This window comes from Campylobacter sp. P0103 (genome assembly GCF_002139545.1).
Classification (GTDB): Bacteria; Campylobacterota; Campylobacteria; order Campylobacterales; family Campylobacteraceae; genus Campylobacter; species Campylobacter devanensis.
This window is the reverse complement of the sequence record NZ_MJKG01000002.1, coordinates 1-115,343: the sequence shown is the minus strand read 5'-3', so window position 1 is coordinate 115,343 and position 115,343 is coordinate 1. Positions and strand designations below refer to the sequence as shown.

Sequence of the window (115,343 nt, the reverse complement as noted above, 5' to 3'; positions counted from 1 at the left end):
ATATGCGCTCATAGCTCAGCTGGATAGAGCAACGGCCTTCTAAGCCGTAGGCCAGAGGTTCGAATCCTCTTGGGCGTACCACCTTGTTAAGTTTTTGCTTGACAAACCTTATTATTGTTGCGGACGTGGTGAAATTGGCAGACACGCCAGACTTAGGATCTGGTGCCTTACGGTGTGGAGGTTCAAGTCCTCTCGTCCGCACCATCACTCCATTTCAATACTTTTCTTAAACTTTCACAAATCATCAAAAAGCCCTAAAAATCGGATTTTAGAACTGATTTAAGCTTTCATTTGATATCATTTCATTTCAGTTATTTTCACCCAAAGGAATACCCAAAAAGGATACCCAAATGAAAATGAAAAACTTCACAACAGACAGCCAACTAAAAGCTATCACCCTACCACAAAACGCAAAAGAGCTAATAATAAAAGATGAGAAGCACACGCAACCTAATAGTAAGAATTCGCCCAAATAGCAAGACTTTTATCTTTAGAATTAAAAACAATGATAAGATTAAAAAGCACACAATAGGCCAATATCCGTCTCACTAGCCACCGCAAGGCAAAAAGCCAATATCTAGATATAAATTTTCAAATTTCTAAATTACCTCCAAAAATCATTTTAAATTTAGTTTAAAATCCCTTTCATATCATTTAATGGCGATGAAATCATAATAGGTAAAATAGCAAATTTATACTAGATTAAGCTAAATTAAACTTCAAATCAAATATCAAATTTAAATTAATGAAATTCGCTACGCATAAAAATATAAATATTAAGAAAAATTTATGTTTAAGGCGAGTATAATAACTAATTTTTATTATAAAATAAATTTAATTCATATAATTAAATTAAATTATATTGATTAAATTATTTTAAATTCACTCTAAAGAGAAATTGTGAGATTTTTAGCTATTTTGCTTTTTGGTTTTTTAATTGGTGCGAGTGGTTCTAATACTCATCATGGTGCGCCACATTGGGGTTATAGCGGTGATGGATCGCCAGAGCATTGGGGAGATTTGGCGGATGAATTTCGCACCTGTAAATATGGTAAAAATCAATCGCCAATTGATATAACTCAAGCTGAGAAATCTACGCTACAAAAGCCTATATTTGATTATAAAAATAGCCCAAAAGAGCTTATCAATAACGGACACACTTTAGAAGTGAGCTTCAATCCAGGTAGCACCCTAACATTTCAAAATAAAAAATTCGAGCTTTTACAGATGCATTTTCACACGCCATCAGAATATACTTTTGATAAAAAGCACTATCCTATGGTCGCTCATTTAGTTCATAAGGCTAGTGATGGAGAGCTTTTGGTATTGGCAATTATGTTTGATAAAGGTGGCGAAAATCCTGTGATTAAAGAGATTTGGACGGACGCACCTACTAAGGTTGGAGAGAGTAGAAAACTAGCGAATTTAGCCTTAAGCGACCTAGTCAAAAATCTTCAAAATTATGTCGAGCTAGTTGGCTCACTCACTACGCCACCATGCTCTGAGGGTGTGATCTGGCTAATAAATCGTGACAACGCCTTTGCTTCAGATGAACAGATTAAATTTTTTACTAATATAATAGGCCAAAACAACCGCCCAATCCAAGATACCAATGGCCGAAAAATCCTAGAAGTATCTAAATAAATTTATATTCATCTTTAAATCCACCACCACCCAACAACCGCCCAATTCGGGCGGCCTCCTATTACTATCAGCCGCTAACACCGGCGAATTTTTTGCCATTGCCAAATTCCGCTGTCAAATTTCGCTGCCAAATTCCGCCCTAGTATCTAAATCCCACCCACAAAGAGCCAATTCCACCACCGCACCCAAAAACACCACCCACAAAAATTCGCCACCCAACCCTAAAAACGCTACACAAAAAGCCAAATTTAACCCCACAAAAAGCCAAATTTCATATCTATCCACACAAAATCAGATTAAAATATTGTAATTTAACTAATGAAAATATATAATACAAACCAAAAAAACGCTATCAAAATCAAATTTAAAGGCAATCAAAATGGCAAGCAACCACCAAAGAGAAGAATTACATAAAGCGATATGGTCCATCGCTGATGATTTGAGGGGTTCAGTGGATGGATGGGATTTTAAGCAGTATGTGCTAGGTATTATGTTTTATAGATATATATCAGAAAATATAGCAAATTATATAAATCAAGGGGAGAGAGAAGCAACAGGCGATACCACTTTTGATTATGCGAATTTAGAAGATAGCGAGGCCGAGCTTGAAAGGGATAATCTTGTTACAGAAAAGGGATTTTTCATTCGTCCTTCAGAGTTGTTTTGTAATGTGATTAAATCAGCTAAAAGCGATAGCGCTACATTCACAGATAGCGAGGGCAAAACTAAAAATATAAAAGATAATTTAAATGAATATTTAGAAATGATATTTAACAATATCGAAAACTCCGCCAAAGGCACGCAGAGTGAAGATGACTTTTCTGGGTTATTTGATGATATAGATGTCAATAGCAATAAGCTAGGCGCCACAGTTGCTAAAAGAAATGAAAAACTTCTAAAAATATTAGATGGAATAGCTGGGATAAATTTAGATTATAAGGATAACGATATAGACGCATTTGGGGATGCTTATGAGTTTTTAATGTCTATGTATGCTTCAAATGCTGGTAAATCAGGTGGAGAATTCTACACACCACAAGAGGTTAGCGAGCTACTTACCAAACTCGCTATTTTGGATAAAAAAGAGGTTAATAAGGTTTATGATCCGGCTTGCGGAAGTGGGTCGTTGCTTTTGAAATCTGCAAAAATTTTAGGCAAAGATAATGTAAGAAATGGCTTTTATGGTCAAGAGATAAATTTAACTACCTATAACCTTTGTAGGATTAATATGTTTTTACATGATATTGGTTATGACAAATTTAACATAGCTTGCGAAGATACTTTGACCATGCCTAAACACTGGGATGATGAGCCATTTGAAGTGATAGTATCTAATCCACCATACTCTATCAAATGGGCTGGAGATGATAATGCCATTTTGATAAATGACCCACGCTACTCTCCGGCTGGAGTTTTAGCGCCCAAGTCAAAAGCGGATTTTGCCTTTATAATGCACTCATTATCTTGGCTAGCACCTAATGGCACAGCTTCTATAGTGTGCTTTCCTGGGATATTATATCGAGGTGGAGCAGAACAAAAGATTAGAAGATATCTAATCGATAATAATTTTATTGACTCGATTATCCAACTACCTGATAATCTCTTTTTTGGGACAAGTATAGCAACTTGTATAATGGTGTTAAAAAAAGGCAAAAAAGATAATAGCACACTCTTTATCAACGCTTCTAAAGAGTGCGTCAAAGTAACTAATAACAATAGATTAACCGATAAAAATATAGATAATATAGTTAAAATATTTAAAGATAGAAAAGATATTAACCACATTGCCAAATTAATCACAAACAAAGAGATAGCCCAGAATAACTACAATCTATCAGTATCAACCTATGTAGAACAAGAAGACACAAGAGAAAAAATAGATATAGTAAAGCTAAATAATGAAATAGCCCAAATAGTAGCTAGAGAGAACGAGCTTCGCAAGGAAATAGATAAAATCATTTTAGAAATCGAGGCGTAATCTATGAGTAAATTAGAAGAATTAATCAATAAATTATGCCCAAATGGGGTGGAATTTAAAAAAATAGGGAAAGTAAGTAATTTTGTTCAAGGATTTGCATTTAAAAACAATACTTTTAAAGAAAATGGGATTGGTTTAGTTAGAACCACTAATATTCAAGACAAAAGTATTTCGGAAGATAATATGGTTTATATTAAACCAGATGAGTATAAAGAAAATTTGTCAAAATACATAATAAAAAAAGATAGAATAATAATAGGCATGAGCGGGACAATAAAAGTTGGAATAAATAATAGTGATAAAAATTACTATTTAAACCAAAGAGTTGGTATGTTTATAGCTAATGAAGAAATAATTAATAACAAATATTTGTTTTATGTATTAGATAATTCAATTCCAAATTTATATAATTTAGTAAGTGGAAGTTCAGTAAAAAATTTAAGTTCTAATGTGTTAAATGATTTTGAAATTCCTGTGCCTCCGTTGGAAGTGCAATGTGAAATTGTCCGTATATTGGATAATTTCACATTGCTTTCAGCAGAGCTTTCAGCAGAGCTTTCAGCAGAGCTTTCAGCTAGACAAAAGCAATATCAGTTTTATTTAGATAGTATATATGAAAATATAAAAGAAAATAATGTTACATTGGGATCATTAGGGTCTCTTATAAGAGGAAAAAGATTTGTTCATGCAGATAGAGTAGATGTTGGGGTGCCATGTATGCACTATGGAGAACTATATACATTTTATGGAGTACATGCTAAAAAAGTAAAATCACATATTAGAGAAGAATTAAGACCTAAAATGAGATATGCAAACAAAAATGATGTAATAATAGTTGGAGCAGGAGAAAATAGAATGGATATTGGAATTGGAGTTGCATGGGAAGGTGACGAAGATATAGCCGTACATGATGCATGTTATACTTTAAAGCATAAACAAAATCCTAAATATATATCTTATTTTTTAAGAACATCACAATATCATAATCAGATTAAAAAATTTGTATCTGAGGGAAAAATATGTTCGATATCAGCAGAAGGATTAAAAAAGGCTATTATACCAATTCCATCTTTAGAAAAACAAAATAAGATAGTAAATATATTAGAAAAATTTGACAAATTATGTAACGATATTTCTGAAGGTCTTCCTGCTGAAATAGAAGCAAGAAAAAAGCAATATGAGTATTATAGAGATAAATTACTAACCTTTAAGGAATTGAAATAACATGAATAAATATAATATAGTTATGGAAATGAGCAATTCTACTGTGGTGGCTGAGTATGAACCATTAAAGAAAAAATCTGATAGTTATCAAAGCGAAGCAGCCTTAGAAAATGAATTTATAAAAATGCTTAGTGAGCAAGGCTATGAATATCTAAAAATCAATGATTCAAAGGGGCTTATTAGTAACCTTAGAGCTCAATTAGAGATATTGAATGATTATAAATTTAGTGATAATGAATGGGATAGATTTTATAAAAATAGTATCGCTAATAACAATGATGGAATAGTCCAAAAAACCAAAAAAATCCAAGAAGACCATATCCAAGTATTAAAAAAAGATGATGGAACGAGTAGAAATATCTATCTAATTGATAAGAAAAATATCCATAATAATATATTACAAGTTATCAATCAATATGTAGAAAAGGGCGGAAACTATGAAAATCGCTATGATGTTTCGATTTTGGTTAATGGATTGCCTTTGATTCATATAGAGTTAAAAAGACGGGGAGTAGCCTTAAAAGAAGCATTTAATCAAATCAATAGATATCAAAGAGATAGCTTCTGGGCTGGTAGTGGGCTATATGAGTATATACAAATATTTGTAATCTCAAATGGCACAAATACAAAATACTATTCTAACACCACAAGAGAGAGCCATATAAAAGAAAAAACCCAAACACAAAATAGAAGCAAGAAAACAAGCAATAGCTTTGAATTTACTTCATACTGGGCTGATGCGAGTAATAAAGTGATACCCGATTTAGTTGATTTTACTAAGACATTTTTTTCAAAGCATACAATACTAAATATATTAACCAAATATTGCGTATTTACAGCTGAAGAGTTATTGCTGGTGATGCGTCCATATCAAATAGCCGCAACTGAAAGGATACTAAATAAAATTCAAATAAGCACAAATTACAAAAAAATGGGAACTATCGAAGCTGGTGGCTATATATGGCACACAACAGGCTCTGGTAAAACCTTAACATCATTTAAGACCGCACAACTCGCAAGTAAATTAGACTATATAGATAAGGTGCTATTTGTCGTTGATAGAAAAGATTTGGATTATCAGACGATGCGAGAGTATGATAGGTTTGAAAAGGGTGCGGCAAATGGCAATAGAAATACCAAAATACTACAAAAACAGATTGAAGATGATAACGCTAAAATCATAGTTACAACTATCCAAAAGTTAAGCGAATTTGTCAAAAGAAACCCCAAGCATCCGGCGTTTCAAAAGCATTTGGTTTTGATATTTGATGAGTGCCATAGATCGCAGTTTGGTGATATGCATACATCGATATCTAAGAGTTTTAAGAATTATCATCTATTTGGATTTACAGGGACGCCAATTTTTGCTAAAAATGCTACTAATAAATCAAATCCTGATTTTTGTACCACTGAGCAAGCCTTTGGGGATAAGCTCCATACTTATACCATTGTTGATGCTATAAATGATGGGAATGTCTTGCCATTTAGAATTGACTATGTCAATACAATTAAGAAAAAAGATGAAATAAAAGACAAAGAAGTAGCAAGGATCGATGAGGCAGGAGCATTGGCAGATGATAAGAGGGTTAAAAAAATAGTTGAATATATAATAGAGCATTTTGACCAAAAGACAAAAAGAAGCTCATATTATGATTTAAAAGGTCAAAGAATGAGTGGATTTAACTCTATGTTTGCGGTCGCTTCGATTGAGATGGCTAAAAAATATTATTTGGAATTTAAAAAGCAATTAGAAGAAAAGCAAAAAGATTTAACCATCGCTACGATATTCTCTTTTGCGGCTAATGAAGAAGACAGGGCCGATGGGATAATAGATGATGAGGGATTTGAGACGGAGCTATTGGATAAAAGCTCAAGAGAGTTTTTGGATTTTGCTATAAGTGAATACAATAAAAAATTTAAAACAAATTTCTCATCTGAAGGCAATGGATTTCAAGACTATTATAAGGATCTCTCTGATAAGGTCAAGAAAAGAGAAGTTGATTTATTGATCGTTGTTAATATGTTTTTAACAGGATTTGACGCTACTACGCTAAATACATTATGGGTGGATAAAAACCTAAAACAACATGGATTGATACAAGCATTTTCAAGAACAAATCGGATATTAAATTCTGTAAAATCCTATGGAAATATTGTATGTTTTAGAGATTTACAGCAAGAGACAAATGACGCAATAGCCCTATTTGGCGATAAAAATGCGAGCGGAATAGTGCTGCTAAGATCTTTTGAAGATTACTATTATGGATATAATGATGGCAAAAAGCATATTATGGGCTACGAAGAAAAAATATCCCAGCTTATCCAAAAGTATCCACCAGGCGAGAAACCCTTCGGAGAATCAGCCAAAAGGGATTTTATAATATCTATAGGTAGCATTCTAAGACTAAGAAATATCCTATCATCATTTGACAAATTCAAAGGTATGGAGATACTAAGCGAAGAGGATTTTCGAGATTACCTTAGCGAATATGAAGATCTCAATGAGGAGTTCAAATCAAAATCAGAAGGTAGCGAAAGCATAAAAGATGATTTGGTATTTGAGATGGAGCTTGTAAGGCAATTAGAGGTAAATATAGATTATATTTTAATGCTAGTTACAAAATACCATAAATCAAATTGTAAAGACCAAGAGATACGAAGCTCAATCGATAAAGCTATTAGAGCAAGCATGTCACTAAGATCCAAAAAAGATCTAATAGATGGATTTATCAATAAAATTAACGCCGATACAGATGTAATGACAGATTGGGCGAAATTTGTCAAAGAACAAAAGGAAAGCGATCTAAAAAATTTAATAAAAGATGAAAATTTAAAAGAGAGCGAGACGAGAAATTTTTTAGACCATTCTTTTAGAGATGGTCAAGTCAAAACAATAGGAACAGATATAGAAAAAATACTACCACCTATGGGTAGATTTAACGGTGGCAATAGAAATGAAAGAAAACAAGCAATAATCGAAAAATTATTGAAATTCTTTGATAAATATTTTGGATTGGGTATATAAAAGTGGCTTTTAAAGGAGTATTAGCCTAAATGCGAAAAATCGTTAAAGATTTAGAGCTTTTTGGCGTGGTTTGTTTGTTTGCTAAGTGAAATTTGGATTTTGTATTAAAAATCTTAATTTATTAATAATTTTTGGTTATAATGAATTATACTTCAATTTTAAAGGAAAATTATGAAAAAATTTGGTTTTGTAGCATCTGCTTTGATGCTTGCTAGCTCTAGTTTATTAGCGGCTAATATGACGATTTTTGACCCTAAAAGCGTAGATCACATTGAGATCAAAGTTGATTTACTAGGACAAGACAAAAACACTCCAGTAGGTAGCGTAATAGCGGTTAAAACCAACTACGGCGTGGCGTTTTTCCCTGATCTTAAAGGCTTAGAGCCAGGCTTACACGGATTTCATGTCCATGCAAATCCTGATTGCGGCGCAACAGATAAAGGCTTAGGTATGAAAGCCGGTGGCCACTGGGATCCAACAAATAGCGGTAATCACTCTTTACCTTGGGATGACAAAGGCCACAAAGGCGACCTACCAGCGCTATATGTAGCAGCTGATGGCACAGCGACAAATCCTGTTTTATCTCCTAAAATCAAAGATTTAAGCGAGTTAAAAGGCCACTCTTTGATGGTTCATATCGGTGGTGACAATCACAGCGACCATCCAAAAGCACTTGGCGGCGGCGGCGCTAGAATGGCGTGTGGCGTTATCAAATAAGCCTTTAAGCCCTTTTTAGGGCTTAAAACTCTACGTGGACAAAGATCTTTGCTGCTATCTGAAAGAAAAAACATTATAATAGGAGATCAATGTCTTTTCTCGCATACGATTTGGTTTAGAAATGCGGATCCACATTTAATATACGACAATATTACCAATAAACGTATCAATCCTACTCAAAGCATTTATATAGGAGATCATGTATGGGTTGGACAAGAAGTAGCATTTCTCAAAAAATCATTCGTTGCTTCTGGAAGCATTATTGGCACAAAAAGTGTAGTTACAAAACTTTGTTATTCTAATACTATTAATGCTGGCAATCCAATTAAACAGGTAAAAGAAAATATCTCTTGGAGAGAAGAGTGTGTGCATAATTGGGATTTAGAAGAAACAAATAAATATAACTATATTCCAAACAATGATTTCAAATACACCTATAACCAAAACGAATTCCTATCTCCTAAAGCAATTGAAGAAAAACTAGACTCTTTAAACACAGCACAAGAAAAATTAGAATTTGTATATAATGCAATATACTGTAATAAAAATAAAAATCGCTTTGCATATTTTAAAGATATGCCTTATGATATCCCTTTACCTAAATATGAAAATAAATTTAAATCTTTAAAATTTGAAGAGATAGATGAAACTAAACCACAGCCAACCCCGCCAGCTCCAAAACCTACACCACAACCAACTCCACAAGAACTAGAGATTAAATCCCTTAAAGATAAACTATCCCAAAAAGAAAAAGATATCAACAATTTAGATATAAATCACAAAAAGGCTTTAACTTCACAAGAACTAGAGATAAAATCTCTCAAAGAAGCATTATCTAAAAAAGAAAAAGATATTAGTAGCTTAGAAATAAACTACCAAAAAGCCCTAAACACGAAAAACCATCTAAGCTACAAACTAGGTCAGGCTCTAATAAAAGCCAATAAAAATTGGTATAAAGGGGGATATATCAAATTTATATTTGAAGCTATAAAAATCAAAAAAGAGCATAATAAAACTAAAATATAGCTTTAAATTAAATTGTTTAGATAAAATATTTGAGCTTTTTAAGTAGAATTTCCCTTTCGATAGCAAAACCTTAAACGATATTTAAGGATTATGAGGTGGTGATGAATTTTAATCAAGAAGTCTATAATTTGTTAAGATTGATACCAAAAGGCAAGGTGGCTACATACTCTCAGATTGCGCTGTGTTTGGGTAATGTGAAGTTGGCTAGGGCTGTTGGCAACGCTCTACACAATAATCCCAACCCAAAGCTATACCCTTGCCACAGGGTAGTAAATCGCAAAGGCGAATTATCTAAGGCATTTGCGTTTGGTGGGAGTGGTGCGCAGATGAAAATGCTAGTTGATGAGAATACCCAATTTGATAGATTTAATCGTGTTAGGCTCGATATTTGCGGGTTTGATATTGAGAAATTTATAAAGTCTCAAAACTAGATGAATTGTTATAATCTTAATTTATTATTAAATATTTCTATTAGTTTTAATTTCTAATTTCATTTTTTTTTTTTTTTTGATAAACTGCCTGCTTTTGAAATTGAATTTTAAAAGTTGGTAAAATGAAAAATATCATACTTCTTGGTGGTAGCAACTCTGTGATGGTAAATGGGCTACAAAAAGGTCTTAGAGAGTATGCGAATGTGACAAATTTGGCTTTAGGTGGTACTACTTCTTTACAAAATTTATATGAATTAAAACGAGAAAAAAATCAAGAAGCTATTAAAAATGCTGATTTGATAGTAACTGAATCTGTGATTAACGAATTAGATAATCATAATATTATAGAAAACCTTTCTTTAGAGATAATATTTAAAAATTTACAATATTTATACGCAACTTTATATGAGCTTAAAAAGCCGGTTTGTATATTGATTTTACCTTATAGGACTAGAGATTATCAGATAATTATCAATATGCATAGATTTTTGGCTAATTATTTTGGGTTAAATATTATAGATATGCAAAGTTATTATGAAAAAAGCGAGATAATCCAGTTTGGTAATAAATTTGGCGGTCATCAGCTTGCGATAGTTAATCGATATGTCGGCAAAGAGATTGCTAAAAATATTGATTGCTTTAAAGCTTCAAATAAGAATTTAGATATCAATCTACCTGAATTTAAGATATTAACCCCACAAGATATGAAAAGAGTTGGGAATTTTAAGATTTTTAATCCTAAAAATTCAATGTATGATGAGATTGTTTATAGGCTAGAGAGCGATAATTATTTGAGTTTTGAAGGGTATGAAGAGTATCAAATTATTGGGATGCATGGTTGGAATTTGGAAATCAATGGAGAGATAACAAAATTAAATTGGGCTCAAACAATATCGCATTGTGCTTCTATACATTTAAAAAATAAGGATAAGAATATTGTTAAGCCAACTTCAAAGCTTAATATATTTTGCGAAATACAAGCCGAGCCGATAATAGATAGTAGTTTGATAGTCAAATTTAATGATGAAAATTTAGCAAATAGTGAATCTTATATTAACGCTCGTCCAAATACCCCAAATAGCGTATCTTTACCATACTTCGATCTAATCGCATTTTTCTTATGTAAGCCAAATCCAAAAATGAAATTATTTGATTTAAGTCTTATCCCAAGTGATAGGGATATAGAGATTGATAGGGATATAGACCGCTCTTATCTGATACCAAATATCGTATTTTTTAAAGATTCTATGGAGTTTATAGATGAGTATATCGGGCATTTGTATCCTAATATCACAAAGCACATTGATAGAGTCCTAAGCCCACAAATCATAAATAGGCTTAAAGAGCAGTTAGCCACGCCACCGCAACCACCACAACCAACCACGCCACCAGCGCCAGCCCCGCAAGAGCAGATAAACTCACTCAAAGAAGAGATAAATAAAAAAGATAAGGCTATAAAAGAATTTAGTGATAAATTGAGCTCGCAAGAAGCTAGTCTAAAATCAACAAACGAGAGCTTACGCAAAAAAGATCTAGAGATCAAAAATTTAGAAATAACTAATCAAAAAGCCCAAAATATCAAAAATCATCTAAGCTACAAACTAGGAAATGCTCTTATGCAAGCTCATAAAAATTGGTATAAAGGCGGATATATCAAATTCATATTTGAAGCTATAAAAATCAAAAACGAGCATAATAAAACTAAAATATAGCTTTAAATTAAATTCTTTAGATAAAAATTTTTAAGCTTATATAAGTTGATATAAGCTTAAGATTAAATCTAAAATTTAGCCCCCAAAAAGGGCTCAATCTTCTCACGCTTCTAAAATCGCCCCATTGCTTGCGTTGGTAACTAGCTTTTGGTATTGTCTTAGCCAGCGACTATCTACTACCTTGCCAGCGTATTTCCACTCTTTTTTTCTAGCGTTAATCTCATCATCGCTTAAGCGAACATTTATGCTGTATTTATCTACATCAATATCGATGATATCGCCATCTTTTAGTAATCCTATCATACCGCCCTCAGCAGCTTCAGGGCTTACATGTCCTATGCTAAGGCCTCTTGTTGCACCGCTAAAGCGTCCATCAGTGATAAGTGCTACATCAGCCCCAAGCCCACGCCCCATTATAAGGCTAGTTGGACTTAGCATCTCTTGCATTCCTGGACCTCCTTTTGGCCCTTCGTATCTTAAAACAACCACATCACCCTTTTTGACCTTGCCACTACTGATACCTTCTATGGCTTCATCTTGGGAGTTAAAGCAGATCGCTTTGCCACTAAATTGCCTTGAACCGACTATACCAGCAGTTTTGATCACGCAGCCTTGCTCGGCTAAATTGCCAAATAAAATAGCTAGGCCGCCTACTTTTGAGTAGGCGTTTGCTACTGTGTGAATGATATTTTGATCCAAAATTTCAGCATTTTTGACCCTATCGCCTAAGCTCTCACCACTTATAGTAAGAGCGTCTAAATTTAGCAATTTATCATCGAATTTAGCTATCTCATTTATAACCGCACTTAGCCCACCAGCCTTGGCTATATCTTCCATATGCACGCTAGGTAGGCTCGGGGCGATTTTGGCTATATGTGGGACACTGCGACTAATGTCATTTAATTTTGCTATATCTAGTGGCGCACCAGCTTCACGGCTGATAGCAAGCATGTGTAAAATTGTATTTGAGCTACCACCCATTGCCATATCTACGACCATTGCGTTGTGGATGGATTTGGTATTTATGATATTTTTGATTTTATATCTCTCATCAAGGGCGATTTGGCAGATTCTTTTGGCGGCTTTTCTGATTAGCTCTTCTCGCTCTTTGGTTAGAGCTAGGATAGTTCCATTGCCCTCTAATGCCACGCCCATCGCTTCACAAAGGGTATTCATAGAATTAGCTGTAAACATTCCAGAGCAGCTACCGCCACCGGGACAGGCGTTACACTCTATATGTTTAAGCTCTTTTTCATCTATTTGCTTTGTCTCATACGCTCCAACAGCTTCAAAAGCTGAGTTTAAATCCAAGGCCTCACCCCTAAGCCCAACTCCAGCAGCCATTGGCCCACCGCTTATAAATATAGTTGGCACATTTACTCTTAAAGCTCCCATGAGCATTCCAGGGACGATTTTATCGCAGTTTGGCATACACACTAGCGCATCAAGGCAGTGAGCATTCATCACGGTTTCAACTGAATTTGCTATTATCTCACGGCTTGGGAGAGAGTAGAGCATACCGCCATGCCCCATAGCGATACCATCATCTACGCCGATACAGTTAAACTCAAAAGGCACGCAGCCATTTTTGCGAATTTCATCTTTTAGGATTTTAGAGTATTTATCTAAGAAAAAATGCCCAGGAATTATCTCTATAAAGCTATTTGCCACGCCTATAAAAGGCTTATCAAAATCCTCATCTCTTAGCCCAGTTGCCCTTAGTAGCGATCTGTGTGGGGTTTTGGTATAGCCTTTTTTGATATTATCACTTCTCATTTAATCTCCTTAATCTATATTCTTTTTTGGCTTACATAGTAAAAATAGATAGATATATCCTACCACTCCAGCGACAAAACTAGCTAATAATATCGCTAATTTATCAGCGTGATAAAATACCGGGCTATCATTATAAGCCAAAGCGCCTACAAATAAACTCATTGTAAAGCCGATTCCAGTTAATATACAAACTCCATAAAATTGCAGCCAATTTGCCCCATCAGGAAGCTTGGCAAAGCCAAGTTTAATAAATATAAAACTAAACAAAAATACCCCCAATTGCTTACCAAAAAATAGGCCAAAAAATATACCCATACCGACTGAATTTATAAGCTGCTTAGGATCAACTCCAGCTAGGCTAACTCCAGCATTGACAAAGGCAAAAATCGGCAAGATAAAGTAGCTTGTAACGCCGTGAAGATCCTTTTCAAGGTCTTTTAACATACTTGTGCCAGCACTATCTCTCATAGGGATGAAAAATGCGGCTAAAACTCCAGCTATGGTAGCATGGACGCCACTTTTTAACACGCTAAACCAAAGGATTAAGGTAAATAGCAAAAATATCGATTTTTTATTTACCTTTAAGCGGTTTAGGACAAATAAAATAATTAAGCAAATAAATGAAATTCCAAGCGAAGTAGTAGATAGCTCAGTTGTATAAAATAGCGCTATAATCACGATCGCACAAAGATCATCTATAATAGCTAAGGTTAGCAAGAAAATCTTAAGCGAGCTAGGTACTCTTTTGCCCAAAAGCATCAAAACCCCAAGAGCAAAGGCAATATCAGTAGCAGTAGGTATCGCCCATCCTCTTATAGCAAACTCATCACTATAATTAAACCCCCAAAATATTAAAGCAGGGCAGATAACTCCGCCAAGGGCACCTATAATCGGTAGGGCTATTTGTCTAGGATTGGATAGCTCGCCTTCTACAATTTCACGCTTTAATTCTAATCCCACAACAAAGAAAAATACCGCCATAAGGCCGTCATTTACCCATAAAATCAGCGGTTTAGCTAGGGTAAATTCTCTAAATCCGACGCTAAATTCAGATCTTAAAATCTCTTGATAGAAGTGGCTTAAAATGCCATTTTGAAATACCAAGGCCAAAATCGTAGCAATAATTAGCAAAACGCCGCCAAAGCTCTCATGCTTTACAAAGGTTTTGATAAAATTTAATTTCATTTTTGCTCCTGTCTTATAATCTCTTTTATTAGTAGTTGAGGGATGATTAACCCACGAAATGAATTTTTAGCAATTGTTACTAAGATATCAATACTCTCACCACTTTTTGGTAAGTAGTCAAAGTTAAAAAATATCGCTTCTAGTGTTTTGCTATCTTTTTGCAGTATGATTTTTAGGTGAGATTCCTCCTTGCCAATTTTCTTAGCTGATTTTACCATTGCGCCTTTTAGCTCAAAAAGAGGGCGTGGATTTTTCTGTCCATACGGCTCAAAAAATTCCAAAATCTCTATTAGCTCATAATCAATCGCTTCAGGGTTAATCTGTCCTAAAACCTCATCATTTGTGCTAAAATCATATAGTTCTTGCAAAAAACAAGATTGATTTATTGCAGTTTTAAATTTGTTTAAATTAGCACTTTCTATTACTATTCCAGCAGCGCCTTTATGCCCACCATATCCACATAGTAAAGACTCTTGAGAGGCAATTAGTGAAAGAATATCAAATTTACCAACACTCCTAGCGCTACCTTTAGCCTTATCTCCATCTATACTAAAGACAATTGCGGGTTTTTTATACTTTTTAGCCAAGCGACTTGCGACAATTCCGATAACTCCCTCGTGCCACTCATTACCCCATGTAACGATAATATCTTCATTTTCATCTATATCATTTTGGCTAGATTCAAAAAGCGCTTTTTCTTGAGCTTTGCGTGAGGCATTGAATTCGCAAATTTTATCTAGATATCCATTGGCTTCTTTTAAATTTCTAGAGCGCAAAAACTCATATGATATGGTTGCATCATCTATTCTGCCTGCTGAGTTTATTAGCGGAGCAATTAAAAAGCTAATATCATCAAATTCAAATTTTTCTTTATTATAGTAATTTTTTATCGCTTCAAAACAGGCTCTTTTGCTAGAGTTTATCCGTGCTAAACCTAAACGGACTAAAATTCTATTTAAATCTCTTAATTCCATCATATCTGCTATTATAGCTAGAGTTAAAAGATCAAGAAATTTGGCCATATCATAGTTTCTTAGTTCACATACCTCTTTTAGTGCGCCAATTAAATACCATGCTACTTGAGCGCCACAAATTTCGATATTTGGAAATGGGCAGTTAGCTTGCTTTGGATTGATTATTGCATATGCTTCTGGTAGTGTAGGAAGTGGCATATGGTGATCAGTGATGATTAAATCAATCCCTTTTGCTTTACAAATTTTAGCAGCTTCAATAGCGCTAATTCCATTATCTACTGTGATGATTAAAGTGGCATTTTCTAATTCGTTTATAATCTCTTCATTTAATCCGTAGCCATCTTTAAATCTATTTGGAATTTTGATAATAAAGTTAGCAGACATATCAGTTAAAAACTCAGCCATTATAGCTGTGCTTACGATTCCATCTACATCATAATCGCCTACTACTGCTATTAGCTCATCGTTTTGGATGGCTTCTTTGATTCTTTTGGCTGCCTTGAAAGTATCTTTTAACTCACAAGGCAGCGGAATTTCGGAGAGTTTAGTATGGATATCGTTACTAAAACGACTACTTAATAGCTCTTTGATTGCCTCTTTATCTAGCATTTTTATATTCTATTCCAGCTTTTATAAATCCTAGTATTGCAGGGTTTGGCTTGGTTAATCTAGATGTAAATTCTGGATGAAACTGAACGCCTAAGAAAAATGGATGATCTTTGATCTCTACAGCTTCTATAAGTCCATCACTCTCACCGCTTACTATTAGGCCGGCTTTTTCAAATTCGGCTCTATATTTTGGATTTGCTTCATATCTATGGCGGTGACGCTCTTTGATTTTGCTTTGATTATTATATACTTTAGCTAGTAGTGAGCCTTTTAGCAAGTCGCACTCATATCCGCCAAGTCTCATAGTGCCACCAAGTGGGCTTGTGTGAGTTCTTAGCTGTTTATTTCCATTTGCATCAATAAAGCTATCTATTAGATATATAATAGGATTTTTGCAATTCTCATCAAATTCGATTGAGTTTGCATCTTCTAATTTTAGTACATTTTTAGCAAATTCTATCATGCTAAGTTGCATTCCAAGGCAGATTCCTAGATATGGGATTTTGTTTTCTCTAGCGAATTTGATAGCTTCTATTTTACCACTTACGCCACGAGGCCCAAAGCCTCCAGCGACCAAGATAGCATCGCAATCTTTTAATGTTTCAGCGACATTATTAGCATCTATTTTTTCACTATCACACCATTGTATATTTACTTTTGTATCTAAATTGGCTCCAGCATGAATAATGCTTTCAGTTAAGCTTTTATAGCTCTCTTTTAAATCTATATATTTGCCTACAAATGCAAGATTAACCTCTGTGCTAGGAGCTATTACTCTTTTTACTAGATTATCCCAGTTTTGCATATTTGGCTTAGGATTTTTAAGATTTAAATTTTGAGCTATTGGTTCAAGGATATTTTGGTTTAAAAAGCTTAATGGGACTTGGTATATGCTTTGCATATCTGGGCTTTCTATGACTGCATTTCTTTCTATACCGCAACTTGCTGCTATTTTATCTTTTAGCTCTCTATTTAGTGGCATTTCAGTGCGACAAATAATCATATCTGGGCTAATACCTATGCGTCTTAATTCGCCTACGCTGTGCTGAGTTGGCTTGGTTTTTAGCTCGCCAGCTACCTTGATATATGGCACTAAAGTAAGATGGATAAACATCCCATTTGATCTTCCCACTTCGCTTCTAAGCGCTCTAATAGCCTCTAAAAATGGAAGACCTTCGATATCGCCTACAGTTCCACCTATTTCCACTATTAAAATATCATTGCCTTCACCAGCTTTTTTAATACGATCTACTATATCGCCTACGATATGTGGGATAACTTGTATAGTCTTTCCTAGGTAATCACCACGACGCTCACGCTCTATAACTGAGCTATAAACCTTACCAGTTGTAAAGTTATTATCTTGAGATAGATCCTCATCTAAAAATCTCTCATAATGCCCTAAATCTAGATCTGTCTCAGCGCCATCATCAGTGACAAATACCTCGCCATGTTCAAGTGGGCTCATCGTGCCAGGATCGACATTTATGTATGGATCTGCTTTTAGCATACTAACCTTATAGCCTACATTTTTAAGCAGTGTAGCAATGCTTGCTGCTGCGATACCTTTGCCTAAACTACTTAATACTCCACCTGTAACAAATATATATTTCGTCTCTTTACTCATAACTATTCCTTGATTAATTGGGCGATTATATCAAAATTATTTTTACTATCTGATTAAAAATTATAAACTAAATTTAATTTTTGACAATTTTATCTATTTGGTGTGAGTGATTTTGAATTAATCAATCATGTTGATAAAAGTATAACTGGCGATGTGTATATGTAGGCGTGATTGATAGTGCAATAAATAAAGATCATCCAAGTTTGCAAGGACAAGTTTAAGAGCAAATTTATTCTGAATATAGAGGTTCTCAATTACTGGCGGTGTATTAAAAAGAAGTATACTATTTTTTATATTGATCGAGATATCCCAATTAAGCCAGATGGAAGTATTGATTATAAGCAAGTTGATGCTGATTTGATGGCTTTGGATTATTGGGATTTTTACGATGATTTATTATTAAGTACTATACCAACAATTGGCAGCGATTATGCTGGAGTTCAAAAAATTACAAAAGAAGAGCTATTTGGTTAGGGGATTTTAGATATCGATAAGGCTTGAAATAGTATCGGAATTTTGGACTCAAATAGATTGAGTGATAGCGATGTTAAAAGCGATATAACCGGTTCTAATGAAGTTTATTACTCTAATTCAACTGTCCGTCCTGGTAATGCTGATCTAACTGACTTAACAGTTAAACGCTATATTTTAGGCTTTTTAGCCTAAATTTAATTATTAAAAGATATAATCTTACATTTATTTTAAGGAGTTTTTGTGAAATTTATCATTTTTTTTATATTTTTAGCTAGCTATGCTTTTGGTATTAGCGTTACTGATATGCGTGGTAAAACCGTACAAATTCCATCAAATTTAAATAGAATAGCTACTATTAGCGATGGCTTTGTTGAGAGTGTTATGACTCACCTTGGTGAGATTCGCAGAGTCAGCGCAATTGCGTCTTGGTCGCTAAAGCGTGATTATAGATATAAGATTAAAGGCATAAACGAAGAGCTTGAATTTACTGGATTAAATACTATGAGAGCTATGCATCCATGGCTTGATGCTTTGCCATGCTTTAACTCACCTCAAGGCAATATTATCAACTATGAAACCCTAATGCAATCAGCCCCACAACTTATTATAGTTCGAGTAGGGGATTGTACTATTGGTGGAGCAGATAAGGCGGCATTAGAAAAAACATTATCTATACTAGAAGCCTCCAAAATTCCTTTAGTTGTACTATACTCGCCTACATATACTAAAAATTTAGCTACGATAAAAGATGAAATGAGAATCATTGGTGAGATTTTTGGAAAGAGTGAGCAAACCTTAAAACTCTATGAGTATTTAGTTGGGATTGAGAATTTAATAAAATCTCGCACCCAAACTGCTACAAATCAGCCAAAAATGTTATATCTAGGCCTAAGTCTAGCAGCTAAGAAAAATGGCGCTAGTGGTATCACATATGGCATTGATACGCCAGAATCTTTGCTTTTAACTACTACCATAAATGCTCAAAACGCATTTAATTTGGCTAAAGGCTCTAGGATAATGATTAGTGCAGAACAGATATATGCACTTGAACCTGATGTTATATTGCTACCTACATATAATGGCTATCATCCAACATTTGAACTTTATGAAAATGAGAGTTATGCTAATTTACGCGAGTTAAAGGCTGTGCGTCAAAAACGAGTATATTCACTTCCATGGACGCCGATGAACTGCTCAAGGCGTCTAGAATATCCTTTGGAGCTTTTAATAATTGCAAAAGCAGCGCATCCAGATAAATTTACTGATATAAATATTGGCAACTTTGCGCTAGAGTTTTACCAAAAATTATATGGGGTAGATATAGAGGCTGCTAAAATGCTTCGTTCAGCACAAATTTTGGATTGGACTGAGCAGTTTTGAGAGTTTTTTTAGTTGTAGTTTTGCTCTTTGTTTTATTAATTTGCGCATCAATTTTTGCCTTGCTTAGTGGAAATTTATCTCTAAGCGTAGCCGATGTGATGGGCGTGATTGCTTATAAGCTTTTTGGAATAGGAGAGCTAAGTGCAACTGGAGAGATTGTAGTATGGAATCTTAGAGTGCCTAGGATTTTAATAGCGATTTTAGTAGGAGTTTCTTTAGCGTGTGCTGGAGCGATTTATCAAAGTATTTTTAGAAATCCTTTAGTTGAGCCATTTATCTTAGGGGCTAGTTCTGGGGCTAGCTTTGGGGCTAGTCTCGCGATTTTATTGCCAAGCATCTTTTTTTCACTTGAGCTTAGTGCTTTTACTTTTGGACTTTTGGCGGTATTTTTAGCCTATACTTTAGCTTTTGAAAGAGGTGTTATAAATAGTGTTGCGCTTGTACTTTCAGGGGTTATTGTGGGGGCGATTTTTAGCTCGCTTGTTGGAATTATGAAGTATTTAAGCGAGGATGCTCAATTAAGAGAGATTACATTTTGGATGATGGGTGGACTATATCACGCTAGTTGGGATGATATAGCTGTAAATGGGCTATTTGGTATACCGTGTTTTATCATTGCTTTTGCTCTTTCGTGGAAGCTAAATTTGCTTAGCCTTGGTGATGAAGAGGCTAGATCACTAGGTGTAAATCCACAAATTTATAAAGCTATTTTTATCGTTATAGCAACTTTGCTTAGTGCTTTAAGCGTAGCAAGTGTAGGGATTATAGCGTGGATTGGATTAATGATGCCGCATGCTGCTAGAATGCTAGTAGGTGCTGATAATAGAGTGATTTTACCTGTAGCTGGACTGATGGGAGCGATTTATTTGTTGCTTTGTGATACTTTATCTAGGACACTAAGCAGCGGAGAAATTCCTGTAGGGATTATTGTTTCGCTACTTGGGGCGCCGTTTTTACTATGGATTTTAAAGGTTAGAAGTGCAAAACTATTTGGATAAATTTATAGTTGAAAATCTTAAATTTAGCTATGGAAATAACCAAATTTTGTGTGGAATTTCATTTGAGCTTGAGCGTGGGGATTTGCTTGGATTGATGGGATCAAATGGTAGCGGTAAAACCACATTGATACGCTCTCTTTTGGGATTTTTAAATGCTAGTTATTATGAGTATAAAATATTTGGAAGTGAGTTTAAAAGTCTTAAAATCAGTCAAATTTCAAGATTAATATCCTATGTTCCCCAAGCCCATAATCTACCATTTAATTATACTCTTTTTGATATGGTCTTAATGGGAAAAAGGCCGCATTTTGGCGGGGTTTTTGGTTTTAGTAAAGATGATATAAAAGTTGTAGAAAACGCTATGGATATTGTTGGAATTTTGCCTTTAAAAGATAAGAGTTTTAGCTCTCTTAGTGGCGGACAAAAGCAGCTAGGATTAATAGCTAGAGCCATAGCTCAAGACTCGCCTATAATGATTTTAGATGAGCCAACTAGTGCGTTAGATTTTAATAATCAAATTTTGATTTGGAAAACTATGCACGCCTTAGCAAAAAATGGTAAAATTATAATAATTTGCAGCCATGAGCCAAATCATATATTTTGGTTTGCCTCTAAGGTTTTAGCTATTAAAGATGGAAAGGCTTTAGCATTTGGCAAAAGTGAGATAATAAATGAGATTTTATTAGAACAAATTTATGGAGCAAACTATAAAATTTGCTCCTTAGCAAATCAAAAAATAATATACTATTCAATCAATTAATAAAGGAGAAAAAATGGCAAAAGTAGCTGTGATGATGGCAAATGGTTTTGAAGAGATTGAAGCGCTTAGCGTGGTTGATATTTTACGCAGAGCTGGTGTAGAGACTAGTATGGTAGCACTTGATAACTCTTTAGAAGTAAGCGGTGCGCATGGCGTAAGTTTAAAAGCTGATGTATTATTTAATGAGTATGATTTTGCTAGTGCTGATATGATTGTTTTACCTGGAGGGCTTCCTGGAGCAGAATATCTAGCCAAAAGTGATAAACTTGGTAAAAAATTAAAAGAAGCCAAAGCAAATAACAAGAAGTTAGCAGCTATTTGCGCAGCTCCTTGGGCGCTTAGCACTGCTGAGGTTTTAGGTAGTGAATATACTTGTTATCCAGGATTTGAAGATACAGTAAATCACTCTGGATATAGGGCTGATAAAAATGTCGTAATAGATGGAAATATCATCACCTCAAGAGGTCCAGCTACGGCTATGGAGTTTGCTTTAATGCTTGTTCGTGAGCTATGTGGCGAGCAAAAATATAGCGAACTAAAATCTGGGCTTTTAGCCTAATTTTTAGCTTAAAAAATATAGTTGCATTTTTTGTCTTTCTATATTAAATTTGCTAAATTTTTGCTAAATTTAATATAAAAAATTATAGAATATTAAAATTTTTATCTACGGAGGTAATACATTGAGTATCCAAGAAGATTTTGTAACCATTAAAGTCAAAAAATCAAAACTAAAATATGAAGAAGAGCTTAAAAAACTTCAGGTTGAATTTTTAAAATTTCAAACATATGTTAAAAAAGAGGGCTTAAAAGTCTTAATAATTTTTGAGGGTCGTGATGCTTCTGGTAAGGGCGGTACGATAAAAAGATTAATCGAACACGTAAACCCAAGGGGATGTCGTGTGGTTGCGCTTGAAAAACCAAGTGATGTTGAAAGAACTCAGTGGTATTTCCAACGCTATGTTGATCATTTGCCAAGCGCTGGAGAGATTGTAATCTTTGATAGAAGCTGGTATAACAGAGCTGGAGTTGAGCCTGTTATGGGATTTTGTACGCAAGAAGAGCATAGGGAGTTTTTACGCCAAGTTCCTAAATTTGAAGAGATGATAGTAAGTTCAGGGATTATTTTATTTAAGTTTTATTTCTCAGTATCAAAAGAGGAGCAAAAAAGACGCTTTAAAGAGCGAAAAACTGACCTATTAAAACAGTATAAACTCTCACCAGTTGATGAAAAGAGTCAAGAATTATGGGAACAATATACAATTGCTAAATACTCAATGCTATTAGCTTCAAATACTCCATATGCGCCTTGGTCAATCATTGTAAGCAATGATAAGAAAAAGGCTAGAATAAATGTATTTAAGCATATTTTAAGTAATGTAAATTATGATAACAAAATTAGCCAAAAAGAGCTAAAAGTAGATAATGAAATTTATAGAAGCGGAAGCGCTGAAATCCAAAAAATGGAAGAAAATTTCAACCAAGAACACATTAAAGCTAGGGATTAAGGTTAATTTGTTATAATACAACCTAAAATTTTATCAAGGAAAAATATGTCAAAAGTATGGAAATTCGGTGATAATATTGACACAGATGTCATAATAGCAGCTAGATACCTAAATACTAGCGATCCAGAAATTTTAGCTAAATATGTAATGGAAGATGCAGATAAAGATTTTAGCTCAAAAGTAAAAGTTGGCGATTGCATTGTAGCTGGTGAAAACTTTGGTTGTGGAAGTAGTCGTGAACACGCTCCAATAGCGATTAAAGCAGCTGGAATAAGTGTCGTAATCGCTAAATCATTTGCTAGGATTTTTTATAGAAATAGCTTTAATACAGGTCTATTGATACTTGAGTGCGCTCAAACTGATAGTATTAATGAAGGCGATGAATTAGAAATTGATTATAGTGGTGGAATTATTAAAAATTTAAGCCAAAATTGCGAGTATAAATTTGAACCAATTCCTGAATTTATGCAAGAACTAGTAAAGTCTGGCGGACTAATTAACTACGCTAAAAGCACTCTTTAAGGATATTTATGAAAAGTTATAATATTTGTGTAATAAAAGGCGATGGAATCGGCCCAGAGATCGCTGATGAAGCTATAAAAGTTCTTGATAGTGTGAGTGCTAAATTTAATTTTGAATTAAATTATGAGTACTATTTGATGGGAGGGGCAGCAATAGATGTCTTTGGTGAGCCTCTTCCTGATGAGACGTTAAATGGTGCTAGAAAGAGCGATGCGGTACTTTTTGGTGCGATTGGTGGCGAAAAATGGGATAATCTACCTAGACATCTTCGCCCAGAGAGTGGGCTATTAAAGCTTAGAAAATCACTAAACGCATATGCAAATTTGCGTCCAGCAATGATATATGATGAGCTTATTAACGCCTCAACATTAAAAGCTGAGGTTATAAAGGGTGTAGATATCTTAGTTGTTAGAGAGCTAACTGGTGGATTATACTTTGGTCAGCCTAGAGAAAAGCTCGAAGATAGAGCCTATAACACAATGACTTATACAGTTAGCGAGATTGAAAGAATTGCTAAAATTGCCTTTGAAGCAGCGATGAAAAGACGTAAAAAAGTTTGTATGGTAGATAAGGCAAATGTACTTGAAACTAGTCAATTATGGCGTGAAGTAACAGCAAAAGTAGCACAAAATTACCCAGATGTAACGCTTGAGTATATGTATGTAGATAATGCAGCTATGCAGCTTGTACGATATCCAACTGGATTTGATGTTATTTTGACTGAAAATTTATTTGGAGATATTTTAAGCGATGAGGCTAGTATGGTTTGTGGCTCTATTGGTCTTCTTCCAAGTGCTTCAATGGGTGGCGATGTAGGAATCTATGAGCCAATCCATGGAAGTGCTCCAGACATAGCTGGACAAGGTATTGCTAATCCTATAGCTATGATTCTTTCAGCTGCAATGATGTTAAGATATGCCTTAGGCGAAAATGAAGCAGCAAACTGCATAGAAAACGCTATAAAAGCTGTATTAAAAGATGGCTATAGAACCAAAGATATCGCTAAATTTGACGCAGTTGAGATCTGTACAACTAGTGAAATCGGCTCAATTATTAGTGACTATATCAAAAAACAATGAGAGGCACAATTACAGAGGCTCTGATTTACGAAAATCAAGGGCTAAGAGATGAGGCTCTAGAGGTTTATAAAAATATTTTAATGCGTGATCCAAACAATCAAGAAGCACGCTCAGCTATTAGACGGCTAAGTGGTCTAAAGCGCAAAAATGGCGAGACAAATGAACAGATGCTAGAGTTTTATCTAAATTTAAAAGAAAACGATGATGCTGGTATAAGAGAATTTAAAAGGTGGTTGATAAAGATATGAGATTAGAAGATATTGCCAAGCTTACTATTGATGAGGTAAATGCTCAACTACAAGGCACAAGCAGTGCTGTGGCTAAAAATGGCTTTATCGTTGAAGAAGCAAGCGATAATAATGAATCTAATGAGTTAAGGCGTGAGTTTGATTTTAATCAAGAACCTCGTCAAACTATGCAGCCCCAGTTTAAAGCTCAAACTATAGCACAAAAAGAGGCTGCTAAGAAAAATGCTATGGAGATAAAGGAGATGCTAGCTTCTAGAGTCGCATCTATTGATACTTCAGAACCATTAAGATCAAGACCGCAGCCAAAGCCGCAACTCCAACCACAAGCCCAGACAAGGCCACAAGCACAAAAAAATCTTGGATCAAGCGAGATGTTATATCTACAAGGGCTAAAAGAGAGAATTGGCGTGCTATTTGAGGGGCTAAATAGCGCTGATAGTAGTAATAGGGAATTTAGGATGGATATGACGATTAAATTTTTGGAATTTATGCTTGCTAGTATCGACAATAGGCTATCAAATCTCTCAAAATAGCGATTTTGACGAACTTAAAAAATTACTTTTAAACCATACAAAACGAGCCTACTTAGTTGGCGGATCGGTGCGTGATGCTATACTAGGAATTGGCTCAAAAGATTATGATATTGAGATTTACGATATTACGCCAGATAAATTTGATGCCCTGATGCAAGAGTGCGGTGCTGTAGGTGTGGGTAAGAGCTATTTTGTCTATAAGTTAAAAAACTATGATCTAAGTCTGCCACGAACTGAATCTAAAAGCGGATATGGTCATAAGGGTTTTAGTGTAGAGTATTGCAATGATGAACGCATAGCTAGCGCACGCAGAGATTTTACAATAAATTCAATTATGGTAAATATATTTAGCGGTGAGGTATTGGATTTTTGGGGTGGCGTGAGTGATTTAATGGCTAAAAGATTAAGAGTTACTAACCCTAAAACTTTTAGCGATGATAGTTTACGAGTACTTCGTGGAGTTCAGTTTGCTGCTAGATTTGATTTGGTTTGTAATAGCGATAGTCTTAAGATTATGCAAAAAATAGATATAAGCGATTTAAATGCTAACCGTATATATTTAGAGCTTGAAAAGTTTTTTATAGCTAAATTTAAAAGACGTGCAATGGAGTTACTTAGTGAGCTTGGGTTAGATTTAAAGCTTTTTGGCGTGGAGTTTGATGAGCGATTTATACAACAAATTTCAAATAAAATTCACACTCATAAGGCTTCATTTTTATACCATTTAATTAACTATTATGCTATTGATGGCAAATCTCTTATCTCTAGACTTGCTTTGCCAAATTGCTATTCTATATCTTATAAACAGCCATTTTTAAGGCGAGTAAGTAAATTTGAACTACTTAAAATCGCCCTTGATATGCCGCTTTGTCAGTGGCTTGGGCTTGATAGCAAAGCTAGAATTAAGATGGCAAAGGATTTGGGAATTTATGATTGTAAATTCTCACCGCATATTGATACCACCAGTATCAAGACAACTGGCAAGGCTTATGGCGATGAGCTAAAACGACTTAGAATTCAAGCTATAAAGGATTATTTAAATGATTGCAATTGATCTTGGAAGCAACACAATTAGAGCTTGTAAAATGGAGTTGCTTAGTAGCGGTTTGTTTGAGTGTGTTTATAGCTTTGAGCGGATAGTTGGTTCAGCTCGTGGGCTAAGCCATACTGGATTAGCCATAGATGCTATGGAGCGCATTAGAACAGCAGTGGCTCAGCTTTGTACTGAGGCGTCATTTAGCTCTAGTATAGCAGTAGCGACTGAGGCTTTTAGACAAGCAGCAAATTCGGCTGAATTTTTTAGGGATATTAGGGCTGAATTTGGTATTGAATTTAATATTATTAGTGGTGAAGTTGAAGCATATTTAACCCGTTTAGGTGTAGAAAATCGTGCTAAAATTTTAAATCTTAATCTAAAAGATTCTCTTTTAATCGATCTTGGTGGAGCTAGTACAGAGATTAGTTTTGGCGAGGTGAGTCGTAGTTTTAGCTTTGGGATTATCACAGCCTTAGAGAGCAATAAGAGGGCTGAGATATCAATGGCTATAGAGTTTATTAAGCAGTTTAAATTTAACAATATTATTTTAACTTCTGGCGTACCTACAACAGTTGCAGCGCTTAAGCAAGGGTTAAATTATGCTAATTATAGAGCAGATTTGATAAACGGAGTGCAGATTAAAAATACAGATTTAAACTGGGCGGCAAATTTGCTAAAAACTACACCAAATAAAGATGAGCTAGTAGGTAAAAATCGTGCCGATTTGATTGTTAAAGGGTGTGAGATTTTATCAAATTTAGTAGGGTTTAACCCGTGTATAGTGATTGATGATGGTTTGCGAGAGGGTCTTTTTATAGCAAAAAAATTAAATTTAAAGGAGATAAAATGAGCGTAAAAGCACAAATTTTAAATGATATAAAAGCAGCGATGAAGTCTGGAAATAGTTTTGAGAGAGATACCTTGCGTATGATAAACTCGGCATTTAAGCAGATTGAAGTTGATGAGAGAGTGGAGCTAGATGACGCTAGAATCTTTACAATTTTACAAAGTGAGATTAAGCGTCGCAATGAATCAGCCACGCAGTATAAAAACGGCGGTAGAGATGACCTGGCACAAAAGGAGCTTGGCGAGATAGAGATAATCTCTAGATATCTACCAAAACAGCTTAGCGATGATGAATTGAAGGCGAAAATATCAGAACTAATCGCTCAAAATGGTTTAAATGGGATTAAGGATTTAGGCGCATTGATGAAGTTAGCCAAAGAGGCTATAGGCTCAGCATGCGATGGTAAGCGTATGAGCGAAGCGGCTAAAAAGGCACTTTCATAATTTAAATTTGCCCCATTTAGGGGCTTTATTATTTGCAGTTATATGTGGCTGTTGCCGATAGGGTTTGGGTATGTTTGGACTCTATTGGCGTTTGGGTTGATTTTAGGTTTGCATATACTGCTGGGTGGCTAGTTCCGGTAAAATCAACGCTATTTAATACACAATTTTTACCAAGCTCATTTGAGTAAAGCTGTGCTTTTTGCATAGCGTTATTTAATACTTTAATGTGTAGTAGCTCGTTATTTTGTGTTGATATGGCATCTGATACTGATGGAGTTATGGCTGGTAGATTAATGCTTATAAACTCATTGTTTTTTAATAGCGTATTTAATTGAGTAATTAAGTTATCATATTTATCAATGCTATTTTTATCAAATTTACATCCAATATCAAAGTTTATAAGCTGTCCGGTGATGATTCTAGCACCATCGTTATAGCTATAGCTTGGATTTATTGAGTAGGTAGAAGCTTTACAAATTTGACTATCTTTGGCTAATTTTAACGCCTTATCAAGTGTAGCAGTGATAATTTCTAACTCATTTGGAGCTATTTGGTCTTTGGTACGCAAAGCATTTGTAGATTCTAAGCTAATATTTGCACTAAATTGATCTGGAATAAACTCCACGCTCTGTGTAATTGTGCGATTAAATTTAAGCTCTTTATCGCTAAACTGATTTTGAGATAAAAACTTAGCATCAAATACCACACCAGCGATGAATACTATAAGCACAGCCAAAGCAAAAAGCGACTTAAAAAGAAGATTTAACATATTTATCCTTATTTTTAAAATGATTTAGTATTTTACAACAGATAATATAATGCTAAGTAAAGAGCTAAAAAGTTAAATTTTGCTCTTTACTTTATTATTTTTAAACCTTAATCTGCTCAAGCTCACCTAGCGCCGCAGCGATATCTGCTTTTATCTCTTCTAATATCTCATCTGGAGTTGCTATATTTTCGCTATTTATTACGCTTTGTTCTTTTATCCACGATATATCGAGGTTTGTTTTATCTCGCTTTAATATCTCATCTATGCTAAAGCATTTAAATCTCTCACTTTGTTTTCTTTGAGCTAGATTATCGCCATAGCATTGGATAAAATCAGCCAAACTCTCATCATTTAGTGGATTTTCTACAAGAGTAAAATTTTGATTTGTCCTTAGATCATATACCCATACTTGAGTAGTTTTAGGCTCATTACTTGGAGTTAATTTATCAAAAAACAGCACATTTGCCTTTACTCCCTGCGCGTAAAAAATCCCAGTAGGCAGACGCAAAATCGTATGTAGATTAAAATCCTTTAAAAGTCGTTGCCTCACTTTCTCGCCAGCTCCGCCCTCAAATAGCACATTATCAGGCAGAACAACAGCTGCTTTACCACCAATTTTTAACACGCTCATTATATGTTGCAAAAAGTTTATCTGTTTATTAGAAGTGCTTACTATGAAATCATCTCTTTCATAGCTTTCGCTTTGAGTATTTACGCTACCATCATCACCCATAATTTTGGTAGATGATTTTTTGCCAAAAGGTGGATTTGTCAGTATCATATCGTATCTTTGATCGCCTAGACTTAAAAGACTATCGCTTGTTTTTACTGGACTCTCATCACCGCCTATATCATGTAAATATAAATTCATCGCACATAGACTAGTAACTAGTGGTGAAATATCGGTGCCACTTAGTGCTTTTGTTTTTAGATTTTCTAGCTTGGTTTTATCTTTGCTACTAGCCCTCATATACTCATACGCTTCTAGCAAAAATCCGCCAGTTCCACACGCTGGGTCATTTATACTCATACCAATTTGTGGCTTCATCACACTTACTATGGCTTTGATTATTGCTCTTGGGGTAAAATATTGTCCCGCTCCGCCTTTGGTTTCGGTGGCGTTTTTTTGTAATAACCCTTCATAAATCGCCCCTTTGACATCTACATCTAAGCCTAGCCAAGTTTCATTATCTATTAAGCTTACTAGCCGTTTTAGTTTGGCTGGTTCGTTGATTTTGTTTTGAGCTTTTTGGTATATAGTGCCTACTATACCACTTTGCTTTGATAGAGTGTTTAAGGCATTGGTGTAAGCAGTTTCTAGCTCACTTCCATCTAAATTTGATAAATTTTGCCATTTACAATGAGAAGGCAAAAGCGACGCAACGCCCAAAAATTTCTCTCTCTCATCATCCATTTTTAAAAATAGCAAATAGGTAATTTGGCTTACATAATCTGTATAGCTAACTCCACTATCTCTTAATATACTAGCGTAATTCCATACCTTGCCTATTAACGCACTTTCGCTCATATTTCACTCCTTAACTCTCCACTAAATGCTTTTTTTAATATACTTTGTTTTAAGTTTTTAGCATTTTGAATGCTTTTATCTATCAAATTTAGAGTTTTATCCACTATTGCAAATCTCCTATCTATCTCAGCCACTATTGAATTTTGTTCTGATAATGGTGGGAGTGGGATTTCAAAATTTCGCATTGCTTGTAATGAAACATTTTTAATAGTGCTACCTGTTGCTTTTAAATTGGCATAATTTAAAAATTCATTACTCTTTAAATTAAAAAAAATGTAATATTTATTAACATTATCTTTTAAATTTAAATAACATACACTTTTTCCAAGTATAATTTTTTCATTGTTGTAAAAGCCAATATTACCAAGAGTTCCGTTTATTGAAACAAAAATTGTATGAGTGTTAAAATCTTTTTTATATTTTAAAGCCTCATCTGATGATAATCTTTTTACATTATTGTTTATTATTAAATATGGATATGAAATATTTCTGCCATTTATAAAAAAATATTCTCCATCATCATTATAGCTTGGAGTTCCATGCAAGCCATCGCCTATTTTTTCGCAAATTTCTCCTAGTTTTTTAACTTCCCAGTGGGTGGGTGAAGTGTTAGGTAGCAAATCGCCATTAAACGCAGATTTGAGCACACTTTGTTTATAAAGTTTTAGATTTTCTTTTGCATTTATTAGATTGGTTATAGCATTTTCAATTTTTGCAAAACTATCATCTAATTTATCAACAATAGCTTTTTGCTCCAACAAATTTGGTATATAAATTTCTCGCTTTGCATATTCAGAAATCCAATATCTTTTATGCGTATCACTTTTATGTTGAATAGTTTGCATTTTATAAAACAAAAATTTTAAATTTACATTATCCACTGGTCGTAAAATTTTCATCGCTGATGATTTAACTTTAAAATGAAAATTTACATATTGGCTTGAAGTTGTAAAATCATCAAAAATAATTACAGGCGTATCTTTAAAAATTCCATCTGTTTCATTTGTATAGCCTAAAATAAAGCCTTTTCCAGCTGTCAAAACAGGGGTTTTATAATCATTATTATATTTTGTAGACTTAACTATATATTTGCTTGGTTGCTCGTATTTTAATACATCTTCAAATTTTACTTTTTCCCAACCTTTTGGTATTTTATTCATCTAAAAACCCTTTTTTAGAAATTTCCATATCCTTTTCTTTGTTTTCATCTATACTTTCGCATAGTGCTTCATATTGCTCTGGGTCTTTCTTTTGTATGGTTTCTAATACAAATTCTGCGATTTTTTTACTCTCTGGTATATCTAATGGTTTCATTCCACGTTCTAAGATTTCTCTTAAATGCGAGTATTCTTGGATATATCTATTTAATAAGATTGCATTTTGTTTGGAGCCAAAAAATCTTTCAATTGTTTCAACGCCTAAAGATTTTTTTTGTGGATATTTAAAAAATAGATAAATTTCTAAAAATTTTCTAAGATTATTGCCAAAATTATATGTCAAAATAGTTTTTGTATCTTCATTATATCTTTCATTTATATTTTTGTATTTGTAAATTTGTTCAAATAAATAACTAAATTCCGTGGTATAATCTTTAAGAAATTTAGGCATATCTACTATTTTGCTACCATTTTCATCTTTTTGAATCATATAAAAACTTTTTTCAGTTTTATCTGCTAATCTCTTTAAATATTTTAAAAAATCTAAATTATGAGTAGATATAAATAGCTGTTTGTATTTTAATTTTTTATCTTCAAATAATTCGCTATTAATAAGAGAAAATATAAAAAAAATATGATTTGAATCTAAACTTGAAATTGGATCATCTATCCAGATTATATATGGTTTTTCGCCATCTGTTTTTATATCTTGTAGTTTTGCCATGAAATAGCAAAATCCTATCAAGGTGCACTCGCCTTCGCTTAAATTATCTGCTTTTTGTCCATTTCTTAAAATTTCAAATTCGCCCTTTTTACCTTCTAATACACGAAATTGTAGTGTTTCATTTCCAAAAAATGAATTTAAATAACGATTTATATTATTTTTACTCGTTTCCTCGCCGCTTATATGTGTTTGTAATTCTTCTTGTTTTCTTTTTGCTTCTTCTTTTTCTTTTATTTTATCGTCTTTAACATTATTTAAACGCTTTATTTCATTATCTAGTGCTTCTATCTCTTGTTGCTTGCTAAAATAATCAATATCTTTTAATCCTTTTGAAATTTTACTAATAATTATTGCTTTTTTTGCTTTCTCTTTGTCTTTTGATAATCGATCTGTTTTTTCGTTATTTTTGTTTGCTAAATTTTTAAAATCCTCTATTATTTTTGCAACTTCATTAGAGTTATCAGTGAAATTCTCAAAGATGATATCTTTGTAAGGATTTTCATATTTATCTTCTAGCTTTTTTAGTATTGTTTTTAAAAGATTATTATACTTGTTAAATATCTCTTCTGCATCATTTTTTATTTTTTCACCTTCTTTTTGATATTCTAAGTATAATGCTTCTTTTCTTATAGCACGAATATTTTTTAGATATTTTTCATCATAGTTATTATTGATATCTTTAATCAAATTTATTAATTTTTCTATCTTGCTTTTATTTATTTGTCTTTTTTCATCATTTAAATTTTCTAATAATTCAGTTATTCTTTCTTTTGATACTTTGCCTTTGCAAAATTTGCATTCTTGCTCTTCTTTAGTATGCGAGTGAAAATCTAGCCCAGCTTCTAGCCATTTTCTAAGCTCGTCTTGAATTTCTTCCCTTGGAGTTAATTTTTCTTCTACTAGTATTTTGGCTTGTGATAAAATTTCAGACATTTGAGCTTGTTGAAAATTAAAATTTAATTTAATAGCTTCTTTTGATTCATCTCTTAATCTATTGATATTAATTTGTAATTGTTCGTCATTGAGTATATTGTTATCTAAATTCTCTAATGTTATATTTTTAATTTCTTCTTTTACTTTTATTATATTATAATTTGGCTCTGCCAATAAATATTTGATTTCTTTAGCTATATCGCTTAATTTGTTGTCTTGATTGAGCTTTTCTTTACTTTTTTCTTTTTCTTTAATTTGTTGTGTTATCTCTTCTATATCACCTTCTAAACCACTTGCTATAATATTATTTTCGGGATCTGATTTTTTACCTATTTTGTTTTCTAATTCTTTAATTTCTCGAAAAATTTTATCATTATGTTCGCCCAAAATTGCGCTTTGAAACGACAAAATACTTCCGGAATTTTCGCCATTTATCAAAAAATTAAGATTTTTATTTACAAAATCTCTATTATAAACCCTAACTTCAAAATCTGCATTTTTTATATCAGTCTCTGAAAAATAATTATCACTATTTATTTGAATTTCAAATTTTATATCATCATAACCTTGTGGTAATTCTTTTGTTTCAAAACTTCTAATAATCCTAGATAGTGTAGTTTTACCTGCCCCATTGTGACCATATATGATATTTATCTTACCAAATTCATTTAATTTCCAATTAAAATTTTTATAGGTTGCACAATTTATATGATTAAATTTTTTTAGCATAGTTATCCCTTTATTTTACGCCACTAAGGCTTGATTTAATTCTATTAGTAAATTCTCAAAGTTATCAAAAAGCGTTCTAGCTTTTAAAATTCCACCCTTATCACTCAAAAAGCTCTGTATGTCTGCTAAATCGAGATAAGAATTGCTTATTATATACTCTTTTATAAGTTCTAAAAATTCGTTTTGTTTTTCATCAAATATTATGCCCTTGTTCTTTTGCCTACCTTTCCATAGTTCAAATCTAGAATTTGCTATGTTGCTAAACTCCCTAAGCTCATCATCAAAACCTAGAGCAAATTTGACTAATTGTATGATATTTGTAAGACACCCCACAGTACTTTTGGCGTTATTTTTCACTTTGTCTGGTTTGATTAAAGCGTAAGAATTCCATATTTGAAAACTATCTAGATTGTTAGATTTTAGCTTGTCGTTTAGTTCGTTTATTAACTCATAAGTAAGTTTTCTATTTTTATAATCTTTATTATAGATTATGCTTAGAGCCGTGATCTCATCTTTATTTTCATTGATAAAATCATTAAAATTTGCGATTATTTCATTAGCTTTGTTTTTATTGAATTCCGCATTTATCACACTATCTGGTGAAATATCATCTATATAGAGTTTTGATTTTTGCGATAGATCTAGTAACATTTTACGAAATATAGGCTTATTAAATGGTTTTAAAACTTCATCTTTTTTGGCTATGATTTCATCATTGTTTAAATTTTGTGTAAGATCTACATCTAAGGTATCTAAAATATCGCTAGCGAGTTGCCCTAGTGTTTTTGAATCTAGTATTTTTGAAATTTGAGTTTTGTCATCATCGCTGATATTGGCTTCTATTCGCACTAGGCGTCCAGCAAGGCTAGAGAGCGTATTATCGCTAGTATCGCCATTAGCCACATTTTCTAAGATTTTAGCTAGACTTATACCTTTTTTGCGTTCAAGTGGTGCTGAAATTGTTTTTTTGCTTTCGCTTACACCTACAGCATCTATGAGATAGAATTTATCTTTGCTTTTAGCATTTGGTGTGATAGTTTGTAAATCATTAGGATTTATGGTGCGAACGCCTCTACCCTTCATCTGTTCGTAATACAAAGATGACTTTACATCACGCATAAAAATCACCACTTCAAGTGGCTTAATATCTGTACCTGTAGCTATCATATCTACAGTAACTGCTATGCGAAAAGTCGGGTCTGTTTTAAAGGCTTTTATTAGTTCTTCTGGTTTTGCGTTGCCGATATTATATGTAATTTTTTTGCAAAAATCATTACCTTGCCCAAAAACTTCTCTAGTTATGCGAGTGATATTTTCAGCGTGATTATCATCTTTAGCAAATATAAGAGTTTTTGGTACAAAGCTATGCTCACGCTCTGGATAAAGCTCGGTAAAAATAGCATTCTTGTAGCATTCTAAAATAGTTTGAATTTGATTTATAGATACTACGGAGCGATCTAGGTCTGTTTTTTGATATTCTAAATTTTCATCTAGGCTTTCATAGTATTTCAATCTAGTTTTTTTGTCCATTACAGGCACCAAAAAGCCTTTTTGGATAGTGTTTCCGTATTCGCTGATTTGAGTTTTGATGCGAAAAATTTCACAATCAACATTTATACCATCTATTATAGAGCGCTCTAGCGGGTATTGACTAACTAAATTCGCACTAAAATATCCTAAAGTCTGCTTAGATGGAGTAGCAGTAAGTCCGATGATAAATGCGTCAAAATACTCTAAAACCTGTCTCCACTCGCCATAAATACTTCTATGGCATTCATCAACTACGATAAAATCAAAACTCTCAATAGGGATATTTGGATTATAGCTTACTATTCGTTCGCTCTTATTTTCGCTTTTATAGTTTTCATAGGCTGAAATTTCTTCATCTTTTTCATCATAGTATTCATCGCCACTAAGCATAGAATACATACGCTGAATAGTGGTGATAACGACTTTTGCATCTTTATCTATGGTATTTGTATTAAGATGTTGAGTTATATAAACTTCACTAAATTTGCGATTTTCATCATTTAGGTGAAAATTTTCAAATTCATTTTTGGTTTGTTTGCCAAGATTGTTTCTATCTACCAAAAATAACACCCTTTTTGCACCAGCAAATTTAATAAGGCGATAGATAAAATTACATGCTGTAAAAGTTTTGCCAGAACCTGTTGCCATTTGGATTAAGGCTCTTGGTTTATAATTTTTAAGGGAGTTTTCTAGCGAATTTATGGCATCAAATTGACACTTTCTAAGGTTTGCCATTTGTAGGCTCGGCATAGATAAAATTCTATTTCTTAAAGTATCTTCTCTTAGAATTTTTGCTAAAAAATCAGGGCGATAGAATGCAAAAATTCGTCTAGAACGGCTTTTTTTATCACGCAAATCAGTAAAATAAATCTCAACACCATTGCTTTCAAATAAAAATGGCAACTCATTATCCATATGAGTGCGGACATTTGTAGGTAAATTTTTAGCATAATGACGAGATTGATTTTCTACACCGCTTAGACTAAGACCAGCTTTTTTAGCTTCTATAACGCCGCAAGCTTTGCCATCTATAAAGATAAGATAATCGGCAAAACTACCATCACTCATAGCAAACTCACGAACTACAACGCCAATACCTGCGGTGCGATCAAACTCATCTCTATTTTGCACGATAAACCCAGCTTTAATAAGTAAGGTATCAATATTTTGTCTAGATTTTTGCTCTGGTGTCATTTAAATTTCCTATAAATTTAACTTAACTCAATAGAGTTTTTAGTTTTTATTTTGCAATAGCTCTTATTAATTTTAATAAACTTTGATAGATATTTTTTTATTTTATTGAATATAAATTCACGCTTTACTTTGCAATGCTAAGTGCGATAAATTATCTCTTTTTATGCCTTTAAACTTGCTTAATTTATATTTAATACAATTTTAAAAAGTTCTAAGTTTTATTGTAGCTATAATTTATTAAAAATTCATTTACACCTTTTTATATACAGCTATATTGCTCACAGCAAATTTGCGATAAATCCAATAAATATAAGATTGCTTTACTTTATTAGCATTAAATTAAAATAATTGAAATAAGGCGATAGCAAAAAACTTAAAAGCTAGTTAAATATGGTTTAAAGTGTGTTTAAAATATTTAAAAAAGTGTTAAAAAGTGATATTGGTGCCTAGGGGGAGACTTGAACTCCCGACCTCCGGCTTATGAGACCAGCGCTCTAACCAGCTGAGCTACCGAGGCACAAAGGATTATGGTGGCTCTAACAGGACTTGAACCTGTGACCCCCACCATGTCAAGGTGATGCTCTACCAACTGAGCTATAGAACCTTTTCGGCTAAAAAGAATAGAATTATACAAATTCAAGCCTTAAATTTGAATAAATTTTTGGGCTTGAATTTAAAATTTATACCAAATTTGCCTTTACAAGCATAGCATATAGGATAACAAACATTATAATTGTAGGGACTTCATTATACATTCTAAAGAATTTACCGCTTTTTGTGCAGCGATTTTCTTTAAATTGTTTCATAAAATATCCTAAACTAAAATGATAAATCACTAAAATCACTACACAAAGTAGCTTCATATGAAAATATCCTTGCTTCATTAGTTCGGGTTTAGCGCCAATTAAAATAAATAATCCTGAAGCTATCGTAATAATCATCGCAATCCATCCAATTCCATGAAATAGTTTGGATTCTTGAATTTTTACAACATCACAAAAGCCGTTATTTGCTATATGTTCAGCATGATAAACAAATAGCCTAGGCAGATAAAAAAGCATTGCCATCCACGATATAAAAGCAGCATAGTGCAACCATTTTAACCATAAATAGGTTTGAAATTCCATATTTTCTCCTTAAATTTTTTGCAAGTTTAGCATATGATTTATAAATGAATTTAAATATTCTTTAAAATCATATCTTTTTGTCTTAGATACTCTTCGTAATTTATAGCACCACTTTTGTAAAGCTCGTAAAGTTTTTCTATATTTTCTAAATTTTTAATATCACTAATACTATGCTGCAATGCGTTTATCTCGTTTATTTTTACCACCCAGCTATGAAGCAAAAAAGCATCAATTAGCCACCATATTAGCCAAAATCCTAAAAATATATAGCCAATTAAAAATATTGCCGTAGCACTTCCAATCCAAAATAGTGCTAATTGCATAACTCCGCTTAAAAACTTTCCGCAGTAAATTCTATGAGCGCTAAAAGCTGATAGAAAAAACCATAACAGATAGGCTATGTAGATATTTCGTCCCATTATTTTGCCTTTTTTTGTATTAAGGTTTGTAGCAAGATTATAGCTACGCCTAAATTTATCATAATATCAGCAAAGTTAAATACAGCAAACTCAAACCACTTATGCCAAAATATATAATCGACTACGCCTGGATGTATGAATCTATCAAAAATATTAGAACATCCACCGCCTAAAATCAAACCAAAAGCCGCTGTGTGCGACTTTAAAAGCTCTTTTTGCTTAATTAAATAAATAACTAAAAGTGTGATTAATGCAATCTGAAGATATTTTAAATTTCCTTCTAAAAATGCTAACATTGAAAATGCAACGCCTTTATTGTAAACTAGCACTAGATCAATAAAATCGCTTTGCCATCTAAAGCCTTGCAAAAATAGCCATTTGATTAGCTGGTCAGTTGCAAAAATGATAGCAAAATAGCCTAAAAATTGCAAAAATACCTTATTCATTTAATGCTTTTAAAAAGAATTTTTCTACCTCTTCCATCTTTTGAGCGACTAGATTTTCATCCTTGCCCTCTAAGAGTAGTCTAATTAAGTTCTCTGTACCAGAGTAGCGAAATAGTGATCTAATATGGAGTTTTTCTAGTTCGGATTCAAGCTCTTTTATTCCGCTGATTTGATCAAGTGGGCGTTTTTGTACTATTTTTAAATTTGTTAATTTTTGTGGATATGGTTTGATTTTTCCAAATATTTCACTAGCTTTTTTACCACTTTTTAATAAGCATGCACTAACTTGAAGTGCTGAGACTAATCCATCTCCGGTTTTAGAAAAGTCGCTAAATATGATATGGCCGCTTTGTTCGCCTCCAAAGTTTATCCCATGTTCTTTCATCATCTCTAAGACATATTTATCGCCAACATTTGAGCGTTTTAGGGCAATTTTGCGTTTGCTTAAGTAATCATCTAAAGCAGCATTGCTCATCACAGTTGTTACTATTGCTTTTTTGCTTAGCATATTGTTATCATCTAAATAGCTAGCCAATACCCCAAGAAGCGCATCACCATCGACTACTGTACCTTTTTCATCTACTACAACTAGCCTATCAGCATCTCCATCAAATGCAAATCCTATATCAGCTCTAAGTCTTTTAACCTCAGTAGCAAGACTCTCAGGATGTAAAGCGCCGCAATTTTCATTAATATTTGAACCATTTGGTTCATCATTTAAAACTATTATTTCAGCGCCTAATTCGCTAAATACTGTCGGAGCAACTTTATAGGCTGCACCATTTGCTACATCTAGGACAACTCTTAACCCTTTTAAGGTTAGCTCTTTTGGAAATGAATTTTTAATATGCACGATATAGCGACCTATTACATCGTCTATTCTTTTGGCGCTTCCGATATCTAGGCCAGTTTTTTGATTGTGTTGGATTAAATCTAGATTAAAGTAAATTTCTTCAATCTCTCTTTCATCGGCTTCAGCTAGTTTATTGCCACTCCCATCAAAAAATTTAATTCCATTATCAAAAAATGGATTGTGACTCGCACTTATCATAATTCCAGCATCACAACGCATATCTTCAGTTAAAAATGCAATAGCAGGAGTTGGCATTGGGCCAATTTGCACTACATCATAGCCAACTGCTGTAAGTCCTGCTACTATAGCAGTTTCTATCATATAGCCACTTTTTCTTGTATCTTTTCCTACTAGAATTTTATTAGTTTTAGAGTGCGCTCTAAAGTAAATTCCAGCAGCCATCGCTAGGCGCATAGCAGTCATTGCATCAAGCTTTTTACCTGCTAATCCTCTTACTCCATCAGTTCCAAATAGCTTCATATCATCCTCATAAATTTGTAAATTTAATCGTATTTTAGCTAAAAATGTTAAACTAACAAAAATAGTGCTAGAGTTGGCTATTTTACTATATTAAAAGATACTTAAATTCAGTTTTAATTAATAATATTTTGGTATAATTCCGAGCTAAAATTATGAAAAAGGTAAGTTATGGCAAATCACAAATCTGCTGAAAAAAGAGCAAGACAAACCATTAAAAGAACAGAGAGAAATAGATTCTACCGTACAAGACTTAAAAATTTAACAAAAGCGGTAAGAGTTGCAGTAGCTAACAACGATAAAGAAGCAGCATTATCAGCATTAAAAGATGTTAATAAAAGTTTCCATAGCTTTGTAAGCAAAGGCTTTTTGAAAAAACAAACCGCTTCTAGAAGAGTTAGCCGCTTAGCAAAATTAGTAAATACATTAGCTGCGTAAGCTAGTTTATGCTCGCACAAAAATTACAACCATTCATAGATCGTTTTAGCGAGATTGAGAGCTTGCTAAGCGATCCATCAGTCATTAGTGATATATTTCGTATGACTGAGCTCTCCAAAGAACAGCGAAATTTAGAACCAATAAAAGAAGCTAGTGATAGGTATCTTAGTATCTTATCAAGTATCGAAGAGAATCGTGAATTATTAGGTGATCCAGAGCTAGGTGAGTTGGCTAAAGATGAGCTTAAAACGCTTGAGCCAGCGCTTGAGAGATTAGAAAATGAGATTAGAATTCTACTTATCCCAAAAGATCCAAACGATGATAAAAATATATTTTTAGAGCTTAGAGCAGGTACTGGCGGAGATGAAGCAGCGCTATTTGTTGGTGATTTAGCAAATGCATATATGCGCTATACTGAGCAAAGAGGATATAAATTCGAAATTGTTAGTTCTAGCGAGGGAAGTGCTGGCGGATTTAAAGAGATTATTTTGCTAATAAAAGGTGATGGTGCATATTCAAGACTTAAATTTGAAGGCGGTACCCATAGGGTTCAGCGTGTACCTGAAACTGAGTCACAAGGTAGGGTACATACATCTGCTATCACAGTAGCAGTAATGCCAGAAGTGCAAGATAGCGAGATTATTATCAATGAAAATGATCTTAAAATCGATGTAATGCGCAGTAGCGGTCATGGTGGTCAAAGCGTAAATACTACTGACTCGGCTGTAAGAATCACACATAAACCAACTGGTCTAGTAGTAGTCAACCAAGATGGCAAAAGTCAGCATAAAAACAAAGAAGCCGCAATGAAGGTTTTAAAAGCTAGATTGTATGAGATGCAAGAAAAAGAGCGTCTAGCAGCCCAAAGTCAAGAGAGAAAAGATCAAGTCGGAACAGGCGATAGAAGTGGTAGAATTCGTACATATAACTATCCACAAAATAGAATTAGCGACCATAGGATAAACTTAACTTTATATAGACTTGATGCGATTATGGCCGGAGGGCTATTTGATGAGATTATCGATCCATTAATTGCTGATTATCAAGCAAATGCAATAGCGAGTGCTGGCTTGTGATGGAGTTGCTGCTTTTGGCTGTGGCACTATCGATGGATAGTGCAGCATTAAGCATAGCCAATGGCGCAAGATGTGGAAAATTAAATTTATTTAAAATTAGCAAAATTGCCTTTATTTATGGATTTTTTCAAGCTCTTATGTTGCTTATTGGTTACTTTTTAGGGCTTGAATTTATTAAATATGTCGAAGCCATTGATCATTATATAGCATTTTTTATATTATTTGTTTTGGGCGCTAAGATGATAAAAGATTCTAGAGAAGAAGAGGATCTAGAGTGTAGTATTGATTTGAGTTTAAAACTTTTAATAATTGGGGCGATCGCTACTAGTATAGACGCATTGGCTGTTGGTGTAGCGCTTAGCTTTGAGGGTGGTAGTATCGCAGTTAGCTCAATAGTTGTAGGGCTAGTATGTTTTGCTATTTGTATTGTTGCAGTTTATATCGGCAAGTATCTAGGTGAAGCACTAGAGAAAAAAGCGCTTATCTTGGGTGGTGTTATCCTTATAATTATCGGATTTAAGATTTTGTTATCTCATATTTTTGATTTAGATATTTAGTTGGTATAAGCCATTTTTGATCTTTTTTATAACCCTTTTTTGGGTTAGTAAATTTATGGTATCAATGGCCGTTGGTTTGCTGATATTTAGCGTAGCGCATAGCTCTTTTATAGTGTATTTAAATCTCTTATTATCATCTAAATTATCTATGATAAACTCTATAATTTCTGATTTTTTATCGCCTAAAATCATACAAATAACACTTTTATATAGAGCTATATTATCCAAATTTATCTCCATTAATCTTTTTTATACATTATATCTAAGTTTGGATTATATTCGCTTGTTTGGATAGCAAAAAATCCTAGCATAGTGTGAAAAATATTATCATGTGAAAAGCTATTATCTTTTAATATTTTTAAGCTTTCTAGCTGATTTTGATCTTTTAGCCATAGCAGTGCTGGGACTTTGGTTTGAAAATCTGGTGCTAAGAAATATGGGGCGCCATGAAGGTAAATTCCGTTTTCTCCAAGGCTCTCGCCATGGTCGCTAACATAGAATAATCCGGTTTGCATATCGTTTTGTTCTAGCATATCTACTATTTGATTGACTATATAATCTGTGTATAAAATTGTGTTATCATAGGTATTTACTATCTCTTCATAGGTGCAGTTTTTAAGCGTAGCGGTATCGCAAGTCGGGCTGAATTTAGCAAATTCTTTTGGGTATCTTTTGAAGTATGTTGGGCCGTGGCTACCTTGGAGATGGATTACTATAAAGCTACTCTCTTTGGCATTTTGAATTCTATTTTGTATCTCTTCAAGCATAACGCCATCATAGCTATCGCCACCATAATTTTTGGCATCTTTTAAGCGAGCGCAGACGCCTTTACAATATCCAGAGTTATTGCCTATCCAGCTTACTTTTATCCCAGCAGTCTCTAAGACATCTAGTAAATTTCCGCTATTTTGGGCTATATCAACGGAGAAATTATCTCTATTTAAATTCGAAAACATACAAGGCAAGCTTATAGCAGTCGAGGTCCCGCATGATCTAAACTCAGAAAAGCTTAAAAGGCCATTTTCTTTTGAGTATGGATTTGTATCGTATTTATCATATCCATTTAGTGAGTAGTTGGCTGCCCTAGCAGTCTCACCAGCTATAAAGACAAATAGCTTTTTTGTCTCTTTTGTCTGTTTAGCATCAAGGCCAATAGGAGTAAATTCGGCCTTTGGTGATAGGGATTTTATATATTTGTAGCTTGAGTATAGTGAATAAAATGGGGTTGTGTAAAATCTTATTTGATTGTAATTTCTAAAAAATGGGATATAATCTTTGCTTAAAATACCAAAAAGAGAGCCAAAAACCACTAATGAAGAGATTATGAGTATAGTGCGATTTTTTAAGGCTGTTGAGATATTGGTTTTGGTTATTTTGACTTTTATTATCAAAAATATAGCTATAATAGCTAAAAATATCCAAAATATCATATTTAAATTTAATAGATCTTGAACCTCTTTGGCGTCTGTTTGAAGGGCGTTTCTTATCATTTCGCTATCGATGATTACCGAGTAGGCATTCATAAAATAGGCCCCAACAACGCCAATGATGGTTACAAATATTGCTAAAGCCTTTGTGATATAGGGCAAAAATATTAAGCCAAATACAAATACTATTAACGAGTAAAATAGTATCGGTAAGGTCAATAAAGTAGAGATATTTTCAGAGAAATTTAAATTTTCAAACCCAAAGGCAAAAAATTTATAATTTAATGCTGTGATAAATAGGGCAAAATATAGAATAAATTTGTTTGAGCTCAATATAATTTCCTTTGAATTAAATTAAAAAAGATAGATTATATAGTTAATTAGTAATTTAATGATAAAAATATGGTTAATGATTGTAAATTTTAAAAAATATTTTAAAATTTGAATTATAATGAGATTAAAAAAGGATTAAATTTGAGATTGATTTCGTGGAATGTCAATGGGCTTAGGGCTGTTGTAAATAAAGATGGATTTTCGTGGCTTGGTGAGTATAGGCCAGATTTTTTGGCTTTACAGGAGATAAAGGCAAGCGAGGATAAGATACCAGCCGAAATTTATAATCTAGGATTTGAGAATATATCTGTAAATTCAGCTAAAAGAGCGGGGTATTCGGGTGTGATGAGCTTATCAAATTTAAAAACACAAAATCTAAAATCGCAGTTTTTTGATGATGATGAGGGTAGAGTTTTGGAGCATATATTTGATAATATCCATCTTTTTAATATATATTTCCCAAATGGTCAGCAAGGTGATGAGAGACTAGGGTATAAGATGGATTTTTATGATAAATTTCTAGCTTATATCAAGAGTTTGGTTAGTGAGGGTAAGGGGGTGATATTTTGCGGTGATGTAAATACTGCTCATCGTGAAATAGACCTTAAAAACCCAAAGGCAAATTCTAAAACTAGCGGATTTTTACCAGTTGAGAGAGCGTGGATTGATAGGGTGATCGAGGCTGGCTTTATCGATACTTTTAGATATATTCGTGGCGATATAGAGGGTGCGTATTCGTGGTGGAGTTATAAATTTAATGCACGTGCTAAAAATGTCGGCTGGAGGATTGATTATTTTTTTGTCTCGCAAGGGTTAAAAGATAGATTAAAAGATGCTTTTATATTAAGTGATATCGAGGGTAGTGATCACGCTCCAGTTGGGATTGATATTGATTTGTAGGAGAATTTTATGAGTTTAGTTTTAGTTATAGATATTCAAGAGAGATTAACTCCAGCGATGAGTAACGCAGAAGAGTTAGTAGCAAATTCGTTAAAGTTTTTACAAATTGCTAAAGAGCTTGGAATAAAAATCATTGCAACTGAGCAATATCCAAAAGGACTTGGAAATACTATAGATAGTTTAGATTGTTTTATAGATGAAAAATTTCAAAAGATGGAATTTAGCGCTTATAATGCTATAAAAGATCAATTAACAATGATAAATAATATCTATATAATTGGCATTGAAGCACATATTTGTGTATATCAAACAGCTTTGGATTTAATAAAAAATGGCCATAATGTTACGCTAATTGATGAGTGTATTAGTTCTAGAGATCCAAAAAATAAATCCCTTGCATATGCAAATTTAAAAAATATAAGTGTAAAACCACTTGAAATGGTGGCATTTGAGTTACTTCAAAGTGCTAGCCATCCAAGCTTTAAGGCTATTTCAAAATTGATAAAATAGTTTTATTATTTTCTTTAGTGATAACAAATTGCCACTAAAGAAAATAAGTTTTACTAATATTGCAAGAGATAAAAGCAGCAGTTAGAACTAACAAATTTAACTATATTTACTCCATATCATAGCTATCTTCTTCGTCTTCATTATCATATGAATAGTCGTTTTCATCATAGTTGTAACTACGAGAATTTTTATAAGAAAATTCCTCATCTTCATAATCTTGTAGATCTTCATCTAGATCATCATCAAATCTGTTTGTCATCATTTTCTCCTTTATAAATTTGAATTTTTGGGATGGATTCTATATATAGACTTCTGCTAGGGAAAGCGAAACTCGCATCATCATATCGCTCTACTATCTCCATTATTTTTAGCATTACATCCTCTTTGGTAGCTAAATACTCGCCCCAAATCACGCTTTTGCTAAAGCAATATATCAAGATATTTATAGAGTTATCGCCAAACTCATCAAGCACCACAAAAAGATTGCTCTTATATCCATCTAGGTCATCGACTGAAACCATACTTTGGCGATATTTTATCCGTGCGTCATTGCTATTTAGGGCACTATCTATACCGCTTTTAGCGATGCCAGGGTGATTTAAAAGCATCTGTTTTATATCATTTATGCAGTTTTGGATACTCTCTTTGCTTGTAGTGTAGCTTAGGCCGACTTGCATTTTGATTTGACGACCGACTTTGCGGCGATTCCAGTTTTTGATACTTTCGCTCATGATTTTTGAATTTGGTACAAATACCAAGGCATTATCAAAAGTCCTAATAGTGGTTTTTCTAAGTCCGACTTCTACTACAGTGCCTTCTATCCCAGCACAAACTATCCAATCGCCTTGACTAAATGAGCTATCAAAAAGCAGTAAAATCGAGGCAAAAAAGTTGGCTATAATATCCTTTGTTGCTAATGCTACGGCTAATCCACCGATACCAAGGGAGGCGATAATGGTGCTGATATCAAAGCCAATTTTGCTTAAAATTATCAAAATTGTAATGAGAATAACGATGAAATATAGCACTTTAATTATGAGATTTATCACCTCTTTTCGGCCTGATTTTTGAGCAATTTTGGATAATAGCATTATGCCATATCCATCAAGGGCACCTATCACAAACCACGCTATAACCACGCTATAAGCGATATCGAAGTAGTTTTTCATCTCTATATTTATGGTGGAGGGATAATAGGCAATTATCAAAGACAAATTCAAAGCATAAACAATAAAAAATGTAAATACCGGTAGCCTTATAGCGGCTACAAACTGCTCTTTAAATTGATTTTGCGTATTTTGATGGCGTGATAAGATGGTGATAAATATCCTATAAAGCAAAAGTGAGGTTAGTCTTGGTATTAAGATAAAAAATATACAAACTAAGATTATAATCGCTATTTTGCCAATATTTATGGAATTTGAGTTGAGGTTTAGAGATGAGTTTATCTTGTCAATTATGCTTTGTAAATTTAGACTAGTTAACACAAAATTACTATCAAATAGTTCAGAATTATCCTTTAAATAGTTGAGAATTTCGCTATAAGTTTGCCTTTTTAGCTCTAAGGCGTCTATATCATCTTTATAAATTTGAGTTTGGTCTTGGCTTAGGGCTTTTATCTCTTGGTAGTTTGAGATTTGAATTTGAGTTATAGCATCTATCAAGGCTTCATCTGGGGTTTGGTCGTAGTCTTTGAAGGCTATTGAAATTTGAGATAGAGTTAGGTAGTAAATTTTGTCTAAATTTATAGATGCTAAATTTATTTGAGTTTTGATATAGTGATTAGAGCTAGGCTTATATTTTGCAAGCTCTTTATTTAGTACTTTTATGTATGAGTTTATCTGTGTTTGATTGAAGTCACTACTGCTAGTTATGAGTGCTGGTAGGCTCTTGATAAGGCTATCTTTTTCTTTTTGTAGAATGGATATCTCATCATTAATGCTAGCATTTTGCTCTTTTATTATGGTTAATTGAGAATTTAGCGATATGATTTTATCACTTACGCTAATTAGCTCATTTGATAATAAGATATTACAAAATAGATTAAAAATCAGTAAAAATTTGAGAGTAAATTTCTTCATAGTTGATGCTCTTTTCTAATAATTTAAAGCTTTTTGTAGTGTCATCATAGTTGTATAATTCTCCTGTTTCTATAATGTAGTGCCAACCATAGAGTCTTAGCTCTTTGGCTTTGAGCTTGTCTATCACGCCTGGGAAGGTCATGATATTTTGAAGTGAGTTAATGATATTTAGCCTTTCAGTTACCCAAGCTCTTTTGGCTGGTGTTATATTCTTGTCTTTTAAAACTTCAGTTTTGATATTTTCAATTATCATAAGCCACTTTTTGACAATTGGTGTATTGGCTAGCTTATCATCGCTTTGATATAGTGCCTCACAGCCACCGCAGTTGCTATGTCCGCAAACTATGATATTTTTAATCCCTAGAGTATGTATCGCATACTCAATAGCAGCCGTTGTAGCTAAAAATTCATCTACTAATCTATAATGCGGGACTATATTTGCGATATTTCGCACGACAAATAGCTCACCTGGCAAGGTATTGGTAATCAAATTTGGGACAACTCTAGAATCAGAACAACCGATAAATAGCGTGTGTGGCGCTTGTTTTTTGCTTAGATGTTCAAATAGCTCTTTGTGCTCTATGAAGTTTTCTTCCATGAATTTAACTGCGCCGTTTATTATATTGTGATGCAAATTTACTCCTATTATTCTATATTATTTGGCAATACCGGCCTAGCTAATAGATAGCCTTGTGCATAGTCTATGCCTAGATTTTTGACAATCTCTAAAATTTGTGGAGTAGAGACAAACTCAGCCACGGTTTCATATCCTTGACGCTTAGCAAAATCTACAATCGTCATTACCACGCTTTGAGCATTCTTATCAAATGGTAGTTTAGATATGATAGAACCATCTATTTTGATATAATCTATATTTAATTCAAGCATTCTATAGTAGTTAGAATACCCACTACCAAAGTCATCAAGACTAAGCCTACAGCCATAATTTTTAATCTCTTGAATAATTGGGTTTATAGCATCATAATCATCAACCCCTTCACTCTCTAAAATCTCAATGGTAAGATTTTGTGGATTAGAACAGCTATCTAGCTTTTGAATAAATAAATTTTTAACTGGTTCATTCATCATATCTACACTTGAGAGGTTGATAGAAAATCTCTTTTTATCCCCAAATCTCTCTAAAAGTTCAAAAGCACGATTGATAACTTGCTTGGTAAGTGCTAGATATAACGATGTTAGCTTGGCCACACTTAAAAACTCATTTGGATAGTGAATTTGATTTTGTTGATCTAAAATACGAATTAAAATCTCATATGAGCTAATTTTTGGTTTATTTTCTCTAATATCAAATATTCCTTGACACTCGACAATTACTCTATTTTCATTTAAGGCGTATTGAATTAGTCGTGTAATGGTGGCGTTTTTTTGATAGTTTTTCTCTATTGGGTTATCGTGATTATAAAAGCTAAAACTTAAATCTTTATCCTTAGCATCTTGAGCAGCTAAAATAGCTTGAGTTAGTCTATTTAAATTTGGCTTATCTTCATTTGAGCTAATACCAATGGTAATAGAAATATTTGGTAAAATCTCAAATCCGCCCTCAGTCTGAATGGTGATATTTTTGGATTTGAAATATTCTAAAAGATATTTTATATCTTTTTTGATATTATCGCCTTTATACCAGATACAAAACTCATCAAGTTGCATTCTATATGCCATAGCGTCGATTTTATAAGTGCTAATAGCTAGTTTGATAGAGTTAGCAATTGCTACAAATATTAAATCAATTAAATCCGAGCGGTAAAAAAATCTTAAATTTACAAAATCTGTAATCATTAGATAAATTAGTGTGCCATTTTGGTTGGCTTTGATAGCATCATTAAGTGAGGTTAAATTTCTTAATCCTGTGAGATTATCAATATTTGAACTCTCTTGTAGTTGAGCGTTTTTAAAGTTTAATTCCTTACTAGTTAATCTCTCTTTTGTGATATCACGTTTTAGGATTATAGCTCCACTAATATCGTTAAATTCATCTAACATTGGTATCGCAACTATATTTTCGTAGATAAGAATTCCATCTTTTGATTTGCTCACAAATTCGTTATATGTTTTAACATCTTTGCTTTGGCAAATTTCATCAAATATATCAGTTCCTTGCATATTCATATTTAATGCACTTAGCTCTTGATTTATAATATCTTCTTGGCTAAAACTGCTTGAATTTATAAATGAATTATTTACACTTGATATTCTTCCAAATTTGTCTAAGATTATTATTTGATTTGGGTTGCTATCAATAAGATAGGCAAGCTGCTTTAGCTTAGCTTTATTACTGCGATTTTGATTGCTTAAAATCCCATTTTTAGTCAAAGCTAGAAATGCTACAATTAGTAAAAATACTGAACATGTAATAAGCGCATATAAAGCAGAGTTAAAATGCTCTATTGAGTGATTTAGGAGTTGGTCAATTTTGCTTTCAATTTTTAGTGCTTTGTTTTGGATTTTAAGGTTTGGAATAGTGATTAAGTTATCATTTACATGCTGAATTTTGATTAAAAATTCATAATCAAACTGCTCCCTTGGCTCGTTAATTAGCTTGGTTAGATACCTATCAAACTCATCTCTATTAAAATCAGATATAAATCTTGAGTTGATTAACAAAGCATAAGCTTGTGCCATTTGTTTAAAATCTATAGTATTTGGTAGTTCTTTGTTTAGCTCAAATAGACTTTTAGAGATATCTTGACGGATTATATAATAATTTCTAATGATATCATTTCTAGTTTTTAATCTGCTTTTTAATGTGTCTAAAAGTTCAACATGTTCAACATTATAAAATAGTTTTGTAATAATAAAATTTGAACTGATTTTATCCATTAAAGCGTTGATTTTATTAATACAATTTTCGGTATTTTCAATTGTCGTATGGATATTTTGGAGGTCAATTTGCAGATACAATTCCTCATTTAAGCGCTTTAATTCAGCAAAATCATATAATCGCTCATCTGTTTTTAATAAAATTTGCCCAGTTGATATGATAAAATAAAGGCATACCAAGACAAAAAATATCAATACAATTCTTATAATATTAGTTTTTAAAATATTTGCTTTCAAAATATCATAACTTTCACGCAAGTGGCGATGCTCTCACTGATCTCATCGCCTTTTGCTAGGTTTATTATCTTGTTTTTTATCTCATCTTTTGTGTAGTTTTGGCCGCTAATCTCTAAATGCCAGGCCAAATTCTCCACCATCTCATCTAAACTTCTTGTGGCAATTCTATTCTCATTTATAATTTTGGATTTGAATTTGATATTTTTGGTTTTTAGAAACTCTTCAAGCCTAGCTATAGGTGCTGACATATCGGGTCTATTAGAATTACTTTTAAAAAGCTCTAATAAATTTGATTTTCTAGGTTTGAGCCAATTCATATATATATGCGTATTAGCAAGGTTATAAAATATCTCAAAATCATCATCGCTCCTAAGTGCGGGCGACATAGTCAAAAATGCTATATCAAATTTACGATTTTTGATATCGTGTATTTGGTTATTTGTGGTTTGTATGTTGGTTATATTGTGTTCTTTGGCGCTTAAGCTTAAAATCTCAAGCATAGAATCACTGATATCTAAGGCTAAAACGCTCTTGCTCATTTTGGCTAAATGTAAGCTATATACACCAGTTCCAGCACCTATATCAATTACGCTTTTATCAGCAAAGCTAACTCCGCACTCATCTAAAAAAGCGAAAAATTCCGCCTCAAATGGACGCATAATGGGGCTAAATTTAGGATATGTTTTGGACTTTTTATTCCAAATTTCACGCATATAACTACCTTAGGATTGTTTGCTAAATTTTATCAATTTTTGCTTTAAATAAATTTAAGTCAAATCAGATATAATTTTACACTTAATTTTATGGAGAAAATATGGTTAGATTTAGCTTGATTTTGGCATTTTTGGTTGGAGTGATTTGGGCTAAGCCGGTAGTGAGTGCAAGTATTTTGCCAACGGCGTTTTTTGTTGAGCAAATTGGTGCTAGTAGTGTTGAGATTAATACGATTGTTCAAGAATTTGCCGATCCGCACTCGTTTGAGCCTCGAGCTAGCGATATGAAAAAGCTTGAAAATAGTGATCTTTTCTTTGCAGTTGGAATAGAATATGAGGATGTTTGGTTGCCTAAATTTAGCAAGACATTTCCAAATTTAAAAGTTATAAAAACTCAAGGCAAAACACCAAAATATGATAAAATCACTCATGATGATCACCACGAACATGGCGATCATAAACATGAAGAACATGAGCATGAATTTGATACTCACATATGGCTAGATCCTATAATGGTAAAAGAGCAAGCCAAGATAATAGCCCAAGCATTAAGCGATGAGTATCCGCAAAATTCTCAAATTTATAGCCAAAATTTGGATAAATTTAATCAAGAAATTGATAAATTAGATAGTTATATAAAAGATAGTTTAAAAGATTTAAAAAATAGAAAATTTATGGTTTTTCATCCATCTTGGGGATATTTTGCTAAGCGTTATAATCTAACTCAAATCGCTATAGAATCAGGTGGCAAAGAGCCAAAGCCTGCTGCCCTTGCAAAGCTTATTAAAATGGCAAAGAGTGAAAATATCAAGGTGATTTTCATCTCGCCTGAGTTTAGTCAAAAATCAGCTAAATTAATCGCAGAACAAACTGGCGCAAAGTTAATAGAAATCAATCATTTATCAAAAAATTGGCTTGAAAATATGTATACAATTGCTGATATTTTTAAAAGTTCGCTATGAATATTGAGATTACAAATTTAAGCTTTGGCTATGATGATGGTAATATTTTTAAAAATTTAAATTTTAGCTACCATAGTAGAGATTTTTTAGCAATTATTGGACCAAATGGCGGAGGCAAAAGTACACTTTTAAAGCTAATGCTTGGAATATTAGAGCCACAATCTGGTAAAATTAGTATAGATTCTAAGCCGCCAAAATTAGCAAAAGAACTAATTGGCTATGTTCCGCAGTATATTCCAGTTAATAAAACCTTTCCAATGAGTGTTTTAGAGGTTGTACTGATGGGAAGACTGCGTAGCGGGCTATTTAAGTTCTACTCAAAAGCAGATAAAAATATGGCTATGCAAGCTCTTAAGATGGTAGGTATGCAAGATTTTAGCACCAGGGGAATTGGCGCACTTAGTGGCGGTCAAAGACAAAGGGTTTATATTGCTAGGGCATTAGTAAGCGGGGCTAGGATCTTAATGCTAGATGAGCCAACAGCAAGTATTGATACGCAAGGTCAAGCTCAAATTTATTCTGTATTAAAAGAGATAAACCAATCAAATGTAGGAGTAATTGCCATAAGTCATGATATAAATATGGCTATGAATTTTGCTACTAAAGTCGCCTATGTAAATAATGGTAGCGTAGTGCTTCATGATATTTCAAATTTGGATAATAGAGAGTTTATAAATCATCTTAGTAAGGATCATACACATTTTTGCGATGTTGAACTAGCGCTTAATAGTTGTGGTTGTGCTTCACATAAGGAGTAGTAGTGGAGATTTTAAACTTTAGCTTTATGCAAAATGCTTTAATTGCTGGGATTTTAGTTAGTATAGCGTGCGGTGTGATTGGTTCACTTATTGTGATAAATAAGATGACTTTTATCGCTGGTGGTGTTGCACATGGGGCGTATGGCGGGATTGGAATAGCCTTTTTTTTAGGCGCATCTCCACTTCTTGGAGCGGCTGGGTTTGCAGTAGCAATTGGGCTACTTATCGCATTTATTAGTGGACAAAATCGTGATCGAATAGATAGCGTAATTGGTGCTATCTGGGCGTTTGGAATGGCTGTTGGGATTATTTTTGTTGATCTTAGCCCTGGATATAATGCTGATTTGATGAGCTATCTATTTGGTTCTATTTTGGCTGTAAGCACAGAAGATTTGATATTTATGGGTATTTTGGATGCTATTTTTATAGCTTTTGCTTTGCTTTTTTACACTCAAATTTGTGCTTTTTGCTTTGATAGTGAGTTTGCTAAGCTTCGAGGTGTAAATGTTAGCTTTTTATATTATTTAATGAGCGCTCTTATTGCTCTTTGTGTGGTTAGCACTATTAGAGTTGTAGGGCTTATTTTAGTAATTGCTTTGCTTAGTATTCCACCATATATTGCTGAGAAATTTAGTCCAAATTTGGCCATAATGATGGTTTTATCTGCGATTTTATCAGCTATATTTATATTTTGTGGGTTGATACTTAGCTACTATTTGGATCTAACAAGCGGAGCAGCAATTATCGCAGTAGCTACTGTGGTATTTTTTGTAGTGGAGTTTTGTAAAAGAGGGTGATTAAATCCTCTTTATCATTGTCTCTAACCAAGCTTTATCGAGCCACTGAGTATTATTATCTGAACGGTATTCAAAATTGCTACTTACGGCACGACCTTTTTCTCCAAGCCTATTAATAGCAAAATTAGCCTCTTTATCATAAAATTTAATAGATGGCCCAATTACATAATGATCATCAAATTCCAAGCTGTGCATAGTATCATCAGCACTTATCATTATTTCATGAAGTTTCTCACCTGGACGAATTCCAATGATTTTAATAGGTAAATTTGGCGCTAGAGTTGCAGCTAAATCAATAATTTTCATAGATGGAATCTTAGGGATAAATAGCTCACCACCTTGCATTCTAGCAAAGTTTTTAAGAACAAATTTAACCCCATCTTCAAGTGTAATCCAAAATCTAGTCATTCTCTCATCTGTGATTGGTAGTTCTTTTGCGCCATTTGCGATTAGGCGCTTAAATAGCGGTACCACCGAACCTCTTGAGCCTACAACATTACCATATCTGACGACACTAAATCTAGTTGGGCTTGTGCCTGCGATATTATTGGCTGCTATAAAGAGTTTATCACTTGCAAGTTTAGTAGCACCGTATAAATTTACAGGATTGCACGCTTTATCAGTACTTAGAGCAATTACCTTTTCTACTCTATTTTTTAAACTAGCATTAATTACATTTTGAGCGCCATGAATATTGGTTTTAATACACTCCATTGGATTATATTCTGCGATTGGTACATGCTTCATAGCAGCAGCATGGATGACAAAATCTACACCATTCATAGCAGTGTTTAGTCTATTTTCATCACGCACGTCACCGATAAAATATCGCATTGATGAGCTTGAAAACTCCTGTGCCATTTCATATTGTTTTAATTCATCTCGTGAGTAGATTATTATTTTGTTTGGTTTATAATTTTCTAGCAATATTTTGGTATATTTTTTACCAAAACTACCAGTTCCACCAGTTATCAAAATATTTTTATTGTTAAACACTGCTATCTCCTAATATTAATGCATCTTAGCTGGAATTACTTTTTTAACCGGAATTTGGTTTAGTTCATAAGTTTTGCCATTGCTAAAGGTTAAATTTAAATCTATATTGCTATTTTCATTGATTTGATTTTGAATACCTAAAAACATTATATGAAGTCCACCTGGTTTTAGTTCAACTGATGAATTAGCTGGGATTTTGATACTTGGAATTTGTATCATTTTTTTCATACCATTTTCTTCTATGTGAGTGTGAAGTTCAGTTACTTTACTTATATTACTATTAGCTGAAATTAATTCAACATCGCTATTGCTTGTATTTTGAATTTTCATAAATGCAGCGCTGTTTTTAGCATTTGGTGGAGTTGCTTTGGCATATGGGTCAACTAATAAAACTTCAGCTTGTAAAGTAAGCATAGTTATAGCTGCTAAAGAGAAATATTTGAACATTACAATATCCTTATATAAAAATTTAAATAGGCCAAATTATACAGGAATTTAAATTAATTTTCAACCGATTTTGATATAATTTTGGAATTTAAAAATTTATAAAATTCAAGGAAAAACAGAGTGAAAACGCTTATTTTGCTACTAATTTCAGCTTGTATGATTGCTGGTGAATTAGAAGACTTATACCTTCAAGGTGGTATCACAGCAGTGCAAAAAAAGATAGAAAAAAATCTTCAAAATCCAGAATACTGGAATAATAATTTAAAAGATATGAACTTGACATACGGCTACTATAGTAATAGCGATAGACTTATTATTGCAGTGGATAAAACTGCAAAGCAAATTTCAATAAATAGATATGAAAATGGTAATATTAAGGTGCTAAAAAGCAATGAGATAATCACTGGATTAATGGGCGAAAAACTAGCCGAGGGTGATCTAAAAACACCTGTAGGCGCATATGAGATTACTCGCAGATTTACCCCGCCAACAACATATTATGGGCCAGTTGCCTTTAGTCTTTCATATCCAAATTTATACGATAAGATGCGTAGTAGAACCGGTAGCGGGATTTGGATTCACGGCTATCCGATGGAGGGCGATGTAAGAGAAAATGAAGTAGAAACTAGAGGTTGTGTGGCGATGAAAAATGATCTGTTAATAGCCTTTGAAGATGTCGTAAAAAATAATAAATCCATTGTAATAATTAGTGAAAAAGGCTATCCGCAAGCTTTAACTTCAGATATTGCAGTGATTTTTGCTGGACTTTTTGCGTGGAAAAATGCTTGGACGATAAGCGATTTGGATAGATATTTAAGCTTTTATAGTAGTGATTTTCGCCGTTTTGATGGAATGAAATTAAGCGAATTCTCGGCGATGAAAAAAAGAGTATTTAGTAAGAATGAAAGCAAGATAATTGAATTTAAAAACTTTACAATCGTACCATATCCTAGTACTGATAGTAAAAATATTTATCGTGTGAGCTTTGATGAGAGATATAGAGCTGATACATATAATTTTGATGGGCAAAAGGTGCTATATGTGGCTGTAGAAAATAATAAGATGAAAATATTAATAGAGGAGTAAAAAATGAGCGATGATAAAGAGTTAGTTAAAAAGCAAATAGAAGAGTTTTTAGCTGCAAGGGGTAGATTTTTTGAAGTTTTGGATGCGAGTGTGCCTAAAAAGGGCAATAGCACGGCTTTTGACTTTGATGCTTGTAATGAACCAAGTCTAAAAGCACTATATAAAGAGTTTTACGCATATGATTATGCAGTAAGAAAGATGTTGCCACATATTTATAAAAAATTTGATTTGAGCTTTAATGTCTGAGATCTTACTCTCTAAGAGTGCTTATGAGCATAATCTTACTCAAATTGCTAAAAAAGTAGGCTCTAAAAAACGAATAATTTCTGTATTAAAAGATAATGCTTATGGGCATGGGGCGCTTTTAATGGGGAAAATTGCAAAAGAGTTTGGTATAGAGATAACCTGCGTAAAAAGCGAGATAGAAGCTAGAGAACTAGCTGGATTATTTAAGAGTATTATAGTGCTTTCTCATCTGCCAACTGGAAATGAAAGTAGTGAGTTTATTTATGCTATTAATGATATTAGGGCTTTAGAGATTATTAGGCCTGGTACTCAAATTCATCTTGCTATTGATACTTTAATGCATAGAAATGGTATAGATGTAAGTCAGATTAAAAGCGCTATAGAGATTATTAAAAGACGAAATTTAGATCTAAAAGGTGCTTTTACTCACTTTAGAGCCAGTGATGAGCATGGGGCAGATTACTTCGTGCAAAAAGATAATTTTGAGCTAGCTAAAATTATGATAAGAGAGCTATTTAATAAAGAGCTTATATTTCATTCTCATAACTCCGCAGCAATAGAAAGAGCTAGCGATGTAGGCGATGAGTATGTTCGTGCTGGTATGGCACAATTTGGATATTCTGGATTTGATGAGAGCTTAGGATTAAAAAAAGTTTTAAAGCTATATGCAAATCGTGTAAGCTCTAGAGTATTAAAAGCTGGTCAAAGCGTGGGCTATGGTGGCGTATTTACGGCTAAATATGATATGAATATTGCTACATATGACCTTGGCTATGGAGATGGGTTGCTTCGTTATAATGGTAAAGGCGAGTTATATTTAGCCAATGGCGAGCCAATTTTAGGCAAGATGTCTATGGATAGCTTTAGCTCTATAGATATGGGTGAGAGAATCTGCGTATTTGATAATGCTGATATTTGGGCGGAGTTTTTTGATACTATTAATTATGATATTTTAGTTAAGCTTAGCCCTACGATTGCTAGAAGAGTAGTGGAGTGATTGTTTAAATTTTTAGATTTAGACTATTTAATTTTTTTAGACTAAGCAAATTTAGATTAACCAAAATTTGGTTAATAAATTTTTAGATTATTAAATTCAAATCAATTTTTTTAGATTAAGTGATTTTTAGATTAATAAAAATTTTGTTATTTAAGTTTAGATTTTAGATGATTGAATTTCTTCGGTTATTTGATTTTTAATTTTAAACACCATAATGGCTCAGCCGACGCATTGTCGGCTAGAGTTGTTATACATATCCTTGATCGATCATCGCATCAGCGACTTTTCTAAATCCTGCGATATTTGCGCCTAGAACAAGGTTGCCCGGTACGCCAAATTCAACAGAAGTTTCATAACTAGCTTCAAAGATATTTGTCATAATGCGGTGAAGTTTGCTATCTACTTCATCGAAAGTCCATTTTTGCATACTTGCGTTTTGTGCCATTTCTAATCCACTAGTTGCCACGCCACCAGCATTTGCAGCCTTAGCAGGGCCAAATAAGAAATCTTTTTTGCTAAGCATAAAGTCAATAGCCTCAAGTGTGCTAGGCATATTTGCACCTTCACAAACTAATCTACAACCATTATTATAAAGAGTTTTGATATCTTCTAAATTTAGCTCATTTTGTGTAGCACTTGGGAATGCAGCATCACATGGAACGCTCCAAATTCCATTTGTACCAGCTTTATACTCGCTAACAGGAGTGAATTTCGCACTAGGTTTAGCCGCTGCATATTCGCTAAGGCCTTTTCTCTCAACCTCTTTAATGCGTTTTAATAGCTCTACATCGATACCTTCACTATCATAGATAAATCCAGTTGAATCACTAACTGTTATAGGAAGTGCGCCAAGTTGATATAGTTTTTGAGCTGTGTATATAGCCACATTGCCAGCACCGCTTATTGAGCATTTTTTGCCTTCTAGGCTGCTATTTTGTTTTTTAAGCATCTCTTGAGCGAAATATACTGAGCCATAACCAGTAGCTTCTACCCTTACCAAGCTACCACCCCAGTCTAGTCCTTTACCAGTCAAAGCACCATCAAAGCGATTTGTTAGTTTTTTATATTGACCAAACATATAGCCAATTTCACGACCACCAACGCCGATATCGCCAGCTGGGACATCTTTTACATCGCCGATTAATTTGTATAATTCATTCATGAAAGCTTGACAAAATCTCATAATCTCGCCATCGCTTTTGCCTTTAGGATCGAAATTTGCGCCGCCTTTACCGCCGCCCATATTAAGGCCTGTGAGTGAGTTTTTAAAGATTTGCTCAAAGCCTAAAAATTTGATGATATCAAGGCATACTGATGGGTGAAATCTCAAACCACCTTTATATGGTCCAAGAGCAGAGTTAAATTCTACACGATATCCGAAGTGTGAGCAAGGTTCGTTTTTGTCATTCATATAGGTTACTCTAAACATCGTAGTTCTTTCAGGCATTACAATACGATCTATGATTTTGTGATCTAGATACTTTTTCTCTTTTTCTAAAAGTGGTTCTAAAGTATGTAAAACCTCTGTAGCGGCTTGTAAAAATGTTGTTTGACCTGGACTTGACTTTTTGATATTTTCAAGTGTTTGGTTGATATACTCATGTACTGACATTGTAACTCCTATTGTGAAAATGTTTGTAGTTGGATTATATTTAATTTTTCTTAAATTTAATCTGAATATAGAAAAATTTGGGATAATTTTTGGTTATATTGTTACAAATTTACCCACTTTATGGGTAAAAATTATGCTTTTTTGCTAGAGAGATAAATTTTTTTAAAGCTCTTTTTTCTTTGGTATTCACACTATAACTAATGTGCTCTAGATACCATAAAATCAGGCTTGGTGATATATTTCTACTTTTTGAATATTCATTGAGTATGTATTTTGGTATCTTTATTTTTTGCTTTAAGAATTGATTAATAATTTTTTTATACAAATTTTGATTTTTATTACAGCAAAATAGTCCAAAAACAAAAGGTAACCCCGTTTTTTGATACCAAATTTCACCCATATCATAAAATTTATCCCCGCCATCTTTTATATATTGTCTTAATGCTTCATCTCCTATTATTATCTCTCCATTAAGCGACAAAATTTTACCAAGCATATTTGAACTTTTAGATGCGGGGTCTAGTTTTTTGGGGCTATTTTTACGCACTAAGACAGATTTTACCGCACCTTTGGCGCATATTCCTAAATTTAGTTTTGTGTATTTTGGATTTCTGCTCTCTATGCTTGAGATAATGGCGGCATCGATTCGCCTTTTGCTTAGATCTTCGCATAATTTTGCTGGGGTGCCTTTTTTGAATTCAATAGATTTTTTAGTTTGATTGCTTAGTGGGTAGCGCTTTAAAAATACATGAAATGGAAGCAAATTTAGATAATCAATCTTGCCAAATAGCATATTTAAACCCTTTATTAGTGTGTTATCTTCAGCGTCTTTAAGGGCTGAGATTTGTAGCCTTTATGGCTTAAAATTTGGATTAAATATATGGATTATACCCCAAATTTGCTTAATTTTTGAGTGTTAGCGTAGGGAATTATATCTAAAATAAATCAAAATATATTAAGCTATTTTTCTTATTGCCGATTTATGGATTATATTTCAAATAAAAAGAGATTTTATGAAAAAGTTTGCTTTAGCAACTATTTTTTTAGTTTCTGCTCTTTTTTCAGCAGATAATTTTATCTTTTATTTTAATAATGACAAACTTATAGTTGCCGATATTAAGGCATATTAATTAACTTTGGGCGATTAATTCGCCTAAAGCTCAACGCAAGAAAGGTTTAAAATGAATATTAGCTTGCTATCATCAAATACATTTCAAATTCAAATTAATCAAAAATTGCCAAAAATAGAGCTAAATTTCGCTCAAACAGAGCAAATAAAACAAGATGAAAACACTGATAGATTTGGTAGAAAAATAGAGTATTATGATTATTATGCAGGATCTTACGGAGACATAAATATAGTCCAAAAATATGGAACAACAACACAAACCAAAGAAGAAGCATTAGATGAATTTATCGCTAGACAAACAAAGAGTATTTTAGGTGGTACTTTTTATAATTCAACATTTGGTGCGTCAGATATAAGAGGTATATCAGAAGTAAGAGAACATACTATTACCATAGAGGATTTTGAGTATCCAACATTTGATAGTGGATATTTTTTTCATAATAATTATTATCAATATGGCAAAATCCCGCAAGAGTACTACCTAAATTCCTACGCAAACTCAAATTTAATTGATACTAAATTTGGTAAAGCGGAGTTATTTTTGGATTTAGCTGGGGATAATGATAGATTAGGAGTTGGAAGCTTTAGCTCAAATTCGCAGCTTTTTAGATTTGATAGTGATGGAAATGGATTTGTAGATAAAAATGACACCTACTTTGATAAATTAAAAATAAGAGCTTATGATAAAGATGGAAATGAGATTATCAAAAAACTTAGCGAAGTAGTTGATAGTATAAATTTAAAAGATTTCATAGATAGCAAGAGCAATGCCTTGAAAAAACTTGAAGCTCAAAAAGATAATTATGGAACAATAGAAGCTTATGAAAACTCATTACAATCGCTAAAAGATTACAATCCATACTCTATTTTTAAGCCTGAAGTAAGATATGAAAGTATGAATGAGAATGATATAAAAGAGCTCTCAAAACTAGCCGATGAAGATGGTTGGATAGATATAAATTCAAATTTGGGAGCTTTTAATGGATTGCTTGGGATTGCTTATGCTAAGCAAGGAGTTGATGGGAGTTATAGATTAGAAGAGTTATCGAGTTATCCGCATACTACAAATTTTGGCTTTAATAATGTATTTGATACAACAACCAAAGAATACTATTGGCGAGATAGCGATAAAAACTCTTATCAAAATCAACAATACACGAGATTTATGAATTTATATAATGATTATATGAGCGAGCTTAAAAATAGAGATGATTATATAAATGAATTTGATGATGAAGCAAAGGCAAAGTATCAAAATGTAAAATCTAGCGTTATGCTATCTATAGAGCGTGAATTTAGCTCTGCGACCGGACTTAACTTCACCTTAGAAAATCTACAAAAAGTTAAAGATAGCTTTGAAAAAGATAGAGCAAATACCGCAAATATGCTTAAAGACACAGACGCATTAACAGCTATAAGAATTAATAAAAATGGCACATTTACCCTTAAATTTAACAGCGGAAGGGAGATAATCGTAAATGAGCTTTATAAAGATAGCGGTAAGGCTTTTGATGTAGAGCTAAATTTAAATGCTAAATTCGCCACTCAAATAGAGCTAAATCAAGATATAGATTTGGTGGTGAGCGCAGCTAAAATCCAAGATAAAATCACAGGGCAAATCGAGATAAAATCCCTAAAAGATCTAGGCGTGGAGATAATCAAAAAGTTATCAAATAACAAATTCGCACTCCAAACAAAAGATGGTAAAACCATAATCATAGATCAAATTTATACTAGATTTATGTCAAATAATCAAAATGATATAAATTTAATAGATGATAAGGATAAATTTTACCCAAAACCGCTTAGAATTTGGGTTTAAAATAGCTTTAGTATCTGTTTATTATAAAAAAGTATTATTACAAAGATAAAAAATCTAAAAGGAAAAAGATGAAAAAGTATATTTTTGCTTTTGCTTTGGCGCTACCTTTATTTGCTCAAGAGAGATTAATCCATGTTTATAAGTTGCCATCATGTGGTTGTTGTGGGCTTTGGGAAAGTTATATGGAGAAAAATGGCTATAAAATCAGCTCTCATGTTAGTGATGATTTTATAAAAATTAAAGAAAAATTAAATATCAAAGATGAGTATCAAAGCTGTCACACAGGGGTTATTGATGGTTACGCTATTGAAGGGCATGTGCCTAGTAGCGCTGTGGATTGGTTATTAGAAAATAAGCCTAATGGCGTGATAGGAATTTCGGCCCCTGGTATGCCTATGGGAAGCCCTGGAATGGAGCAAGGAATAGAGGAGAAATATCCTGTAATTTTGATGAAAAAGGATGGCTCAAGCGAGATTTTTGGATATTATAAGGGGGATAAAAAGATTTAATTTGTTATGAAATTTAAATTTAGTATTAAATAAATTTGAATTAAGAAAAAATTTATATAAAATATTAATGAAATTTGATTTTGATAGTGATAACTGCATGAGTATAAGCAGTTATCACTAAATTTATAAGTTAAAATAAATTTTTTAGCCTTTGTACATAAGCACTCTCATCAAACTCTTTTACCAGTGCCACTCCATCTTCTACAGCAGCTTTTGCCACGGCTGGCGCAACTGTAAATAAAACTCTAGGGTCAAATGGTTTTGGGATTATATAATCTTTACCAAATTTAATCTCATCTACGCCATAAGCTTTGCAAACCTCGCTAGGAACGCTCTCTTTAGCTAATTTTGCTAGAGCTTGTGCGGCGGCAATTTTCATATTTTCAGTGATTTTTGTCGCTCTTACATCGAGCGCACCACGAAATATAAATGGAAATCCTAAGACATTATTTACCTGATTTGGATAGTCGCTTCTGCCTGTACCGATGATGATATCATCTCTAATCTCATGAGCGATCTCTGGTCTGATCTCTGGCTCTGGATTGGCTAGAGCGAAGATTATAGGATTATTTGCCATGCTTTTTACCATATCAGGCGTTAGAAGTTTAGCTTTAGAAAGGCCTAAAAACATATCAGCACCTCTTAAAGCATCGCCCAAAGTTCTATCATCTGTATCTATGGCAAATTCCATTTTTTGCTCGGTCAAATCATCTCTTTTTGAGTGGATAACGCCCTTGCTATCGCACATAATTATATTTTTAACCCCGACACTTTGATACATTTTCGCACATGCTATTCCGGCTGCTCCGCTACCGCTTACTACAACTTTAATTTTGCTAATATCCTTACCATTTATCTCTAAAGCATTTAATAATCCCGCTGTTGTGATGATAGCTGTGCCGTGCTGATCATCGTGCATTACAGGGATATTTACGCTTTCTTGAAGTTTTTTCTCTATATAAAAGCATTTTGGTGCGGCGATATCTTCTAAGTTTATACCACCAAAAGTTGGGGCTAGAGCTTTACAAATTTCAACTATCTTATCTGGGTCTTTCTCATCAAGTTCGATATCAAAGGCATCTACATTGGCAAATTTTTTAAATAAAACAGATTTGCCCTCCATAACAGGTTTTCCAGCGATAGCGCCGATATCACCAAGGCCTAAAACCGCCGTGCTATCTGTGATTACGGCTACTAGATTGCCTTTGTTTGTGTATTTGTAGGCTAATTCGTTGTTTGCACTTATCTCCATACAAGGTTCAGCAACTCCTGGGCTATATGCTAAACTTAAATCTTCAGCACTCACACAAGGTTTTTTGACATTGATTTCTATCTTGCCATCTATGTGATAATCAAGAGCTTTTTGTTTTAAACTCATATTCTTTCCTTAAATTTAACTTTAAATTTTAAAATAATATAGAATTATAACTTAAATTTATTTCATTATAGGTAAATATTTAAATAATAGATAAAATTTATTATTTATGTGTTACTTTTTGTAAATTAAATGGTAAATTTAAGCTATACTTAATAAAATAAAAGCCAGAGCCTTAAGCTCTAGCTAAGTTTTATAAAGATTTTAGGAAGTTTTGGATTCTTGATTTTAACTCATCAAGACCGATAAATTCTATAACTTCAAAGATACTTGGGCTTACCGCACTACCTGTGATTGCTATTCTAATTGGTTGGGCTAGATCTTTTAGCTTTTTGCCTTTTTGAGTTAGAAATTCATTTGTCATCTCCTCAACTGCCTTAGCATCCATATTGGCATTACCAAGAGAGTTGGCAAATTCGCTTAAAAGTAGCTTATTATCATCATTTATAAATTTTTTCACAGCATTTTGGTCATAATTTGTTGGTTGATTGATGATAGCAAGAGCCGAAGCTTTTAGTTCTAAGAGAGTTTTTGAACGCTCTCTTAATAGATCTAGTAGCATTTGGCCTTTATTTATTGCCCTAAAATCTAATCCAAAATATAGCATATCATCAGCTAATCTTTCAAATGGTAAAGTTTTTATGTAGTGAGCATTTAGCCATTCTAGTTTTGATGGATTATATGTAGAGGCTGATTTGCTTAAATTATATGGATCAAATAGCTCTAACATTTGATGCATACTAAATATCTCATCATCTCCATGGCTCCAGCCAAGACGCACTAAGAAATTTAGCAATGCCTCAGGTAGATAGCCCATATTTTTATACTCCATTACATCTGTTGCGCCGTGTCTTTTGCTAAGTTTTGCTCCATCGCTTCCATTGATCATAGCTACATGAAAAAACTCTGGAATTTTAAATCCAAGTGCTTCATATAAGATAATTTGCTTTGGTGTGTTGCTTAGGTGATCATCGCCTCTAATGATATGTGTAACTCCCATCAATGCATCATCTATCACAACACAAAAATTATATGTAGGCGACCCATCACTTCTAGCGATAATAAAATCATCTAAGATATCCTCGCAGTTAAATTTAATATACCCTTTTACTCCATCGGTAAATTCAATTACTCCATCAAGTGGAGCTTTTATACGAATTACAGGCTCAATGCCTTGTGGTGGTGTGCCTGTAAAATCTCTATATCTGCCATCATATTTTGGTCTTTGCTTATTGGCTTCAGCCTCGGCTCTCATCTGCGCTAGCTCTTCTTGAGTAGTGTAGCATTTATAGGCTTTGCCATCTTTTAGTAGTTGATCAATATATTTTTTATAAATATCAAATCTTTTTGATTGATACTCTACTTCACCATCATAATCCAACCCACACCAATTAAAGGCTTCTCTAATAGCAATTGTAGCCTCTTGTGAGTTTCTTTTAAGATCGGTATCTTCTATTCGAAGTAGAAATTTACCGCCATTTTTGCGAGCATAAAGATAGCTATATAGTGCAGTTCTAAGCCCACCAATGTGTAAAAATCCAGTTGGAGATGGAGCAAATCTTGTAGTTAGCATTATAATTATCCTATTATTTATTTAAATTTGGATATAATTTTAGCTCAAATTTGCTTTAATAAAGGTTTTATATGATAAAAAATTTAATTTTTACAGCACTATTTTTGGCTATTTATGCCGATGCTAGATTTGTAGGTGGTTTAGTTGCGACTGTAGATAATGAACCTATTACGACTTATGAGCTAAACACTACGATGACCAAGATGAATCTAAACAAAGAGGCTGCACTAAATCTACTAATAAAAGATAAACTTGAGCTTGCTCAAATAAAAAAGCTAAATATAACTGCAAGTCAATTAGAAATAGAACAAAAGATCGCCCAGTTAGCTAGTGCAAATAAAATGAGCGTTGAAACATTTAAATCAGTTGTAAAATCTCGTGGTACAAGTGAAGCACAAATGCGTGAAAATATGGAAATATCGATTAAAAAAGAGAAGCTTTATGCTGGAATTTTAAATACTCCAAACCAAAATATCACTCCACAAAATGCTAAAAGATTTTATGAAAATAATCCTGGAATGTTTTTGCAATTTGATAAGGTTAGTCTAATTCGTTATACTTCAAATGATCCACAGGCCTTAAATTTGCAAGCTAAAGATTATAAAGCAAAAATAAACGGAGTGCAAAAAGAGAATTTAAGTCTAAGTTCATCTGAGATTGCTCCTGGGTTAGTTTATATCTTTAATACTACCCCAAATAGTGAATTTACACCGATTTTAGAAGGACCAATGGGGTTAGAAAGATTTTATATAGTAGCTAAAAGTGGCTCAGTTTTACCACCATTTGAAGTAGTAGAACAAGCTGTAGTAAATGCAATGGTAGAACAAGAAAGAGAGATTGCTATAATGGATTATTTTAATAAATTAAAGGTAAAAGCAAATATAAAATATATAAAATAATCTAAATTTGACTCTTTATTACATTTATTTTAGAGCTATTTTGAAGCTTTGCATCATCTTTGAAAATAGCTCTAACCTTATCCATACCGATATAAAATTCCTTCATCAAGCTAAGCCATAAATATCTACCAAATTGAGTTGATTCTATATGGTTGTTTTGAATTTTTATCGCACCAACAAGCCTTAAGAGATTGAGTTCTAAATTTAGAGTTTTATATAGATTTATATTGTTTGTTTGATTAAATTTATCAATATCTATAAATCCACTAAAAATTTCGGTCAAAAATAGATATTTTACCCGCTCTTTTGAACTAAATTTGCAATTTGCAATTACTGAACTTTGTTGATTTTGAATTTTTTCATTATATTTATTTAGATTAAATGCATTGATAAAAAGCTCCCCACCAAGAAAACTAAATCCACCACTTCCAATTCCTAAATACTCATGTTTTGAGCTTACATATTCATCATTTAGGCTAGATTTTTCTTTGGCGTATGACCAGGCGTTATTTTTATAATAATCTTTGAAATTCTCCTCTATAATAGAGTAAAACTCATACTCGTTATCTTTGTAACTATTGCCTAAAGTAGAAGCAATTTTATCTTTGGTTAAATTTGATTTCATCAATGGATAAAATGTAATTTGCTGCGCTTCAATACTTTTGGCTAGATTTATATCATTTAGTAGCATATCTTTGGTTTGATTTGGGAAGTTAAAGATTAGGTCTATACTTGTAACCGGTAAGATATTAATTGCATTTTTTAGTTTATTTACTAAATCAACACTTGAGCCAAATTTCTCATATCTGCCAACACGCTTTAAAATATCATCATTAAAGCTTTGCACACCAATACTTAGCCGACTAATTAATCCTTTAAAGCGTTTAAGATTTGCAGGTTCTATATGGCTTGGGTCGCTCTCGCATGATATCTCATCTATATTAAAAAGCTTTTTGGCTAGCTCTAAGGTTTTTATCAGCTCATCTTCATTTATAAGAGTTGTGCCACCGCCAACATACATTGAGTTAAATTTATATCCTAATGCATGGATTTGCTCCATTTCTTGGCGAAGATTTTTAAAATACTCTTTAGCAAGGTTTTCATCATAGGCATATTTATGAAATGAACAATATGGACAAAATGTATGACAAAATGGTATATGCGCATATAGCATATAATTTATATTTGGATCTGGAAGTTTGGTTTTACTATTTTGTAATATATCTAAATTTAGTTGAGTTTTTAAAGATCTATTTAACGAATATTTTGCATATTTGAGTGCTAAATTTTGGACTATGGAGAGAGGTTTCATCTGCTATAACTCTTTAAAATTGATTTAAATCGCAAATTATAGCAGATATTTTAAATTAAATATTAAATTTAACTTTATTTTAATTTTATAAGCTCAGATATTACTTCTACTAGTTCTTCTTGGCTATTTATGTGTTCAATATTGATAAGGTATTTACCATTTACTATAAATCCAGGAGTACCGCTAATTTTAGCTACCTCTAAAGCTTGGTTAGTTAATTTAGCATACTCTTTACCCTCATTTGAATCTGCGTAATCTAAGATAGATTGTATGCTAGCATTTTTCACCCCATTTGCTTTTAAAATGCTTACAGCTCTTTGGTAGAATTCTTCGCCGTTTTTATATGTTTTTTTATTTACAAAAGCATCTTCAAAAAAGCCTTTTAATACTTGATGAAAATTCGATTTTGCACTTAGACTATTTATTCCATTTTTCTCATCTATGCTCTTAGCATAGCCTAAAACCTCGCTCATCACAAAACCAAATTCGCCCATTTGACGCACTTGCCACTCATCATATTTAAGATCTGGCAGGATTTCAGATATAAACTTTAGTGTTCCAGCCCTAAAGTGATTATAGCAGTGAATACATCCATAGCTAAAGATCTCTATAACGCTATTTTGAGCATCTTTAAACTGCGCATGAGAAGGTAGTTTGATATACTCTTTGCCTTCAGTGATAGCATTTGCCCCCACTGCTAGTAAAAGTAAAAATGCTGTGATAAATTTTTTAAATTTCATTTTAACCTCTTTATTTTAGATTTTTAAAGCTTAGTGGTAGTTCTAAATTTAAACCTTTTACTAGCTTTATTGTATTTTGAAGCTCATCAATTGACTTGCTTACTACTCTTACTTCATCACCTCTAATTGATGCATTTACCTTGATTTTAGCCTCTTTTATCGCTTTTGTAATTTTTTTAGCATTATCGCTATCAAGGGTATCATTTAGTTTTAGTATGCATTTTGTATTACCGCCACTTGCGTTTTCTCTGCTTTTTTCGCTAAGTGCAACTGGTGGTATTTCTCGTTTGATTAATTTGCTTATTACTATATCTTTTAGCGCATCTATTTTAGAGTCGCTAGAGCTTAAAAGAGTAATGGTTTTATCTTTTTCATTTAGCTCAATTTCAGCCTTTAACCCTTTAAAATCAAACCTATTTGCAACCTCTTTTTTAGCTACTTCTAGAGCGTTTTTGACCTCCATCATATCGACACTTGCACTTATATCAAAGCTATGTTCATCAGCCATTTTTACCCCTTTATGAAATCTTCTATATTTTTAGCACTTAGCTCGATTAATTTTCTTCTAGCTTCTACACTTGCCCACGCAATATGTGGAGTAATCATTAATCTATCTTTATTTTTTACTTTTAATAAAGGATGATCGGCTCTAATTGGCTCTTTTTCAAGCACATCAGTAACAAAATAAATTTCACGCTCATCTATAATTTGGGCGATTTTTTCTTCATCTATTATACCGCCACGACCGCTATTTACAAGCATTGCGCCATCTTTTAGCTGGTTTAGGGCATTAGCATCAAATAGATTTTTTGTATTTTCATTTAATGGAGCGTGAATGCTTATTATATCGCACTGTAAAGCCTCTTTAAAGCTTACTCTTTTAAATTTGCTATTTGAGTTGTTTCCACTTGTTGAATAGTAGCAAACATCGCAACCAAAAGCTTGAGCGATTTTAGCTATTTCAAGACCGATTGTGCCAAGACCAACTACGCAAAATCTTTTACCGCTAAGTTCGAAAATTGGTCTATCTAAATTTACAAATATTGGACTTTTTGCCCAACCATCGCTATTTTTGCCATAGTTTTCATAGTAGCTTGTACTATTTCTAAGAGCTAAAATATTGGCAAAAGTTTGTTGAGCTACGCTATTTGTAGAGTAGCCAGCCACATTTTTAACTGGAATATTAGCCTCTTTTGCAGCTTCTAAATCGATATTATTTACCCCTGTTGCAGTTACGCAGATTAATTTTAAATTTGTTTGAGCAATAACATCTTTTGTAATTAATACTTTATTTGTTAATACTATATCTGCATTTTGAAGTCTTTGAACTGTTTGATTAGCCTCAGTCATATTATAGCTAACAAACTCACCAAATTTGCCAAATACAGCATCTAAATCTACATCATTACCTAATGTATCAGCATCTAAACATACTATTTTCATATTTTTCCTTTTATAAGTAATGGCTTTAATATTAACATTTTTTTATTAATTTTGAGCGTTAAATTTGCAAATATTTACAAATTTTGCCGATCTATTTGGTAGAATATATAAAAATAAAAGGTAAAATCATGGCAATAGGTCCAGTAGCAAGTATGGTATATGTAAATCAAAATGCTCCAGTTGCAGCATCAGTGCAAAGCGATTTTCAATCTAAGTTAGATATGCAAATGGCAATGAATGCTGCAGCGTCAACTGAAAAGAAAAAAGAGATCGAAGAAACTCGCCCAACTGAGGAGAGCTACAGAATTGATCCAGAAAATGAGCATGAAAAACAGACGCAAAAAGAGGATTTAAATGGGCAAAATCACAAGCCAAAGCACAATGATAAAGAAAGTGATGAATTTGAGCTTGATGAGAGTAGTGATGGCGAATTTGATGAAATGGATGGGATTGAGTTTAAAAGATTAGATATAGTGGTGTAATATGAGATATATATTTTTAGCGCTTTTTTGTATAGCATTACAAGCTGGAGATATTAGCAAAATAGACATTGTAGTAGCTAAGCGTGGAATGCTTGGGGCATATATTTATGGAGCTGGCACAAGTAATGTTATAGTAAGTTTTGATGGAGAGAGGATAGAGAGCTGTCGCATTGATGGAGTTAGCAGTTTACTAGATAGAGTAGTAAGGCAGTGGGCTTTGCAATGTAAGCTACCAAATAGGGCTGGAAAGGTTGAGATAAAATATTTTGATACATATAATAAACGTCAAACAGTAGCCAAATTCATCAACTAAATTTGGTTAAATTTTAGCTAAATTTGGGTAAAATCACAGCTTTTAAGGATTGTTTATGAAAAAGAGAATTTTTGTTGGGGTCGCTTTGTTTGCGGCGTTTTTGGCAGTTGTGGTGCTAGATATTTTTTGGCTAAATTTTGCTATTTTTGGCATACTTTTGGCTATTGCTGTGCTAGAGAGTCTAAAGCTTTATGGACTTAAGGAAAAGTCGCTTGCAGTGATTGCAGTGGCGTTTTTTACACTACTACCTTTTATTGGTGGAATTCAAGATATTTTTAAGATAATACTTCTAAATTTGATTGTAGTAGCTAGTGTTTTAGCATATACTAAAAATGAGAATTTAAAGATAATTTTGCCATTTATATATCCAACTGCACCAATGTTTATGCTCTTTGCAATTTATCAAAGTTATGGAATTGCAGCACTATTTTGGCTTATTTTTAGCGTGGTGGCTAGTGATAGTGGGGCCTATTTTATAGGAAAATTTTTTGGCAAAAGAAATTTTAGTGCTTCAAGCCCAAATAAGACTCTTGAAGGTGTTGTAGGCGGATTTGTGATTGGGTCTGTATTTGGTGTGGCTGCTGGGTTATTTTTGATGGATATAGACTTTTTAATTGTTATTTTATGTTCAGTTAGTGTGGTAATTTTTGGGATATTTGGAGATCTATTTGAGAGTTATTTAAAGCGTTTGGCTGGGGTAAAAGATAGTGGCGTGATACTTGGCGAACAAGGTGGAATTTTAGATAGAATGGATGGATATTTGTTTGGTGTTTTAGCTATGTATATGGTGCTTATATGATAGTACTTGGCAGTAGTGGGAGCATAGGGCTAAATGCTTTAAACTTAGCTAGGGAAAATGGCTTACAGATAGATGCTTTAGCGTGTAAAAGTAGTGTGGCGACCTTAAATTCACAGATAGAAGAATTTGCCCCAAAATTAGTATATATAGATGATGATAGCCTAAAATCTCAAATCAATCACAAATTTGTCTTTAGTAAAAAAGATGGAATAGAGAAATTCTTAAAAGCCTGTGATGAACAAAGTCATGGCTCAAAACTTATAAATGCTTTTGTAGGATTTGATGGATTAGTGCCTAGTGTGATGGCTTTAAAGTTGGGATTTGATCTGGCTTTGGCAAATAAAGAGAGTCTTGTAGCTGGTGGGCAATTCTTGGATTGTTCAAAGATTACGCCAATTGATAGTGAGCATTTTGGGCTTAAATTTATGTTAAAGGATCGCCCAAAAATTCATAGATTGATAATCACAGCTAGCGGTGGAGCCTTCTATAATCGTGAGATTTCGGCATTAGCAGGTGCTAGCGTAGAAGATGCTCTAAAACACCCAAATTGGAGTATGGGAGCTAAGATTACCATTGATAGTGCTACGATGGTAAATAAGCTATTTGAGATTGTGGAGGCGTTTTGGCTATATGGTTGCCAAAATATAGACGCTTATATAGAGAGAAAATCCCTAATTCACGCATTGATTGAATTCCAAGATGGATCTAGCACGGCTCACATATCAAAGCCTGATATGAGACTTGCTATAGCCCACGCCATAGGCCTTGGCGAGCAAAGAGTGATTGAAAATTTAGATATTAAGTTGTTACAAAATATCACCCTTGAGCCAATTAATTTAGATAGATACAAGGCATTTAGCTTAAAAGATGAATTATTACAAAATCCACAAATCGGCGCTATTATCAATGCTGCTAATGATGAGATTGTGGCTGGATTTTTGGGTAAAAGAGTGAATTTTATCTCTATTAGTGATGCGATTTTTGATGCTTTGGATAAATTTGGTAGTTTTAAACTAGATAGCTTAGAGTCTGTAATCGAGATAAATCAAAAAGTAAGAGAGTATATAAAACATAGATATATTAGTTAAATTTTATCAATTTTTAACAAAAAATTATTAAAATATGAGAAATTAAAGGAATTATATTGCGTAAAATTATTGCATTTTTAACTATTGTTATATTTGCTAGTTATGCTTATGGCGAGTTTTCTTTAATAAAACTTGGCATTGATAATAACAATACTGTACTTGTAACTGGCGGAATTCAAGGCGATGAACCAGGTGGATTTATGTCTGCTAATTTATTAGCTCGTGGATATGAGATTACATCAGGATCGCTATATGTAGTGCCAAATTTAAATATGCCAAGCATTATTAAAAAATCTCGTGGCATAAATGGAGATATGAATCGCAAATTTGATATACTTTCAGATAAAGACCCTGAAAAAGATATAGTAGAACAGATTAAATCTTTGGTTTTACAACCTAATATTACTATGCTTATAAATTTGCACGATGGAAGTGGTTTTTATCGTCCAAAATATATAAATAAAATGATGAATCCAAATCGCTGGGGAAATATTGCTATTATTGACCAAGCAACTCTGCCAGATGCTATATATGGCGATTTAGAAGCTACTGCAAATAAGGTAGTAAAAGAGTTAAATAAGCACCTTTTAGATCCAAAGCATAAGTACCATTTACGCAACACGCATACAGCCAAAGGTGATAAAGAGATGTTAAAGAGCCTTTCATATTTTGCGATAAAAAATGGTAAGGCAGCATATGCAAATGAAGCGAGTAAAACCTTGCCGGTGCACGAGAGAGTTTATTATCACTTAATTGCAGTAGAAGAGTATTTAAAGCTAGCTGGGATCGAATTTAAGCGTAAATTTGAGCTAACACCGCAAGGCGTTAAAAAGGCGCTTGATGAGGATTTATCTGTTTTAGTGTGCGGAAAGTTTATGTTTTATTCGCCAAAATCTCGCTTAGGTTATATTCCGCTTTCAAATGATGGCGAGCTAGAGTTTGATTGTGATAATGCTTTAGTTGCTCTTACTAAAAATAAAGATGAATATAATATCCATTATGGCAATAAGATTGTAACAAGATTTACGCCGGAGTTTTTTGAGTATTCAAATTTGATTAATGAAATTGAAATTCGCATAGATGAAGGAGAGCCTAAATTTGTAATTTTAGGACAAAAAATCAGTGTTAAAAATAGCTTTGAGATAATCAAAAGAGATGGGGTGAGAACTAATATAATAGGCTATGGCACAACCCCAGTAGATGAAAGCGGTATAAAAATTAGTAAAGATATGATAAAATCACGCTTTTCTATGGATAAAGATGAGTCAATTTATAGGGTTGAATTTTATGAAGAGACAGACTCAAAAGATAAATTTATTGGTATGATTTTGGTGGAGTTTGTAAAGTGATTTTAGGGATTGAGAGTAGTTGTGATGATAGTTCAGTAGCACTTTTGGGTTTAGATTTAGAGCTAAAATATCATAAAAAAATTAGCCAAGAATTAGAACATAGCAAATATGGCGGTGTTGTGCCTGAGCTAGCTGCAAGACTTCATACTGCAGCATTACCAAATTTGATTAAAGAGATTCAGCCATATTTTAAGGATATTAAAGCAATTGCAGTAACAAATCAACCCGGTCTTAGTGTAAGTCTTGTTGGTGGAGTAAGTGTAGCAAAAGCACTTGCTATTGGATTAAATTTACCATTAATTGAGGTAAACCACCTAGTAGGACATATTTTTTCGCTATTTTTAGAAGAATCTGAACAGCTGCCTCTTGGTGTTTTATTAGTTAGTGGCGGTCATACTATGATTTTATATGTTGATGAAAATGGAGATATTACCACACTAGCTTCGACTAGCGATGATAGCTTTGGCGAGAGTTTTGATAAGGTTGCTAAAATGATGGGACTAGGTTATCCTGGCGGAGTGGCAATTGAGAATTTAGCTAAACAATCAAATAGTCATAGATATAAATTTACTATTCCATTAAAGGGTGATAAAAGATTAGAATATAGCTTTTCAGGGCTTAAAAATCAAGTTAGATTAGAAATAGAAAAGAGTGTAGCAAATAACAGCCAAGATATTGATTTTGCCGATATCGCAGCTGGATTTGAAAGGGCTGCATGTGAACATATTATAGATAAGCTTAATAGGATTTGTATAGAATATAAATTTAAAAATCTAGGCGTAGTAGGCGGAGCAAGCGCAAATATATATCTACGCAGTATGCTTCTTAAGTTGTGTGATAAATTTGATATAAATTTACTAGTAGCACCAATGGAATTTTGTAGTGATAATGCTGCTATGATAGCAAGAGCTGGATTGGCAAAATTTAAAAAAAATAAATTTACTCAATCAAAAGAGCTAAAAATTAGCCCTCGTTCAAGCTTAGGCTCAATTTACTTGTGATATAATAAGCATATGAGATGTGTAATTTTTTTCCTATTTTTTTGTGTTAGTTTGCATGCTTTTACATTAAGTATAAATGCTGGTAAGTATCATAGTGATTCATACTATATAATCCATCTTCAAGATGATAAGGAGATAATTTGCGAAGAACGCAATAATGAAGAGAATAAAGTATATAGTTGTAAGGTTTTTGCTAAATTTGAAAAGAATTTAAAAAATCAAGATCTACCATTTGCTAGAATTAGTTTCCATCCTGTAAGCGATGGATTTACAGTGGTTATTCAGCCCAAAATGGCCTCTAGAATCTTTAATGCAAGTAATAAACTATTTGATTCGCATAATGCTAAAGCTGATAAAGATAGCCATTCAAAACATTTTACTATTAATATAAATAAACACCTTAATGAATTAGATACTAGCTATATTAATGGGATAAATTTTCCTATAAAATATCCAAATTTAATACATCCAAGCGTAGGTGCTTTAGATTTAAATAAAGAACCAATTACTTATAACGAAAATGGCGATATGGGTATATATCTCTCGATTAAAAAGAGCTATGAGCGTAAAGGTTATAGAGAGGTTATTTTTGAGAGTCAAAAAGCGATGAATATGCACCCAGATAGTATATTCTTAGGAGAGTTTTTGCTATATCAAATTCGTGCTATGGATAAGCTAGTAATCCAAGAAGCAGAGTATCAATCTACTCAAAAAATTAATCAAACTATTATAGATTCAGCCAAATTATGGATGAGATTTAATGGTTCTGATAGAAATTATCCTGAGGTTTTATACATCAATATGATGGCACATTTAAATAGCGATTTGCGTGAAGATGCAGAGTATATACTAGATATGTTAATGACTGAATATAGTGAAGATCAATGGACCAAGCGAGCAATTATGGGTTATGCTGATTATTTAGTAGCCCAAGGCAAACTAGGCGATGGAATGAGATTTTATGAAGATGTTTTATATAGCTCAAATGATCCAGATATTGCTAGTGAAGCCTCGCTAAAGCTAGTTAAAATTTATCTTTCGCAGCAAAGATTTACTGAAGCAGCGCATTATATCGATAGAGTTGTTACGGCAAATTCAAAATATATTTTAGATAATAAAGATTATAGTATAGAGGTTGCTGATGAATTACGTGCTAATGGTCTATTTGATACAGCCTCCAAGCTTTATAGAGTGATATTTGAAGATTCAACTTTACATGATGGACATTATGAAATTAGCCTTCGTCGCTTAAGTACTACACTAGTTCGTGGAAGCGACCCTGTGAGCGCTCATGAATATTTAAAAAGATATAAAAAAGAGTATCCTGATAATGAATTTACTAGTGAAATAGATAAAGCTATAGATGCTCTATTTTTTGATTTGCCAAATACAAGCAGCGAAGAAAAACACGCTCACTATGCTGATTTGCTAGAGCGTTATCCTGGACAAGATTTAGCTAAAATGGCTCTTAAGGCTGAAGTTGATTTAAGCTTTAAAGAGAAAAAATATGGCGATATTTTAAAATTGCGTGGTCTTATAGCTGATTTAAATGAGAGTAAGGTTGCTGATGTAATGAATGCTGCAGCATTAAATTTAGCCAATGACCGCAATCAAAACTCAGATTGTATAGATCTTATAGCTTTAATAGATGAATATGGATTAGAAGATAAAATTTCTGATAAACTAAAATTATTTAACTGCTATGATAGAATGAGGCGCTATACTCAAGCATATAATTTGGCCGAACAACATCTTAATGAGCCAAATTTAAATAATCGTGTTGTTTGGTTAAATAATTTTACTAAAATAAATTATAAAATTACTCGTTATACTAATGCTATCGATACTAGCTTTAAGGCTGTTGAGCTAGCTAGCAAAGTGCCATATAGTGATCCAAGTGAGGCGATTATATATAGATTTTATTCACTTTTAAAGCTTAATAGATTTGATGAGGCTATATCTGCGCTTAAAACCTTAGATGGGAAAAGAGGTATTGATTTGATGTTGATTGAGGCTTATGATACTGCTATGCATTATGCTAATCAACAAGGAAATCAAATCGCAGTAGATTATGCTATAAAAGTGTTAAATTTACAAAAAAAGCTAAATATCAATACATTTAGCCCAGAAGCAAATTTTATATATATAGATAGTTTAGTTGCAAGGTCAAAACTTCAAGAGGCAAAAAATGAGCTTGAGGAGCTTTTTGCGCTAAATTTAAAACCGCATAACCGTGCTAGAGCCTTGCACGAAATAGCTCAAATTGAAATTTCGCAAAATAATTTAAAAGAAGCAGCTAAATATATAAATGAATGCTTAGAGATTGCAGGTGATAGCCAGTGGCGTGGGCTTTGCGCTGAGCAAAAGTTATTAGTTGATGGAATTTAGCGATTTGATTTGAGTTAAAACCACACTTAAATCTAGATTTTTTCCATCAAGTTTTATACTATCAAAGCCTTTATTAAATGTTCTTTGACGTTTAGCTAGCTGAGTGGTATGAATAATTATTAGATTTTCTAGTTCATTTAGATTAATCTTGCCATTTAAATACTCTTTACACTCTTTTAGACCAATGGAATTAAGCGGTTTTAAAGAGTTATTATAGTGTTTAAATAGATACTCAGCCTCATCTATTAGGCCATTTTGTAGCATATTTTTGGTGCGGATTTTTATGCGTTCTATTAGTTCTATTTTATCCCAAACTAATTCAAAAATTGGTAAGTTTTTAATCACCGGTTGACTTGTGTTATCTCGTAGCCATTGCGATGGAATGGCACTAGTTTGGGTGTAAATTTGATACCATTTGTGTAGGCGAAATTTATCATTTTTGCTAAATTTAGAGCAAAATTCGCTATCAATTTTTACTGCTAAATTCCAAATTTCATCATCACTTATATCTATTTTGATTGGCTTTGTTTTAGGCGCTAGACCACTTAGCATAGCTTTTAGATAAAACCCACTTCCACCAGTAATTATTAATGGAATATCTAGATTTTTTGCATATGCTAAAGCTTGCTTATATTCAGCGATAAAATCCCCTACGCAAAACTCATCATTAGGACTAGCTATATCAATTCCAAAATGCTTAACAAGAGCTAATTCATCGCTACTTGGCTTAGCACTAGCGATATTAATTTCTTTATATATGCATAATGAATCAAGACTTAAAATCACTCCATCAAGCTCTCTTGCAACCTTAATAGCTAAGTCGCTTTTTCCACTTGCAGTAGTGCCAATAATTGCAAATTCATAAAACATTTTACACTCTTTATTTTTGTGTATTTTATCTAAACCATCACCTTAAATTGCTTAAAATAGCTATTTATCAATCAAAATTTAGATAAATTTTGCTAAAATAATAACTTAAAGGAAAAATATGGCGAAATTTATACAAATTTTAAAAGATATTAATGAATTAATTGTATTTAAACATTCTGTTTTTGCCTTGCCATTTATCTTTGTAGCGATGATTGTGGCTTCAAAAAGTGCAAATGGTTCGGTTTGGTTTGGTTTTGAATTGTTGATCTTGGGGTTATTTTGTGCAGTTAGTGCCAGAAATTTTGCTATGGGAGCAAATCGTTATCTAGATAGAGATATTGACAAAGATAATCCACGTTGCGCTTCTCGTCCAAGTGTAGATGGTAGAATTGGCAGTAAAAATTTATTAATCTTTATTTGGCTAAACGCATTAATTTTTGTAGTTGTAGCATATTTTATAAATTCACTTGCATTTTGGTTAAGCTTTCCGATTTTAGCAATTCTAGGAGCATATTCGTACTTTAAAAGATTTTCTAGCCTTGCACATGTAGTTCTTGGGATATGTCTTGGGCTCTCACCAATTGCTGGGGCTATTGCAGTGCTTGCTGATATACCTTTGTGGGTAATTTTGTTATCTTGTGGGGTTGTCTTTTGGGTGGCCGGATTTGATATTTTATACTCTTTGCAAGATATGGATTATGATAAAAAAATGGGATTATTTAGTATTCCTAGTATTTATGGGGCGCAGGCTTCGATGTTTATTTGCGCTCTTTTTCATTTTCTTACAATACTTTTTTGGCTACTTTTTGCTATTAGTGCAAAGCTTGGAATAATAGGATTTATAGGTGTAGCAGTTAGTGGAATTATTTTATATTTTGAACATAGAATTGTTAGACGAGATTTTAGTAAGATCGATAGAGCATTTTTTACTTTAAATGGCTATTTAGGGATTATATTTTTTATCTTTGTATTGGTGAGTTTATGGTAGATTTTAGATTGATTAGTAGTAGGGTTGAGATTGAGTTTGAACCTGATATGGATGGGGCGCACGAGAGTGAGTTTAATCAAAGTAGGAGCAATATCGATGAGTGGCTAAGCATCGAGATGGCTAGGGGTGAAGGTGAGAATAGCGATCCGCTAACTATAAAGCTTTTAGTTGAACTATATAAAAAAGTAGAAGAGTTATCAAATATCATTAAAAATCAGCACACTCCACCAAAGCCACTTAAATTTTGCCTTGTTACTAGTAAAATCGGATATGAGGGATTTGAATTTGATAAAGATTGTTTAGAAATTGGGACTAGTTATTTTGCTAGGGTAAATTTGCCATTATTTATCAAGCGTGAAGTTATGGTATATTTTAAAGCAATTACGCCAAAGTGTGCTAAGATTTTAAAAATTTCAAGAGGTAATGAGCGTGAGTGGAACGCTTTTGTAGCTGAGAGCGAGAGATTAGAGATAAGGAAGGTTAAAAATAGTGAGCAATGAGTTATTACTTTATGTAGCCTTTGTGCTATTATTAGGTGTGTTTGGAGCGATATTTTGGCTAAGAGATAAGCAAGTAAATCTAAAATTTGCTAAATTTGAATTGGCAATAGAGGGTCTAATAAAAGAGAATTATCAGCTCAAAAAACAACTAACAGAATTAGCACAAACTCCGCCACCAGTGCTACAAAATCCAGTTGATATGAGTCAGATAGAGCATCAAATTGATATTAAAATTAGCGAAGGATTAAGTCATAAAATCGCTCCAATAATAGAAAATGTTCGCATAATAGAACAATCTGTAAATGAGATAAAAGATGATCAATTAGATAGATTATACAACCTTGAAGAACGAACTAAAAGTATAAGCAAAATTACACCGCCAAGTTTTGAAGTAAGCAATGAGAGCAAGGTAGTTGAGATGTATAGGGCTGGAAAAAGTCCTGAGATGATTGCTAAAGATCTTCAACTAGGCGTAGGACAAGTTACGATGATTTTGAAATTTAAAAAAGAGATGTAATGCTAGTTGATAAATTTGGTCGAGTGATTGATTATTTAAGAATTTCTGTAACTGAGCTATGTAATTTTAAATGTAGATATTGTATGCCAGAAGATAATCAATTTAATAACATTGGTAGGGATAATATCTTAAGCTACGAAGAGATGTTTGAATTTGTTAAAATTTGCCTTGATAATGGAGTAAAAAAGGTTAGACTCACAGGTGGTGAGCCGCTAGTAAGAAAAGATATTCAAAAATTTGTTAAAATGATAAATGATTATAAGCCAGGTCTTGATTTGGCGATGACGACAAATGGATATTATTTAAAGCAAAAAGCTAAAGAGTTAAGGGAGGCTGGATTAAAAAGATTAAATATATCGCTTGATACTTTAGATGCTAAAAAGGCCAATTTTCTAGCTAGAAAGGAAGTTTTAAGCTATGTTTTAGCTGGAATTGATGAGGCAGTAAATGAAGGATTTGTAATAAAGCTAAATACTGTTGCTTTGCGTGGAGTAAATGATGGAGAGTTAATAGAACTTTTAGAGTTTGCAAAAAGCAAAAATGCTCAAATTCGTTATATCGAATTTATGGAAAATACCCACGCTGCTAGTGATTTAAAGGGACTTAAAAAGGATGATATTTTAGAAATATTATCTAAAAAGTATAGCATAAAAGAGATTACAAAAAGCCCAAACAGCCCTTCAAGCCTATTTGTAACCAGCGATGGGTATAAATTTGGAATAATTGATCCACATAAGCATGATTTTTGTGCTAGTTGTAACCGCTTACGCCTAAGTGCTGATGGGCTTTTAATTCCATGTTTATACTATGAAGATGGTCAAAGCATAAAAGAAGCTATGAGAGCTAGAGATTATACAAAAGCTAGAGAGATTTTAAAAGCTGTCTTAGATGCAAAACCTGAGAAGAATAAATGGGAAAATGACGGTAAAGGCGAGATCTCAAGTAGGGCATTTTATCAAACTGGTGGATAATATGGTTGAGATTGTTGAGTATTTTAGTTCGATTCAGGGCGAGGGAAAATTTCAAGGTAAAAATGCATTTTTTATCCGTCTTGGTGGATGTAATCTTAAATGTGTTGGGTTTGGTTGTTCTCTTCGCTCACCAAAAACTGGAGAGATGTTATTAGGGTGTGATACTATTAGAGCCGCACAATCATCACATTTTGAGTATGAAAAATTTGACTCTCAGCGTTTAATTAGCTTACTTCTTGGGTTAAAACATAAACCTTTAATCATTATCACTGGTGGCGAGCCGCTTATCTATTATAGCGACCGTGATTTGCTTAAGTTTCTTGAATATGCTATTAGTGTGGGATTTAGCGTACAGTTTGAGACAAATGGAACAATTGATGTTGATTTTGCTAAATTTCCAATATATAAAAAATGCACTTTTGCTGTAAGTGTAAAATTAGCCCTAAGTGGTGAACCAGCCCATAAAAGAATTAATAAAAAAGCGTTAAAATCACTATTTAGCAATGCTAGTTGTTTTTATAAATTTGTAACTACTGGTGAGCAGATTGATGAAATTAAAGAAATTTTAGCTTTACAAAATGGCGAGGTTTGGTGTATGCCTTTAGCAAGAGACCAAAATGAGCTAGAATACAACGCTAAAAATGTAGTAAATTTATGTATAGAAAATGGATTTAATTATAGCGATAGATTGCATATTCGAATTTGGAATGATTTAAATGGAGTTTAATGTATGATAATTAGAAAAATTTATGATTTTGAAAATGCACATATCGTAAGATTTTGTAGTTCTAAGCGTTGCAAGGAGAGTATCCATGGTCATAGCTATAGATGTGAGGTGTTATTAAAGTCTGATTATCTTGATGCTGCTGGAATGGTGTATGATTTTGGGCTTATGAAACAGCACATTAGAATGATTATTGATAGTTTTGATCACACGACCACATTATATGCAAAAGATAGCGATGAGTATAAAAATGATATGAAAAAGCATTCTAAACGCTGGATAGAGCTTCCATATAACCCAAGTGCTGAACATTTTAGCCGTATATTTTTTGTATTAATTGATAAGCTACTTAGTCAGTGTGTTATGCAAAATGGTGAAAAAGGTGTAGAGCTTTATAGTATTATTGTGCATGAAACAGCTACTGGTTATGCACAGTGTTTTAGAGAGGATGCATATAGCACAAAAATGGGGCTTATAAATTTAGATGAGATAATCTTTAGCGATGAGATTAAAAATGAGTGGAATGATTTTGATTTTTACGAACATCTTAAAAATGGCAATAAATTTATAAATCCAAAGGAGTGTTAATGAGAAAATTATCCTTGATAATTTTATTAATTGTTAGCTTTTGTGGTTGTGAGGATAAAGCATCACAAACTAATAAAAATGACGCTATAGAAATTCCGCCACCAGATGTGCCAATTGCTAAAAGTGATGGTAATGCAACAATTGATAGCGATTTCCCTCCAATGCCGGTAGCAGAATGATTGAGACATATGCGCTTAGTGCTAGCTTGCACCTTGGGTTTATAAAGATACTTTTAGCTTTGCTTGTAGTTCATCTAGGGCTTGTGTTTATCGGTGATACAGCTAAATTTGGTTATATTAAAAGACTTATGCTTTTCTTACCGACTTATTATGTTTTTATGGCATTTATATTTTTTACTGGAATGCTAAATTTGGCTATTTTACACTTTAGTATGAGTTTATCGATTTGGGTAATGATTGTATGCTGGATAGGATTAATTCCGCTTGGTGCGATTGGGTTTAAGCGGTTAAAAGCAGTAAGGGTTAATAAGGAATTTGGTAAATTTAAGACATTTATGGCTATAAAAATATTTTGTGAAATAGCTATTGTTGGATTTGGGACATTTATTGGAATTGTATTATGAAATTTATATATCATGCTGGTGCTGGAAGCGAGAATATAGATATTGATGGCGATAGCTTTAGCCATTTAAAAGCTCTTAGATTGACTCAAGGTAAAAGAGTAGATATAAGAAATTTAAAAGATGGATATAGCTATATTTATGAGATTATTAGTATGGATAGAAGGCGAGCTAGCTTGGAATTAGTGTTTAAATCATTAATCCCTTTTGTAGAGCATAAATTTGAGCTAGCGTGGGCGGTAGTTGATCCTAGCGTAATAGAAAAGAGCTTGCCAAGTCTAAACGAGCTTGGTGTAGGGCGTTTAAATTTAGTATATTGTGAGTTTTCTCAGCGAAATATTAAGATAAATTTAGAGCGATTAGAGCGGATTTTAATTAGTAGTTCTCAGCAGTGCGGTAGGAATTCTATTATGGAGATTGTGGTTTTTAATAGTATTGATGAGCTTTTAGCTTATAAAAGCGATTTAGCGCTTATTGATTTTGGTGGGGCGAGTTTATCTGGATATGAGGGCAAAGAGATGCTTTTTATCGGGCCAGAAGGTGGATTTAGTCAAAATGAAAGAGATAAAATAAGAATTAAATTTGCTCTAAATTCTCCATATATACTTCGTTCAAATAGTGCCATTATCGGCGTTGCTAGTAAGATTTTGATATAGATTATGGAAGTTATAGTAATTTTAATGATATGTTTAGCGCGTGCAATTATATGTGCGTTACCTGGATTTATTCTTGGATTTTTTTATGATTTGCAAGAGCGTAAAAAGTATATATTTTTAGCTTGTGCTTTTATGTTTAGTTTATATTTAGCATTTACAAGGCCTGAAGGGATAGATTTTTGGGGAATTTTAATTGGATTTATAGAGGATTTTGGCGGAATTTATATAGGGGCTTTTATATTTATAGGACTTAGAAATATGGCTAAAAAATTCGGCCTTTGTAAGATTTGTGATAAATTTAGGAGAAAGCGTGAAAACTCTAACAATAATTGATACTTTTGGATTCTTTTTTCGTCTATATTATGCTATGAGTGGTTTGAAAAATAAAGATGGCAAACCAAGCGGAATGATACATGGATTTGCTAATTTTATAGCAAATTTAAAGCAAGAATTTCATAGTGATTATATTGTTTTTGCTCTTGATAGCGGAGGTAAAACTTTTAGAAATGATATAGATCCAAATTATAAAGCTAATCGCTCAGAAGCTCCAAAGGAGCTAAAAGAACAGCTTCCAATATGTATTGATATGATTGAGAGAATGGGCTTATGTAGCCTAAGAGTTGAAGGATATGAGGCTGATGATATTATTGCAAGTTTTATAAAAAATAATCCACAAGATGATTTATTAATTAAAGTAGTTACTCATGATAAGGATCTATATCAGTTAATCAATGATAGAGTAAGCATTTATAGTCCGGCTAAAAAGGAGTTATATGATAGGGATGGTTGTTATGAAAAATATGGCATATATCCTGAGCAGGTTAGAGATTTTTTAGCATTAACTGGTGATAGTGCCGATAATATCCCAGGTGTTAAGGGTATTGGAGATAAAGGAGCTAAAAAGCTCTTAGATGAGTTTGGAACTATTGAGAATTTGTATGAGAATTTAAATCAAGTCAGAAATGAGCGAACTAAAAATTTGCTTTTTGAGGGCAAAGAGAGTGCTTTTATATCTAAGAGACTCGCAAGTTTATATGATGGGCTTAAAACACCTGATTTACAAAATGCCAAATTTCCTCAACACAATCCACTTATAAATATACAAGATATTCTAAAAGAGTACTCATTAAATCGCCTTTTAGCTAATCTTAGAAGTGATGAGCCAGTAAAGGAGCTAAGTTTTGAGCCGGTTTTGATTACTGATGAGTATGAGCTAGAAAGGATTTTAGGGGGTATTAGTAGTGATACGCTAATTGCTTTTGATACTGAAACAACTAGCATAGAGGCTAGAGAAGCTAAAATTGTAGGATTTAGCTTTTGTTTTAATGAACAAAAGAGTTACTATGTTCCTATAAATCATAGCTATCTTGGTGTACCTAATATGGTTAGCTATAAAGTGGCAGCTTGGGCAATTGAGCAGATTTTTTCAGCTTTTGTAATTGGGCAGAATTTAAAATATGATTTTAAAATTATACTAAATAATTTTGGCATAAAACCACCGAAAAATTATGCTGATACGATGATAATGGCATGGCTAGATAATCCAAGTACAAGTGTAGGAATGGATGCGCTAGCTAAAAAACTTTATGATTATGATACGATTAAATTTGAAAGCATTGTAAAAAAGGGTGAAACCTTTGCTAGTGTAGAACTAGAGAGCGCAGCAAAATATGCAGCTGAAGATGCGTGGATAACGCTTAGATTTTATAACAGTTTTTGTAAGAAACTTGAGCCTAATATGCTAAAAATTGCAAAAGAGATTGAATTTGATTTTATATTAACTTTACTTGATATGGAAGATAATGGAATTAAAGTAAATCAATCTAAGCTTAGGGAATTAATTGATAAAAATAATATCCAGTTAGAGAGCTTAAAGGTTCAAATTTATGAGCTATGTGGAATAAAATTTAATATAAACTCTACTAAACAGTTAGGTGAAGTGCTGTTTGATGAACTAAAGCTTCCTAGCAAAAAAAAGACAAAAACTGGTTATAGCACCGATGAGAGTGTGCTTAGTGAGTTAGTAGAGCTTCATCCATGTGTCGCTAAAATCTTAGAGTATAGAGAGCTTTATAAGCTACAAAGTACATATTGTGAGCCGATTTTAAATTTAGCCCAAAAGGATGTTGATAGCAGGGTTTATACCAGTTTTATTCATACTGGTACAGCAACTGGTAGGTTAGCTAGCAAAAATCCAAATTTGCAAAATATCCCAGCTCGTGGAAGTTATGCTAAGCCGTTTAGAGCAGTATTTGAAGCAAAAGATGGTTATAGTCTTTTAAGTCTTGATTACTCCCAAATTGAGCTTAGATTGCTAGCGCATTTTAGTAAGGATGTAGCACTTGTAGAGGCATTTAAAAGTGGTAAAGATATTCATGCTCAATCAGCTATAAATATCTTTGGTGAGTCAAATGAGCAAAATAGAGCAATTGCAAAATCTATAAATTTTGGATTAATATATGGTATGGGAGTGAATAAACTTAGTGCTAATTTAGATATTGACAAAAAGGCAGCTAAAGAGTATATTACTAGATATTTTAATGCATTTAGTAGCGTTCAAGATTATCTTCAAAGTATAAAAGATAGTGCCAAAAGAGATGGATTTGTAGAGACTTTACTTAGTAGGCGTAGGTATTTTGATTTTTCTAATGCCTCAGCTATGCAGGTTGCAATGTATGAAAGAGAAGCAGTAAATAGCAAATTTCAAGGCAGTGCTGCAGATATTATTAAGCTTGCAATGCTTAAAATTCGCCCAATGTTAGGCGATGCAAAGATGTTGCTTCAAATTCATGATGAGTTGATTTTTGAAGTTAGTGATGATATGGCACAGGAGTTTGGAGCACAAGTGGCTAATGTTATGAGCAGTGTTGTAAATTTAAATGTTCCATTGGTTGTGAACTATAATATAGCAAAAAATTGGGCTAATCTAAAGTAATTTGGTAAAATTCAGTTAAATTTTTGTTAAATTATGTAATAATTAAGTAATTTTTAAAATGGGGTCTTTATGGATATTTCTACTATTTTAGGGATGGTTTTTTCCATCGCAAGTATCTCGGTTGGAGATATTTTAGAAGGTGGTAATCCTTTGCATGTTTTGCATCTTAGTTCTGTACTCATTGTTATACCTACAGCGATGTTCTCATCTATGACTGCTACAAACAAAAAATATATCAAGGCTACTTTTCAAGAGCTAAAGATTGTATTTAAAGGCTCTGGTGTAGATATGAGTGCCAGGATTACAGAGCTAGTAGAGTATAGTACGCTAGCTAGAAAAAATGGAATTTTGTCTTTAGAACAAAAGGCTATGGCGGTTGAAGATGAATTTTTGCAAACCGGGCTTAATATGTTAGTTGATGGTCAACCTATAAATGAAGTCAAAGAGCATCTAGAGTTATCTATTCAGACAACTGAAGAATATTATCACGAGTGTGCGCATTATTGGATTAGAACTGGTGAGAGCTGTCCGACATTTGGACTAGTTGGGGCGGTTATGGGTCTTATGCTTGCATTACAACTACTTGATAATCCTGCTGCGATGGCTGCTGGTATTGCTTCGGCATTTACAGCGACTGTTACTGGTATTATGGGTTCGTATGCTATTTTTGCTCCGTGGGGTAATAAAATGCTAAACAATGCAAAAGACATCATAAAAGAAAAAGAGATGATCCTAGAAGCGTTAATCGGTATTGCTGAAGGAGCAAATCCAAGAAGCTTGGAAGCAAAATTATTTAACTTCCTAGATAAAAATGAACCAAGAAATTCACAATTTAACTAAGGTAGAATATGGCAAAGAAGAAAAAAGCACAAGAGTGTCCAGCAGGTGAGAAATGGGCTGTTCCATATGCGGATTTTCTCTCTTTGCTTTTGGCACTTTTTATTGCACTTTATGCGATTTCAGCAATCAATAAAGCCAAAATAGAGGCATTAAAGACTGAATTTATAAAGATTTTTGATTTTCCTGATACTCACTCATTAAAAGATACTAAAAAACCATCAAGAAGTGATAAGGAATTTGATAGTCCTAGTATTACAATGCAAGTACAAAATGATGCGCCAACAAATGTAAATGTAAATAATGAAAGATATAAAGTTACACTAGATCAAGCAGAAAATCAAGTGGCGATTGATTTACCAGCAAACATTAAATTTGATCATCAAAGTTCAAAAATTTATAATCCAGATGTAATAAACTTTATCAATATTCTATCTATGATTATAAATAAAATTCCAGCTTCTGTAGCTGTGGATATTAGAGGTTATGCTGATGATTTTGGCGATTATGCTGCTGATTATAGGCTAGGAATCGAGCGTGCTTATAGTGTGTTTGCAATGCTGGCAAACAACGGTGTAGATACTAAAAGAATGCGTATAACATCATTTGGTGATAGTGTAAATATTATAAATAGTGATTTAAAAATTGCTAAAATATATTTTAAGATTGATGTTAAAGATAAAGCGCTTCAAAAATCAGTTTTAGATATACTTAGTGAGCTTAAATAAAAATCATTATCATTTTATATTAAGTTATATATAAGTTTAAATTTGATAACCTACGGGTTAAATTTAATTTAAGGAGTATAAAATGGCAGTAAAAATTACTGATATATGCATTAGTTGCGGTTCTTGTATTGATGAGTGTCCAGTTGGCGCAATTGTGGATGACGTAGATAATCCAACTGGTGAAGATACTTATTATGTTTATGCTGATAAATGTGTTGAATGCGTAGGTCATAATGATGAACCAGCCTGTGCTAACGCCTGTCCAACTGATGGATGTATTGTATGGAGTGATATAGTAGAAGGTCAGCCAAGCAGAGACGATATTGGTGCCAATTTAAGAGATGGTAGAAACCCTGTAGTAGCTTAATCTAACTATAATTAAAAAAGATTACTATTTTTTTAAGCTTAGTTTTGATATAATCACGATTTTTAAAACCTGATTAATAGGAGATCGATATGGAACAAACTCTATCAATAATTAAACCAGATGCGACAAAAAAGGGCGTAATCGGTAAAATTATCGATAGATTCGAAAGCAATGGGCTTAGAATCGCAGCAGCTAAAAAAGTACAATTAAGCGTTGAAGATGCTAAAAAATTTTATGAGGTACATGCTAGTAGGCCATTTTACAATGATTTAGTCGAATTTATGACTAGTGGCCCAGTGGTAGTAATGGTGCTTGAAGGTCAAAATGCAGTGCTTAAAAATAGAGAATTAATGGGCGCTACAAATCCTAAAGAAGCTGCGCCAGGAACTATTAGAGCTGATTTCGCTGAGAGCATTGATGCAAACGCAGTCCATGGTAGCGATAGTTTAGAAAATGCTAAAATTGAGATTGCATTTTTCTTTGCTAGTAGAGAGATCTGCTAAGGTTATTTAATTGAAAATTCGCTTTGATAAGCTAACTACTACACCAGTTAATTTTGAAAGTAGTATTGATGGAGTTAAATTTAGCGGTAGTATTAAAAAAACTACTCTAAATTTAGCCAAGTGCAGCGGTAGATTAATCGGTGAATTAGAGCATATTTGTGATAGTTGTGGCACTGATATAGTTTTAAGCCTAGATGAAGAATTAAATCTAATTTTAAGCGATGGTATCTATAAAGATAGTGATAATGAGCTAAGCAATACCATAGAATTTTTTGGTGGTATAATAGATACAGATGAGATCTTAATTGGTGAGTTAGAGGCCTTTAAAAGCGATTATTTTTATTGTGATAAGTGTAAAATTTTAGAAGGAGAGTAAAATGGCAGTACCTAAGCGTAGAGTGAGTCATACAAGAGCTGCAAAGCGTAGAACCCACTATAAAGTTACATTACCAATGCCGGTAAAAGATAAAGACGGCAGCTGGAAAATGCCTCACCGTGTAAATAGAACAACTGGCGAGTACTAATATAAACGATGATTAAAATAGCAATTGACGCTATGGGCGGGGATTTTGGTGCTGAGCCAATTATAGCTGGAGTTATTGAAGCTTTAAAACAAAGAGAGTTTCAAGCTTATTTAGTCGGTGATGAGAGTAAGCTAAAATCCCTTATTCCACATAAATACTCTAAATTTATTACTTTTGTTCAATCTAGCGAAGTGTTTGCTATGGATGAGAGTGCTACTGATGCGCTAAAATGTAAAGAAAGTACGATATTTAAAGCTGTCGAGCTGGTTCGTAGTGGAGATTGTAAAGCAGTAGTATCAGCCGGTCATAGTGGTGCTAGTATGAGTTTAGCAACTTTACGTCTTGGACGAGTAAAGGGTATTAGTAGGCCAGCAATTGCTACTTTAATGCCTACAACACAGGCTAATCAAAAAACATTGGTCTTAGATGTTGGTGCAAATGTTGATTGTAAGGTAGAAAATTTATTTGAATTTGCTATTATGGGCTATGCTTATGCTAAAGAGATTATGAGGATTGATAATCCTAGAATTGGTCTACTTAGCAACGGTGAAGAGGATTGCAAAGGTAATGAAATTACAAAAGATGCATTTGAAATGCTTAAAAAACTCGATAGTTTCATCGGAAATGTAGAGGGTAATCAAATTTTTGATGGAAGTGTTGATGTTATCATCTGCGATGGATTTGTTGGTAATATTTTATTAAAAACCAGCGAAGGTGTTGCTAGTGCAATTACTAAAATTATCAAACAAAGTGTTAAAAAATCACCACTTGCAATTTTAGGTGCGATTTTGATGAAGAGTGTATTTAGAGGACTTAAGAACCAGATTGATTATGATGAATATGGTGGCGCACCACTTCTTGGTGTAAAAGATTGTGTAATCATCAGCCATGGTAAATCAAGTTCAAAAGCTATTAAAAATGCAATATTCCAAGCTCTTAAATTCTCAGAATCTAACATAAATGAGGTTATTTCAAATGAGCTTACAAAGTTTGCAAAATGACTAAAGCTTCGTTAATTTCAATTGGTGCTTATGCTCCTAAAGATATTCTTACAAATTATGATTTAGAAAAGATAGTTGATACTAGCGATGAATGGATAACTAAGCGTACTGGAATTAAAGAGCGTCGTATCGCTAAGGATGAATTTACAAGCGACTTAGGTTATAGGGCGGCTTTGCAAGCTTTGGAGCGCTCAGGATTAGATAAGAGTGATATCGATGCTGTAATATGTGCTACTATTACACCAGACTATTTTTGCATGCCTTCAACTGCTTGCGTGATCGCAAATAAACTAGGCCTAAAAGATGTAACAGCCTTTGATATTAGTGCGGCTTGTACAGGATTTATCTATCTTTTAGAGTTAGCTAAATCTATGATTGAAAGCAGTGCTAAGAGAAATATTTTAATTATTGGAGCTGAGAAAACTAGTGCGATTATGGACTGGAGTGATCGTAGTATTTGTGTGCTTTTTGGTGATGGAGCAGGTGCAGCCGTAGTTAGCGCAAGAGATAACAATCCAATTTTAGATGTACATACTTCAAGCGATGGAAGCAAAGGTGAGCTATTAATAACTCCGGGTTGCGCTATTGTAAATCCTGCAAATAAGGATACTATAGAAAATCGACTAAATTTTATGAAAATGTCTGGTAACGATGTTTTTAAAATCGCCGTAAATACTCTAACAAAAGATGTGGTTAATATTTTAGAGAAAAACCAAATTCCATCAGATAATATAGATCTTTTTATCCCGCATCAAGCAAATTTAAGAATTATAGAGGCCGTAAAACAAAGATTAAATTTTAGTGATTCTCAATGTGTTGTAACTGTGCAAAAGTATGGTAATACTAGCTCAGCATCTATTCCTATGGCGATGAATGATGCCTATGAAAGCGGCAGACTTAAAAATGGCTCATTGGTATTACTTGATGCTTTTGGCGGTGGATTTACTTGGGGTTCAGCGCTTCTTTATTTTGGTGGAAAGTAGTTGATATGAATGAGAATTTAATAGCCTATTTAGTTGCTTATTTAATTGGCGCAGTGCCTTTTGGTTTACTTTTTGGCTTACTTTTTGGTGGAATAAATATTAAAAAAAGTGGCAGTAAGAGTATTGGTGCTACAAATGTGTTAAGAGTAATTAAACAAAGCAATCCTTCGCTTGCTAAAAAACTTGCTATTTTAACTGTTGTGTTTGATGCGCTTAAGGGTGTAATACCTATTTTGGTTGGTAAATTTATATTTGAACTTGACATAGCTACTCTTTGGGCGATGGGAGTTTTAGCTGTTGTAGGTCATTGTTTTTCACCATATTTGATGTTTGAAGGTGGTAAGGGAATTGCTACTGGAGCTGGTGTTTTGGCGTGTTTTTTACCATTTGAGTTGATTATTGCTGTTATTGTATGGTTTATTGCTGGTAAAGTGCTTAAGATTTCTAGTTTAGCTTCACTTATAGCGCTTCTTGCAATGGTTGTATCATCATTTATATTCCACTATGATATACCTGAAATTAACACGCATGCGCCAATTTTAATTATTGCATTCATCGTAGTTTATAAGCATATGCCAAATATTAAACGCCTATTAAGTGGTTCTGAGGGCAAGGTTATTTGATTAGTGTTTTTGTTGATAGCCTTGAGTTTGATACAATAATTGGTCTTTTAGATTTTGAACGAGTCGAAGCTCAAAGAGTTTGTATTGATATGGAATTTAGCGCTGATGAATTTATAGATTATGCTAAGGTCTGTGAAGTTACACAAAGTGAATTTAAAGAGCAAAAATTTTATAAAATAGAGGATGCACTAGAGTATTTTTCCATTAAATTCAAAGAAAACTACCCAAGTCTAAATAGTTTTTATATGAAAATTTCCAAAACTCAAATTATTAAAAATGCTACTGTAGGTGCAAAAATAATAAAGAATTATTAAAAATTGTTTAAATTTTCTTGAATTTTGGCTTAAATTTTGCTATAATCTCGCATTAAATTTTTTACTTTTAAGGAAAAGCTAATGAGAATTTTGATAGTAGAGGATGAGACTACGCTAGGCAAAACTATAGCCGAAGGTTTGCAAGAGTTTGGCTACCAAACAGATAATTCTGAAAATTTTAATGATGCAGAATATTTTATTGGTATTCGCAATTATGATCTTGTGCTTAGTGATCTTATGCTTCCAGATGGTGATGGAATTGATTTAATTAATGTTATCAAACAAAAATCTCCACGCACATCTGTAGTGATTATTTCAGCAAAAGATGATAAAGAAAGTGAAATAAAAGCTTTTAGAGCTGGTGCTGATGATTATATTAAAAAGCCATTTGATTTTGATATTTTAGTTGCTAGACTTGAGGCTAGACTTCGCTTTGGTGGTACAAATGTGATTAAAATTGATGATTTAACAATTGATCCAGATGAAGAAAAGATTACATATCAAGGCACAGAAATTGAATTAAAAGGTAAGCCATTTGAGGTTTTAACTCATCTAGCACGCCATAGCGACCAGATTGTAAGCAAAGAACAACTTTTAGATGCTATCTGGGAGGAGCCTGAGCTAGTTACGCCAAATGTAATTGAAGTTGCTATTAATCAAATTCGCCAAAAAATGGATAAACCACTTAATATTTCCACAATTGAAACAGTAAGACGCCGTGGATATAGATTTTGCTTCCCCAAAAAAGCTTAAGGGCTAAATTTGCCTTACAATTAGCATCGGCTTCTACGATGCTAATTGTTATATTTTCGGTGATGTTATACCACTATATTAAGATTACAATCTTTGAAAATATAGTCCAAGGTCTAACTTTGGAGGCTAAGAATATCTCTTCAATGAATGAGAATGAGAGTCTTGAGTATAAAAATAGTAATTTTGATCTAATTAAAATAGTCTTAAATGACGATAATCTCACTCGGCCTGAATTTGTCTCAACTAAAGATATTAATGCTACATATTTAACGCTATATTATCCATATCAAAACCGTCTTTTAGTATTAACTAAAAATACTAGCGAATATAGTTTAATAGTAGATCAAATTTTAGTTGATATTTTAATCATTAATTCCACAGCAATATTTTTAATTTTATTTTATGCGCTATTTCTATCTAGAATGTTGCTAGCGCCTCTTCGTTCGTTTTGTCTAAAGCTTGGGCAGTTAAATGAGAGATTTCTTCAAGAAGTTGAGACAGATGAATTGCCGGTAGAATTTAAGCCTTTGGGTGATGGAGTAAATAGATTAATTGGTAGGATTTTGACCTTTGTACAGTATCAAAAGGAGCTTTTTATTGGAGCTGCGCATGAGCTAAAAACACCACTGGCAGTAATGAAAACTAAAAACGAAGTTACCCTTATTAAAGAGCGTGATACTCAAAAATATATTGATACATTAAAAAACAATAATGAAGCTATAAATCAGATGAATAAAATGATTAGCTCAATTTTGGAGATTGGTAGACAAGAAGGCGCACAGTTTGAACAGCCAGTGATGACTGATATGATTGCTTATATAAATGAGATTGGTAATAATTTCTTAATTCTTGCAAAAGGTGATGATAAAAATATTAGAATAAATTTGCGCCCTCATAGTCTTAAGATTATGATCCAGCCAACTCTATTTTTACATGTATTGCAAAATTTTGTCCAAAATGCAATTAAATTTTCTCCAAAAGGTGCCACAATTGAGATAAATTCTACACTCGCAAACGGTGAATTTATCGTTCGTGTGATTGATGAAGGGATTGGAATTGATGAGAGCAAGGATCTTTTTGCTCCATTTAAGCGCTATGGAAATAGCAGCGGGGCTGGACTTGGATTGTTTTTAGCTAAGGGAGCAGCGCAAGCACTTGGCGGAAGGATTGAACTGCGTAATCGCATAGATAGAAGTGGAACGATAGCGACGCTAACGCTACCTATACGAAATAGTAAATATAAAAAATAAATTTAAAAGAGATTTAATGTCAAAAAGAGTTGCAGTTATTGATCTTGGATCAAATTCGGCTAGAATGGCGATATTTGAACGAACTAGTAGGCTTGGGTTTTTTATTCTTCGTGAGTATAAGGTAAAGGTACGTCTTGGAGAGGGCGCTTATGAGCGTGGTGGAGTATTGCAGCCTCAAGCAATGGATAATGTTTTACATGCATTTAGTGAATTTAAGCATTTTTTGAGAATTTATAAGGTTAGTAAGGTTTTATGTACCGGTACTTCAGCTTTGCGTGACGCACCAAATTCGAATATCTTTATTAATATGGTAAAAAGAGAGCTAGGATTAAATTTGCGAGTGATAAGTGGAGATATGGAGGCTTTTTATGGAGGGCTTGCAGCACTAAATCTACTTAGCCCTCTAAATGAGGCTACTACGATTGACATTGGAGGAGGCTCGACTGAGCTGGCTAAAATCAAAGATGGAAAAATCGTAGATATCATTTCGCTTGATATTGGTACAGTTAGATTAAAAGAGCTATTTTTTGATAAGGGAGATATAGATGGAGCAATTAAATTTACTCAAGAGATAATTGCTCAAATTCCATCGCACTTTATAAATGAAAATATAATAGCAATAGGTGGGAGTTTAAGGGCGATATCGGGTGCGATTATGCAGTTGCAAAATCATCCAATTAGATTAGTGCATAATTTTACTTATGAGTATAAAAATTATCTGAATTTAATTAGTAAAATTGCTACAGATAAGGAATTTGATTTAAAAAATATAGCCATTAAAAAAGATCGCTTTGATACTATTAGACAGGGTGCGATGATATTTAGTGCTGCGGCTAAAAATTTAAAAGCTAGGATGGTTTATACTAGCGGTGTTGGGATTAGAGAGGGGGTATTTTTGGCTAATCTTCTAAGGCCAAATTTAAAATCCAAAGAGCTAATCCAAATGCCACAAAAGTATAAAATAGCCTTTCCAAAAGGCTTTAATCCAAGTCTTAGGAGCCTTCAAGATAGATTTGCTAAGCGTGATAATAGTATTACTACAAAGCATGTAAAGACTCTATTTGAGATTTTAGCACCACTTCACAAGCTTAATCCAAGCTATCTAAATGAGCTTATAATCGCTTCTAAACTCTATAATATCGGTAGAAGTGTTGGTTTTTATTTGGAGAATTCTCATAGTGGATATATTGTGAAAAATGCTCTAAATTACGGCTACACGCATCAGCAAAAGGCGTTAATCGCTGCTATGATTGAGTATCAGGGTAAGGCTATAAATAGTCTTGGTGAATTTGAAAAATTGCTTCCTAGTATTGATGTAGTTAGATGGCTTAGCTTTATTCTTGGACTTGCTGGAGTATTGAGCCTTAGTCCAAATATTAGTTTTGAATTTAGTTCAAATACTTTATATATTAAAGGTGCAAAGAATTTTTTTATGTTAAAAAATGAGATAAGAAAACTAATAAAGCCTGAGATTTTTGTGATTTCGTTTGAGTAGGTTGAATTTGACAGGTGTCAAATTCAACTAAATACCTTAAAATCTTCTACCAATTGTAAATTCAAAGCTGCTTGTGTCATCGCCTTTTTTATCATCTAGAGCTTGAGCGTAGAATAGTTGAAGTGGGCCAATTGGTGTAATCCACTCAATACCAGCTCCAGCACTAGAACGCTTAATCTCATTAATATCACTATGACCAATCATACCATAATCATAGAAAATCACTCCACGCATTTTAAGGCGATTAATGATTGGAAAGCTTAGTTCAAATGAGTTATTGAAGCTGATTTTACCGCCAGTTTCAATAATTTCACAGCCATTTATTACAGTGCCATTGCTATTTTTAGGATTGCAGATTTTTTTCTTTGGTGTAACTGATCTGCTATCATAACCTCTAATTGAGTTAATTCCACCTAAAAATAGCTTTTCATTAATAGGCAATTTTGAGCTATCATCATTATAAATATATCCAAATCCAGATTTATATCGTAAAATTAAATCCATATCTATATAGTCTTGTAAACCTTGATAAATATTAAATGTAGTTCGGTTTTTGATAAACTCCATATCGCCTCCAAGGCCAGCATACTCTAGGCTGGTTGATGCAATGATACCACTTCGTGGAACATAGTAATCATCGGTATTGTTAAATGATATACTAGGAGTTAATGCGCTTTTGATATTTACGCCATTTTGATATCCAGCATCTCTATAAAATGCATCTAACCCCTCTATCTCGCTACGCTCAATTTGGTAGCTTAAATATGCGTTTATATATCTGCCTAACTGTCTTCCTCCTATAATATTAGCTCCATAGTTTTGCTCATCATACTCATCCCAGCTATAATCATTAGCAAACAGCCCCCCACCAAGACTATAAGCTGAGTCATTTACACGTGGATTGGTTAAATTTATATTCCCACTTAATGTATCATCGCTTTTATCAACCATAATGCTACCTTTATATCCAGAGCCAAATACATTTGAGTCGCTTACTCCGGCATTTAATAGCAATCCATCGCTACTTCCATAGCCTATACCGCCTACAATACTACCAGTTGAGGTTTCTTTTACGGCTATTTCTAAGTCGATTTGGTCTTTATCTACACGTTTTTCGATTATCTGGACATCTTCAAAATACCCACTTCTTTTTAATGCATTTTTAGAGTCTATAAGATCGGTTTTATTATATAAATTCCCTTCTGTTAAATATAGCTCACGCCTAATAATCCGATCAGCCGTACGATCATTTCCGCTTATGATCACATCTCTTATATATACCTTTTCTTTAGGAATTACCTCATAGACTATATCAGCAGTATAATCGCTATTTTTTGTAATATTTGGATGAACTTTTACATAAGCAAAGCCCTTATTTGCTACTATATTTTCTAGAGTGCTAATGTCTAATTTCATCCATGATGAGTTTAATATATCACCTTTTTGCAGCTTAAAATCATCAATTATTTCAGTTGTATCAAGTTCTAAAAACTCAGGCGCTTTAATACTAATTTGATTAGCTTTATAAATTTCACCCTCACTGATATAATAGGTCAAATCAGCTTTGTAATTATCAAAATGAGCGTTTAAATTTGGTGCTGAGACGCTAGCGTCTAAGTAGCCTTTTTTTAGATATTCATCTTGAATTTTGGCACTATCACCTGGGAGTTCATAAATTTTAGCTTTGCCATCATTTAATCCCCACATCCATCCCATAAATTCTCTACTTTTATTTGCTACGGCTGGTTCGATATCTGAATAATCTAATGCTTTAGCTCCTACTAAATTTACATTTTCGATTATGATATTTTCACCTCTATTTACTGTTAGAGTTATATGAAGTGAGTTTTTATTCTCATTTATTGGTACAATATCGGTAGTTACAACAGTATCAAAATAACCTCTAGCTTCATAGAATTGACGAATTCTAATTTTGGTATTATTTAGTGCAAACTCATCATACATTTGACCTTTTTTGATATCTATTATTTGTTCAATGGATTTTTGATCATTTGTAACAACACCATTAATATCAATTTTAGCAATTACTGGCTTTTCGACCAAATTTACTATTATATTGCCTGCATTTTCTTCGATAGTAATATTTTCAAAATACCCTTGTTTGTATAAATTTATAATAGCACGATTAGCGATCTCATCACTAAAATTACTACCAACTTTTAGCCCGCTAATATCAGTTGCACTCTCATTAGAGAGATGTAAAAGACCGTTAAATGTAATACTCTGAATCTGAGTAGCCTCCAAAGCGGCTGCTACAATAAAGCTTGAAAGTACTGCTTTTTTCATAAAATTACCTAAAAATAAAATGGGTAAAATGGTATCATAAATATTTTTAACTTTTGATTAAGTAGCCTTTTGGACTAAATTTGATATAATCGCACGCTAAAAATTTCTAAGGAAACACTATGCATGTAGGGATTATTGGACTTGGGCTTATTGGCGGGTCTTTAGGTTTGGCACTAAAAGATATGAAGCTTATTGCCAAGGTTAGTGGATATGATTTAGATAAAAATAATGAAAATGATGCACTAAATTTAGGGCTTGTTGATGATATTATAAGCTTTGAAGAGATGAAAAAAAGCTGTGATATGATATTTTTAGCAATTCCAGTTGAAGCCATTATTAAGGTTATGCAAAACTTAAAAGATATCCCAAGCAATACTACAATTGTTGATCTTGGTTCAACAAAGGAGCAGATTTTACGCTCATGCCCAACTGAAATTAGGAGCAATTTTGTTGCAGCTCATCCTATGGCTGGAACAGAAAATTCAGGACCAAAGGCTGCTTTTAAAACTTTGTTAAATGGCGCTGTAGTAGTAATTTGTGATGATAAAAACGCTGGAGAATTTCATATTAAAAGAGTTGTTGAGATTTTAAGTCATGCTGGGATGAAGATTGTATTTATGGATTCAAAAAGTCACGACCATCATGTAGGAATTATCTCACATTTGCCACATGTAATTAGCTATAGTTTGGTAAATTCGACCTTAAAAGAGGAAGATAAACGAAATATTTTACTTTTAGCAGCTGGTAGCTTTAGTGGAATGGCAAGAATAGCAAAGTCTAATCCGCAAATGTGGAGTGATATTTTTAAACAAAATAAAGATAATCTTTTAGAAGCAATTACATCATTTAAAAATGAACTTGAAATTTGCGAAAATATGATAAAAAACGAGAAGTGGGATGAGTTAAAAGAGTGGATGGAGACCGCACGCTCTTTAAGAGAGATACTTTAATACTATTTATTGAATTTATTTAGATAGAATTTTGCGATTTAAATTTAGTAAAGGATAGTTGTGAGAGGTTCAAAGGTTAAAACTTTTATATTTGCATTGATTTTTATCGGACTTATTTTTGGTGTTGTTGGAGTATTAAACTCAAATTCAATGGATTCAGAAACACCAAAAATATCTATAAATAGTGAAATTTACTGGAATCAAAAGACTCCAATTGATCTAAATATTAGTGATAATGGTACACTACAATCATTTAAAGTTACATTAGTAGATGGACAAAGCGCTCATATTATAATGGATGAAAAATTTAATGAACCACAAAATCAAGCACAGATAAATTTAAAATTTCCAAAAAGTCTAATTTTAGATAAAAATCGTGCATATGAGCTATTAATAGAAGCAAAGGATTCTAGTTTTTTAGGTGGAAATGTAGCTAGTAAAAAGGTAAATTTGATAATTGATAGTAAAAATCCTCAAATTCAACTCATAAACCAATCATATAAAATTACTAAAGGTGGCTCAGCTGTTGTAGTTTTTAAAGCAGTTGATGAGAATTTACAAAGTGTTTATATCCAAAACGGAGATCGAATTTTTAAACCAACTAAATTTGTAAAAGATGGTTACTGGGCTTCTTTGCTCGCATGGGATTTACAAAGCCCAAATTTTAAAGCTAGAATTGTGGCTGTAGATAAAGCCGGTAATAAGAGTTTCTCAAGTATTGGCTACTATTTGCAAGATCGTAAATATAAAGAGTCTAGAATTGCTTTGAGTGATAGATTTTTAGATGGTAAAATTGATGAGCTAGCCAACCAATATGCTCAAAATTATCCAGAGCTTGATAGACTTGCAAAGTTTAAATTTGTAAATGAAACTCTAAGGGATTCAAACGAAGATATGATTCATAAGATAACTTCAGCAGTGCCAGAGGAGATTATAGATAGCTTTTATATTGAACCATTCTATCCGCTTAGAAATGGTGCAGCAGTAGCAAGTTTTGGAGATCATAGATTTTATACCTATAATGGAGAAGATGTAAGTCAAAGCTGGCATATGGGGCTAGATCTTGCTAGTACAGCTATGGCATCAATTGATACGCAAAATGCAGCTTTTGTGGCATATAATGATTTAAATGGAATTTATGGTGAGAATATTATTTTATATCATGGATTTGGACTTTATACACTTTATGGGCATTGTAATGGTACTTTGGTTAAACCTGGTGAGCATATTGGAGTTAAGCATATAATTGGTAAAACTGGCACTAGCGGATTAGCGCTTGGCGATCATTTGCACTTTGGGGTGTTAATTCAAGGCGTTGAGGTTAGGCCTGAGGAGTGGATGGATAGAAAATGGATGAAAGATAATATCTATGATATTTTAAATTCAGCCAAAAAAGCTATAAAAGGCTGAAATTTTAAGATTTTTTAATCCTTTTAGGATTATAATTTGCAAAATTTTAAGGAATATTGTGAAACAAAGAACTATAGGAAAACGAGTAGAAGGAGTCGGAATTGGTCTTCACAAAGGTGAGCCAATTAAGCTGATTTTAGAGCCTTTAGAAGCTGATAGTGGAGTAGTATTTTATAGAAGTGATATGGCTACAAGTTTTAAAGCTGAGCCAAGTAGTGTATTAAATACTCAGATGGCTACAGTAATTGGCAATGAAAAGGCTACAGTATCAACTATCGAACACCTAATGAGTGCGATAAATAGCTATGGAATTGATAATATCAGAGTTATTTTAGATGCAAATGAAGTACCAGTGATGGATGGAAGTGCTATTAGTTTTTGTATGATGCTTGATGAGGCTGGTATAGTCGAGCTAGAAGCTGATAAAAAAGTAATAGTAGTTAAACGAGAAGTAGAGGTAAGAGAGGGCGATAAATATGTCAAATTAACTCCATCAACCAATCCAAAATTTAACTATACAATTAAATTTGAAAATCCAGTAATTGGCTTACAAAGTTATACTTTTGAATTTAGTAAAGAAAATTTTATAAACCAAATAGCAAGGGCTAGGACTTTTGGATTTTTAAAAGATGTACAAAAACTAAATTCAATGGGCTTAGCACTGGGCGGAAGCTTAGATAATGCTGTAGTAATAGATGGTGGTAAAATATTAAATCCTGAGGGGTTAAGATTTGAAAATGAATTTGTCCGTCATAAAATTTTAGACGCAATTGGCGATATAAGCTTACTTGGAGCACCTATGATTGGAGATTATGAAGCTTTTGCTGGAAGTCATGATTTAAATCATAAATTAACTGTAGCACTATTAAGCGATGAGAAAAATTATGATATTATAACTCTAAGTGAAGCAACACAAAAAGAGTATGAAAAGGCATTTGCATAAAAAAGGTTGATATATTAGTAATTTGCCTTAGTTCACCTTTGCTTGTGGGTGTATATTTAGGTGGAAATTTAATTGAGCAGATTAAGAGCGATGAAAAAGCAAGCGAATCCTTAGGAGAGATTTTGGGTTTGCTAAGTGCTAAATTTGAGATTAGTAAAATTATTTATGCTAATGGGCCAGGAAGCTTTATGGGGCTAAAGGTTGCTTATTTGACACTTTGTACTTTTTGCGTGGCTCGTGGGTTGGAGTTTTATGGAGTTGATGGATTTGCTTTAAATGGGGCTAAGCCAATTAGAGCCAATAAAAATATGAGTTTTGTGCTAAAAAATGGGGCTATTAGTCTACAAAGAGTTGAACCGTATGAATTTGAGTTGCCAATAAGTTTAGATGGTTTGGAGTTGATAGCTGATGCATTGCCAAATTATGTTATAGATGCAGTTTAGGAGATTATAATGACAATATTTACACCAGCAACAAGTGCGAATTTGGGACCTGGATTTGACTCTTTGGGTCTAGCTTTAAAGCTTTATAATGAGGTTAGCATCACTGAACAAAAGATTAGCTCTATTAATATTATAGGTGAAGGAAGCGATAAAATTGCTTTGAAAAAAAATAATACATTTGTAAATATTTTTAATGAAACTATTGCCAGCTTAAATGGTAAGAGTTTAAATTATAAATTTAACTTTGTAAACAATATTCCCTTTTCAAGAGGATTAGGAAGCTCTAGTTCGGTTATAGTTGGGGCTATTGCGGCTGCTTATTATATTGCAGGATTTAAGGTTGAGCGTAGCGTAATTTTGAATAAAGCTTTACAGTATGAAAATCATCCTGATAATATTTCGCCAGCCGTTTGGGGTGGATTTACAGTAAATATTGTTAGTGGCGATTCAGTTTTTACTCAAAGAACAGATATTGATTCAAATTTAAAAGCTGTGGTTGTTATTCCAGATGAGCCGATGAATACCAAGCAAAGCCGTGGCAAACTTCCGGCAAACTATACAATGAGCGAGTGCGTAAGCAATCTTAGTCATGCTGCTTACTTAAGTAGCTGTTTTATTAAAAAAGATTATGATAATTTACGTCTTGCAAGTATTGATAAAATGCATGAAGAGTGCAGAATGAGTGCTTTACCAGAGCTTTTTAGGGTTAAAGAAGTAGCATATGCTAATGGTTCTTTAATGAGTACACTCTCAGGAAGCGGATCAAGCTTTTTGAATTTAACCTATGATGATAGAGCACAAGCTTTAGCGCAGGCTTTGCAGAGTGAGTTTAGTAAATTTAGAGTTGTAATTTTAGATATTGACAACGATGGATTTAATATAAAAAGCTAAAAATAAAGAAAACTAAGATATAATAGTGCGAAAATTTTATAAACCTATTAGAATGTGCGTGGTTTGCAAGAGTAGATTTTACCAAGATGAGCTTTATAAATTCCGATCAGTAAATGGTGAAATAGTATTAAATTTATGCAATGCTAGATCGTTTTATGTTTGTAAAATTTGCATAGAAAAAGATGCAAAAGAGCTAAGAAAACCACTTACAAAATTTGGAAAAAATAGTATAAATTTAAAGGAGATAATAGTCAATGGCAAAGATTAGAATTCACGAAATAGCAAAGGAGCTAGGCTCATCGTCTAAAAAAATTTTAGAGAAGGCAAAAGAGCTAGGCTTTGCGGTGACTACTGTCTCAAGCGCTGTAAGTCCAGAAGATGCTGCAAAGCTTTATGATTATGTCCAATCTGGTATAATCCCAGAGGCTAAATCGGCTAAAAAGCCAGCAGTTAAACAGCCGCTAAAAGATGAGTCAAAACCAACTATAAAAGATGAGTCACTCAAAACTCAGCTAGCACCTGAATCAGTAAAAGTAGTAGCTGTAGAGTCAAAACAGCAGCCAGAATCCAACCAAAAAGATGAATCAAAACCTGAGAGTCTAGCAAATTCAAGTATAAATAAAAGGCGTGGCTTAGTAATTGTTAAAAAGAAAAAAGACGAACAGCCAAAAGTAGAAAAATCTAGTAGTCCAACAATGATAAATAATAAAGCACTTGAATCTATGTTTGGTAGTGGTGAGGAGAGTTTTAAAAAGAAGAAAAAAGATAAAAAACAATTTCAAGCCACTAAAAAAGAGAGTTCATCAAAGCTTGATTTAATGGGTCTTAGTGAATTTGGTGACGATATTGTAATCGATGATGAAGATGTTGTAGTGCTACCAGACCTCACAGTAAAACCGATTGAAACTGAAAGGGTTCAAACTACTAAAAAACCTCTAAATATCTATAAACCTGCGCAAAATAATGGATTTAACTTTGAAGGCGGAATTCAAAGAAGTAGCCGCAAAAAGCATAAAAAAGTGGTCAAAGATAATCAAAATGAGAGCGTTGTAAGTGTAGATATACCAAAAGAGATTAGAGTATATGAATTTGCTGACAAAATCAAAAAATCCCCAAGTGAGATTATTGGTAAGCTTTTTATGCTTGGCAAGATGACTACCAAAAATGACTTCTTAGAAGAAGATGAGATTGAAATTTTAGGTGCTGAGTTTGGTATTGAGATTAATATTGTAGATACTCAAGAGGAATTTGACTATGTCAAAGCTTATGAGGGCGAAGATGACCAACACTCCGAGCCTAGAGCGCCTGTAGTTACGATAATGGGGCATGTCGATCATGGTAAGACAAGCTTATTAGATTATATTCAAAACTCTAGAGTAGCAAGCGGTGAAGCCGGTGGTATCACTCAACATGTTGGCGCATATATGGTAGAAAAAAATGGCAAAAATATCACATTTATTGATACGCCAGGGCATGAGGCCTTCACTGCTATGAGAGCTAGGGGAGCTAGTGTTACTGATATTGTTATTATCGTAGTGGCTGCTGATGATGGTGTCAAACCTCAAACCAAAGAGGCGATATCTCACGCTAAGGCAGCGGGCGTGCCAATTATCATAGCTATAAATAAAATGGATAAAGAGAGTGCTAATCCAGATTTAGTAAAAACTGGTTTGGCAGAACTTGATATCATGCCTACAGAGTGGGGCGGGTCTTATGAGTTTGTCCCAGTATCAGCAAAAACGGGAATGGGGATAGAAGATTTATTAGAAATAGTGCTTTTACAAGCTGAAATTTTAGAGCTAAAAGCCAATCCAAATAGGGAGGCCAAAGCTACAATTATAGAGAGTTCATTACAAAAAGGCCGTGGCCCAGTAGCTACTATAATAGTAGAAAATGGAACTTTAAAAGTAGGTGATACCATAGTTGCGGGTGTGGCGTATGGTAAAGTAAGGGCTTTAAGCGATGATAAGGGCCGAAGCTTAAAGGCTATTAAGCCAGGAGAGTGTGGAGTATTAATAGGTCTAAGTGAAGTACCTGAAGCTGGCGAGACGCTAATTAGCGTAAAAAGCGATAAAGAGGCTCGTGAATACGCACATAAAAAATATGAGTATCTACGCCAAAAAGAGTTAAGCAAATCTACAAAAGTTACAATAGATGAGTTAAGCGCCAAAATCGCAGAAGGCGAGTTGAAAAACCTACCTGTAATAATCAAAGCCGATGTCCAAGGCTCATTAGAGGCTATTAAAGCTAGTCTTGAGAAGCTTAGAAATGATGAGATTAAAGTTAGCATTATCCACTCTGGTGTAGGCGGTATCACTCAAAGCGATATATCACTAGCTAGTGCTAGTCAAAATTGCGTGATATTAGGATTTAATATTAGACCAACTGGTGATATCAAAGAAAAAGCCAAAGAAAAAGCTGTCGAGATCAAAACCTATAATGTAATTTACAATCTTTTAGATGATGTTAAGGCTTTATTAAGTGGCCTTATGAGCCCAGTTATCACTGAAGAGGATCTTGGTCAAGCAGTGATTAGACAAGTTATAAATGTACCAAAAGTCGGTCAAATCGCTGGCTGTATGGTGACTGAAGGTATTATTAGCAGGGGTGCGAAAATTCGTGTTATTCGTGATGGCGTGGTGGTATTTGAAGGCAATATTAGCTCACTTAAACGCTTTAAAGATGACGCCAAAGAGGTAGCAAAAGGTTATGAGTGTGGCGTAGGAATTGAAGGCTATAATGATATGAGAGAGGGCGATTATATTGAGAGTTATAAAGAAGTAGAGAATAAGGCAGAGATATGAACCCTGCTGAGTTAAAAAGACTTCGCACCCAAAGCATATTAAAAGAGCTAATTCCAGAAGCCCTAAGCACTCTTGAAGATGAGTATTTAAAGGGGCTTTGTGTTACTGATGTTGAGTGTAAAAAAGGCAGATATGATGCCTTTGTATATTTAGATAAGATGAATTTTGATGAGAAAGAACAAGCCTATATATTATCTCATCTTAAAAAGATTAGTCGCCATATCCAAAATCATTGTATGGCAGCCGAGGGGTGGTATAGGGCTCCAAATTTTCATTTTATCTTTGATGATAGATTAAAGTATCAAAATCATATGGATGCTCTATTTGCTAAGGTTGCTGATGAGTTACAAAAGGGTAAAAAGTGAATTTAGAAGAGTTAGAAAAGTTATTAAATGATTGTGGCGTGGCTCTGTATGATACAGAGATAGCCAACGAAAATGGCCGCCAAATTTATAGAGTTTATATAACTAAAAGTGGTGGTGTGAGCTTAGATGATTGCGAGGTTGTTAGTAAGCTTTTATCGCCTATTTATGATGTTATGCCGCCAGTTAGTGGGGATTGGGTTTTAGAAGTTTCTAGCCCAGGACTTGAGCGAAAACTAAGCAAACCAGAACATTTTGCTAAGAGTATATCTGAGATGGCAAAGATTATATTAAGCGATAAAAGTGAGATAGTTGGCACAATAGTAAGTGCAAATGGTGATGATATTGTAATCAATGATGGCACACAAAATATAAATTTAAATTTTAATAATATAAAAAAAGCTAAAACCTTTATCCAGTGGTAAATATGAATGATGAGTTTTATCTATCTTTAGCTATTAATAAAGCGTGGGATTATCAGCTTTTGACCTATCCTAATCCCGCAGTTGGGGCTGTGATTTTAGATGAAAATGGCAAGATTTTATCTATTTGTGCTCACCAAAAAGCTGGAGAGGCTCACGCTGAATTAAATGCGACAAAAGAGGCTTTAGAGAGCAAAGATAGCAGTTTAAAAACCATATTTGCCACCGCTAAAAATCCAAATGAGCTATATAATCTCATAATCCAAAATCACCGAAATTTGCTTAAAAACTCCACCTATTATGTGACGCTAGAGCCATGCGCTCATCAAGGTAAGACGCCACCTTGTGCGAGTTTGATTCTTGCTATGGGTGCAAGGCGTGTAGTAATTGGCTCAAGAGATTATGGAGAACATGCCAAAGGCGGGGCTGAGTTTTTAGCTAAAAATGGTGTTGAGGTAAAGCTTGATGTGTGTAAGGCTAGGTGCGATGAACTACTAGAGCCATTTTTAAGGTGGCAAAGTGGGAATTTTATATTTTTTAAGATTGCTCTTAGCCAAAATGGGGTTGCAACTGGTGGAGTAATATCAAATTTAGCCAGTCGTACTCATACACATCATTTGCGTTCTTTAGTTGATTTAATGGTAATTGGTGGAGCTACTGTGCGTATTGATAGACCGACATTAGATGCTAGATTATTTAGTAAAAAATCACCAGATATTTTGATTTATTCATCATATGCCAATTTTGATCCTAAAATTTCACTTTTTAATATACCAAATAGAGAAGTTATAATTAGCAATTCTTTGGATTTAGCTTTTAAAAAGAGATTTGTTATGATTGAAGGTGGTGAAAATTTCTTAAGAAATTTAGATTCTAGAGTAGATTGGATTCTAATTTATCGCTCAAATGAATTCAAAAGTGCTAATAATATAAATTTAGATATGAAGGTTAAAATCTTACATAGAAGTATTTTTGGCGATGGAGAGCTTTTGTGGTGCAAGAGACTAGATTTAGGAATTAATGCATGAAATATGTAACTATTTTTGGCTCAGCCAGATTAGATGCTAGCAGTGAACATTACCAAAAAGCATATAAAATCGCAAAAGCTTTGGCAGCTACTGGATATGGGGTTATCACTGGCGGAGGTGGCGGCATTATGGAAGCAGCAAACCGTGGAGCATTTGAGGCTAGAGGGGATAGTATAGGGATAAATGTTATATTGCCAAATGAGCAACAGCTCAATTCTTATTGCACCAAATCGCAGACATTAAATAGTTTAAGCGAGCGAAAAAACGCTTTAATAAAAGATAGTTTTGCTTTTATTATTTTTCCTGGTGGTTTTGGAACGCTTGATGAGGCTTTTGAGGTTATTGTATTGGCGCAGGCAAGGCTTAGAGATCATAAGGTGATTTTTGTTCAAAGAGATTTTTGGGCGCCACTTTTTAACTTTTTAGATAATCTTGTGAATTTGGGTTTGGTTAATAAAAATAGCTATTATAGTGCTGATAATATAGATGAGATTATGGATATTTTACTTTTATAGCATAAATATCAAGCAGTGCTAGCTTATTGCTATATTATGTATGCTAAATGTCAATTTACTTAGATTATACAAGACAAATTTGGCTAAATGAGTTTTAAAAACTTGTATTTTTAAGATAAAGTTATTAAGGTTTTGTATAAGATTAGATTTACTCAAACTAATTCTAAATTTATATAATATACTATTTAAATATATTATATAAATTTTTACTATCTCGTTTTATTATATTTAGAAATATTTTGTATAATCATCAAAAAATAGCGATAAAAGGATTATTTTGAAAGTATTAATAGCATTAAGCGGTGGTGTAGATAGCTCAATGAGTGCCAAATATTTACAAGATCAGGGTTATAGTGTAGTAGGTTGCTATATGAAGCTACACGGCAGAGAGGATTACCATAGACATAATATTGAGAATGTCAAAAAAGTATGTGAGTTTTTAGGGATAGAGACTCATGTTTTAGATCTGCAAGAGACTTTTAAAAAAGAGGTTTATGATCTATTTGTTAATTCATACAAGGATGGAATTACGCCAAATCCATGCGCTCACTGTAATCGCTTGATTAAATTTGGTGCACTTTGGGAATTTGCTAAGAGTCTAGGCTGTGATAAAATCGCAACTGGTCATTATGCTAGAATAGAAAATGGCTTAATAAAATCTGCTATTGATGAGACTAAAGATCAAAGTTATTTCTTGGCCAATCTTGACCCGCAAATTTTACCTTACATCATCTTTCCACTCGGAGATAAGCTCAAAGTCGATATAAAAGCCCAGGCTTCGCAAATACCACAGATTGCATCGTTGGCCTCACAAAAGGAAAGTAGTGAGATTTGTTTTGTTGAGACTACATATATTGATGTTTTAAAGCAGCACTATAATACCAATCTTCCAGGTATTGTTCGTAATTCAAATGGCGATGCTATCGGTACTCATGATGGCTATATGCATTATACAATTGGCAAGCGCAAAGGCTTTAAAATCAATGGTGCGCATGATCCTCATTATGTAACTAATATCAATGCTAGAGCTAATGAGATTACTGTAGGTAAAAAAGATGAATTAGAGTGCTATAAATTTAAAACACGTAATTTTAATAATTTTACTCAGTTGAGCGAATTTGAATCTTATGTAAAAATTAGATATCGTTCAAAGCCTATTTTATGTGTTGTTCGTGTAAGCAATGGAGTAGCAACTGTAGAACTAAAGAGCAATGCTGGAGCTGTTGCTAGTGGTCAGTTAGCTGTATTTTATGATGAAAATCAAAGGGTTTTAGCTAGCGGATTTATAGAATAAATTTGCTAGTCAATTTATTCTTTTGAGTTTAGATATTATTATATGTCTTGTGCTATAGTAATTGTTTAAATTTATACTATGCTAAATTTGCAAAAGCAAGGCTAAATTTATCATTTTTATCGGTTTATTAATTAAATTTAGATAAAATATTGCCTAAAATTTTTTTATAAAGAGGTTACAATGGCACTACCAGAAGCAGAACATATATGGTATGATGGCAAATTAGTCAAATGGCACGAGGCTACAACTCATGTTTTAACTCACTCATTACATTACGGCAATGCTGTATTTGAAGGCGTTAGAGCTTATATGACACCAAAGGGTTTAGCTATTCTTTGCCTTGAAGCACATACAAAAAGGCTATTTGAATCTGCTAAGGCTTGTGGGATTAAAATTCCATTTACCGCTGAAGAGATCAATCAAGCACACATTGACCTATTAAAAAGCAACACCTACACAGATAATGTCTATATTCGTCCACTTGTATTTTTAGGCTATGGTAAAATGGGTGTTAGTCATATTGGATGCCCAGTAAATGTCGCTATTGCAGCGTGGCAGTGGGGTGCATATATGGGCGAAGAAGCTCTTCAAAATGGTATAAAAGTCAAAATCGCCTCTTGGATGAAGCCGGCACCATTTTCTATGATGTCAAAGGCAAAAGCAAGCGCTAATTACTTTAACTCTCAAATGGCAAATTTCGAAGCACACGAAGCAGGCTGCGATGAGGCTTTGCTGCTTGATCCGCAAGGATTTATCGCTGAAGGTAGCGGCGAGTGTTTCTTTATCGTAAAAGATGGAGTAATAATAACTCCACCAAATGACACTAGCTTAGAGAGTATTACTCAAAAAAATGTGATTCAAATAGCAAAAGATTTAGGCTATACAGTACTTCGCCAAAGAATTACTAGAGATGAAGCTTATAACGCTGATGAAGCATTTTTTACTGGAACAGCAGCAGAGGTTACGCCAATTAGTAGTATAGATAGTAGAGTAATTGGTAGCGGCAAAAGAGGCCCAGTATCGCATGAGCTTCAAGGTGCGTATTTTGATATAGTAATGGGTAAAAATCCAAAATATGAACATCTACTTACTTATATTAATTAAAGGATAAGAATTGCCTGCAGATTTAAATGACTATTTTAATAAAAAAAATGGCAACTCAAATAACGATGAGAGGAAGCCAAATTTTAATTTTAAAAAGCCAAATGTACCAAATTTGAGCGGAGGTTTAGGTAAATTTAGTGGTATTATATATGCTTTAATTGCTATAATTGTTATCTTGGTGGTAGCTAAGCCATTTGTGGTTATTAACTCAGGTGAGGTAGGTATCAAATCTACTGCTGGTAAATTTGACCCAAATCCGCTTCAACCAGGATTTCATTTTTTTATACCTTTTATTCAAGAGGTACGCATAGTTGATACTAAAGTTCGTCAGATTAATTACACCTCTACAGAGGGTAGAAATGAGACAAATTTCCGTGGTAGCGGAATTGAAACTAAAGATACTATATCGGTTTTAGACTCTCGTGGACTTCCTGTTAGTATGGATATTACTGTTCAGTATCGCCTAAATCCACAAAATGCACCGCAAACCATTGCTGCGTGGGGTTTTAGCTGGGAAAATAAAATAATAGACCCAGTTGTAAGAAATGTTGTAAGAAATGTAACAGGTAAATACACAGCAGAAGAGTTACCAGAGCGCAGAAACGATATCGCCGCAGCTATCGATATGGGAATTCGCTCAGATATAGATAAGCAACCAAATCAGCCAGTAGAATTAGCTAGTGTTCAGCTAAGAGAGATAATCCTACCACCAAAAGTAAAAGAGCAGATTGAAAGAGTTCAAATAGCAAAACAAGAGGCTGAAAGAACTAAATATGAAGTTGAGCGTGCAAATCAAGAAGCTCTTAAAAAAGCTGCTCTTGCTAAAGGTACAGCCGAAGCTGTAAAAATCGAAGCCCAAGGTAGAGCCGATGCTGTAAAAATAGAAGCTGATGCGCAAGCCTACTCAAATTCACAAATCGCAAGAAGCTTGACAAATAATCTTTTAGAACTCAAACAGATCGAGACTCAAAAAGGGTTTAACGAAGCTTTAAAAACCAATCAAGATGCGAAAATTTTCTTAACTCCTGGTGGAGCTGTTCCAAATATCTGGGTAGATACCAAAGATAAACAAAGACAAACTTCAACACAAAATTAAGGATTTTTAGATGAGCGTGAGTGTAAATTGGAATAAGATTAATGGTATGCTCCCAGTAGTAGTCCAAGAGGCTACTACTAGTGAGGTCTTAATGCTTGCATATATGAATCAAGAAGCCTTTGAGCTTACTAAAAGTACTGGTCTAGCTCACTACTACTCACGCACTAAATCTAGAATTTGGAAAAAGGGCGAAGAGAGCGGTAACTTTCAAATTGTTAAATCCATTAGCCTTGATTGCGATAGTGATGCTTTGCTTTTAAAAATAGAACAAATAGGTGGTGTAGCGTGTCATACTGGAGAGAAATCTTGCTTTTTTAATCATTTAAATTTAGAACAAAACAGCAGGCCAAATTTAAATAAAGAGATAAAATATGATATCTTAGATCATCTTTATCATATTGCACTTAATAGAAAGCTAAATTCAAGTTCAAATTCATATATCGCTAAACTTTATACAAAATCTCCAGATAGTTATCTTAAAAAAATATCTGAAGAAGCGTGTGAATTTGCTCTTGCGATTAAAGATTTAGAGCGCTTTAAGTTATATGCAAATATGAACAAAGAGAGTTTTGGTGAGCATAAACCAGGCCAGCCAAAATATGACGCTATTTACGAGGCAGCTGATGTGTTATTTCATATGATTGTTGCGTTAGCTGATTATGATATTCATCCAAATGCAGTACTAGAAGAGCTAAAACGCCGTGAAGGTATAAGCGGAATAGAAGAGAAGAAAGCCCGTGACAAATAGTATATTTTCTACCATTAAATTTTATGTAAGTAACTTTGGATTTTATGATTATGTCGCAGTTTCGTGGGTAATTTTGCTATTTTTGGCGCTATTTATTTTAGCCATTTATATGATGTTTAAGCGTCCATTTTTTGCTATAATTTTATTTTTGCTTAGCTTTGTAGGGCTAGGTGCTGGTATAAATTATTCACTTAAATTTATTGATGATGTAACACGCCCAAAAGATGTAAATATTGCCCCACTTCGTCAGTTATTTTACTCTGATGTTATGATAGCTGATGTAAATATAACCAATAAATCCAAACAACCATTTAAAAAGTGCCGAATAAAGCTAAGTTTTCACAATATCGGAAAAAGTAAATTTGAAAATTTAAAATTTAAATTTAACCCATTTCATACAGAGGTAATTATAACTGAGCAGATTGAACCTGGCAAAACTGGGGAAATCAAATTCGTTATGAAAGAATTTCGCCCACAAAACTATACCACCACACTAAGAACGGAGTGTTTTTAATGAGCTATTTTAATATATTTCATATAATAGTATTGATACTGATTTTATCGATGTTTGGCTTATTTACCTATTTAATAATCCTAAAAGAACACCGCACTAAACAAGCTATTAGTCTACTTATTGTTAATGTTGCTATTATGAGTTGTTTGGCTATGATTTCAATGATGCTAATTGATAAATATACCAAAGTTGCAGAGATTATCAATTTAGAGGGTAGGCGCACCTTAATCAATGAGACTATTAGTTATAGTGGTATTATTAAAAATGTTGGTTATGGTTATATTAATTCATGTACAATCAATATTGAATTAATCAATACTCCAGAAAAAGGATTAGAGGCTAGCAATTTTGAAAATCGTGGATTTTTTGATACTTATATTGGTAGTAATCATAGCCAAAAAGGTTCGCAAAAAGGTGAATTTTTAATACTCAAAGACCTTCCAAGCGGTGATCAAAGAGGCTTTAGCTTTACAATGCCATATCCTGCTCACTTTAAAAACCATACTACAAATTATACGCTAGATTGTAAATAATTTAAGTCAAATTTAAATTTGGCTTAAATATTTATATATAATTTTCTTATAATAATTAATCTATCTATTTTAAGTTATTATAAATCTAATATTAGCTAAAATATATAATAAAAAATTTCAAAGGATAAGTATGTTTAAAAATATGAAACTATCAGTTAAACTTGCTTTTGCGGGTTTTGTATTTACTGCCTTGATAGTAGCTACCGTTGCTGGTATCGCCACATATCAAGCCATAAATAGAGTCGAGTCGAATTCTGCTGCCTTCATGGAAGCTGGTTCTTTATCACAAGCAAATTACATCGCTGCTGAATTTAACAAAATTTCCGATGCTTTAAATGCTTATAAAACAGCTATGGAATCATCATTAAATTCCGGTATAGCTATGCCTGTTGATATCATAACAAATATGTTAAGCGAAGCCATAAAAGATCAAAAAATAGCCGCTGGGATATTTTTCTACACTACAGATGACAGCATATACGCCAAAAACCCAAATTCAAACGACCCACGATATACCCAAGCTGGCGATCTAGCCATATATGTCAATTATCACAACAGACTTGAGCGTATCGAAGATAACTTCAAAAGCAAAGATTATTACGCAAATGGCCTTAGCAAACCAAGATTAACCGAGCCTTTTAGCGATCATATAGAGGGTAAAAACATAACAATGGCTTCTATGACTTTCCCTGTGAAATACAAAGGCAAAACAATAGGTATAATCGGTGCTGATTTGGATTTAGACACATATTTTATAGATAGATTAAAAGAGATTAAACTATACAAAAGCGATACAAGCTTCTTAGTCTCAAACAAAGGTATAATGGTAGCCAGTCCTAACCCACAAAATAGAGGATTAACCATTCAACAAGTAAATCCAAATCTAGCTCAACTACTACCAGTTTTAAATAACAAAGAAATTGATTACGCTACAGTAGCAGCTATGAGCAAAAGCATACAAGAACACGCTCACTTCAACCTATCCAGAGTAAATATGCATAATATGGATGAGAATTGGGGTCTTGCTACACTAGTTCCTACTAGAGAGATTTTCGCTGAAATCTCATCAGCTAGAAATAGCTTAATAATTGTAGGCATAATAGTCGCTATAATCGGTGGATTTTTCCTATTCTTCGCTACAAAAATGCTAATTACTAGAATAGAAAATATCAGAGCTTTACTATCAGATTTCTTCGATTTCTTAAACCACAAAAGAGCCGACGCTCGCCTAGCAGTAATTACCAATAACGATGAAATCAGCCAAATGGCTAAGGCTATCAACGATAATATCGTAATCGTAAAATCAAATTTAGACAAAGACTCAAAAGCCGTTGAAGAGTCTCTAAAAAAAGCTAGCGAAGTAGAAAACGGAAATCTAACCGCTAGAATCACTCTAAACCCAGCTTCACCAGAGCTATTAAAACTTAAAAATGTCCTAAACAAAATGCTAGATGTCTTAGAACAAAAAGTAGGTAACGATATCAACGCCATCCAAAGTGTATTTGATAAATTCAAACAGCTAGATTTCACCGTAAGAATAGAAAACCCAAAAGGCGAAGTCGAGATAGTTACCAATCTACTAGGCGATGAAGTTACTAAAATGTTAAGGGCAAATCTAGAACAAGCAAACAACCTACAAAATAAAGCAGATGAGCTAAAAGGCTTTGTAACTTCACTAAACGAAGGTGCTAAATCTCAAAGTGAATCCCTACAAGAGAGCGCTGCAGCAGTTGAAGAGATGAGTAGCTCAATGAACTCTATAAATGATAGAGCTAGTGAAGTTATCAAACAAAGCGAAGATATCAAAAATATTATTACAATAATTAGAGATATCGCAGACCAAACAAATTTATTAGCCCTAAACGCAGCTATCGAAGCTGCTCGTGCTGGAGAGCATGGTAGGGGATTTGCCGTGGTGGCTGATGAGGTCAGAAAACTAGCTGAAAGAACTCAAAAATCCCTAGGCGAAATCGAAGCAAATGTAAATATCCTAAGCCAAAGCATAAATGAGATGAGCCAAAGTATCAGCGAGCAAACAACAGCTATAAACCAAATCAACGAAGCTATCGTAAATGTCGATGGTCTAACTAGACAAAACACACAAATCGCACAAAATAGCAATGTAGTAGCAAATGAAGTTGATATGATTGCAAATGCAATTGTGCAAGAGGTTAAGAAAAAGAAATTTTAAATTTAGCTTTTTATATTGTAACAACTCTTACTATTAAAAGTTATACTATTAAAGCCCCCACTCTATTGTGGGGCGCTCTCATTAAATCAACCACAATATATATTTTTATTCTAACCTCCCCAAAACCCACAAATTTAATTACACCCCATAATATTTTAATATCTCACCCAATCCAATCTAAATTCCACTCTAAAAATTATAAAATACCC

Annotated in this window: 117 protein-coding genes, 4 tRNA genes and 2 pseudogenes; 88 read left to right on the top strand and 35 right to left on the bottom strand. The window is 33.3% G+C overall.

What is annotated here, in order from left to right; genetic code table 11:
* Positions 1-4: 4 nt before the first annotated feature.
* The 4 genes from CIGNP103_RS03265 (at position 5) to CIGNP103_RS03255 (ending at position 1,644) form a co-directional block, all read left to right on the top strand.
* Positions 5-81: transfer RNA gene (locus CIGNP103_RS03265), tRNA-Arg, on the top strand.
* A 38-nt stretch (positions 82-119) separates the two neighbouring features.
* Positions 120-204: transfer RNA gene (locus tag CIGNP103_RS03260), tRNA-Leu, on the top strand.
* Positions 205-350: 146 nt separating this feature from the next.
* The gene (locus CIGNP103_RS08380; protein WP_269148200.1) at positions 351-476 is read left to right on the top strand and encodes a hypothetical protein; all 126 of its coding nucleotides are present in this window, start codon (positions 351-353) and stop codon (positions 474-476) included.
* 424 nt (positions 477-900) lie between these two features.
* Positions 901-1,644, top strand: coding sequence for a carbonic anhydrase (locus CIGNP103_RS03255; RefSeq protein ID WP_180381793.1), 744 nt, complete (start codon positions 901-903; stop codon positions 1,642-1,644).
* 114 nt (positions 1,645-1,758) lie between these two features.
* Here CIGNP103_RS03255 and CIGNP103_RS08375 read toward each other — a convergent pair whose 3' ends face one another.
* Positions 1,759-1,890 carry a hypothetical protein gene (locus tag CIGNP103_RS08375; RefSeq protein WP_272888204.1) on the bottom strand — a complete coding sequence of 44 codons (132 nt, stop codon included), beginning with the start codon at positions 1,888-1,890 and terminating at the stop codon, positions 1,759-1,761.
* Positions 1,891-2,023: 133 nt separating this feature from the next.
* On the opposite strand from CIGNP103_RS08375, the gene CIGNP103_RS03250 reads away from it, so the two are divergent.
* The 7 genes from CIGNP103_RS03250 to CIGNP103_RS08285 all read left to right on the top strand — a co-directional run bounded on the left by CIGNP103_RS03250 (position 2,024) and on the right by CIGNP103_RS08285 (position 11,757).
* Complete coding sequence (locus CIGNP103_RS03250; protein ID WP_086268578.1) at positions 2,024-3,622, top strand: type I restriction-modification system subunit M; 1,599 nt, start codon at positions 2,024-2,026, stop codon at positions 3,620-3,622.
* 3 nt (positions 3,623-3,625) lie between these two features.
* Positions 3,626-4,846: a restriction endonuclease subunit S gene (locus CIGNP103_RS03245; RefSeq protein ID WP_086268577.1), complete on the top strand. Its 1,221-nt coding sequence runs from the start codon at positions 3,626-3,628 to the stop codon at positions 4,844-4,846.
* Between the two features lies 1 nt (position 4,847).
* Positions 4,848-7,871 carry a type I restriction endonuclease subunit R gene (locus CIGNP103_RS03240; RefSeq protein ID WP_086268576.1) on the top strand — a complete coding sequence of 1,008 codons (3,024 nt, stop codon included), beginning with the start codon at positions 4,848-4,850 and terminating at the stop codon, positions 7,869-7,871.
* 171 nt (positions 7,872-8,042) lie between these two features.
* The gene (locus tag CIGNP103_RS03235) at positions 8,043-8,588 is read left to right on the top strand and encodes a superoxide dismutase family protein (RefSeq protein ID WP_086225179.1); all 546 of its coding nucleotides are present in this window, start codon (positions 8,043-8,045) and stop codon (positions 8,586-8,588) included.
* Between the two features lie 48 nt (positions 8,589-8,636).
* Positions 8,637-9,614 (top strand): hypothetical protein, encoded by a 978-nt coding sequence (locus tag CIGNP103_RS03230; protein WP_086268575.1) that lies wholly within the window; start codon positions 8,637-8,639, stop codon positions 9,612-9,614.
* 101 nt (positions 9,615-9,715) lie between these two features.
* Positions 9,716-10,045 (top strand): MGMT family protein, encoded by a 330-nt coding sequence (locus CIGNP103_RS03225; protein ID WP_086268640.1) that lies wholly within the window; start codon positions 9,716-9,718, stop codon positions 10,043-10,045.
* A 122-nt stretch (positions 10,046-10,167) separates the two neighbouring features.
* Positions 10,168-11,757: a hypothetical protein gene (locus tag CIGNP103_RS08285; RefSeq protein WP_236847415.1), complete on the top strand. Its 1,590-nt coding sequence runs from the start codon at positions 10,168-10,170 to the stop codon at positions 11,755-11,757.
* A gap of 102 nt (positions 11,758-11,859) precedes the next feature.
* Here CIGNP103_RS08285 and ilvD read toward each other — a convergent pair whose 3' ends face one another.
* The 4 genes from ilvD to CIGNP103_RS03200 are packed head-to-tail and all read right to left on the bottom strand — an operon-like array spanning position 11,860 to position 17,928.
* On the bottom strand, positions 11,860-13,533 hold the full coding sequence (gene ilvD, locus CIGNP103_RS03215) for a dihydroxy-acid dehydratase (protein WP_086268574.1): 1,674 nt from the start codon (positions 13,531-13,533) through the stop codon (positions 11,860-11,862).
* Positions 13,534-13,542: 9 nt separating this feature from the next.
* A complete protein-coding gene (gene nhaA / locus CIGNP103_RS03210; RefSeq protein WP_086268573.1) occupies positions 13,543-14,718 on the bottom strand; it encodes a Na+/H+ antiporter NhaA in 1,176 nt (391 codons plus the stop codon).
* On the bottom strand, positions 14,715-16,301 hold the full coding sequence (gene recJ, locus CIGNP103_RS03205) for a single-stranded-DNA-specific exonuclease RecJ (RefSeq protein WP_086224925.1): 1,587 nt from the start codon (positions 16,299-16,301) through the stop codon (positions 14,715-14,717). Before recJ ends, nhaA begins: the two co-directional genes overlap by 4 nt.
* On the bottom strand, positions 16,291-17,928 hold the full coding sequence (locus tag CIGNP103_RS03200) for a CTP synthase (protein WP_086224924.1): 1,638 nt from the start codon (positions 17,926-17,928) through the stop codon (positions 16,291-16,293). The genes recJ and CIGNP103_RS03200 overlap by 11 nt, the downstream gene beginning before the upstream one ends.
* Before the next feature lie 516 nt (positions 17,929-18,444).
* Here CIGNP103_RS03200 and CIGNP103_RS08105 point away from each other — a divergent pair.
* From CIGNP103_RS08105 to CIGNP103_RS03140, 13 genes are all read left to right on the top strand, one after another.
* The gene (locus CIGNP103_RS08105) at positions 18,445-18,594 is read left to right on the top strand and encodes a hypothetical protein (RefSeq protein ID WP_180381791.1); all 150 of its coding nucleotides are present in this window, start codon (positions 18,445-18,447) and stop codon (positions 18,592-18,594) included.
* Positions 18,595-18,642: 48 nt separating this feature from the next.
* Positions 18,643-19,782, top strand: coding sequence for an ABC transporter substrate-binding protein (locus tag CIGNP103_RS03195; protein ID WP_236847414.1), 1,140 nt, complete (start codon positions 18,643-18,645; stop codon positions 19,780-19,782).
* The gene (locus tag CIGNP103_RS03190) at positions 19,779-20,780 is read left to right on the top strand and encodes a FecCD family ABC transporter permease (protein WP_086226036.1); all 1,002 of its coding nucleotides are present in this window, start codon (positions 19,779-19,781) and stop codon (positions 20,778-20,780) included. Before CIGNP103_RS03195 ends, CIGNP103_RS03190 begins: the two co-directional genes overlap by 4 nt.
* Positions 20,761-21,540 carry an ABC transporter ATP-binding protein gene (locus CIGNP103_RS03185; RefSeq protein ID WP_236845037.1) on the top strand — a complete coding sequence of 260 codons (780 nt, stop codon included), beginning with the start codon at positions 20,761-20,763 and terminating at the stop codon, positions 21,538-21,540. The genes CIGNP103_RS03190 and CIGNP103_RS03185 overlap by 20 nt, the downstream gene beginning before the upstream one ends.
* Positions 21,541-21,553: 13 nt before the next feature.
* Entirely contained in the window at positions 21,554-22,099 is a 546-nt protein-coding gene (locus CIGNP103_RS03180) for a DJ-1 family glyoxalase III (protein WP_086268572.1), read from the top strand.
* A 121-nt stretch (positions 22,100-22,220) separates the two neighbouring features.
* On the top strand, positions 22,221-23,045 hold the full coding sequence (gene ppk2, locus CIGNP103_RS03175) for a polyphosphate kinase 2 (RefSeq protein ID WP_180381790.1): 825 nt from the start codon (positions 22,221-22,223) through the stop codon (positions 23,043-23,045).
* A 45-nt stretch (positions 23,046-23,090) separates the two neighbouring features.
* Positions 23,091-23,567 carry a 3-isopropylmalate dehydratase small subunit gene (locus tag CIGNP103_RS03170; protein ID WP_086228333.1) on the top strand — a complete coding sequence of 159 codons (477 nt, stop codon included), beginning with the start codon at positions 23,091-23,093 and terminating at the stop codon, positions 23,565-23,567.
* A gap of 8 nt (positions 23,568-23,575) precedes the next feature.
* A complete protein-coding gene (leuB, locus tag CIGNP103_RS03165; protein ID WP_086224920.1) occupies positions 23,576-24,646 on the top strand; it encodes a 3-isopropylmalate dehydrogenase in 1,071 nt (356 codons plus the stop codon).
* Complete coding sequence (locus CIGNP103_RS03160; RefSeq protein ID WP_086224919.1) at positions 24,643-24,894, top strand: hypothetical protein; 252 nt, start codon at positions 24,643-24,645, stop codon at positions 24,892-24,894. The genes leuB and CIGNP103_RS03160 overlap by 4 nt, the downstream gene beginning before the upstream one ends.
* Positions 24,891-25,427, top strand: coding sequence for a CiaD-like domain-containing protein (locus CIGNP103_RS03155; RefSeq protein ID WP_086268571.1), 537 nt, complete (start codon positions 24,891-24,893; stop codon positions 25,425-25,427). The genes CIGNP103_RS03160 and CIGNP103_RS03155 overlap by 4 nt, the downstream gene beginning before the upstream one ends.
* Positions 25,387-26,481 carry a CCA tRNA nucleotidyltransferase gene (locus CIGNP103_RS03150; RefSeq protein ID WP_086268570.1) on the top strand — a complete coding sequence of 365 codons (1,095 nt, stop codon included), beginning with the start codon at positions 25,387-25,389 and terminating at the stop codon, positions 26,479-26,481. The genes CIGNP103_RS03155 and CIGNP103_RS03150 overlap by 41 nt, the downstream gene beginning before the upstream one ends.
* Entirely contained in the window at positions 26,468-27,313 is an 846-nt protein-coding gene (locus CIGNP103_RS03145; protein ID WP_086268569.1) for a Ppx/GppA phosphatase family protein, read from the top strand. The genes CIGNP103_RS03150 and CIGNP103_RS03145 overlap by 14 nt, the downstream gene beginning before the upstream one ends.
* The gene (locus CIGNP103_RS03140; RefSeq protein WP_086268568.1) at positions 27,310-27,753 is read left to right on the top strand and encodes a GatB/YqeY domain-containing protein; all 444 of its coding nucleotides are present in this window, start codon (positions 27,310-27,312) and stop codon (positions 27,751-27,753) included. Before CIGNP103_RS03145 ends, CIGNP103_RS03140 begins: the two co-directional genes overlap by 4 nt.
* Before the next feature lie 28 nt (positions 27,754-27,781).
* Here CIGNP103_RS03140 and CIGNP103_RS03135 read toward each other — a convergent pair whose 3' ends face one another.
* The 11 genes from CIGNP103_RS03135 to glmM all read right to left on the bottom strand — a co-directional run bounded on the left by CIGNP103_RS03135 (position 27,782) and on the right by glmM (position 39,642).
* Entirely contained in the window at positions 27,782-28,522 is a 741-nt protein-coding gene (locus CIGNP103_RS03135) for an SIMPL domain-containing protein (RefSeq protein WP_086226029.1), read from the bottom strand.
* A gap of 100 nt (positions 28,523-28,622) precedes the next feature.
* Positions 28,623-30,050, bottom strand: coding sequence for a type I restriction-modification system subunit M (locus CIGNP103_RS03130; RefSeq protein WP_086268567.1), 1,428 nt, complete (start codon positions 30,048-30,050; stop codon positions 28,623-28,625).
* Positions 30,047-31,210 (bottom strand): restriction endonuclease subunit S, encoded by a 1,164-nt coding sequence (locus tag CIGNP103_RS03125; protein ID WP_086268566.1) that lies wholly within the window; start codon positions 31,208-31,210, stop codon positions 30,047-30,049. The genes CIGNP103_RS03130 and CIGNP103_RS03125 overlap by 4 nt, the downstream gene beginning before the upstream one ends.
* Complete coding sequence (locus CIGNP103_RS03120) at positions 31,203-33,593, bottom strand: AAA family ATPase (protein ID WP_086268565.1); 2,391 nt, start codon at positions 33,591-33,593, stop codon at positions 31,203-31,205. The genes CIGNP103_RS03125 and CIGNP103_RS03120 overlap by 8 nt, the downstream gene beginning before the upstream one ends.
* Before the next feature lie 15 nt (positions 33,594-33,608).
* Entirely contained in the window at positions 33,609-36,317 is a 2,709-nt protein-coding gene (locus tag CIGNP103_RS03115; RefSeq protein ID WP_086268564.1) for a type I restriction endonuclease subunit R, read from the bottom strand.
* A gap of 440 nt (positions 36,318-36,757) precedes the next feature.
* Positions 36,758-36,834: transfer RNA gene (locus tag CIGNP103_RS03110), tRNA-Met, on the bottom strand.
* Between the two features lie 11 nt (positions 36,835-36,845).
* Positions 36,846-36,921 (bottom strand) — tRNA-Val (locus CIGNP103_RS03105).
* A gap of 76 nt (positions 36,922-36,997) precedes the next feature.
* The gene (locus CIGNP103_RS03100; RefSeq protein ID WP_086225308.1) at positions 36,998-37,444 is read right to left on the bottom strand and encodes a CopD family protein; all 447 of its coding nucleotides are present in this window, start codon (positions 37,442-37,444) and stop codon (positions 36,998-37,000) included.
* A gap of 50 nt (positions 37,445-37,494) precedes the next feature.
* Positions 37,495-37,863 carry an NINE protein gene (locus tag CIGNP103_RS03095; protein ID WP_086268563.1) on the bottom strand — a complete coding sequence of 123 codons (369 nt, stop codon included), beginning with the start codon at positions 37,861-37,863 and terminating at the stop codon, positions 37,495-37,497.
* Entirely contained in the window at positions 37,863-38,309 is a 447-nt protein-coding gene (lspA, locus tag CIGNP103_RS03090) for a signal peptidase II (RefSeq protein ID WP_086268562.1), read from the bottom strand. Before lspA ends, CIGNP103_RS03095 begins: the two co-directional genes overlap by 1 nt.
* Positions 38,302-39,642: a phosphoglucosamine mutase gene (gene glmM / locus CIGNP103_RS03085; protein ID WP_086227268.1), complete on the bottom strand. Its 1,341-nt coding sequence runs from the start codon at positions 39,640-39,642 to the stop codon at positions 38,302-38,304. The genes lspA and glmM overlap by 8 nt, the downstream gene beginning before the upstream one ends.
* 168 nt (positions 39,643-39,810) lie before the next feature.
* Here glmM and rpsT point away from each other — a divergent pair, with 168 nt between their 5' ends.
* From rpsT to CIGNP103_RS03070, 3 genes are read left to right on the top strand one after another with little or no spacing between them, the layout of a single operon-like run.
* A complete protein-coding gene (gene rpsT / locus CIGNP103_RS03080; RefSeq protein ID WP_086229391.1) occupies positions 39,811-40,077 on the top strand; it encodes a 30S ribosomal protein S20 in 267 nt (88 codons plus the stop codon).
* Positions 40,078-40,085: 8 nt separating this feature from the next.
* Positions 40,086-41,153 (top strand): peptide chain release factor 1, encoded by a 1,068-nt coding sequence (gene prfA / locus CIGNP103_RS03075; RefSeq protein ID WP_086241472.1) that lies wholly within the window; start codon positions 40,086-40,088, stop codon positions 41,151-41,153.
* Positions 41,153-41,710 carry a manganese efflux pump MntP gene (locus CIGNP103_RS03070; RefSeq protein WP_086241473.1) on the top strand — a complete coding sequence of 186 codons (558 nt, stop codon included), beginning with the start codon at positions 41,153-41,155 and terminating at the stop codon, positions 41,708-41,710. The genes prfA and CIGNP103_RS03070 overlap by 1 nt, the downstream gene beginning before the upstream one ends.
* On the opposite strand, the gene CIGNP103_RS03065 is transcribed toward CIGNP103_RS03070, so the two are convergent.
* A complete protein-coding gene (locus CIGNP103_RS03065) occupies positions 41,699-41,938 on the bottom strand; it encodes a replication/maintenance protein RepL (RefSeq protein ID WP_179186995.1) in 240 nt (79 codons plus the stop codon). The two genes, CIGNP103_RS03070 and CIGNP103_RS03065, sit on opposite strands and share 12 nt — an antisense overlap.
* A gap of 11 nt (positions 41,939-41,949) precedes the next feature.
* Positions 41,950-43,470 carry a phosphoethanolamine transferase gene (locus tag CIGNP103_RS03060; protein ID WP_236847413.1) on the bottom strand — a complete coding sequence of 507 codons (1,521 nt, stop codon included), beginning with the start codon at positions 43,468-43,470 and terminating at the stop codon, positions 41,950-41,952.
* A 141-nt stretch (positions 43,471-43,611) separates the two neighbouring features.
* Here CIGNP103_RS03060 and CIGNP103_RS03055 point away from each other — a divergent pair, with 141 nt between their 5' ends.
* Positions 43,612-44,370: an exodeoxyribonuclease III gene (locus CIGNP103_RS03055; RefSeq protein ID WP_086232296.1), complete on the top strand. Its 759-nt coding sequence runs from the start codon at positions 43,612-43,614 to the stop codon at positions 44,368-44,370.
* Positions 44,371-44,379: 9 nt separating this feature from the next.
* Positions 44,380-44,880, top strand: a complete 501-nt coding sequence (locus CIGNP103_RS03050) for an isochorismatase family protein (RefSeq protein WP_086241475.1) — start codon at positions 44,380-44,382, stop codon at positions 44,878-44,880.
* 106 nt (positions 44,881-44,986) lie between these two features.
* Here CIGNP103_RS03050 and CIGNP103_RS08100 read toward each other — a convergent pair whose 3' ends face one another.
* The 5 genes from CIGNP103_RS08100 to CIGNP103_RS03030 are packed head-to-tail and all read right to left on the bottom strand — an operon-like array spanning position 44,987 to position 50,749.
* Positions 44,987-45,139, bottom strand: coding sequence for a hypothetical protein (locus CIGNP103_RS08100; RefSeq protein WP_179187280.1), 153 nt, complete (start codon positions 45,137-45,139; stop codon positions 44,987-44,989).
* The gene (locus CIGNP103_RS03045; RefSeq protein ID WP_086241476.1) at positions 45,123-46,961 is read right to left on the bottom strand and encodes a mechanosensitive ion channel family protein; all 1,839 of its coding nucleotides are present in this window, start codon (positions 46,959-46,961) and stop codon (positions 45,123-45,125) included. Before CIGNP103_RS03045 ends, CIGNP103_RS08100 begins: the two co-directional genes overlap by 17 nt.
* Positions 46,924-47,559: a carbonic anhydrase gene (locus tag CIGNP103_RS03040; RefSeq protein ID WP_086234937.1), complete on the bottom strand. Its 636-nt coding sequence runs from the start codon at positions 47,557-47,559 to the stop codon at positions 46,924-46,926. The genes CIGNP103_RS03045 and CIGNP103_RS03040 overlap by 38 nt, the downstream gene beginning before the upstream one ends.
* A gap of 47 nt (positions 47,560-47,606) precedes the next feature.
* On the bottom strand, positions 47,607-49,994 hold the full coding sequence (locus CIGNP103_RS03035; protein ID WP_179187279.1) for a sensor domain-containing phosphodiesterase: 2,388 nt from the start codon (positions 49,992-49,994) through the stop codon (positions 47,607-47,609).
* Positions 49,995-50,032: 38 nt separating this feature from the next.
* The gene (locus CIGNP103_RS03030) at positions 50,033-50,749 is read right to left on the bottom strand and encodes a class I SAM-dependent methyltransferase (RefSeq protein WP_086241477.1); all 717 of its coding nucleotides are present in this window, start codon (positions 50,747-50,749) and stop codon (positions 50,033-50,035) included.
* A 101-nt stretch (positions 50,750-50,850) separates the two neighbouring features.
* On the opposite strand from CIGNP103_RS03030, the gene CIGNP103_RS03025 reads away from it, so the two are divergent.
* The 3 genes from CIGNP103_RS03025 to CIGNP103_RS03015 are packed head-to-tail and all read left to right on the top strand — an operon-like array spanning position 50,851 to position 53,266.
* Positions 50,851-51,711 carry a metal ABC transporter solute-binding protein, Zn/Mn family gene (locus CIGNP103_RS03025; RefSeq protein ID WP_086241478.1) on the top strand — a complete coding sequence of 287 codons (861 nt, stop codon included), beginning with the start codon at positions 50,851-50,853 and terminating at the stop codon, positions 51,709-51,711.
* Complete coding sequence (locus CIGNP103_RS03020) at positions 51,708-52,469, top strand: metal ABC transporter ATP-binding protein (protein ID WP_086241479.1); 762 nt, start codon at positions 51,708-51,710, stop codon at positions 52,467-52,469. The genes CIGNP103_RS03025 and CIGNP103_RS03020 overlap by 4 nt, the downstream gene beginning before the upstream one ends.
* 26 nt (positions 52,470-52,495) lie before the next feature.
* Entirely contained in the window at positions 52,496-53,266 is a 771-nt protein-coding gene (locus CIGNP103_RS03015) for a metal ABC transporter permease (protein ID WP_086241520.1), read from the top strand.
* Here CIGNP103_RS03015 and pseB read toward each other — a convergent pair whose 3' ends face one another.
* Together pseB and CIGNP103_RS03005 are read right to left on the bottom strand one after the other, a co-directional pair.
* Positions 53,267-54,262, bottom strand: coding sequence for a UDP-N-acetylglucosamine 4,6-dehydratase (inverting) (pseB, locus tag CIGNP103_RS03010; RefSeq protein WP_086241480.1), 996 nt, complete (start codon positions 54,260-54,262; stop codon positions 53,267-53,269). It lies immediately after the preceding gene.
* A 15-nt stretch (positions 54,263-54,277) separates the two neighbouring features.
* Positions 54,278-54,709, bottom strand: coding sequence for a copper chaperone PCu(A)C (locus CIGNP103_RS03005; protein WP_086225323.1), 432 nt, complete (start codon positions 54,707-54,709; stop codon positions 54,278-54,280).
* Positions 54,710-54,829: 120 nt separating this feature from the next.
* Here CIGNP103_RS03005 and CIGNP103_RS03000 point away from each other — a divergent pair, with 120 nt between their 5' ends.
* From CIGNP103_RS03000 to CIGNP103_RS02990, 3 genes are read left to right on the top strand one after another with little or no spacing between them, the layout of a single operon-like run.
* Complete coding sequence (locus CIGNP103_RS03000) at positions 54,830-55,795, top strand: L,D-transpeptidase family protein (protein WP_086241481.1); 966 nt, start codon at positions 54,830-54,832, stop codon at positions 55,793-55,795.
* A 3-nt stretch (positions 55,796-55,798) separates the two neighbouring features.
* Positions 55,799-56,041: a CmeU family protein gene (gene cmeU / locus CIGNP103_RS02995; protein WP_086225325.1), complete on the top strand. Its 243-nt coding sequence runs from the start codon at positions 55,799-55,801 to the stop codon at positions 56,039-56,041.
* On the top strand, positions 56,034-57,038 hold the full coding sequence (locus tag CIGNP103_RS02990) for an alanine racemase (RefSeq protein ID WP_086225326.1): 1,005 nt from the start codon (positions 56,034-56,036) through the stop codon (positions 57,036-57,038). Before cmeU ends, CIGNP103_RS02990 begins: the two co-directional genes overlap by 8 nt.
* Positions 57,039-57,285: 247 nt before the next feature.
* Here CIGNP103_RS02990 and gdhA read toward each other — a convergent pair whose 3' ends face one another.
* Both gdhA and CIGNP103_RS02980 read right to left on the bottom strand, forming a co-directional pair.
* Positions 57,286-58,650, bottom strand: coding sequence for an NADP-specific glutamate dehydrogenase (gene gdhA, locus CIGNP103_RS02985; RefSeq protein ID WP_086225327.1), 1,365 nt, complete (start codon positions 58,648-58,650; stop codon positions 57,286-57,288).
* Positions 58,651-58,768: 118 nt separating this feature from the next.
* Complete coding sequence (locus CIGNP103_RS02980) at positions 58,769-59,443, bottom strand: MqnA/MqnD/SBP family protein (protein WP_086229403.1); 675 nt, start codon at positions 59,441-59,443, stop codon at positions 58,769-58,771.
* Between the two features lie 388 nt (positions 59,444-59,831).
* Between CIGNP103_RS02980 and CIGNP103_RS02975 the strand changes: the two genes are divergently transcribed.
* The gene (locus CIGNP103_RS02975; protein WP_086268561.1) at positions 59,832-61,601 is read left to right on the top strand and encodes a hypothetical protein; all 1,770 of its coding nucleotides are present in this window, start codon (positions 59,832-59,834) and stop codon (positions 61,599-61,601) included.
* 68 nt (positions 61,602-61,669) lie between these two features.
* Positions 61,670-62,110, top strand: coding sequence for a DUF411 domain-containing protein (locus CIGNP103_RS02970; protein WP_086268560.1), 441 nt, complete (start codon positions 61,670-61,672; stop codon positions 62,108-62,110).
* A 130-nt stretch (positions 62,111-62,240) separates the two neighbouring features.
* Here the strand turns inward: CIGNP103_RS02970 and CIGNP103_RS02965 are convergent, their stop codons facing one another.
* Both CIGNP103_RS02965 and gltX read right to left on the bottom strand, forming a co-directional pair.
* The gene (locus CIGNP103_RS02965) at positions 62,241-63,488 is read right to left on the bottom strand and encodes a malic enzyme-like NAD(P)-binding protein (protein ID WP_086268559.1); all 1,248 of its coding nucleotides are present in this window, start codon (positions 63,486-63,488) and stop codon (positions 62,241-62,243) included.
* Positions 63,489-63,678: 190 nt separating this feature from the next.
* Positions 63,679-65,058: a glutamate--tRNA ligase gene (gene gltX / locus CIGNP103_RS02960; protein WP_086252238.1), complete on the bottom strand. Its 1,380-nt coding sequence runs from the start codon at positions 65,056-65,058 to the stop codon at positions 63,679-63,681.
* A 71-nt stretch (positions 65,059-65,129) separates the two neighbouring features.
* Between gltX and CIGNP103_RS02955 the strand changes: the two genes are divergently transcribed.
* Positions 65,130-65,957 (top strand): peptidylprolyl isomerase, encoded by an 828-nt coding sequence (locus CIGNP103_RS02955; RefSeq protein ID WP_180381789.1) that lies wholly within the window; start codon positions 65,130-65,132, stop codon positions 65,955-65,957.
* A 1-nt stretch (position 65,958) separates the two neighbouring features.
* On the opposite strand, the gene CIGNP103_RS02950 is transcribed toward CIGNP103_RS02955, so the two are convergent.
* From CIGNP103_RS02950 to CIGNP103_RS02935, 4 genes are all read right to left on the bottom strand, one after another.
* A complete protein-coding gene (locus tag CIGNP103_RS02950) occupies positions 65,959-67,269 on the bottom strand; it encodes a coproporphyrinogen III oxidase family protein (RefSeq protein ID WP_086268558.1) in 1,311 nt (436 codons plus the stop codon).
* 74 nt (positions 67,270-67,343) lie between these two features.
* Entirely contained in the window at positions 67,344-68,009 is a 666-nt protein-coding gene (locus tag CIGNP103_RS02945; RefSeq protein ID WP_086241486.1) for a disulfide isomerase, read from the bottom strand.
* A gap of 10 nt (positions 68,010-68,019) precedes the next feature.
* Positions 68,020-68,517: a YajQ family cyclic di-GMP-binding protein gene (locus CIGNP103_RS02940; RefSeq protein WP_086229409.1), complete on the bottom strand. Its 498-nt coding sequence runs from the start codon at positions 68,515-68,517 to the stop codon at positions 68,020-68,022.
* Between the two features lie 2 nt (positions 68,518-68,519).
* Complete coding sequence (locus CIGNP103_RS02935) at positions 68,520-69,452, bottom strand: D-2-hydroxyacid dehydrogenase (protein ID WP_086225335.1); 933 nt, start codon at positions 69,450-69,452, stop codon at positions 68,520-68,522.
* A gap of 128 nt (positions 69,453-69,580) precedes the next feature.
* Here CIGNP103_RS02935 and CIGNP103_RS02930 point away from each other — a divergent pair, with 128 nt between their 5' ends.
* The 7 genes from CIGNP103_RS02930 to CIGNP103_RS02900 all read left to right on the top strand — a co-directional run bounded on the left by CIGNP103_RS02930 (position 69,581) and on the right by CIGNP103_RS02900 (position 76,872).
* Entirely contained in the window at positions 69,581-69,934 is a 354-nt protein-coding gene (locus CIGNP103_RS02930; RefSeq protein ID WP_086225336.1) for a hypothetical protein, read from the top strand.
* 1 nt (position 69,935) lies between these two features.
* Positions 69,936-70,247 carry a hypothetical protein gene (locus tag CIGNP103_RS02925; protein ID WP_086225337.1) on the top strand — a complete coding sequence of 104 codons (312 nt, stop codon included), beginning with the start codon at positions 69,936-69,938 and terminating at the stop codon, positions 70,245-70,247.
* 55 nt (positions 70,248-70,302) lie between these two features.
* Positions 70,303-71,046, top strand: coding sequence for a phosphatidate cytidylyltransferase (locus CIGNP103_RS02920; protein ID WP_086268557.1), 744 nt, complete (start codon positions 70,303-70,305; stop codon positions 71,044-71,046).
* Positions 71,043-72,134, top strand: a complete 1,092-nt coding sequence (gene dxr / locus CIGNP103_RS02915) for a 1-deoxy-D-xylulose-5-phosphate reductoisomerase (RefSeq protein ID WP_086268556.1) — start codon at positions 71,043-71,045, stop codon at positions 72,132-72,134. The genes CIGNP103_RS02920 and dxr overlap by 4 nt, the downstream gene beginning before the upstream one ends.
* A gap of 65 nt (positions 72,135-72,199) precedes the next feature.
* Positions 72,200-73,483 carry a M99 family carboxypeptidase catalytic domain-containing protein gene (locus CIGNP103_RS02910; protein ID WP_086268636.1) on the top strand — a complete coding sequence of 428 codons (1,284 nt, stop codon included), beginning with the start codon at positions 72,200-72,202 and terminating at the stop codon, positions 73,481-73,483.
* Positions 73,480-74,484 carry a tRNA (adenosine(37)-N6)-threonylcarbamoyltransferase complex transferase subunit TsaD gene (tsaD, locus tag CIGNP103_RS02905; RefSeq protein ID WP_086268555.1) on the top strand — a complete coding sequence of 335 codons (1,005 nt, stop codon included), beginning with the start codon at positions 73,480-73,482 and terminating at the stop codon, positions 74,482-74,484. The genes CIGNP103_RS02910 and tsaD overlap by 4 nt, the downstream gene beginning before the upstream one ends.
* 12 nt (positions 74,485-74,496) lie before the next feature.
* Complete coding sequence (locus tag CIGNP103_RS02900) at positions 74,497-76,872, top strand: tetratricopeptide repeat protein (RefSeq protein WP_086268554.1); 2,376 nt, start codon at positions 74,497-74,499, stop codon at positions 76,870-76,872.
* Here the strand turns inward: CIGNP103_RS02900 and miaA are convergent.
* On the bottom strand, positions 76,855-77,742 hold the full coding sequence (gene miaA / locus CIGNP103_RS02895; RefSeq protein WP_086268553.1) for a tRNA (adenosine(37)-N6)-dimethylallyltransferase MiaA: 888 nt from the start codon (positions 77,740-77,742) through the stop codon (positions 76,855-76,857). The genes CIGNP103_RS02900 and miaA overlap by 18 nt on opposite strands.
* A 118-nt stretch (positions 77,743-77,860) precedes the next feature.
* Here miaA and mqnP point away from each other — a divergent pair, with 118 nt between their 5' ends.
* The 24 genes from mqnP to CIGNP103_RS02775 all read left to right on the top strand — a co-directional run bounded on the left by mqnP (position 77,861) and on the right by CIGNP103_RS02775 (position 95,579).
* Positions 77,861-78,730: a menaquinone biosynthesis prenyltransferase MqnP gene (gene mqnP, locus CIGNP103_RS02890; protein WP_086268552.1), complete on the top strand. Its 870-nt coding sequence runs from the start codon at positions 77,861-77,863 to the stop codon at positions 78,728-78,730.
* Positions 78,724-79,230, top strand: a complete 507-nt coding sequence (locus tag CIGNP103_RS02885; RefSeq protein WP_086268551.1) for a hypothetical protein — start codon at positions 78,724-78,726, stop codon at positions 79,228-79,230. Before mqnP ends, CIGNP103_RS02885 begins: the two co-directional genes overlap by 7 nt.
* Entirely contained in the window at positions 79,220-79,747 is a 528-nt protein-coding gene (locus CIGNP103_RS02880; protein ID WP_086227240.1) for a DUF6115 domain-containing protein, read from the top strand. Before CIGNP103_RS02885 ends, CIGNP103_RS02880 begins: the two co-directional genes overlap by 11 nt.
* Entirely contained in the window at positions 79,747-80,718 is a 972-nt protein-coding gene (gene moaA / locus CIGNP103_RS02875) for a GTP 3',8-cyclase MoaA (protein ID WP_086268550.1), read from the top strand. The genes CIGNP103_RS02880 and moaA overlap by 1 nt, the downstream gene beginning before the upstream one ends.
* 1 nt (position 80,719) lies before the next feature.
* Entirely contained in the window at positions 80,720-81,445 is a 726-nt protein-coding gene (locus CIGNP103_RS02870; protein WP_086225434.1) for a 7-carboxy-7-deazaguanine synthase QueE, read from the top strand.
* A gap of 3 nt (positions 81,446-81,448) precedes the next feature.
* Entirely contained in the window at positions 81,449-82,030 is a 582-nt protein-coding gene (locus CIGNP103_RS02865; protein WP_086268549.1) for a 6-pyruvoyl trahydropterin synthase family protein, read from the top strand.
* A complete protein-coding gene (locus CIGNP103_RS02860) occupies positions 82,030-82,209 on the top strand; it encodes a hypothetical protein (protein ID WP_086225348.1) in 180 nt (59 codons plus the stop codon). The genes CIGNP103_RS02865 and CIGNP103_RS02860 overlap by 1 nt, the downstream gene beginning before the upstream one ends.
* Positions 82,206-82,613, top strand: coding sequence for a hypothetical protein (locus CIGNP103_RS02855; protein ID WP_086268548.1), 408 nt, complete (start codon positions 82,206-82,208; stop codon positions 82,611-82,613). Before CIGNP103_RS02860 ends, CIGNP103_RS02855 begins: the two co-directional genes overlap by 4 nt.
* The gene (locus CIGNP103_RS02850) at positions 82,610-83,266 is read left to right on the top strand and encodes a 16S rRNA (uracil(1498)-N(3))-methyltransferase (protein ID WP_086268547.1); all 657 of its coding nucleotides are present in this window, start codon (positions 82,610-82,612) and stop codon (positions 83,264-83,266) included. Before CIGNP103_RS02855 ends, CIGNP103_RS02850 begins: the two co-directional genes overlap by 4 nt.
* Positions 83,267-83,290: 24 nt before the next feature.
* Positions 83,291-83,599, top strand: a complete 309-nt coding sequence (locus CIGNP103_RS02845) for an MFS transporter (protein WP_141082227.1) — start codon at positions 83,291-83,293, stop codon at positions 83,597-83,599.
* Positions 83,577-86,201: a DNA polymerase I gene (gene polA, locus CIGNP103_RS02840; protein ID WP_086268545.1), complete on the top strand. Its 2,625-nt coding sequence runs from the start codon at positions 83,577-83,579 to the stop codon at positions 86,199-86,201. The genes CIGNP103_RS02845 and polA overlap by 23 nt, the downstream gene beginning before the upstream one ends.
* A gap of 69 nt (positions 86,202-86,270) precedes the next feature.
* Positions 86,271-87,041: a flagellar motor stator protein MotA gene (motA, locus tag CIGNP103_RS02835; RefSeq protein WP_086241497.1), complete on the top strand. Its 771-nt coding sequence runs from the start codon at positions 86,271-86,273 to the stop codon at positions 87,039-87,041.
* Between the two features lie 8 nt (positions 87,042-87,049).
* Positions 87,050-87,766, top strand: coding sequence for a flagellar motor protein MotB (motB, locus tag CIGNP103_RS02830; RefSeq protein ID WP_086228289.1), 717 nt, complete (start codon positions 87,050-87,052; stop codon positions 87,764-87,766).
* An 82-nt stretch (positions 87,767-87,848) separates the two neighbouring features.
* Positions 87,849-88,133 (top strand): 4Fe-4S dicluster domain-containing protein, encoded by a 285-nt coding sequence (locus CIGNP103_RS02825; protein ID WP_086241499.1) that lies wholly within the window; start codon positions 87,849-87,851, stop codon positions 88,131-88,133.
* A gap of 89 nt (positions 88,134-88,222) precedes the next feature.
* The gene (ndk, locus tag CIGNP103_RS02820; RefSeq protein WP_086227234.1) at positions 88,223-88,636 is read left to right on the top strand and encodes a nucleoside-diphosphate kinase; all 414 of its coding nucleotides are present in this window, start codon (positions 88,223-88,225) and stop codon (positions 88,634-88,636) included.
* A 10-nt stretch (positions 88,637-88,646) separates the two neighbouring features.
* Complete coding sequence (locus tag CIGNP103_RS02815) at positions 88,647-89,012, top strand: hypothetical protein (protein ID WP_086225357.1); 366 nt, start codon at positions 88,647-88,649, stop codon at positions 89,010-89,012.
* A 1-nt stretch (position 89,013) separates the two neighbouring features.
* Positions 89,014-89,160 carry a 50S ribosomal protein L32 gene (gene rpmF, locus CIGNP103_RS02810; protein ID WP_086225358.1) on the top strand — a complete coding sequence of 49 codons (147 nt, stop codon included), beginning with the start codon at positions 89,014-89,016 and terminating at the stop codon, positions 89,158-89,160.
* 8 nt (positions 89,161-89,168) lie between these two features.
* Positions 89,169-90,161: a phosphate acyltransferase PlsX gene (plsX, locus tag CIGNP103_RS02805; RefSeq protein WP_086268544.1), complete on the top strand. Its 993-nt coding sequence runs from the start codon at positions 89,169-89,171 to the stop codon at positions 90,159-90,161.
* On the top strand, positions 90,158-91,144 hold the full coding sequence (locus CIGNP103_RS02800) for a beta-ketoacyl-ACP synthase III (RefSeq protein ID WP_086268543.1): 987 nt from the start codon (positions 90,158-90,160) through the stop codon (positions 91,142-91,144). Before plsX ends, CIGNP103_RS02800 begins: the two co-directional genes overlap by 4 nt.
* Before the next feature lie 5 nt (positions 91,145-91,149).
* The gene (gene plsY / locus CIGNP103_RS02795; RefSeq protein ID WP_086229424.1) at positions 91,150-91,767 is read left to right on the top strand and encodes a glycerol-3-phosphate 1-O-acyltransferase PlsY; all 618 of its coding nucleotides are present in this window, start codon (positions 91,150-91,152) and stop codon (positions 91,765-91,767) included.
* Positions 91,764-92,081, top strand: coding sequence for a dihydroneopterin aldolase (locus CIGNP103_RS02790; protein WP_086227228.1), 318 nt, complete (start codon positions 91,764-91,766; stop codon positions 92,079-92,081). Before plsY ends, CIGNP103_RS02790 begins: the two co-directional genes overlap by 4 nt.
* A gap of 81 nt (positions 92,082-92,162) precedes the next feature.
* Entirely contained in the window at positions 92,163-92,834 is a 672-nt protein-coding gene (hsrA, locus tag CIGNP103_RS02785) for a homeostatic response regulator transcription factor HsrA (protein ID WP_086225363.1), read from the top strand.
* A gap of 38 nt (positions 92,835-92,872) precedes the next feature.
* Positions 92,873-94,084 (top strand): sensor histidine kinase, encoded by a 1,212-nt coding sequence (locus CIGNP103_RS02780; protein ID WP_180381788.1) that lies wholly within the window; start codon positions 92,873-92,875, stop codon positions 94,082-94,084.
* A 16-nt stretch (positions 94,085-94,100) separates the two neighbouring features.
* Complete coding sequence (locus tag CIGNP103_RS02775; protein WP_086268542.1) at positions 94,101-95,579, top strand: Ppx/GppA phosphatase family protein; 1,479 nt, start codon at positions 94,101-94,103, stop codon at positions 95,577-95,579.
* Positions 95,580-95,615: 36 nt separating this feature from the next.
* On the opposite strand, the gene bamA is transcribed toward CIGNP103_RS02775, so the two are convergent.
* A complete protein-coding gene (gene bamA, locus CIGNP103_RS02770; protein ID WP_086268541.1) occupies positions 95,616-97,886 on the bottom strand; it encodes an outer membrane protein assembly factor BamA in 2,271 nt (756 codons plus the stop codon).
* 119 nt (positions 97,887-98,005) lie between these two features.
* Between bamA and CIGNP103_RS02765 the strand changes: the two genes are divergently transcribed.
* From CIGNP103_RS02765 to CIGNP103_RS08445, 19 genes and pseudogenes are all read left to right on the top strand, one after another.
* Positions 98,006-98,836 carry a prephenate dehydrogenase gene (locus CIGNP103_RS02765; RefSeq protein ID WP_086268540.1) on the top strand — a complete coding sequence of 277 codons (831 nt, stop codon included), beginning with the start codon at positions 98,006-98,008 and terminating at the stop codon, positions 98,834-98,836.
* Between the two features lie 60 nt (positions 98,837-98,896).
* On the top strand, positions 98,897-100,246 hold the full coding sequence (locus CIGNP103_RS02760) for a M23 family metallopeptidase (RefSeq protein WP_236847411.1): 1,350 nt from the start codon (positions 98,897-98,899) through the stop codon (positions 100,244-100,246).
* A gap of 58 nt (positions 100,247-100,304) precedes the next feature.
* Positions 100,305-101,189, top strand: a complete 885-nt coding sequence (gene lpxC / locus CIGNP103_RS02755) for a UDP-3-O-acyl-N-acetylglucosamine deacetylase (protein WP_086241503.1) — start codon at positions 100,305-100,307, stop codon at positions 101,187-101,189.
* A gap of 44 nt (positions 101,190-101,233) precedes the next feature.
* Positions 101,234-101,632 carry a glycoprotease gene (locus tag CIGNP103_RS02750; RefSeq protein WP_236844772.1) on the top strand — a complete coding sequence of 133 codons (399 nt, stop codon included), beginning with the start codon at positions 101,234-101,236 and terminating at the stop codon, positions 101,630-101,632.
* A gap of 9 nt (positions 101,633-101,641) precedes the next feature.
* Positions 101,642-102,523: a homoserine kinase gene (thrB, locus tag CIGNP103_RS02745; RefSeq protein ID WP_086240926.1), complete on the top strand. Its 882-nt coding sequence runs from the start codon at positions 101,642-101,644 to the stop codon at positions 102,521-102,523.
* A gap of 25 nt (positions 102,524-102,548) precedes the next feature.
* On the top strand, positions 102,549-102,791 hold the full coding sequence (locus CIGNP103_RS02740; RefSeq protein ID WP_086241504.1) for a DUF448 domain-containing protein: 243 nt from the start codon (positions 102,549-102,551) through the stop codon (positions 102,789-102,791).
* Complete coding sequence (gene infB / locus CIGNP103_RS02735; RefSeq protein WP_086268539.1) at positions 102,778-105,327, top strand: translation initiation factor IF-2; 2,550 nt, start codon at positions 102,778-102,780, stop codon at positions 105,325-105,327. The genes CIGNP103_RS02740 and infB overlap by 14 nt, the downstream gene beginning before the upstream one ends.
* Positions 105,324-105,692, top strand: coding sequence for a 30S ribosome-binding factor RbfA (gene rbfA, locus CIGNP103_RS02730; RefSeq protein WP_086225370.1), 369 nt, complete (start codon positions 105,324-105,326; stop codon positions 105,690-105,692). The genes infB and rbfA overlap by 4 nt, the downstream gene beginning before the upstream one ends.
* Positions 105,689-106,114 carry a ribosome maturation factor RimP gene (rimP, locus tag CIGNP103_RS02725; protein ID WP_086241506.1) on the top strand — a complete coding sequence of 142 codons (426 nt, stop codon included), beginning with the start codon at positions 105,689-105,691 and terminating at the stop codon, positions 106,112-106,114. Before rbfA ends, rimP begins: the two co-directional genes overlap by 4 nt.
* Positions 106,115-106,116: 2 nt before the next feature.
* Positions 106,117-107,139, top strand: a complete 1,023-nt coding sequence (gene ribD, locus CIGNP103_RS02720; protein WP_086268538.1) for a bifunctional diaminohydroxyphosphoribosylaminopyrimidine deaminase/5-amino-6-(5-phosphoribosylamino)uracil reductase RibD — start codon at positions 106,117-106,119, stop codon at positions 107,137-107,139.
* Positions 107,136-107,654, top strand: a complete 519-nt coding sequence (locus tag CIGNP103_RS02715) for a TIGR00730 family Rossman fold protein (RefSeq protein WP_086235729.1) — start codon at positions 107,136-107,138, stop codon at positions 107,652-107,654. Before ribD ends, CIGNP103_RS02715 begins: the two co-directional genes overlap by 4 nt.
* A gap of 277 nt (positions 107,655-107,931) precedes the next feature.
* Positions 107,932-108,948 (top strand): tRNA 2-thiouridine(34) synthase MnmA, encoded by a 1,017-nt coding sequence (gene mnmA, locus CIGNP103_RS02710; RefSeq protein WP_086234926.1) that lies wholly within the window; start codon positions 107,932-107,934, stop codon positions 108,946-108,948.
* A gap of 180 nt (positions 108,949-109,128) precedes the next feature.
* Positions 109,129-110,052, top strand: coding sequence for a branched-chain amino acid transaminase (locus tag CIGNP103_RS02705; RefSeq protein WP_086229433.1), 924 nt, complete (start codon positions 109,129-109,131; stop codon positions 110,050-110,052).
* Positions 110,053-110,062: 10 nt separating this feature from the next.
* Positions 110,063-111,148, top strand: coding sequence for an SPFH domain-containing protein (locus CIGNP103_RS02700; protein ID WP_086241509.1), 1,086 nt, complete (start codon positions 110,063-110,065; stop codon positions 111,146-111,148).
* A 10-nt stretch (positions 111,149-111,158) separates the two neighbouring features.
* Positions 111,159-111,896, top strand: coding sequence for a bifunctional phosphoribosyl-AMP cyclohydrolase/phosphoribosyl-ATP diphosphatase HisIE (gene hisIE / locus CIGNP103_RS02695; protein ID WP_086241510.1), 738 nt, complete (start codon positions 111,159-111,161; stop codon positions 111,894-111,896).
* Positions 111,886-112,410 carry a DUF2393 family protein gene (locus tag CIGNP103_RS02690; protein ID WP_086241511.1) on the top strand — a complete coding sequence of 175 codons (525 nt, stop codon included), beginning with the start codon at positions 111,886-111,888 and terminating at the stop codon, positions 112,408-112,410. The genes hisIE and CIGNP103_RS02690 overlap by 11 nt, the downstream gene beginning before the upstream one ends.
* Positions 112,410-112,943: a DUF2393 family protein gene (locus tag CIGNP103_RS02685; RefSeq protein WP_086228270.1), complete on the top strand. Its 534-nt coding sequence runs from the start codon at positions 112,410-112,412 to the stop codon at positions 112,941-112,943. The genes CIGNP103_RS02690 and CIGNP103_RS02685 overlap by 1 nt, the downstream gene beginning before the upstream one ends.
* 130 nt (positions 112,944-113,073) lie before the next feature.
* Positions 113,074-113,679 (top strand): annotated as a pseudogene (locus tag CIGNP103_RS08450) (cache domain-containing protein); the annotation flags it as partial.
* Positions 113,680-114,120: 441 nt separating this feature from the next.
* Positions 114,121-115,134 (top strand): annotated as a pseudogene (locus CIGNP103_RS08445) (methyl-accepting chemotaxis protein); the annotation flags it as partial.
* Positions 115,135-115,343: the final 209 nt, after the last annotated feature.

Excerpts from the sequence above, each read along its gene's own strand:
- CIGNP103_RS08380 (WP_269148200.1), top strand. The coding sequence starts at position 351 with ATGAAAATGAAAAACTTCACAACAGACAGCCAACTAAAAGCTATCACC.
- CIGNP103_RS03250 (WP_086268578.1), top strand. The coding sequence starts at position 2,024 with ATGGCAAGCAACCACCAAAGAGAAGAATTACATAAAGCGATATGGTCC.
- CIGNP103_RS03245 (WP_086268577.1), top strand. The coding sequence starts at position 3,626 with ATGAGTAAATTAGAAGAATTAATCAATAAATTATGCCCAAATGGGGTG.
- CIGNP103_RS03240 (WP_086268576.1), top strand. The coding sequence starts at position 4,848 with ATGAATAAATATAATATAGTTATGGAAATGAGCAATTCTACTGTGGTG.
- CIGNP103_RS03235 (WP_086225179.1), top strand. The coding sequence starts at position 8,043 with ATGAAAAAATTTGGTTTTGTAGCATCTGCTTTGATGCTTGCTAGCTCT.
- CIGNP103_RS03225 (WP_086268640.1), top strand. The coding sequence starts at position 9,716 with ATGAATTTTAATCAAGAAGTCTATAATTTGTTAAGATTGATACCAAAA.
- CIGNP103_RS08285 (WP_236847415.1), top strand. The coding sequence starts at position 10,168 with ATGAAAAATATCATACTTCTTGGTGGTAGCAACTCTGTGATGGTAAAT.
- ilvD (WP_086268574.1), bottom strand. The coding sequence starts at position 13,533 with ATGAGAAGTGATAATATCAAAAAAGGCTATACCAAAACCCCACACAGA.
- nhaA (WP_086268573.1), bottom strand. The coding sequence starts at position 14,718 with ATGAAATTAAATTTTATCAAAACCTTTGTAAAGCATGAGAGCTTTGGC.
- recJ (WP_086224925.1), bottom strand. The coding sequence starts at position 16,301 with ATGCTAGATAAAGAGGCAATCAAAGAGCTATTAAGTAGTCGTTTTAGT.
- CIGNP103_RS03200 (WP_086224924.1), bottom strand. The coding sequence starts at position 17,928 with ATGAGTAAAGAGACGAAATATATATTTGTTACAGGTGGAGTATTAAGT.
- CIGNP103_RS03180 (WP_086268572.1), top strand. The coding sequence starts at position 21,554 with ATGGCAAAAGTAGCTGTGATGATGGCAAATGGTTTTGAAGAGATTGAA.
- CIGNP103_RS03170 (WP_086228333.1), top strand. The coding sequence starts at position 23,091 with ATGTCAAAAGTATGGAAATTCGGTGATAATATTGACACAGATGTCATA.
- leuB (WP_086224920.1), top strand. The coding sequence starts at position 23,576 with ATGAAAAGTTATAATATTTGTGTAATAAAAGGCGATGGAATCGGCCCA.
- CIGNP103_RS03160 (WP_086224919.1), top strand. The coding sequence starts at position 24,643 with ATGAGAGGCACAATTACAGAGGCTCTGATTTACGAAAATCAAGGGCTA.
- CIGNP103_RS03155 (WP_086268571.1), top strand. The coding sequence starts at position 24,891 with ATGAGATTAGAAGATATTGCCAAGCTTACTATTGATGAGGTAAATGCT.
- CIGNP103_RS03145 (WP_086268569.1), top strand. The coding sequence starts at position 26,468 with ATGATTGCAATTGATCTTGGAAGCAACACAATTAGAGCTTGTAAAATG.
- CIGNP103_RS03140 (WP_086268568.1), top strand. The coding sequence starts at position 27,310 with ATGAGCGTAAAAGCACAAATTTTAAATGATATAAAAGCAGCGATGAAG.
- CIGNP103_RS03135 (WP_086226029.1), bottom strand. The coding sequence starts at position 28,522 with ATGTTAAATCTTCTTTTTAAGTCGCTTTTTGCTTTGGCTGTGCTTATA.
- CIGNP103_RS03130 (WP_086268567.1), bottom strand. The coding sequence starts at position 30,050 with ATGAGCGAAAGTGCGTTAATAGGCAAGGTATGGAATTACGCTAGTATA.
- CIGNP103_RS03125 (WP_086268566.1), bottom strand. The coding sequence starts at position 31,210 with ATGAATAAAATACCAAAAGGTTGGGAAAAAGTAAAATTTGAAGATGTA.
- CIGNP103_RS03120 (WP_086268565.1), bottom strand. The coding sequence starts at position 33,593 with ATGCTAAAAAAATTTAATCATATAAATTGTGCAACCTATAAAAATTTT.
- CIGNP103_RS03115 (WP_086268564.1), bottom strand. The coding sequence starts at position 36,317 with ATGACACCAGAGCAAAAATCTAGACAAAATATTGATACCTTACTTATT.
- CIGNP103_RS03100 (WP_086225308.1), bottom strand. The coding sequence starts at position 37,444 with ATGGAATTTCAAACCTATTTATGGTTAAAATGGTTGCACTATGCTGCT.
- CIGNP103_RS03095 (WP_086268563.1), bottom strand. The coding sequence starts at position 37,863 with ATGGGACGAAATATCTACATAGCCTATCTGTTATGGTTTTTTCTATCA.
- lspA (WP_086268562.1), bottom strand. The coding sequence starts at position 38,309 with ATGAATAAGGTATTTTTGCAATTTTTAGGCTATTTTGCTATCATTTTT.
- glmM (WP_086227268.1), bottom strand. The coding sequence starts at position 39,642 with ATGAAGCTATTTGGAACTGATGGAGTAAGAGGATTAGCAGGTAAAAAG.
- rpsT (WP_086229391.1), top strand. The coding sequence starts at position 39,811 with ATGGCAAATCACAAATCTGCTGAAAAAAGAGCAAGACAAACCATTAAA.
- prfA (WP_086241472.1), top strand. The coding sequence starts at position 40,086 with ATGCTCGCACAAAAATTACAACCATTCATAGATCGTTTTAGCGAGATT.
- CIGNP103_RS03070 (WP_086241473.1), top strand. The coding sequence starts at position 41,153 with ATGGAGTTGCTGCTTTTGGCTGTGGCACTATCGATGGATAGTGCAGCA.
- CIGNP103_RS03050 (WP_086241475.1), top strand. The coding sequence starts at position 44,380 with ATGAGTTTAGTTTTAGTTATAGATATTCAAGAGAGATTAACTCCAGCG.
- CIGNP103_RS08100 (WP_179187280.1), bottom strand. The coding sequence starts at position 45,139 with ATGACAAACAGATTTGATGATGATCTAGATGAAGATCTACAAGATTAT.
- CIGNP103_RS03045 (WP_086241476.1), bottom strand. The coding sequence starts at position 46,961 with ATGAAGAAATTTACTCTCAAATTTTTACTGATTTTTAATCTATTTTGT.
- CIGNP103_RS03040 (WP_086234937.1), bottom strand. The coding sequence starts at position 47,559 with ATGGAAGAAAACTTCATAGAGCACAAAGAGCTATTTGAACATCTAAGC.
- CIGNP103_RS03030 (WP_086241477.1), bottom strand. The coding sequence starts at position 50,749 with ATGCGTGAAATTTGGAATAAAAAGTCCAAAACATATCCTAAATTTAGC.
- CIGNP103_RS03025 (WP_086241478.1), top strand. The coding sequence starts at position 50,851 with ATGGTTAGATTTAGCTTGATTTTGGCATTTTTGGTTGGAGTGATTTGG.
- CIGNP103_RS03020 (WP_086241479.1), top strand. The coding sequence starts at position 51,708 with ATGAATATTGAGATTACAAATTTAAGCTTTGGCTATGATGATGGTAAT.
- CIGNP103_RS03015 (WP_086241520.1), top strand. The coding sequence starts at position 52,496 with ATGCAAAATGCTTTAATTGCTGGGATTTTAGTTAGTATAGCGTGCGGT.
- CIGNP103_RS03005 (WP_086225323.1), bottom strand. The coding sequence starts at position 54,709 with ATGTTCAAATATTTCTCTTTAGCAGCTATAACTATGCTTACTTTACAA.
- cmeU (WP_086225325.1), top strand. The coding sequence starts at position 55,799 with ATGAGCGATGATAAAGAGTTAGTTAAAAAGCAAATAGAAGAGTTTTTA.
- CIGNP103_RS02990 (WP_086225326.1), top strand. The coding sequence starts at position 56,034 with ATGTCTGAGATCTTACTCTCTAAGAGTGCTTATGAGCATAATCTTACT.
- gdhA (WP_086225327.1), bottom strand. The coding sequence starts at position 58,650 with ATGTCAGTACATGAGTATATCAACCAAACACTTGAAAATATCAAAAAG.
- CIGNP103_RS02980 (WP_086229403.1), bottom strand. The coding sequence starts at position 59,443 with ATGCTATTTGGCAAGATTGATTATCTAAATTTGCTTCCATTTCATGTA.
- CIGNP103_RS02975 (WP_086268561.1), top strand. The coding sequence starts at position 59,832 with ATGAATATTAGCTTGCTATCATCAAATACATTTCAAATTCAAATTAAT.
- CIGNP103_RS02970 (WP_086268560.1), top strand. The coding sequence starts at position 61,670 with ATGAAAAAGTATATTTTTGCTTTTGCTTTGGCGCTACCTTTATTTGCT.
- CIGNP103_RS02965 (WP_086268559.1), bottom strand. The coding sequence starts at position 63,488 with ATGAGTTTAAAACAAAAAGCTCTTGATTATCACATAGATGGCAAGATA.
- gltX (WP_086252238.1), bottom strand. The coding sequence starts at position 65,058 with ATGCTAACTACAAGATTTGCTCCATCTCCAACTGGATTTTTACACATT.
- CIGNP103_RS02955 (WP_180381789.1), top strand. The coding sequence starts at position 65,130 with ATGATAAAAAATTTAATTTTTACAGCACTATTTTTGGCTATTTATGCC.
- CIGNP103_RS02950 (WP_086268558.1), bottom strand. The coding sequence starts at position 67,269 with ATGAAACCTCTCTCCATAGTCCAAAATTTAGCACTCAAATATGCAAAA.
- CIGNP103_RS02945 (WP_086241486.1), bottom strand. The coding sequence starts at position 68,009 with ATGAAATTTAAAAAATTTATCACAGCATTTTTACTTTTACTAGCAGTG.
- CIGNP103_RS02940 (WP_086229409.1), bottom strand. The coding sequence starts at position 68,517 with ATGGCTGATGAACATAGCTTTGATATAAGTGCAAGTGTCGATATGATG.
- CIGNP103_RS02935 (WP_086225335.1), bottom strand. The coding sequence starts at position 69,452 with ATGAAAATAGTATGTTTAGATGCTGATACATTAGGTAATGATGTAGAT.
- CIGNP103_RS02930 (WP_086225336.1), top strand. The coding sequence starts at position 69,581 with ATGGCAATAGGTCCAGTAGCAAGTATGGTATATGTAAATCAAAATGCT.
- CIGNP103_RS02925 (WP_086225337.1), top strand. The coding sequence starts at position 69,936 with ATGAGATATATATTTTTAGCGCTTTTTTGTATAGCATTACAAGCTGGA.
- CIGNP103_RS02920 (WP_086268557.1), top strand. The coding sequence starts at position 70,303 with ATGAAAAAGAGAATTTTTGTTGGGGTCGCTTTGTTTGCGGCGTTTTTG.
- dxr (WP_086268556.1), top strand. The coding sequence starts at position 71,043 with ATGATAGTACTTGGCAGTAGTGGGAGCATAGGGCTAAATGCTTTAAAC.
- CIGNP103_RS02900 (WP_086268554.1), top strand. The coding sequence starts at position 74,497 with ATGAGATGTGTAATTTTTTTCCTATTTTTTTGTGTTAGTTTGCATGCT.
- miaA (WP_086268553.1), bottom strand. The coding sequence starts at position 77,742 with ATGTTTTATGAATTTGCAATTATTGGCACTACTGCAAGTGGAAAAAGC.
- mqnP (WP_086268552.1), top strand. The coding sequence starts at position 77,861 with ATGGCGAAATTTATACAAATTTTAAAAGATATTAATGAATTAATTGTA.
- CIGNP103_RS02885 (WP_086268551.1), top strand. The coding sequence starts at position 78,724 with ATGGTAGATTTTAGATTGATTAGTAGTAGGGTTGAGATTGAGTTTGAA.
- moaA (WP_086268550.1), top strand. The coding sequence starts at position 79,747 with ATGCTAGTTGATAAATTTGGTCGAGTGATTGATTATTTAAGAATTTCT.
- CIGNP103_RS02870 (WP_086225434.1), top strand. The coding sequence starts at position 80,720 with ATGGTTGAGATTGTTGAGTATTTTAGTTCGATTCAGGGCGAGGGAAAA.
- CIGNP103_RS02865 (WP_086268549.1), top strand. The coding sequence starts at position 81,449 with ATGATAATTAGAAAAATTTATGATTTTGAAAATGCACATATCGTAAGA.
- CIGNP103_RS02860 (WP_086225348.1), top strand. The coding sequence starts at position 82,030 with ATGAGAAAATTATCCTTGATAATTTTATTAATTGTTAGCTTTTGTGGT.
- CIGNP103_RS02855 (WP_086268548.1), top strand. The coding sequence starts at position 82,206 with ATGATTGAGACATATGCGCTTAGTGCTAGCTTGCACCTTGGGTTTATA.
- CIGNP103_RS02850 (WP_086268547.1), top strand. The coding sequence starts at position 82,610 with ATGAAATTTATATATCATGCTGGTGCTGGAAGCGAGAATATAGATATT.
- CIGNP103_RS02845 (WP_141082227.1), top strand. The coding sequence starts at position 83,291 with ATGATATGTTTAGCGCGTGCAATTATATGTGCGTTACCTGGATTTATT.
- motA (WP_086241497.1), top strand. The coding sequence starts at position 86,271 with ATGGATATTTCTACTATTTTAGGGATGGTTTTTTCCATCGCAAGTATC.
- motB (WP_086228289.1), top strand. The coding sequence starts at position 87,050 with ATGGCAAAGAAGAAAAAAGCACAAGAGTGTCCAGCAGGTGAGAAATGG.
- CIGNP103_RS02825 (WP_086241499.1), top strand. The coding sequence starts at position 87,849 with ATGGCAGTAAAAATTACTGATATATGCATTAGTTGCGGTTCTTGTATT.
- ndk (WP_086227234.1), top strand. The coding sequence starts at position 88,223 with ATGGAACAAACTCTATCAATAATTAAACCAGATGCGACAAAAAAGGGC.
- rpmF (WP_086225358.1), top strand. The coding sequence starts at position 89,014 with ATGGCAGTACCTAAGCGTAGAGTGAGTCATACAAGAGCTGCAAAGCGT.
- plsX (WP_086268544.1), top strand. The coding sequence starts at position 89,169 with ATGATTAAAATAGCAATTGACGCTATGGGCGGGGATTTTGGTGCTGAG.
- CIGNP103_RS02800 (WP_086268543.1), top strand. The coding sequence starts at position 90,158 with ATGACTAAAGCTTCGTTAATTTCAATTGGTGCTTATGCTCCTAAAGAT.
- plsY (WP_086229424.1), top strand. The coding sequence starts at position 91,150 with ATGAATGAGAATTTAATAGCCTATTTAGTTGCTTATTTAATTGGCGCA.
- hsrA (WP_086225363.1), top strand. The coding sequence starts at position 92,163 with ATGAGAATTTTGATAGTAGAGGATGAGACTACGCTAGGCAAAACTATA.
- CIGNP103_RS02780 (WP_180381788.1), top strand. The coding sequence starts at position 92,873 with ATGCTAATTGTTATATTTTCGGTGATGTTATACCACTATATTAAGATT.
- CIGNP103_RS02775 (WP_086268542.1), top strand. The coding sequence starts at position 94,101 with ATGTCAAAAAGAGTTGCAGTTATTGATCTTGGATCAAATTCGGCTAGA.
- bamA (WP_086268541.1), bottom strand. The coding sequence starts at position 97,886 with ATGAAAAAAGCAGTACTTTCAAGCTTTATTGTAGCAGCCGCTTTGGAG.
- CIGNP103_RS02765 (WP_086268540.1), top strand. The coding sequence starts at position 98,006 with ATGCATGTAGGGATTATTGGACTTGGGCTTATTGGCGGGTCTTTAGGT.
- thrB (WP_086240926.1), top strand. The coding sequence starts at position 101,642 with ATGACAATATTTACACCAGCAACAAGTGCGAATTTGGGACCTGGATTT.
- infB (WP_086268539.1), top strand. The coding sequence starts at position 102,778 with ATGGCAAAGATTAGAATTCACGAAATAGCAAAGGAGCTAGGCTCATCG.
- rbfA (WP_086225370.1), top strand. The coding sequence starts at position 105,324 with ATGAACCCTGCTGAGTTAAAAAGACTTCGCACCCAAAGCATATTAAAA.
- ribD (WP_086268538.1), top strand. The coding sequence starts at position 106,117 with ATGAATGATGAGTTTTATCTATCTTTAGCTATTAATAAAGCGTGGGAT.
- CIGNP103_RS02715 (WP_086235729.1), top strand. The coding sequence starts at position 107,136 with ATGAAATATGTAACTATTTTTGGCTCAGCCAGATTAGATGCTAGCAGT.
- CIGNP103_RS02705 (WP_086229433.1), top strand. The coding sequence starts at position 109,129 with ATGGCACTACCAGAAGCAGAACATATATGGTATGATGGCAAATTAGTC.
- hisIE (WP_086241510.1), top strand. The coding sequence starts at position 111,159 with ATGAGCGTGAGTGTAAATTGGAATAAGATTAATGGTATGCTCCCAGTA.
- CIGNP103_RS02685 (WP_086228270.1), top strand. The coding sequence starts at position 112,410 with ATGAGCTATTTTAATATATTTCATATAATAGTATTGATACTGATTTTA.